The organism is Buttiauxella sp., assembly GCF_049686335.1.
Classification (GTDB): Bacteria; Pseudomonadota; Gammaproteobacteria; order Enterobacterales; family Enterobacteriaceae; genus Buttiauxella.
In genome coordinates, this window is the sequence record NZ_JBAVHX010000004.1 from 230,686 (window position 1) to 346,028 (window position 115,343).

At 50.2% G+C, this 115,343-nt stretch carries 111 protein-coding genes, 2 tRNA genes, 1 other RNA gene and 7 pseudogenes (2 of these 121 only partly in view); 33 read left to right on the plus strand and 88 right to left on the minus strand.

From position 1 onward, the window contains the following. Both WBL83_RS01375 and WBL83_RS01380 read right to left on the minus strand, forming a co-directional pair. Positions 1-686, minus strand: the 5' portion of a protein-coding gene (locus tag WBL83_RS01375) for an arsenic transporter (protein WP_424587459.1). It extends 604 nt beyond the left edge of the window; the window shows 686 of its 1,290 coding nt (coding positions 1-686); it begins with the start codon at positions 684-686; the stop codon falls past the left edge of the window. 44 nt (positions 687-730) lie between these two features. Then, positions 731-1,051 carry a transcriptional regulator gene (locus WBL83_RS01380; RefSeq protein WP_424587460.1) on the minus strand — a complete coding sequence of 107 codons (321 nt, stop codon included), beginning with the start codon at positions 1,049-1,051 and terminating at the stop codon, positions 731-733. A gap of 86 nt (positions 1,052-1,137) precedes the next feature. Between WBL83_RS01380 and arsH the strand changes: the two genes are divergently transcribed. The 5 genes and pseudogenes from arsH to WBL83_RS01405 all read left to right on the plus strand — a co-directional run bounded on the left by arsH (position 1,138) and on the right by WBL83_RS01405 (position 5,070). Continuing rightward, complete coding sequence (gene arsH / locus WBL83_RS01385; RefSeq protein WP_424587461.1) at positions 1,138-1,836, plus strand: arsenical resistance protein ArsH; 699 nt, start codon at positions 1,138-1,140, stop codon at positions 1,834-1,836. A 33-nt stretch (positions 1,837-1,869) separates the two neighbouring features. Continuing rightward, a pseudogene (locus WBL83_RS01390) lies at positions 1,870-2,274 on the plus strand (glycine betaine ABC transporter substrate-binding protein); the annotation flags it as partial. Positions 2,275-2,283: 9 nt separating this feature from the next. Further along, a pseudogene (locus WBL83_RS01395) lies at positions 2,284-2,388 on the plus strand (choline ABC transporter permease); the annotation flags it as partial. 443 nt (positions 2,389-2,831) lie between these two features. Continuing rightward, entirely contained in the window at positions 2,832-3,776 is a 945-nt protein-coding gene (locus WBL83_RS01400) for an HNH endonuclease (protein WP_424587462.1), read from the plus strand. Between the two features lie 493 nt (positions 3,777-4,269). Then, positions 4,270-5,070, plus strand: a complete 801-nt coding sequence (locus tag WBL83_RS01405; RefSeq protein ID WP_424587463.1) for a hypothetical protein — start codon at positions 4,270-4,272, stop codon at positions 5,068-5,070. A gap of 199 nt (positions 5,071-5,269) precedes the next feature. On the opposite strand, the pseudogene WBL83_RS01410 reads toward WBL83_RS01405, so the two are convergent. The 26 genes and pseudogenes from WBL83_RS01410 to WBL83_RS01535 all read right to left on the minus strand — a co-directional run bounded on the left by WBL83_RS01410 (position 5,270) and on the right by WBL83_RS01535 (position 28,931). Continuing rightward, a pseudogene (locus tag WBL83_RS01410) lies at positions 5,270-5,594 on the minus strand (LexA family protein). After that, positions 5,594-5,833 (minus strand): DNA polymerase V, encoded by a 240-nt coding sequence (locus tag WBL83_RS01415; protein WP_424587464.1) that lies wholly within the window; start codon positions 5,831-5,833, stop codon positions 5,594-5,596. The pseudogene WBL83_RS01410 and the gene WBL83_RS01415 overlap by 1 nt, the downstream one beginning before the upstream one ends. 186 nt (positions 5,834-6,019) lie before the next feature. Then, complete coding sequence (locus tag WBL83_RS01420) at positions 6,020-8,845, minus strand: hypothetical protein (RefSeq protein WP_424587465.1); 2,826 nt, start codon at positions 8,843-8,845, stop codon at positions 6,020-6,022. Between the two features lie 57 nt (positions 8,846-8,902). Continuing rightward, positions 8,903-11,386 carry a host specificity factor TipJ family phage tail protein gene (locus WBL83_RS01425; RefSeq protein ID WP_424587466.1) on the minus strand — a complete coding sequence of 828 codons (2,484 nt, stop codon included), beginning with the start codon at positions 11,384-11,386 and terminating at the stop codon, positions 8,903-8,905. Next, a complete protein-coding gene (locus WBL83_RS01430) occupies positions 11,298-11,765 on the minus strand; it encodes an NlpC/P60 family protein (RefSeq protein ID WP_424587467.1) in 468 nt (155 codons plus the stop codon). The genes WBL83_RS01425 and WBL83_RS01430 overlap by 89 nt, the downstream gene beginning before the upstream one ends. Then, positions 11,758-12,228 (minus strand): hypothetical protein, encoded by a 471-nt coding sequence (locus WBL83_RS01435; RefSeq protein ID WP_424587468.1) that lies wholly within the window; start codon positions 12,226-12,228, stop codon positions 11,758-11,760. Before WBL83_RS01435 ends, WBL83_RS01430 begins: the two co-directional genes overlap by 8 nt. Beyond that, complete coding sequence (locus WBL83_RS01440; protein WP_424587469.1) at positions 12,228-12,701, minus strand: hypothetical protein; 474 nt, start codon at positions 12,699-12,701, stop codon at positions 12,228-12,230. The genes WBL83_RS01435 and WBL83_RS01440 overlap by 1 nt, the downstream gene beginning before the upstream one ends. A gap of 63 nt (positions 12,702-12,764) precedes the next feature. Then, the gene (locus WBL83_RS01445; RefSeq protein WP_424587470.1) at positions 12,765-13,145 is read right to left on the minus strand and encodes a hypothetical protein; all 381 of its coding nucleotides are present in this window, start codon (positions 13,143-13,145) and stop codon (positions 12,765-12,767) included. A gap of 156 nt (positions 13,146-13,301) precedes the next feature. Beyond that, positions 13,302-16,808, minus strand: a complete 3,507-nt coding sequence (locus tag WBL83_RS01450) for a tape measure protein (RefSeq protein ID WP_424587471.1) — start codon at positions 16,806-16,808, stop codon at positions 13,302-13,304. A gap of 2 nt (positions 16,809-16,810) precedes the next feature. Then, the gene (locus WBL83_RS01455) at positions 16,811-17,485 is read right to left on the minus strand and encodes a DUF6246 family protein (protein ID WP_424587472.1); all 675 of its coding nucleotides are present in this window, start codon (positions 17,483-17,485) and stop codon (positions 16,811-16,813) included. 50 nt (positions 17,486-17,535) lie between these two features. Next, positions 17,536-18,291 (minus strand): Ig-like domain-containing protein, encoded by a 756-nt coding sequence (locus tag WBL83_RS01460; RefSeq protein ID WP_424587473.1) that lies wholly within the window; start codon positions 18,289-18,291, stop codon positions 17,536-17,538. Positions 18,292-18,357: 66 nt separating this feature from the next. Beyond that, positions 18,358-18,741, minus strand: a complete 384-nt coding sequence (locus tag WBL83_RS01465; protein ID WP_424587474.1) for a phage tail termination protein — start codon at positions 18,739-18,741, stop codon at positions 18,358-18,360. Then, entirely contained in the window at positions 18,738-19,106 is a 369-nt protein-coding gene (locus WBL83_RS01470; protein ID WP_424587475.1) for an HK97 gp10 family phage protein, read from the minus strand. Before WBL83_RS01470 ends, WBL83_RS01465 begins: the two co-directional genes overlap by 4 nt. Beyond that, positions 19,106-19,474 (minus strand): hypothetical protein, encoded by a 369-nt coding sequence (locus tag WBL83_RS01475; RefSeq protein ID WP_424588014.1) that lies wholly within the window; start codon positions 19,472-19,474, stop codon positions 19,106-19,108. Before WBL83_RS01475 ends, WBL83_RS01470 begins: the two co-directional genes overlap by 1 nt. Positions 19,475-19,484: 10 nt before the next feature. Next, positions 19,485-19,802, minus strand: a complete 318-nt coding sequence (locus WBL83_RS01480) for a DUF6527 family protein (RefSeq protein WP_424587476.1) — start codon at positions 19,800-19,802, stop codon at positions 19,485-19,487. Further along, positions 19,799-19,969, minus strand: coding sequence for a hypothetical protein (locus WBL83_RS01485; protein ID WP_424587477.1), 171 nt, complete (start codon positions 19,967-19,969; stop codon positions 19,799-19,801). The genes WBL83_RS01480 and WBL83_RS01485 overlap by 4 nt, the downstream gene beginning before the upstream one ends. Continuing rightward, complete coding sequence (locus WBL83_RS01490; protein ID WP_424587478.1) at positions 19,969-20,346, minus strand: DUF7370 family protein; 378 nt, start codon at positions 20,344-20,346, stop codon at positions 19,969-19,971. Before WBL83_RS01490 ends, WBL83_RS01485 begins: the two co-directional genes overlap by 1 nt. Before the next feature lie 2 nt (positions 20,347-20,348). Further along, positions 20,349-20,717: a hypothetical protein gene (locus WBL83_RS01495; RefSeq protein ID WP_424587479.1), complete on the minus strand. Its 369-nt coding sequence runs from the start codon at positions 20,715-20,717 to the stop codon at positions 20,349-20,351. A 9-nt stretch (positions 20,718-20,726) separates the two neighbouring features. Further along, entirely contained in the window at positions 20,727-21,803 is a 1,077-nt protein-coding gene (locus tag WBL83_RS01500; RefSeq protein WP_424587480.1) for a major capsid protein, read from the minus strand. Between the two features lie 10 nt (positions 21,804-21,813). After that, positions 21,814-22,254 carry a hypothetical protein gene (locus WBL83_RS01505; RefSeq protein ID WP_424587481.1) on the minus strand — a complete coding sequence of 147 codons (441 nt, stop codon included), beginning with the start codon at positions 22,252-22,254 and terminating at the stop codon, positions 21,814-21,816. Between the two features lie 6 nt (positions 22,255-22,260). Then, the gene (locus WBL83_RS01510; RefSeq protein ID WP_424587482.1) at positions 22,261-23,448 is read right to left on the minus strand and encodes a DUF2213 domain-containing protein; all 1,188 of its coding nucleotides are present in this window, start codon (positions 23,446-23,448) and stop codon (positions 22,261-22,263) included. Positions 23,449-23,516: 68 nt separating this feature from the next. Then, positions 23,517-23,684, minus strand: coding sequence for a hypothetical protein (locus WBL83_RS01515; protein ID WP_424587483.1), 168 nt, complete (start codon positions 23,682-23,684; stop codon positions 23,517-23,519). Positions 23,685-24,424: 740 nt separating this feature from the next. Beyond that, a pseudogene (locus WBL83_RS01520) lies at positions 24,425-25,306 on the minus strand (phage minor head protein); the annotation flags it as partial. A 31-nt stretch (positions 25,307-25,337) separates the two neighbouring features. After that, on the minus strand, positions 25,338-26,804 hold the full coding sequence (locus tag WBL83_RS01525; protein WP_424587484.1) for a DUF1073 domain-containing protein: 1,467 nt from the start codon (positions 26,802-26,804) through the stop codon (positions 25,338-25,340). 10 nt (positions 26,805-26,814) lie between these two features. Beyond that, complete coding sequence (locus WBL83_RS01530; protein ID WP_424587485.1) at positions 26,815-28,362, minus strand: terminase; 1,548 nt, start codon at positions 28,360-28,362, stop codon at positions 26,815-26,817. Further along, positions 28,359-28,931: a terminase small subunit gene (locus WBL83_RS01535; RefSeq protein ID WP_424587486.1), complete on the minus strand. Its 573-nt coding sequence runs from the start codon at positions 28,929-28,931 to the stop codon at positions 28,359-28,361. Before WBL83_RS01535 ends, WBL83_RS01530 begins: the two co-directional genes overlap by 4 nt. A gap of 27 nt (positions 28,932-28,958) precedes the next feature. Here WBL83_RS01535 and WBL83_RS01540 point away from each other — a divergent pair, with 27 nt between their 5' ends. Beyond that, positions 28,959-29,270 carry a hypothetical protein gene (locus WBL83_RS01540; RefSeq protein ID WP_424587487.1) on the plus strand — a complete coding sequence of 104 codons (312 nt, stop codon included), beginning with the start codon at positions 28,959-28,961 and terminating at the stop codon, positions 29,268-29,270. On the opposite strand, the gene WBL83_RS01545 is transcribed toward WBL83_RS01540, so the two are convergent. Further along, positions 29,264-29,467, minus strand: a complete 204-nt coding sequence (locus tag WBL83_RS01545) for a hypothetical protein (protein WP_424587488.1) — start codon at positions 29,465-29,467, stop codon at positions 29,264-29,266. The genes WBL83_RS01540 and WBL83_RS01545 overlap by 7 nt on opposite strands. A 157-nt stretch (positions 29,468-29,624) precedes the next feature. On the opposite strand from WBL83_RS01545, the gene WBL83_RS01550 reads away from it, so the two are divergent. Continuing rightward, a complete protein-coding gene (locus WBL83_RS01550) occupies positions 29,625-29,813 on the plus strand; it encodes a hypothetical protein (RefSeq protein WP_424587489.1) in 189 nt (62 codons plus the stop codon). Positions 29,814-29,933: 120 nt separating this feature from the next. On the opposite strand, the gene WBL83_RS01555 is transcribed toward WBL83_RS01550, so the two are convergent. From WBL83_RS01555 to WBL83_RS01655, 21 genes and pseudogenes are all read right to left on the minus strand, one after another. Next, positions 29,934-30,674, minus strand: coding sequence for a S1 family peptidase (locus WBL83_RS01555; protein WP_424587490.1), 741 nt, complete (start codon positions 30,672-30,674; stop codon positions 29,934-29,936). Between the two features lie 390 nt (positions 30,675-31,064). Further along, a pseudogene (locus tag WBL83_RS01560) lies at positions 31,065-31,187 on the minus strand (Rz1-like lysis system protein LysC); the annotation flags it as partial. A 41-nt stretch (positions 31,188-31,228) separates the two neighbouring features. Further along, entirely contained in the window at positions 31,229-31,708 is a 480-nt protein-coding gene (locus WBL83_RS01565; protein ID WP_424587491.1) for a TIGR02594 family protein, read from the minus strand. Positions 31,709-31,710: 2 nt separating this feature from the next. Continuing rightward, positions 31,711-31,986 carry a phage holin family protein gene (locus WBL83_RS01570; protein ID WP_424587492.1) on the minus strand — a complete coding sequence of 92 codons (276 nt, stop codon included), beginning with the start codon at positions 31,984-31,986 and terminating at the stop codon, positions 31,711-31,713. After that, entirely contained in the window at positions 31,983-32,381 is a 399-nt protein-coding gene (locus tag WBL83_RS01575) for a putative holin (protein ID WP_424587493.1), read from the minus strand. The genes WBL83_RS01570 and WBL83_RS01575 overlap by 4 nt, the downstream gene beginning before the upstream one ends. A gap of 123 nt (positions 32,382-32,504) precedes the next feature. Beyond that, positions 32,505-33,260: an HIRAN domain-containing protein gene (locus tag WBL83_RS01580; protein ID WP_424587494.1), complete on the minus strand. Its 756-nt coding sequence runs from the start codon at positions 33,258-33,260 to the stop codon at positions 32,505-32,507. Then, positions 33,244-34,182: a hypothetical protein gene (locus tag WBL83_RS01585; RefSeq protein ID WP_424587495.1), complete on the minus strand. Its 939-nt coding sequence runs from the start codon at positions 34,180-34,182 to the stop codon at positions 33,244-33,246. Before WBL83_RS01585 ends, WBL83_RS01580 begins: the two co-directional genes overlap by 17 nt. 258 nt (positions 34,183-34,440) lie before the next feature. Then, positions 34,441-35,130: a bacteriophage antitermination protein Q gene (locus tag WBL83_RS01590; RefSeq protein WP_424587496.1), complete on the minus strand. Its 690-nt coding sequence runs from the start codon at positions 35,128-35,130 to the stop codon at positions 34,441-34,443. After that, entirely contained in the window at positions 35,127-35,684 is a 558-nt protein-coding gene (locus WBL83_RS01595; protein WP_424587497.1) for a recombination protein NinG, read from the minus strand. The genes WBL83_RS01590 and WBL83_RS01595 overlap by 4 nt, the downstream gene beginning before the upstream one ends. Before the next feature lie 7 nt (positions 35,685-35,691). Next, on the minus strand, positions 35,692-36,147 hold the full coding sequence (locus WBL83_RS01600; protein WP_424587498.1) for a YbcN family protein: 456 nt from the start codon (positions 36,145-36,147) through the stop codon (positions 35,692-35,694). 438 nt (positions 36,148-36,585) lie between these two features. Further along, positions 36,586-36,825, minus strand: a complete 240-nt coding sequence (locus tag WBL83_RS01605; protein WP_424587499.1) for a DinI-like family protein — start codon at positions 36,823-36,825, stop codon at positions 36,586-36,588. Between the two features lie 227 nt (positions 36,826-37,052). Further along, the gene (locus WBL83_RS01610) at positions 37,053-37,343 is read right to left on the minus strand and encodes a hypothetical protein (RefSeq protein ID WP_424587500.1); all 291 of its coding nucleotides are present in this window, start codon (positions 37,341-37,343) and stop codon (positions 37,053-37,055) included. Between the two features lie 101 nt (positions 37,344-37,444). After that, positions 37,445-37,948, minus strand: coding sequence for an SAM-dependent methyltransferase (locus tag WBL83_RS01615; protein ID WP_424587501.1), 504 nt, complete (start codon positions 37,946-37,948; stop codon positions 37,445-37,447). After that, positions 37,945-38,694 carry a DNA-methyltransferase gene (locus WBL83_RS01620; protein WP_424587502.1) on the minus strand — a complete coding sequence of 250 codons (750 nt, stop codon included), beginning with the start codon at positions 38,692-38,694 and terminating at the stop codon, positions 37,945-37,947. The genes WBL83_RS01615 and WBL83_RS01620 overlap by 4 nt, the downstream gene beginning before the upstream one ends. Beyond that, positions 38,684-39,151 carry a hypothetical protein gene (locus tag WBL83_RS01625; protein WP_424587503.1) on the minus strand — a complete coding sequence of 156 codons (468 nt, stop codon included), beginning with the start codon at positions 39,149-39,151 and terminating at the stop codon, positions 38,684-38,686. Before WBL83_RS01625 ends, WBL83_RS01620 begins: the two co-directional genes overlap by 11 nt. Next, positions 39,148-39,438, minus strand: a complete 291-nt coding sequence (locus WBL83_RS01630) for a hypothetical protein (RefSeq protein ID WP_424587504.1) — start codon at positions 39,436-39,438, stop codon at positions 39,148-39,150. Before WBL83_RS01630 ends, WBL83_RS01625 begins: the two co-directional genes overlap by 4 nt. Next, a complete protein-coding gene (locus tag WBL83_RS01635; RefSeq protein ID WP_424587505.1) occupies positions 39,438-39,923 on the minus strand; it encodes a replication protein P in 486 nt (161 codons plus the stop codon). Before WBL83_RS01635 ends, WBL83_RS01630 begins: the two co-directional genes overlap by 1 nt. Beyond that, complete coding sequence (locus WBL83_RS01640) at positions 39,883-40,860, minus strand: DnaT-like ssDNA-binding domain-containing protein (RefSeq protein ID WP_424587506.1); 978 nt, start codon at positions 40,858-40,860, stop codon at positions 39,883-39,885. Before WBL83_RS01640 ends, WBL83_RS01635 begins: the two co-directional genes overlap by 41 nt. A 30-nt stretch (positions 40,861-40,890) precedes the next feature. Beyond that, positions 40,891-41,088, minus strand: coding sequence for a ClpX C4-type zinc finger protein (locus WBL83_RS01645; RefSeq protein ID WP_424587507.1), 198 nt, complete (start codon positions 41,086-41,088; stop codon positions 40,891-40,893). Positions 41,089-41,183: 95 nt separating this feature from the next. Beyond that, on the minus strand, positions 41,184-41,756 hold the full coding sequence (locus WBL83_RS01650; RefSeq protein ID WP_424587508.1) for a toxin YdaT family protein: 573 nt from the start codon (positions 41,754-41,756) through the stop codon (positions 41,184-41,186). Between the two features lie 2 nt (positions 41,757-41,758). Then, positions 41,759-41,989: a transcriptional regulator gene (locus tag WBL83_RS01655; protein ID WP_424587509.1), complete on the minus strand. Its 231-nt coding sequence runs from the start codon at positions 41,987-41,989 to the stop codon at positions 41,759-41,761. 129 nt (positions 41,990-42,118) lie between these two features. On the opposite strand from WBL83_RS01655, the gene WBL83_RS01660 reads away from it, so the two are divergent. The 5 genes and pseudogenes from WBL83_RS01660 (at position 42,119) to WBL83_RS01680 (ending at position 47,493) form a co-directional block, all read left to right on the plus strand. Continuing rightward, a complete protein-coding gene (locus WBL83_RS01660; RefSeq protein ID WP_424587510.1) occupies positions 42,119-42,523 on the plus strand; it encodes a transcriptional regulator in 405 nt (134 codons plus the stop codon). Positions 42,524-42,813: 290 nt separating this feature from the next. Then, positions 42,814-43,026, plus strand: a complete 213-nt coding sequence (locus WBL83_RS01665; protein ID WP_424587511.1) for a cell division protein FtsZ — start codon at positions 42,814-42,816, stop codon at positions 43,024-43,026. 139 nt (positions 43,027-43,165) lie between these two features. Continuing rightward, positions 43,166-46,081: pseudogene (locus WBL83_RS01670) on the plus strand (PD-(D/E)XK nuclease-like domain-containing protein); the annotation flags it as partial. Then, positions 46,056-47,211 (plus strand): annotated as a pseudogene (locus WBL83_RS01675) (RecT family recombinase). The pseudogenes WBL83_RS01670 and WBL83_RS01675, both read left to right, overlap by 26 nt. A 42-nt stretch (positions 47,212-47,253) precedes the next feature. Next, on the plus strand, positions 47,254-47,493 hold the full coding sequence (locus WBL83_RS01680) for a DUF4060 family protein (protein ID WP_424587512.1): 240 nt from the start codon (positions 47,254-47,256) through the stop codon (positions 47,491-47,493). Between the two features lie 253 nt (positions 47,494-47,746). On the opposite strand, the gene WBL83_RS01685 is transcribed toward WBL83_RS01680, so the two are convergent. Beyond that, complete coding sequence (locus WBL83_RS01685; protein ID WP_424587513.1) at positions 47,747-48,940, minus strand: tyrosine-type recombinase/integrase; 1,194 nt, start codon at positions 48,938-48,940, stop codon at positions 47,747-47,749. Positions 48,941-49,437: 497 nt separating this feature from the next. On the opposite strand from WBL83_RS01685, the gene cho reads away from it, so the two are divergent. Together cho and WBL83_RS01695 are read left to right on the plus strand one after the other, a co-directional pair. After that, positions 49,438-50,265, plus strand: coding sequence for an excinuclease Cho (cho, locus tag WBL83_RS01690; RefSeq protein WP_424587514.1), 828 nt, complete (start codon positions 49,438-49,440; stop codon positions 50,263-50,265). A gap of 94 nt (positions 50,266-50,359) precedes the next feature. Beyond that, the gene (locus WBL83_RS01695) at positions 50,360-50,515 is read left to right on the plus strand and encodes a hypothetical protein (protein WP_424587515.1); all 156 of its coding nucleotides are present in this window, start codon (positions 50,360-50,362) and stop codon (positions 50,513-50,515) included. An 83-nt stretch (positions 50,516-50,598) separates the two neighbouring features. Here the strand turns inward: WBL83_RS01695 and WBL83_RS01700 are convergent, their stop codons facing one another. Next, positions 50,599-50,781 (minus strand): YciY family protein, encoded by a 183-nt coding sequence (locus tag WBL83_RS01700; protein ID WP_139883052.1) that lies wholly within the window; start codon positions 50,779-50,781, stop codon positions 50,599-50,601. A 215-nt stretch (positions 50,782-50,996) separates the two neighbouring features. Here WBL83_RS01700 and cls point away from each other — a divergent pair, with 215 nt between their 5' ends. Further along, the gene (gene cls, locus WBL83_RS01705; RefSeq protein ID WP_424587516.1) at positions 50,997-52,457 is read left to right on the plus strand and encodes a cardiolipin synthase; all 1,461 of its coding nucleotides are present in this window, start codon (positions 50,997-50,999) and stop codon (positions 52,455-52,457) included. A 37-nt stretch (positions 52,458-52,494) separates the two neighbouring features. Beyond that, entirely contained in the window at positions 52,495-52,824 is a 330-nt protein-coding gene (locus WBL83_RS01710; RefSeq protein ID WP_034455830.1) for an HI1450 family dsDNA-mimic protein, read from the plus strand. A gap of 50 nt (positions 52,825-52,874) precedes the next feature. Here WBL83_RS01710 and WBL83_RS01715 read toward each other — a convergent pair whose 3' ends face one another. The 7 genes from WBL83_RS01715 to WBL83_RS01745 all read right to left on the minus strand — a co-directional run bounded on the left by WBL83_RS01715 (position 52,875) and on the right by WBL83_RS01745 (position 60,765). Further along, positions 52,875-53,741, minus strand: coding sequence for an ion transporter (locus tag WBL83_RS01715; RefSeq protein WP_424587517.1), 867 nt, complete (start codon positions 53,739-53,741; stop codon positions 52,875-52,877). A gap of 15 nt (positions 53,742-53,756) precedes the next feature. Further along, positions 53,757-54,761: a murein tripeptide/oligopeptide ABC transporter ATP binding protein OppF gene (gene oppF, locus WBL83_RS01720; protein WP_183271649.1), complete on the minus strand. Its 1,005-nt coding sequence runs from the start codon at positions 54,759-54,761 to the stop codon at positions 53,757-53,759. Further along, the gene (locus WBL83_RS01725) at positions 54,758-55,771 is read right to left on the minus strand and encodes an ABC transporter ATP-binding protein (protein WP_424587518.1); all 1,014 of its coding nucleotides are present in this window, start codon (positions 55,769-55,771) and stop codon (positions 54,758-54,760) included. Before WBL83_RS01725 ends, oppF begins: the two co-directional genes overlap by 4 nt. A gap of 11 nt (positions 55,772-55,782) precedes the next feature. Next, positions 55,783-56,691: an oligopeptide ABC transporter permease OppC gene (gene oppC, locus WBL83_RS01730; RefSeq protein ID WP_424587519.1), complete on the minus strand. Its 909-nt coding sequence runs from the start codon at positions 56,689-56,691 to the stop codon at positions 55,783-55,785. 14 nt (positions 56,692-56,705) lie between these two features. Then, on the minus strand, positions 56,706-57,626 hold the full coding sequence (oppB, locus tag WBL83_RS01735) for an oligopeptide ABC transporter permease OppB (protein ID WP_324116624.1): 921 nt from the start codon (positions 57,624-57,626) through the stop codon (positions 56,706-56,708). Positions 57,627-57,722: 96 nt separating this feature from the next. Then, positions 57,723-59,357: an oligopeptide ABC transporter substrate-binding protein OppA gene (gene oppA / locus WBL83_RS01740; RefSeq protein WP_424587520.1), complete on the minus strand. Its 1,635-nt coding sequence runs from the start codon at positions 59,355-59,357 to the stop codon at positions 57,723-57,725. A 760-nt stretch (positions 59,358-60,117) separates the two neighbouring features. Next, a complete protein-coding gene (locus WBL83_RS01745) occupies positions 60,118-60,765 on the minus strand; it encodes a YchE family NAAT transporter (protein ID WP_183271654.1) in 648 nt (215 codons plus the stop codon). A gap of 485 nt (positions 60,766-61,250) precedes the next feature. On the opposite strand from WBL83_RS01745, the gene adhE reads away from it, so the two are divergent. Beyond that, positions 61,251-63,935, plus strand: coding sequence for a bifunctional acetaldehyde-CoA/alcohol dehydrogenase (adhE, locus tag WBL83_RS01750; RefSeq protein WP_424587521.1), 2,685 nt, complete (start codon positions 61,251-61,253; stop codon positions 63,933-63,935). 122 nt (positions 63,936-64,057) lie between these two features. Here the strand turns inward: adhE and tdk are convergent, their stop codons facing one another. Further along, positions 64,058-64,663 (minus strand): thymidine kinase, encoded by a 606-nt coding sequence (gene tdk / locus WBL83_RS01755; RefSeq protein WP_424587522.1) that lies wholly within the window; start codon positions 64,661-64,663, stop codon positions 64,058-64,060. Positions 64,664-65,229: 566 nt separating this feature from the next. Here tdk and hns point away from each other — a divergent pair. Then, positions 65,230-65,640: a histone-like nucleoid-structuring protein H-NS gene (gene hns, locus WBL83_RS01760; protein WP_034494985.1), complete on the plus strand. Its 411-nt coding sequence runs from the start codon at positions 65,230-65,232 to the stop codon at positions 65,638-65,640. 153 nt (positions 65,641-65,793) lie between these two features. On the opposite strand, the gene WBL83_RS01765 is transcribed toward hns, so the two are convergent. The 5 genes from WBL83_RS01765 to rssA form a co-directional block, all read right to left on the minus strand. Then, a complete protein-coding gene (locus WBL83_RS01765) occupies positions 65,794-66,804 on the minus strand; it encodes an NAD-dependent epimerase (RefSeq protein ID WP_424587523.1) in 1,011 nt (336 codons plus the stop codon). A gap of 91 nt (positions 66,805-66,895) precedes the next feature. Beyond that, positions 66,896-68,236 (minus strand): UDP-glucose dehydrogenase family protein, encoded by a 1,341-nt coding sequence (locus WBL83_RS01770; RefSeq protein ID WP_424587524.1) that lies wholly within the window; start codon positions 68,234-68,236, stop codon positions 66,896-66,898. Positions 68,237-68,260: 24 nt separating this feature from the next. Further along, the gene (galU, locus tag WBL83_RS01775; protein ID WP_367597224.1) at positions 68,261-69,169 is read right to left on the minus strand and encodes a UTP--glucose-1-phosphate uridylyltransferase GalU; all 909 of its coding nucleotides are present in this window, start codon (positions 69,167-69,169) and stop codon (positions 68,261-68,263) included. Between the two features lie 199 nt (positions 69,170-69,368). Then, positions 69,369-70,382, minus strand: coding sequence for a two-component system response regulator RssB (gene rssB / locus WBL83_RS01780; protein ID WP_424587525.1), 1,014 nt, complete (start codon positions 70,380-70,382; stop codon positions 69,369-69,371). Between the two features lie 93 nt (positions 70,383-70,475). Then, entirely contained in the window at positions 70,476-71,384 is a 909-nt protein-coding gene (gene rssA / locus WBL83_RS01785) for a patatin-like phospholipase RssA (protein WP_424587526.1), read from the minus strand. 175 nt (positions 71,385-71,559) lie between these two features. Between rssA and WBL83_RS01790 the strand changes: the two genes are divergently transcribed. The 5 genes from WBL83_RS01790 (at position 71,560) to WBL83_RS01810 (ending at position 73,456) form a co-directional block, all read left to right on the plus strand. Continuing rightward, positions 71,560-72,018 carry a YchJ family protein gene (locus WBL83_RS01790; protein WP_424587527.1) on the plus strand — a complete coding sequence of 153 codons (459 nt, stop codon included), beginning with the start codon at positions 71,560-71,562 and terminating at the stop codon, positions 72,016-72,018. 55 nt (positions 72,019-72,073) lie between these two features. Continuing rightward, the gene (gene purU, locus WBL83_RS01795; RefSeq protein ID WP_064547341.1) at positions 72,074-72,916 is read left to right on the plus strand and encodes a formyltetrahydrofolate deformylase; all 843 of its coding nucleotides are present in this window, start codon (positions 72,074-72,076) and stop codon (positions 72,914-72,916) included. A 162-nt stretch (positions 72,917-73,078) separates the two neighbouring features. Beyond that, a tRNA-Tyr gene (locus tag WBL83_RS01800) sits at positions 73,079-73,163 on the plus strand. A gap of 34 nt (positions 73,164-73,197) precedes the next feature. Then, positions 73,198-73,282, plus strand: a tRNA-Tyr gene (locus tag WBL83_RS01805). Between the two features lie 43 nt (positions 73,283-73,325). Beyond that, positions 73,326-73,456, plus strand: a non-coding RNA gene (locus WBL83_RS01810) — RtT sRNA. A 305-nt stretch (positions 73,457-73,761) separates the two neighbouring features. Here WBL83_RS01810 and narI read toward each other — a convergent pair. The 8 genes from narI to narU all read right to left on the minus strand — a co-directional run bounded on the left by narI (position 73,762) and on the right by narU (position 85,404). Continuing rightward, positions 73,762-74,439, minus strand: a complete 678-nt coding sequence (narI, locus tag WBL83_RS01815; protein ID WP_424587528.1) for a respiratory nitrate reductase subunit gamma — start codon at positions 74,437-74,439, stop codon at positions 73,762-73,764. A 2-nt stretch (positions 74,440-74,441) separates the two neighbouring features. Continuing rightward, entirely contained in the window at positions 74,442-75,143 is a 702-nt protein-coding gene (gene narJ / locus WBL83_RS01820) for a nitrate reductase molybdenum cofactor assembly chaperone (RefSeq protein WP_424587529.1), read from the minus strand. Continuing rightward, complete coding sequence (gene narH, locus WBL83_RS01825) at positions 75,140-76,675, minus strand: nitrate reductase subunit beta (RefSeq protein ID WP_424587530.1); 1,536 nt, start codon at positions 76,673-76,675, stop codon at positions 75,140-75,142. Before narH ends, narJ begins: the two co-directional genes overlap by 4 nt. Then, entirely contained in the window at positions 76,672-80,418 is a 3,747-nt protein-coding gene (locus tag WBL83_RS01830; protein WP_424587531.1) for a nitrate reductase subunit alpha, read from the minus strand. The genes narH and WBL83_RS01830 overlap by 4 nt, the downstream gene beginning before the upstream one ends. 343 nt (positions 80,419-80,761) lie before the next feature. Then, the gene (locus WBL83_RS01835) at positions 80,762-82,027 is read right to left on the minus strand and encodes an MFS transporter (RefSeq protein WP_424587532.1); all 1,266 of its coding nucleotides are present in this window, start codon (positions 82,025-82,027) and stop codon (positions 80,762-80,764) included. 96 nt (positions 82,028-82,123) lie between these two features. Then, positions 82,124-83,098 (minus strand): sugar phosphate isomerase/epimerase family protein, encoded by a 975-nt coding sequence (locus tag WBL83_RS01840; RefSeq protein WP_424587533.1) that lies wholly within the window; start codon positions 83,096-83,098, stop codon positions 82,124-82,126. 8 nt (positions 83,099-83,106) lie between these two features. Continuing rightward, entirely contained in the window at positions 83,107-83,814 is a 708-nt protein-coding gene (locus tag WBL83_RS01845; RefSeq protein ID WP_424587534.1) for a GntR family transcriptional regulator, read from the minus strand. 195 nt (positions 83,815-84,009) lie between these two features. Beyond that, entirely contained in the window at positions 84,010-85,404 is a 1,395-nt protein-coding gene (gene narU, locus WBL83_RS01850; RefSeq protein WP_424587535.1) for a nitrate/nitrite transporter NarU, read from the minus strand. 303 nt (positions 85,405-85,707) lie between these two features. Between narU and narX the strand changes: the two genes are divergently transcribed. Next, on the plus strand, positions 85,708-87,492 hold the full coding sequence (gene narX, locus WBL83_RS01855) for a nitrate/nitrite two-component system sensor histidine kinase NarX (RefSeq protein ID WP_424587536.1): 1,785 nt from the start codon (positions 85,708-85,710) through the stop codon (positions 87,490-87,492). Continuing rightward, positions 87,485-88,135, plus strand: a complete 651-nt coding sequence (gene narL, locus WBL83_RS01860; protein ID WP_424587537.1) for a two-component system response regulator NarL — start codon at positions 87,485-87,487, stop codon at positions 88,133-88,135. The genes narX and narL overlap by 8 nt, the downstream gene beginning before the upstream one ends. Positions 88,136-88,368: 233 nt before the next feature. On the opposite strand, the gene WBL83_RS01865 is transcribed toward narL, so the two are convergent. The 7 genes from WBL83_RS01865 to WBL83_RS01895 form a co-directional block, all read right to left on the minus strand. Continuing rightward, on the minus strand, positions 88,369-89,769 hold the full coding sequence (locus WBL83_RS01865) for a YchO/YchP family invasin (RefSeq protein WP_424587538.1): 1,401 nt from the start codon (positions 89,767-89,769) through the stop codon (positions 88,369-88,371). Positions 89,770-89,844: 75 nt separating this feature from the next. Further along, on the minus strand, positions 89,845-92,466 hold the full coding sequence (locus WBL83_RS01870) for a molybdopterin-dependent oxidoreductase (protein ID WP_424587539.1): 2,622 nt from the start codon (positions 92,464-92,466) through the stop codon (positions 89,845-89,847). Next, positions 92,463-96,533: a nitrite reductase large subunit NirB gene (gene nirB, locus WBL83_RS01875; protein WP_424587540.1), complete on the minus strand. Its 4,071-nt coding sequence runs from the start codon at positions 96,531-96,533 to the stop codon at positions 92,463-92,465. Before nirB ends, WBL83_RS01870 begins: the two co-directional genes overlap by 4 nt. A gap of 10 nt (positions 96,534-96,543) precedes the next feature. After that, positions 96,544-97,332 (minus strand): ABC transporter ATP-binding protein, encoded by a 789-nt coding sequence (locus WBL83_RS01880; protein WP_424587541.1) that lies wholly within the window; start codon positions 97,330-97,332, stop codon positions 96,544-96,546. 10 nt (positions 97,333-97,342) lie between these two features. Continuing rightward, positions 97,343-98,224 carry a nitrate ABC transporter permease gene (gene ntrB, locus WBL83_RS01885; RefSeq protein WP_424587542.1) on the minus strand — a complete coding sequence of 294 codons (882 nt, stop codon included), beginning with the start codon at positions 98,222-98,224 and terminating at the stop codon, positions 97,343-97,345. A 10-nt stretch (positions 98,225-98,234) separates the two neighbouring features. Next, positions 98,235-99,485: an ABC transporter substrate-binding protein gene (locus WBL83_RS01890; protein ID WP_424587543.1), complete on the minus strand. Its 1,251-nt coding sequence runs from the start codon at positions 99,483-99,485 to the stop codon at positions 98,235-98,237. A gap of 262 nt (positions 99,486-99,747) precedes the next feature. Then, entirely contained in the window at positions 99,748-100,962 is a 1,215-nt protein-coding gene (locus tag WBL83_RS01895) for a nitrate- and nitrite sensing domain-containing protein (protein WP_424587544.1), read from the minus strand. Positions 100,963-101,043: 81 nt separating this feature from the next. Between WBL83_RS01895 and WBL83_RS01900 the strand changes: the two genes are divergently transcribed. Next, the gene (locus WBL83_RS01900) at positions 101,044-101,397 is read left to right on the plus strand and encodes a DsrE/DsrF/TusD sulfur relay family protein (RefSeq protein ID WP_424587545.1); all 354 of its coding nucleotides are present in this window, start codon (positions 101,044-101,046) and stop codon (positions 101,395-101,397) included. Between the two features lie 235 nt (positions 101,398-101,632). After that, complete coding sequence (locus tag WBL83_RS01905) at positions 101,633-101,878, plus strand: DUF1883 domain-containing protein (RefSeq protein ID WP_424587546.1); 246 nt, start codon at positions 101,633-101,635, stop codon at positions 101,876-101,878. Between the two features lie 73 nt (positions 101,879-101,951). Here the strand turns inward: WBL83_RS01905 and WBL83_RS01910 are convergent, their stop codons facing one another. Together WBL83_RS01910 and chaB are read right to left on the minus strand one after the other, a co-directional pair. Next, the gene (locus WBL83_RS01910) at positions 101,952-102,644 is read right to left on the minus strand and encodes a gamma-glutamylcyclotransferase (RefSeq protein ID WP_424587547.1); all 693 of its coding nucleotides are present in this window, start codon (positions 102,642-102,644) and stop codon (positions 101,952-101,954) included. A gap of 280 nt (positions 102,645-102,924) precedes the next feature. Next, positions 102,925-103,155: a putative cation transport regulator ChaB gene (chaB, locus tag WBL83_RS01915; protein ID WP_424587548.1), complete on the minus strand. Its 231-nt coding sequence runs from the start codon at positions 103,153-103,155 to the stop codon at positions 102,925-102,927. A gap of 281 nt (positions 103,156-103,436) precedes the next feature. On the opposite strand from chaB, the gene chaA reads away from it, so the two are divergent. Next, positions 103,437-104,540 carry a sodium-potassium/proton antiporter ChaA gene (chaA, locus tag WBL83_RS01920; protein WP_424587549.1) on the plus strand — a complete coding sequence of 368 codons (1,104 nt, stop codon included), beginning with the start codon at positions 103,437-103,439 and terminating at the stop codon, positions 104,538-104,540. 253 nt (positions 104,541-104,793) lie between these two features. After that, positions 104,794-105,522 (plus strand): hypothetical protein, encoded by a 729-nt coding sequence (locus WBL83_RS01925; RefSeq protein WP_424587550.1) that lies wholly within the window; start codon positions 104,794-104,796, stop codon positions 105,520-105,522. Between the two features lie 203 nt (positions 105,523-105,725). On the opposite strand, the gene kdsA is transcribed toward WBL83_RS01925, so the two are convergent. The 6 genes from kdsA to hemA are packed head-to-tail and all read right to left on the minus strand — an operon-like array spanning position 105,726 to position 111,067. Beyond that, positions 105,726-106,580 (minus strand): 3-deoxy-8-phosphooctulonate synthase, encoded by an 855-nt coding sequence (kdsA, locus tag WBL83_RS01930; protein WP_183271685.1) that lies wholly within the window; start codon positions 106,578-106,580, stop codon positions 105,726-105,728. Positions 106,581-106,636: 56 nt separating this feature from the next. Further along, positions 106,637-107,446, minus strand: coding sequence for an invasion regulator SirB1 (gene sirB1 / locus WBL83_RS01935; RefSeq protein WP_424587551.1), 810 nt, complete (start codon positions 107,444-107,446; stop codon positions 106,637-106,639). Positions 107,447-107,449: 3 nt separating this feature from the next. Beyond that, positions 107,450-107,839, minus strand: coding sequence for an invasion regulator SirB2 (gene sirB2, locus WBL83_RS01940; RefSeq protein ID WP_424587552.1), 390 nt, complete (start codon positions 107,837-107,839; stop codon positions 107,450-107,452). Between the two features lie 23 nt (positions 107,840-107,862). Continuing rightward, entirely contained in the window at positions 107,863-108,693 is an 831-nt protein-coding gene (gene prmC / locus WBL83_RS01945; protein WP_424587553.1) for a peptide chain release factor N(5)-glutamine methyltransferase, read from the minus strand. Further along, positions 108,693-109,775 (minus strand): peptide chain release factor 1, encoded by a 1,083-nt coding sequence (gene prfA / locus WBL83_RS01950; RefSeq protein ID WP_424587554.1) that lies wholly within the window; start codon positions 109,773-109,775, stop codon positions 108,693-108,695. The genes prmC and prfA overlap by 1 nt, the downstream gene beginning before the upstream one ends. Before the next feature lie 35 nt (positions 109,776-109,810). Beyond that, positions 109,811-111,067 carry a glutamyl-tRNA reductase gene (gene hemA, locus WBL83_RS01955; RefSeq protein ID WP_424587555.1) on the minus strand — a complete coding sequence of 419 codons (1,257 nt, stop codon included), beginning with the start codon at positions 111,065-111,067 and terminating at the stop codon, positions 109,811-109,813. Between the two features lie 204 nt (positions 111,068-111,271). On the opposite strand from hemA, the gene lolB reads away from it, so the two are divergent. The 4 genes from lolB to dauA form a co-directional block, all read left to right on the plus strand. Then, positions 111,272-111,895: a lipoprotein insertase outer membrane protein LolB gene (gene lolB, locus WBL83_RS01960; protein WP_424587556.1), complete on the plus strand. Its 624-nt coding sequence runs from the start codon at positions 111,272-111,274 to the stop codon at positions 111,893-111,895. Then, a complete protein-coding gene (gene ispE / locus WBL83_RS01965; protein WP_424587557.1) occupies positions 111,895-112,764 on the plus strand; it encodes a 4-(cytidine 5'-diphospho)-2-C-methyl-D-erythritol kinase in 870 nt (289 codons plus the stop codon). Before lolB ends, ispE begins: the two co-directional genes overlap by 1 nt. 122 nt (positions 112,765-112,886) lie before the next feature. Beyond that, positions 112,887-113,834, plus strand: coding sequence for a ribose-phosphate diphosphokinase (gene prs / locus WBL83_RS01970; RefSeq protein WP_008454180.1), 948 nt, complete (start codon positions 112,887-112,889; stop codon positions 113,832-113,834). A 93-nt stretch (positions 113,835-113,927) separates the two neighbouring features. Next, positions 113,928-115,343: the 5' portion of a C4-dicarboxylic acid transporter DauA gene (dauA, locus tag WBL83_RS01975; protein WP_424587558.1), read on the plus strand. It continues 258 nt past the right edge of the window; 1,416 of the gene's 1,674 nt are visible here — the first part of the coding sequence; its start codon is at positions 113,928-113,930; the stop codon falls past the right edge of the window.

The following is a 115,343-nucleotide window of genomic DNA, read 5'->3' on the forward strand; positions in this document are numbered from 1 at the left end:
ATCCATCCCGCCCTGAACGTCGCCGGATCCTTAATCGCATGGGCTGGCATCTTCAGCAGTGAAACGTCATATCTGGCCGGAATATCGCGGCGGAAGAAGAGATGTAGCATGCCCAGCGTGGCAGCAATGGCCGCCAGGTTCACAGGGACCATCACGGTAGCGTACTGTGTAAAGCCCAAGCCAAAGAAATCCGCCGAGACAATATTTACCAGGTTAGAAACAATCAGCGGCAGACTGGCGGTATCCGCGATAAATCCTGCAGCCATGACAAAGGCTAGCGTCGTCGCCTGGCTGAACCCCAGTGCGAGCAGCATCGCAATTACAATCGGCGTTAGTATCAATGCTGCACCGTCGTTAGCAAAGAGAGCTGCAACAGCAGCGCCAAGCAGAACTATCCAAGTAAATAGCAGGCGACCTCGCCCGTTACCCCAACGGGATACATGTAGTGCGGCCCATTCAAAGAATCCGGACTCATCGAGCAGCAGGCTGATGATGATCACCGCGATGAATGACGCTGTTGCGTTCCAGACGATATTCCAGACGACGGGGATATCATCAATGTGGATGACCCCCGTTCCCAGCGCCAGTACAGCTCCAATACTTGCGCTCCATCCAATGCTGAGGCCTCTGGGCTGCCAGATGACCAAGACCAACGTCAGTATAAAGATACTCCCTGCGAGAAACATTTCAGACTCCTTTATATATGTTTATATGCATGTGATTAAACTTATCAGCAAGAAGTACATTCGGATTTTTCCAGCCATTCACGCACATCATCGCGCAGGCACTGCCACGACGTCGTTATTGTTTCACTGGCCCATGCAGGCATATGGGGGGACAGACGATAGTGAATCCATTTCCCTTCCCGACGATCCAGTACCAGCTCAGCCTCACGTAGGATAGCTATATGGCGAGAAATTTTAGGCTGTGATTCAGAAGTAGCCGCGCAGATATCGCATACGCACAGTTCGCCAGACTCTCGGAGAAGCATGACAATGGCGAGGCGGGTTTCATCCGACAGGATTTTAAAAAGCTGAACAGGCTGTAGCATTTTTCACTCCGTTTCCTTTAGAATACACATATGGTATATCATATGTGTTAATTTTTAAATCATCAGACCTCCTGGAGGAGAAAAAAATGGACCACTTTCCTGCACTGAACGCTGATTGCTTCGATCAGCAGATTGCTGAACACCTAAAGCTTCAGGAGCCGCCACGAATTCTGATTCTGTATGGTTCGGTAAGAGAGCGTTCCTACAGCCGTTTTGCAGCAGAAGAAGCTGGACGACTGCTAACCGCGATGGGAGCGGAAGTCAGGCTGTTTAATCCCTCTGGCTTGCCTCTTCCGGATGATGCCCCGGATACGCACCCAAAAGTCGCCGAGCTACGCGAGCTCGTCAGATGGTGTGACGGGATGGTATGGAGTTCCCCAGAGCGGCATGGAGCAATGAGTGCGGTAATGAAGGCACAGATCGACTGGATACCTTTAAGCGAAGGGGCTGTTCGCCCTTCCCAGGGTAAAACCCTGGCGGTGATGCAGGTCTGCGGCGGGTCGCAGTCCTTCAACGCCGTGAACCAAATGCGTATTCTTGGGCGCTGGATGCGGATGTTCACGATCCCCAACCAGTCCTCAGTGTCCAAAGCCTGGCAGGAATTCGATGAGAACGGGCGAATGAAGCCCTCGTCCTGGTATGATCGCATTGTCGATGTCACCGAGGAGCTGTTTAAAATCACGCTGCTGCTCAAGGGGCAAACCAGTTATCTTGCCGATCGCTACAGCGAACGAAAAGAAAGCCATCAGGAGCTTTCATCCCGCGTCAATCAGGACAAAATATAACGTCCTTTCTTAAGGGCTTAAAAACATCCGCTTTTGGCACTCTCCGGCCGTAGCGATGGTATGAAGCCGTTACAGCAAGCCTACAACATGCCGTTATTCAGACCGCAGATTCGTCAGATGGACCCAGGCCTTGTGTATAACGCCGTGCGCGATGGGTTTGATGACGCGGGTCTTATCTACACCACTGACGGGCGCGTAAAAGGCTTTGATTTAAAAGTGCTGCAAGATGATAAGGGCTACTTCCCAAGTTACGCTGTCACGCCGGTAGTGCGTATAGATACGCTGGCAGCCAATACAGGCCTTGAAGAAGCGTTTGATACCCTCTCCGGTCTGCTGAACAACGACGTGATCTCCACTCTGAATGCCAAAGTGGATATCGACCATCAAACCCCACAGCAGGTTGCGCCTGAATTCCTGCAACAGAAAGGTTTGCTCTAAGGAGGCACCATGGAAACGTTGCACTATATGATTGATAACGCGGGATATCTCGGCAGTCTGGTGCTACAGCATCTGTGGTTAGTATTAATGGCTGTGGGTCTGGCGATTGTGATTGTTTCTTCATCGTCGTCAAGTCATGGGGTATCAGATGTGTGAGCTAAAAACCCTTTCGCATCACCAGTAATCCATCAGAAAGTAGCCTAATTGGCTGCTTTTTATTTAACTTATGTTCTACAAGTCTTCAGTTTATAGCTAAATTTCACATATCCATCTGTTTTAGAAGAATCTTTTTACAGAAAACGGAATTTGCTTTCAGATAACTTCATGAACTAACAGAGAATACGCTTTTTTATGAGTACTTCTGCGAACATATCTGCTTCAATTCGTGAACCATTTCCCATGGTAATCGCATAACCAAGGATATCAAACTTTAGGGATAATCTGATTGCCCTCTTGAAGAACCATTAAATATTGGTAGTATTTGGATACACCAATTTAATCAGAACAGATACCACTTAGGGCGGTAGCTGTGGATAGAAATCTAAAAGGAATGGAAAATGTCTGAACGTTCTATCACAAGAGTTGAGCTAATCAATCTTGCTGATGAGTTCACAGAGGAACTTACTGAACTTTTTTTAGCTCTAGGAAAAGGAATATCCAAAAATGATTTAGATAGTATCCATAAATGGTTTCGTTACCATTATAGAAAAACTAACAACTTAAACGAAACTAGACGCCTTACCGCCCAAGAAGCAAGAAATGTGTTGGGGTTGACAAGTGCTGACAAATTTCCAGTACCTCACAAACGTAGGTATGAAGTTAGTGTAAAATCATTGCAAGATTTGTTGACTCAAAAATTAGGTGAATTGGACTTCAGCAAACCCCATCCATCGACACTTCAGCAATCAAATACAACATCAATAGGTCTCTCCAAGTTAACGAGGGAAGAAATAGCGGAGCGCCTTGATGTTTTAAGACAGCATAATACTGCCGAACAGAAATCATTTTCTGTTGAGCTTAAAAATACTTCAAAAAATTACTCTCCATATTATGACCCTTTATGGAAGCCATTAGGTCACCTTGAGGAATTGCCAGTAGGTAATGAAAATGGGTTTTATGATGACCACCTTCCTAAAATGGCAAGTTATACAGTTACAGTTAGAGATGCTCGCCAGCAGAAAAGCTTTTCTGACTTAGTTTATGAAAATTGCTTTGGAACTTGTCTAATTAGTGGTTTTACAGACAGGAGGGTGTTGGATGCTGCACATATAAATGAAGTAAAAAAAAATGGCAGTATGCATTATACAAATGGACTTATTCTAAGGGCAGATCTTCACCGAGCATTTGATAAAAGCATCATTGGAATCAATCCGTATAAATTAACCATTCACTCTAAAGTATCTGACTATCAAAGTTTTGAAGGTAATGAACTGAAACCAACTAAAACTGCAATCAACATTGAAGCTTTGATTGAAAGATGGGAAATATTTAACGAACCTTAATTATTCACGGTTAAGCCTCTGCCTAGCTATTGAAGAAAGCTTTCTTTCAGCTAACATCATGGCCTCAGTACCTAACGCATGAAAAAGGGTAGAGTCACAAATTAATAACACATTGTTTTGCAGTAGGCTGTATAGACTTATGAAATTGTTTATTCTACTAGACTGTTGGACATAATCTTCCATGATGCCCCATCCATGTTTTATCACGTTAACATTCCTGCTGCTTAACACCAGTCCATCAAGTAAACCATCATTAACAATTCATCTGAAAGTAATGTACTTTTATTTGAACAAAAATCACACAAATAGAACATAATTTATACAAGCCAATAATTTACACATAAACCCCACCACATAGTGTTTGCACAAGTTATTATCATTTCTGGGCATGGCTTTTTTAAATTCATTGTTTATGTTTATTTACTTCTCTATCAAAAAAAGAATAAAATGATTACATATGCGATCATTTTCCTTAAAAAATATTGGTATGTAGATGATTAATCAAACAGTAATTACACATTTAGAATGGCTATGGTCAATTTTCGATATAAAATTACTATCCTTCATTGCAGCTGGTTTCACTATTTACTTTGGAACTCAAAAGCTCACGCAAAAAATAAGTGTGAGCTATCATATAACATCTTGCCGACTATATGAAACGAGAATAACCAATCTAATTCTTGCAAACAAAAGAGATAATACAATAACATTTTCGAAAATATATATTAAAATTAATGAGCAAAGCAGAGGGAGTTTGGTTGACTTAAAAAAACCCATCATCCTCAAGGCATATGAAACCATTGATGTTGACGTACCTCTTTACACAACATTATCTGTTCGGCGAGATAATGTTGAAATTTCATTCACTGATAACATAACTTTTTATTTATTAACAACATCAGGAAAATTAATAGAATGTGAAACAGAAGTTAGTGGTCACATAGAAACTGAATACCCCATCATCACTAAAAATATTTTGACGTTACGTGGTGTGCTTTTAACTAATAAAATGAGCTATGTTTTTTTCTATGTTAAGAATGGGAAGGAGCTGCATTGCATATTAGATTGGGCATATATGATACATGTGGACAATCCCTTTAACGGTAACGTTTTTGAAAATTTCACCCCAGAAATACTTAAAGACATCTTAATTAAAGACGGTTATCACAACCAGTTTGAACAATACATTCTTTATAAAGTTAACGAGAATTTATCTTGCACTCGCATTTTCAGTAAGGAATCCGTTTCAAAGCATAGTTCTAATATGACTCTGCAAAGAGGCACCTCACTTTAATAACTATATCTCTTTAAAAAAGCAGCGTGTTACAATTGTTTTTCTTATTCTCTGGAAATGGACCGAAGAAAATATTATTTGGTCCGCTGCAATTGTTTCAATCTGATTTTAATCTCCCGCGAATCTGATCACAGCGTCGTATAACGGGGCGATAGCAATTCCTTTTTCATCTGCTACTGTTGCTGTATGCCCTGCCTAGCTAGATGACCGGACTATGGTCCTGCTGCACATTCACAATCGTGAACGTTACCTTGCCAATAATGACCACCTCATCCAGCGCTTCGCCCTCTATCGCCTCACCATCATCTGTAATGAATGCACTACCCTGAATGCGCGCGAACTGAGAGTTTCCACAGAACTGAATCAGCACGATATCTCCCTGCTTCGGCCGTCGTGATTTACTGAGAAGAACATAGCCATCTTCAGTAGTGACTGAGCACAGTGTCGCCAGGGGTGATGCTGCAGAAATCATTAACATTTAAACGTGTATGAACGTAATCCGCTGCCGGAGAGGGGAAGCCCATTACATGATCCTCCCCATGTTCATCAGAAAGTAGACCTTGTCCTCACCTTCGTGATCTGTGAAGTCGCGGAATGAATGCTGATAAAACTTAATCCATTTATTGGCCTGTTGCAGTGACCAGTAGTGATTGAGCTTTGCCAGTTCTGCAATGAAGTCCCGTGTTGAAACGACACGGCCCCGTTTTGGATCTGACTTGATGGCTTTTATGAATGCGACTGGAATGTCACTTTGACGCGGCATGATCCCCCCCTTAAATATACTGTACACTTAAACAGTATAAATTTATTAAAGGGGAGATCAAGCGAACCGGCATGGCGGGTGGGTAGTGCGTTGAGCTACAGGGATGAAAGGGCTTTACTGATGAAGGGATTATGGGTTTTGTAAATATCTCCTGATTGATCCCACCGGTCTGTTTCGTGTTCGGACTTACGCAATCACTGCCGAGTTTTTGACGGTAATGACCCCGCCATTCTGTGCGGTTTTGACCTGTACCGAACCGCTGTCACGCGTGTTCTGAGAAATCAGATAACTCGGTGTGTCCACTGTGCCGCCGGAGTTCACACTCGTCAGGGCAGTCTGCGTTCCCACCGTTTCACAGTTCACCAGCCGCACAATGCAGCTCGGGCCGAATGCCGAAAACCCACCATTCTGATTCTCTGACTGGCAGCCATGGCAGGTGATTTCCGTGTATCCGGTTCCCTCTCCTTCAACCGGTGCCAGCACCGCGCCAAACCCGAACGACTTACCATTGACCGCCGCGACGGGTTGCAACAGGCCGTTCTTACGCGCATGCGCATTAAAGACGCTGACCTTTGCGCCCAGCGCCGCCACAATCCCGTTTGCCCCGTTGTATTCATACAGGCCGCCATGCACCCACTCATAGCAACGCTCATGCGGCGAATAGCCGTCATCGTAGTTATCGTGACAGTATTCATCGAATATCATTGCGACCGACTGCACCGGCGGGACAGCACCGACACTTCTGGCAACAGTGAGGCTGTTATGGGAGTTAGCGCCATCGTTGCCACTGGCGGCCACCTCACAGTTACGGCGTATGCCGCGCGTGCTGCCCGCCATAATACCGCCCTCTGCAGCGCCCCCCAGCACATAACAGTCATTCAGTTCATAGCTGTCAAAGCCAATTAAACTGGCGTAGCAATACCAGCCCTCGATGTGGTTGAGTGTCAGCGAATTTCCCGTCCCGGTACAGCTGACAAACGAACCATCAGGGATGACGTATGTCTTTCCCTCGGGAGTGCCACTGGCAGGCTCAGTGATATAGAGGAGTTTTGCCGTCGCATCGTAGAACCAGGACGGTTTCTGCGCCTGGTCCAGTACCGACAGCGAGGCAACCGGCCACAGCCGGGTGGATGGCAGGCGGTGTGTGCGCCCGCGCTGCAACGGGTGACGTTCAGCCGGTGAAATTTCCCCTTCCGGCACACCGTCCAGGAACATAAAGCGATACGGTGCACTTCCGGTCCACGGCACCTGCCATGTTTTTGTGGTCCCTGCTGTCTTAGTCCAGCCGGCGGTAATACGATTCCCGCGAATAATGCGCACCCGCGCCATCGGCGCAGCCTCAGCCGTGTAGGTCTGGTTGCCGGTCAGACGAATAACGGCATCATCACCGTAATCACCCGCCAGATAAACCACCTTCCCCGCACTGCCCAGCTTCGCCGCGGCAGCCGCAAAAGTCCGGAGTGGTGCATCCTGTTTACCGGTTGCTGTGTCGCTTCCTGTAGGGGATAAATACACCGTCCCGTAACCCGAACCGGAGCTGGTACCGGCTGCTGCACCGTGACGGAAGGCGCTGGATGGCCCGCCGCCAATGAAGAAATTACTCATCAGGATATCGCCGGAGCCGGCGATATAAATGCGGAATGATTTTGCAGCCGGGTCAATCACGACCCCATCGAAACTGATTTCCGTATCGCTTTTGATGAGCATGCCAGCAGGGAAAGAGAGCGTGCTGCGGGCCAGTTCGTTCGCTGCAGAACTTCCGTCAATCGTTTTGTACTGGATAAGCAGAATACGCAGCTGCTGGGTACCGGCAGTTTTTGATTTGATGTTTGCACTGACTGATATCGTGCCGGCGTCAATTTCAGTTCTCAGTATTGAGCGCGTGAAATACCCGACCGCATCGACAAATTTCAGTGACGCGACATCGCTCGTCACGACGCGGGTCGGAACGGGAGCCGTCCAGAAGGTATTAATGTCGTTAAATGCTTCATCGGTATACACGTTCGGGAAGATCCGCTCCAGCAGCCAGCCCTGTCGGGAACGGCTGTTCTGAACCGAGGCCGTAATAAACGGGCTGGTATAATCGAACACCACGCGGCGATATGGTGGGCGGTAATACGCCAGTCGCCCCTGGCAGAGCATGATGTTATCGAGCGTCACAGAGTGAGCGCTGTCCGAGACAGACCAGTACACAATCACACTGTCGCAGTTTGCCGCGATATCCAGCGGAACATTCACCTGATAACCGGTGACTGCGGTGAGCGGATACCGGGTTTCAGTGCGTGAAATTTCCTGCCCACTGGCATCAAGCTGAATAACAATGCTGCGATCGTTCTGTCGGCTGTTCGGCGTCAGGGATAAAATTCGAAACGAGAACAACGCCTGCCCCGGATTTATTCCAAGCCCGCCCAGGGTTATCTGATACTGAATGAAGGCGAGGTTTGCGTCTTTGCTGGCGAGACTCAGCGCCGGGCGATCAGTCACGCTAACGACGGTGCTCAGTGCATTCGCAGACTTATTATAAAAGCCCCCGGCTATATCCAGCTGAGTCCGGCCGGACGCTGGCGCGGTGGTGATCAGCGCGTAGTTGTCGTCATACCATTTATTTGGCGTGCGGAAAATTTCGCCCAGGCCATCGGTGTCTGATTTCAGTTTATCGAACGCCGCTTTACCCACTGCCTCAGCAACATCAATCGCAGTACCGTTCGCGTTCCGGTAATAGATAAATGAGTAATCGGACCCACTGCCCTGCGGCACGCGGAAATATTGCTTGTCCGTCGTCCCGGTCAGGCCGCTGGCTATGCTGTCAAATGTGAAACTCGCGGTATCGAGAGAGGCAACGATGTCGTCGATTTCATCATTAATGCCAGCGATTGTCCTGTGCTCACCACCAAGGCGGTCGATGTAGCGCTTTGCGCTACCGGTTGTGAACTGGTCGATTTTTCCGATATTAAACTTCAAATCCTGCGGTGCTTCACTCGGAACAGGGTTCTGGGTAGGTGTAGTAGCCATAATTTTTCCATTAAAAAACCCGGCACAATGGCCGGGTTAGCACGGGATAAGGTTTGCTCAGGAGTAAATCAGATCACTGTATTCTCGAGCGGTAAGCGCGGTAGTTCCGTCAGTGCCGGGGGTCTTGTCGGTGATTTCCCACTGAGTGGAATCCAGCTCCTCAGATGTTGCGATGAAGTACCGTGACGGTGACTGCACGTCCATGCCGTCATAAATGTTGAGTTCGATATCAGGAATGGACGCATTAAACCCGAAAGCGGTATCCGTGAGAGACTGCACCGGATAGCGAGCTGTCGGCATGCCGAGATAGTCCGTGACAACCACAAACATTGAGCCGGTGAAATTAATGCGTTCACTGGTTTCAAAATCATTGCCGATCCGCGAAACGATATACCCCGATTGCTGGTTGGTGTCGTAGGTGTCCACAATCTGCACCATGTTGCCAACGTTCACCCATTCACCATCTGCAAGGGCTGTGATGCTCATTGCCATGCGTGAATAGATGAGTCGTTTGCACTCCCGGAGCGCTCTTTCATCAGCCTGGAAAGCGTCACGGATATACATCATCTCGAATTTCTTCGCTTTTACAGGCGCACCAGAGACGATGGCACCATTCACTATCCGGTACCGGATGAAATCCTGTTTGTTTGTTGACGGGTTGCGGAACTGCACCTCCACTCCATCGAAGCCGCCAGGCAGCGTCATGTCGTAGCTCAGCGAGTAACCGGCCTCGACAGTGTTGTTACGGTTGAATACCGTAGCCGGACTTGTTCGTTTCTTGTCACGAACAAACGACATCACCCCATCATCCCAGAATGCCGTCACGCTGGCCGCGTCGCAGATTGCTTCCAGCCGCGCACCGAGTGATACATCCTCATCGTCGAAAGTGTAATCGAAGCGCCCGAGTCGCGGGTCGATTTCATCAATTTCAGCCTGAATCTGGTACAGACCGTACAGGTCAATATTGCTCTCCGGTTGCCCTCCCATAACGAGCCATGTATGCGCCGCCGCATCTGCAAATCGGCGTGATGGCCGCAGCGTGTAATCCACTGACTGCGTACTCAGCGAGTAGCTGATGGTATGGCGATTAATCAGCGCGTTGTATTTCAGTTCGCGACCGGTAGAGTTCTCCGTCGCGCTGACTTTGATGATGACCGTTGTGTCATTGGGATGGCTGACGTTAGTCCTGACGTTGACTGCATGCACTTCCTCAACTTCGAGCTTGCTTGAGTCGCTGGAGTTATCCGTCCTGTGGAAGGACAATGAATAGCGCCCCCGACCGGCAGCAGGTGTGATTTTGTCAGTCCGGTAAAACGTCTCGCTGTTGTAATCGTGAGGAGTCGTTTGCCGAAAAGTGAATGTCTCAGTTGTGCCAGGTACCTGACTGTTATCTTCATTCACTTTCCAGATTTGCAGTTGCCAGTTCGTTTCACTGTTGCCGCCAAGGGCGGAACTGGTATGAACCCAGAGCTGATCGGAATCGATAGGCGAAAAGAACGGACCAACTGTCAGAGCAGCGTTGTCATTCAAAATGAATTTAGTGGTGTTGATCGTTGCCGCTGCGATATACGGGACACTGGAGCCATTGATAGTATCAAATGTAAAAGTGTAATAAGAAACTGGGTCAGTTACGGCGCCATCATCAGATTCTTCGGCACTAATCAGATTAGCAAACAGTGTCACATCTTCGGTCTTTGTGCCGCCAGTTACCGGATAGGTGATGTTAAGAATGAAAGAAACGGCATGTGGCAATGCCAGGCCCATAAAATAGTCAAATTCATCCTGCTTAACGATCTTCACTGCAATCTGACCGCCTGCGTAATTGCCGCTAATCATTGTTGATGCAGTCGCTGTCTCGACAGGGACGCCAGTATCCTCGTTTTTACCCGGCACCTCCTGCCCGTCTACATCGTCGAACTCGTACCCTTCATAAACAATGGGTATCACATCGCCAGGTTGGTGAATTTTGTATGAAGCGCCCGCCATTGAACCAACGTTAGTCTCTGAATAACGCATCTGGCTGATACCGTACTTACCCACGCCGAAGTTCATGAACTGAGTGACCACTTTCTTGTTGTTCACGTATTCGAAAATAGCCTGTTGGATCAGGTCGGGATACGCACGAATCAGGCCGTAGTTATCAGGCCTCGCCTCACCGTTACGGGCGATGTTGGTTTGCCCTTTCAGGCTGTTATTCGGTGATGTCTTGCTTTGCCCTGCAGCTCCGCCAGCATTAGGCTGCTTAATGAAAGAGCCCATCACCTTTTGCGTAAATTTTATTGGGTTGAAGTGTTCAAGGGGGTTGAGAAGGGTTTTAGCCAGACCGCCATCTTTTGGCTGGTCAAAGATGATAATCCGGTCATCGGCATGGATGGTAAAATCCGCATCATCATCATCCTGCAGTTCTCGCCCGTTAATGATGGCCCGAACATCAGAATGTACACCTGCAGCTTCAAACCACTCGCTGAACGTCGCCCCCACTGGCACCTGCACCCGTTGCTTCGGCAGCCCCGGCACCCTCTGTATTTCGATTACCGGCATACGAGTAAATCTCCGTCCTGGTAAATAATTTCTGGATAGTTCGAATCTGGTCAGAACGGACGCTGCCATTTTCACCGCGGCTATGTAGTGCCCTGCCATCGACAATCAGTCCTACATGCACCGGCTGCGCGCCGTAGTACGCGATGAAAATATCGCCGTCGCTAAAGTGTTCCGCCCGACTCCAGTACACGACTTCACTATCAAAGCACGTTATAAAGTCCTCGCCTGCTTCGTAGTCAGGCGAGTGGTGCAGCTCAATGCCGAGAACGTGCCGGTAATAGAGAATCACCAGGCCCCAGCAGTCTGACGCATCGAATGTGCAGGCGCGGTTATGCCAGGGTATGCCAATTACCCTTTTCAGAAATTCAGATTTAGACATTTTTTAGACCAGTGAACTCTTCGACGTTGTACAGCAGGCCAATGTTGGCATTGAGCGGGTTCTTGATTGTCAGTGACACGGTGACGTCATTGGCATCCAGGCTGATGTCGCTCACGAACAGCGTCCACGCCTTGAGCGGAGTATTCATATCGGCGGCATCAAAACGCTGACGGGTAAACTGAATTGGCTCAATACGTCCGTACGCCTTCCACTGCTTAAGTTGCTGTTTAAAATCCGACGCCATGCGGCTGAATTTAACGGTTGAGGCGACAATGGGTGTGGAACTCTGCTGACTCTCTGCGATTTCCATCCGGCAAGGCTGATAAATCTTCCCGGCAAAAGTCTTGGGAAAGACCTGACCGGCAACGAAACGGATGTACCCAAATGTCGTGCTGTAGATGGTGATTGTGTCGTAGAGGATTCTATTCGGGCGACGGCTTTTGATTTCTCTGAATGTCGTCATTATGGCGCCCCCGGTATATCCACAGTTACGATGACATCAAGGAAGCCACCCGTCCCCGGCGGAAACTCAACTATCACGTCTGCATACTGGTCATCAGAATTGTTTAATTTCCTGCTGATAACATCGCCTGACCATGTGAATAGCGCCCCAGACTGAGTCCAGGTTGGTTGACCAATAAAATGTAGCTCCTGCATCTCCGCTTGACCGTTATCACCAGAGCCTATGCCAACCGGCATGTTGAACCACTGATTACCGTTATCCAGATATAGCGGACTACGAACCCACTGCATGAATGCACGGTGCTGATCCCGAGTGAATATCCATGTCAGGGAGAATCCGGTTTTCAGGTCGTCAGTGAGCTTCTGGAAGATTGGCACGCCGACTTGTGGCAAATCGGTGCGAAAGCCGGTATCAGGCTTAGGTGTTTTCGACTTCTGGGCCAGCGGTAGCCAGTCCGGGTAATCAATTGCCATTTACCTTTCTCCGGGCAATAAAAAACCCGCCGAAGCGGGTTAATGTTTATATATCAGTTTGAGTTAATCAGCCCATCCTGACTTGGTGTTTATTGCCGACTCAGCCATTGTGTATTTCTCAACAATGTCATCTTTAAACAAGATGGTCAGCTCTTTCTTCGTGCCGCTAGTGCCGTTATGGAACAGGCCGTAGAAGGGGATGAATGTCTTTCCATCGACCTTCACCTTGGCAAACGCATACTTCCAGATTTCCTTCCCACCGTCAGTGAATGAGACATTCTCCGGGGAGCCAAGCATGGTCTTAATCTGTGCTTTCGTAGTCGAACCTTCTTTAATTTTCGACTGCATGCTTGATTCTGTTTCTTTTTGCAGGCGCTTATTCCCGGAAGATGCGCAACCGACCAGCAGCATAGCCACCATGGATGCGACCAATAATTTCTTCATATCCCTGTCCCTTTCCCTATCCCAAAAGTAATATTTTGTTACATGGTATCAGAGAGATGGCGCAAGGCAACGCAAAAGACACACAATTGAACAGGTTATTCTCAAAGTGCTTCCTAGTGACGTACAGCCAAAAAACCAACAGCCCACCTGAGTGGGCTACTCCATTGCTCTTGGGGTGGCGCTTGTGTTCCGCGTTACAGCCTGGCGCATTGGGCCACCCTGGTCCATATCAGCAATGAACGCCTGAATTGTGACCATATTTCCATTCTGCGTTGCTTGTGCATCAAAGCTATGACTATTTGACGAGTAATCATTGAACTGAATGGAGACTTGTATTTGCCCGCAACTTCCACCCTGCATATCCTTGTTACTGATAACCTTCCCGTTATCTCCGGGGATCATGAATTGCTTACCGCTGCTGGCTTGGTAGATTTCAGGCATACCACCTTCGCCTACCTGGTACATTGAGCCAGCCGATACCGGCCCACCATTCTTACGCTTTCCAGACAATGAGCTTGATAGCGCCATTGCAGCTATAACTGCGCCAATACCGATTGCAGCCGCACCACCAAATGAGCCAATTGACGCTACGATAGCCGCTGGAGTCCATGCGGTAGTTGTGGCTGCCGCAGAAGACACGCTCGCTGCCGTTGTGGTAGCAGTACCTGCTACGGCTGCGGAGGTCGTTGCTGCTGTGGCTGCTACTTGCGCGGCACTACCAGTAACCGCAGATTTAATCCACTCAACTCCCATCTGCATGAAGCCATTGATAAGACTATTGAGTGCATTGCTGGCTAACGAACTCATAGCTTCTTCGGCTGTCATGCTTTGCGTGATGATCCCTGTGAAAGCATTTGAGGCGTTACCAGCCAATGACTCAAATCCAGCAGCCAGAACCTGATTCGCCTGGCTCTGGTTTTTGAATAATTCCCACTGCGCCGCGATGCGTTGCTGCTCATAAACTGTGTCGAGTGCGTTGCGTTGAGCCAGTGCGTTCTGATGAGTAATTACACCCTGCTGTTCGAACTGTTGGATTTGCGCTAACTGCTGAGCGTGCTGATTTGCCAGTTCCTGGACCGGATCAACAGTTCCGGCTGCTTGTTGTTGCGGAGTTACCGCCTTACCAGCTTTTATTTTAGCTAGATTAGTCTGATGCTCTTGCTCAATGCGCTCCGACTCACGACTGTATTGCTCCTGTGAAATGAGCAATTGCCCGTTAGCATCCTTCGCCCCCCTAAGCATTTCGAGTTGGGATTTCTGAGAGGAGTAATCAGCATCTTCTTTCAGTTCCGGGATAGTATTTCTGGCCTTGATTGCAGCGGAGGTATCCCAAATAGCAGCGGCGTAATCCTTGACCTGTTGGATTTGCTCGGCTGACGCAGACTTCCCAAGTGATTGTTCAGCGCGCAGTATCGCCTGCTCTCGGCTAAGATCCTGAGTTGAGCCTGCCGCCAACTCTGACTGTTGTTTCAGATTGGCGAGTTTTTCCGCCACTGATTCAGCCCGTGTTGCAGCCTGTTTCCCGGATGAAGCGGCCTGATCCGCTGCTTTCTTTTGCGCCCTCTGCGCTTCAATGGAATCGTATTCGGCGGCGGCTCGCTCACGTGCCAGACGAACGTCATTATCGTTACCGCCAAGCTTACGGATCTCCTGCTCAGCTTTTAACTGAGCACGCTTACGCTCATTCAGTTCACCTTGTAATTCAACTTGAGAATTAAGATTATCGAGGTAATCCTGTACTCCCTTCGGGCGCTCAATCTTAATACTTGATGAGTTGAAGTTATTTTTCTCATCAGCTGCAAACTTGAACATTTTACCGAGGTTATTCATTAAGCCTGCAGTAACTCCAGCAACTTCACCATCACGGCGCAAAAGTTCAATACCTTGCAACAACGTCCCATTAAGTTGGGCGCGTAACAAACCTACGCTGCTGACTGTCTGGCTTAGCTTCCTTTCCGCTGCATCAACCTTTCCAGCTTGTACCGACAACTTACGATTAATTTCCGCATAATCCTCCGCTACAGCGGCAGCACCACGTATTTGAGCTGCCTGCTCTATGAAGGTTTTGCGTTGGGCAAGCTCATCATATTCTTGTTGCAAACCTTCAATAGCTACGCGCTGGTCAATGATTGACTGCTCTGCCTTTGCGATATTTGCCGCAAGTTGCGTCGAATTCATTTCCTTCATTTTTGCCAGCACCCCATCCAAGGAGTCAGCAAACTCTATGCTTTCTTGTCTGGCTTGTTGAGCTTTCTGGCAGAAATAAAAGATTGCAGCACCAGCAAGCATAGCCGCCCCGGCTGGCCCACCGATTAATGCAAGAGCACCACGCGCCATACCCATGGCCACTGAAGCATTACGCGCAGCAGTTGCTGCCGTGTTTTGGGCTGCGGCTTGTGCAATTTCGGCCTGAGCAAGGCTAAGTGAAGAATTTCGAGCAGCAGTCTTTGCGGCGATCAAGTTGTTGAGAGCTATGGTCTCAGCAGAACTCCCTCGGGCTACGTTGTATTCAGCCTGAGCAAGATTTAAAGCGGATGCAGCAGCTTCTTTGTCTGCCAGAGTTTTTCTTACCAGTGTATTGGCTTGAATCTGTATTGCCTGTGCAGCCTGCGCTTCCGCTACGGCCTGCTGTTTACTGGCAGAAATGCTTTGAAATTTTGCTGTTGTTGCCATCGCAAGAGCGCCAACATACCGCGCCCCCATAACTCCAGCGAATATCATCGCTGCCGATGTACTGGAATCGATAACACCTTTCATCTGCTCGGCGTTATTGCCAAACGCAAGCATCCAGTCAGCAGCTTTGATTAATCCATTTGTAAACTCCTGCAATGCTCCTGTTTGGTTCTCAAATGAAACCAGAATTGAAGTAATTGCTGTGCGTAAACGAACAGAAGCATCAACCAAGTTATTAGACATTCCGGCAGCTGCAGCACTATTTTCACTGAGTGACTTTCGAAGACCTTCAGTGAGCTGGCGAGAGGTCAGTTGCCCAGCAGCCCCAAGGGCTCGGATAGCAGCCGCTGACTTGCCACTCGCCGCAGCAATGTCATTAATCACCGATGGAATGGCAGTGGTTAGGGTTTCCCACTGGTCGGCGGCAACCTTCCCAGTGTTTACAGATTTTGAGAATGCATCAATGGCGGCGCCAGCTCGATCTGCTGAAGTCGCATTTTTAACAAAGGCATATGACATTGAGTCCTGAACATCCATAGCCTCGCTTGTCGAATAGGCCATGCTTCGCAGACTATCAGCTGTACGTATGTAGAGTTCCTGCGCTTCCTGCAGTGAGCGGTAAGTCCCATTCGCTGTATCAAGAAGACGTTTCTGAACCATCTCGAACTCGGACTGACTCGCTGTCGCCATCTGTACGCGTTCAGCCATTTCCTGGTATTTCTGAACCATGTCAGCCATTTCACGCAGGGCAGTGGCTGCAATAACTCCTTTGATAGTTGTGGCTAATTTCGACAGTCCAGTATCAAGGTTTTGAGATGCTCGGTTAGTTTTATCAAAGCTTTGCTCCATACTATCGAGCGCGCGGTCTGCTTGTCTCTGACCTTGCAGGAGCGGCGCGACATCAGCGCCTACTTCGTAGTAAATTTCACCAACATTTGTGGACATCCGCTTTCTCCGGGCATTAAAAAACCCGCCGGAGCGGGTGATCATATTTATGCTTCTTTTGCCAATCGACGCTTACGCCTTTCGAAGTATTGATCGGCTTTCGAGTCGTATTCTTCCTTGGTATATCCCTTTTCAGCGGGATATTTATCAGAAAGCATCAACTGGAATTCAGTCATGGTTAACTCTACCGCCTCAGTCTTTGTCATACCGAAATGATTTCTAGCTGACCTGATATATTCAAAAGCGTGAAACTCCCTGGTGGCTTCACCAGTTTCATGTCGTTGAAGTTTCCTGACTTTGGCCTTACCAATAATTCCGTGGACAATCAAAGACTGTGCAATCAGGACCATATTAGCCAGCGGCATTGCTCCCTTTTTATAAACGAACGTCCATTTACCCGTTCGCCCGGGGATAATCTCGCCGATTAATTTTGTCAGATCACTGTCACAGCAAGCGCTGATCACAGAAATAGCAGCCATTATTGCTGGCTTTGCGGTTTGCTGTCTTGAGATATAACTTATCAACCATTCTGGAATCTCCCCGTAAGCATCCATTGCACGCTTTAATAGGGGGGTAACTTCATCATTATGCAAATCATAAAAGGCCCTGACTATTTCCTCAGGATCTCCAATTCTCATCATTGCTCGGAATGAGGGACGCAGCAGATACTCAGTCTCTCCAATTGCAATCGAACATTCGCCTATTTCTTTTATAGGGTTCATAGCTACCTCATAAACAAATTCAAGGGCAGACTCGCTGCCCTTTGATTTGATTAAACGGTAACGGTGACGGTATGAGTTGCTAAGAACTCGCCATCCACCGTCCTGACGGTAATTAATGCCGTCCCGGCAGTTGCGCCAGATGGCGCAGACACAGTTACAGTATTACCTGCAAATGCTGCTGTCGCTCGCGAGGGAACTGAGGACGACACTGTAAATTGCCCGTTGTCTGCATCTACCGGTGCAACAGTGACCGCGAATGCTGTACTGGACCCTGCCGCAATAGAACTGGTAGTTGGGGTGAGTGTTACACCTGTGACCGGGATATCAGAGTCTGCTTCAATGATTTGGAATGTATTGCCGTCATTAAGTTTCAACTCTGCGCTGTACGTAACAATTTCTTTAACCCCGCCACCGTCGCTCAGGCCAGAGGCGACCATGTACCCAATGTGATAGAAGTCGCCCCAATGAAATCGCATCCATACAGTTGGTTGGCGGCGTGCACGAACTTCATCAACCACGTACTTCACAAACTGTTGAATTCCAAATTCGTCAGAACGGTCGTTGGTACGCACCTCACCATCAATGGAATACGTAGGATCAAGACTTGCAATCATGGTCGCGGTAAAGCCCCCATCATCTGCATCTGATGTTAACGTTTCAGGATTGAGATCCCATGTTGCGGAAGTAGGCAAACCTAACAGCTTCCACTCCCCCTCTGCCGGCACGGTATCGGGGCAACCATATGCCAACTCAAGCGTCTTAGCTCGACCAATAAGGCGATCAAAACTGGTTGGGCAACCTTGCATAATTACTTACCTCTTACTTTAGAAATAAAAAAGGCCGCCATGGCGACCTTGTTTCAGTTGATGTTATTACTCACCATAGAGGCAAGCGAATTGCAGCCTATAAACGGGCCTGCCTTCATCTGTTAAAACTGGAGGTGGAAGAAAGCTTATGGCCTGTATTTGCCCTACGTACTTATCCGACAACGGATGCTTCTCTACGTAATCCAAAATAGCTTGAGAAGCCGATGTGGTTAAAGAACGTTTGTCTTTAGGGCCGATCACATCAACAAGAACATAATGCTCACCGCTGTCTGAATTAGGTATTCCTATGCCGTTATTCGGCCTGAACACAATGAACGCATCAGAAGCCTTTTTCGTATCTTCAAAGAAAGTTAGTTGCACAATACGTCCATCATTAAGCCCGGCAGCCTGAAACATATTTCTCACGCGCTCAAACATAGGAGGATTCATACCGATAGTTCCTTATAAACCACAGCATCTATCTGCCCCCGTGTATCATCGAACCCCTTAGTCAGGTATTCCTTTTCCGCCGTCGCACGACGGAATTTCTGCCGAACATTGGGATCGTGAACCGACAATGCATATTTTGCTGAATAACCGACACGACCCGTAACCAGAACGCCATTAATTAGAAGTTCACGGAACTGGCTATTGATGAGAGTTGATGTATCGATTGCTGTATAGAGCGCCGCTTGCGAGCTACCGATAATTAGCGCCGACTGAATAGCTCGGGCAATTTTACGGCCAGAGATATCCTTTATAAGATTATCTAAATTAGATTTAGCTTGCTTGATACCTCTGACTTTTCCAGCCATTAATCTCCCGTTATCAACGCAAAATCGTCCGCTATACGATCAAAAGTGTCTGCATAACGAATTATTCGCAATAACTCATCTGCGCCAGCTTCAAGTGGGTCAATTAGCACTGACTCGCCGATCAGGATGTAATCCCCTGAGCTTGCATCGGCATATTCAGTCCAGATGGTGTTTTTAACTACAACTTCCGATCCGAGATCTCCCATGGCTGCAGAGACACCAGCAATTTTCTTACTCAATCCCCCTTCGTAATCACACATGATTTTCACTGGGGTAGCATAACCAATCGGGTCACCATAGGTATTGTTACCAAGGTTGCGCCAGATTGTGGCCACCGCTGTGTAACTCCAGTTTGCAGCTGCTGAGATAATCCACCTCCTACAACATTGGCAGAGGAACTGTTCTCCCCGCCATGCTGTGCGTGCAATCGCTCAGATAATGAATCTGCCCCTCAGTCACAAATGAATGGCAAGTGAATGGCTTGTCTTTCGTGGCGTCATCAAATTCTTCTGGGTTATCACTGGGAGTGAAACCAGTAACTAAAACGCTGGGGGTAAACGTTGGCTTATCCATGCTTTCATTCCATGCCCATCGAGGTCCACTACCAGCACCCACCTGCACCACATGGCGGCTGCCACATCCAGGACACATGAACGATAATCGGTTATCACTCGCTTTCTTTACTCGCTCGTTCATTCTTTCCACCTCTCAACCTTTGCACCCGTCGCGCGAATGGTCACGCAGTTGATCACCCACTCGCCGGAGCTGTTCACATACCCGGTGGTTTCCCGTCCGGTATCCGTTTTCACCCACACTCTGGCGAATGGCTTCGGCTGGCTTTCAGTTATGGTCTTCCACACCATCAGCCCCCCACAACCATAAACAACCCAACCGAGTTGCCCGCGCTAATCGGCAGCTCACCTGTGCATCCACTCGTATCCAGCCGCGCAAGTGAATCACTCAACCATGTAATGCTGTCCTCGCCATATTCAAACGAGCGTGACGCCCCAGATGGCGCACCTTGCGATTTGAGTCGCCGCGCCCCGGATGATGCCGACATTAAAGCCGCCGCATAAAGCATAATGAGTTGCTGAGTGCATTCGTCATACCCGGCGCCAACCATGCACGGGATGATTTTATTCACCTGGCAGAGGATCGGCGTTAGCAGCGCGATGGGGATGGCGTAACCCAATTCACTGAGGAACGCCTGCATGTCTGCCGGTGTGATTGGGTCAGCCATGATTACTTGTCCTTTTTGGTCGCTGCTGCCAGTGCCGCTTCCGCTTCGTCGGCTCGCTTAGTCTCTGCTTTCAGAGCTTGAGTGTGAGCCAGCTCTTTTGCTTCCGCTTCGTCGGTCAGTGTTTTCACATGCTCAAGAGCGTCGTCGAGTTGCTTCTGAATGCCGCTTACGTCTTTGCTTTCCGGAGCGGATGGCGTGGCAACTTCAAACACCAATTTCTCACCTTTCTTTTCAGATGATTTTTCAGCCTTGGCCTGTGTGATCCACTTATCGGCGACCGAATCATCAACGTCATAAACCTGACCAACCTCCAGTTTCTGGAGATTGGCACCGGCAAAAAGGTTTGCTACCAAAACTTTTACGAGTGCCATTTTATTTCCTTAGCTGGATGCGTGAATGACAGAGTAATGACCGTTGATGTCCTGCTTAACCATCAGGCCAGCAGCACCCCATGTGCGCCACACGTAGTCAGAGTTGTAGTACTGGCGGGGGTCGGCAACGGTACCGAACGCCTGGCCGACGATTGGAGCAATAACGCCTGCACCCAAGGGAACAATCAGGATTTCATTACCGGTTAGCTCTGCGTCTTCTTTGATGGCTGAAATACCAGACAATTTCGAGATTTCTTCAAGCACCGTGCGCAGGGAGTTCACGTCGAAATACTGCTCCCAGTTCGACATAATTTCGCTGGATACGTACCAGGTCTGCTGCCCGTACTGAAGGTTTTGCAGCTTCAGTACATCACGCAGTGCAATAGCAGCCGCACGCATGGCTTTAGGGTCGGTGCTGGTTGCGAAGTTAACGGTTAGTGTTACCTGAGCTACTCGTTCGTCATGACGCAAGCCTTTCCAGGTCTTGTCATCAAACTTGATGTAGTTACCAGCGGCGTCGCGAAACCCTTCCCAGATGTAATCCACATACTGGCGACGAACATCATCAACCGAGCCTGACTGAGCATCAGCCAGAGAAGACAGAGCGGAGCCTTTGTTAAATACCGGGTCACGCCAGTTGAATTTAAAACCGCTGTCGTGAATTGGGACCATTGTACCGTCGAAGGTATAGGACTTCGCATCCAGTGCCGCACCAATCTGGCCTGACATGGATGTGTGAGCCCAACCACGACCACCATTACGAGCATATTCATACACCGACTCTTCAAGACGAACCGAGCGGGATAGCGGCATCAGGTCGTTCAGTAGCGTGAACTCAGTGGTGGGCTCAAACTCTTTGAGAACCGTCTGGTCGTAGGCTTTGTAGAGACGGCGAATGTCATCCACCGCGTTAATGGCGTCCAGTGCTGGAGCGTTCGCAGCCTCCCCTCTTATACGGGTGCGCGCGATAAAATCTGCCACAGCCTGGGCACTGGAATTACGGGCAAACTTGAGCTCATTGAACTGAGCCATGACAGCCTCAAGGTTCCCTGTCTCGGTCGCTTTCTTCATTGAAAATGCAAACATTCAGTGCTCCTTACTTAATGACAACGCGCAGGAGCTGGCCTGCTGTCGCAATGGTGTATGAACGGTCTTCTTCAACATAGGCGCGGGTTGATTCGCTTCCTGCCTTTGGTTTTACTCGACCGTTAGCAATGGAAAGGGGCTGGCCTTTGGTATACGTGCCGGCTGCTGCTGGGACGTTAAAGAACACGCCAGTCGTTGGATGCATGCCAACAACCCAGTCCCCCGCTGGAATAATGTCGTCTACCGTTTTGCAGCGCAGATAGTCGTAATTGGCGACATAGAGAATTGCATCTTCATTGCCATCGACCGACGCGGTGAATTTCTTCGAGGTGTTATCAAAGAAACCGAGCGTTCCAGGAGGGGTATTAGCCGCCGCCGCGCCTTCTCGATGAAGTTGCGGATTTGCAAAAATGCCACCTGCATGAATTACGTGCTTACCGTCTTTAGCCATTTCTGATTACTCCGGCATTTCGCTGAATGAATCGTTAGAGTTAACCTGGCGGAATGCACCGCTAAGCCCGGTTGATGTCTGGCACTGAGCAAACAGTTCTTTCAACGGTTCGCCGTCCAACGCGTTCACGGCCAGATCGGTCATGCCGAACTTAGCTTTCACCGCGGTACGCATTTCGGTGCGTTGCTGGTCTGCGTTAGCAGTCAGGCCAGATTTCACAGCAGCCAAATCGTCAGCGAATGGCTGGAACCAGGCTGGCGCTTGCTCGCTGTTTGTGGAAGTGCCTTTATCCTTCTTATCGGCCTCTTCTTTGTCTTTTTTGGCCTTCTCGTCAGCGTCAGCTTTCGCTTTGGCATCTTCGGTGACCATCTGGTTGTATGCGTCCATCAGCTCAGCCTCGGTCTTGCCTTCGACCTCTTTGCCTTTCGCTTTCAGCGCGTTCGTGATGAGTTCTTTCATCGGGTTTGCTTCCTCTTTGACGTGCTTAGTGTTGGCGCTGAAAAACGCCATGAATTGGTTGAAGAATTGCTTTAGTGCGGGGTCTTGCGGGTCTGGAATGTCGGAATCAGCGAGGTTTACGGTTTCAATTTCCTGCTCATCACCTTCGGCATTAACGAAAATGCCTACGCCTTCCTCCGGCGTTCCGGCTCCTGGCTGGTCGAGCAGTACCGCGACATGGTCGAAATCCATGTTGGTGACGATTTTCTCGTACCGCTTCCCCCTGGATTCACCGTTGGCCGTGATTTCCTTGTGAAGCAGGCCCGTTGAGATATGCACTGGCTCGACGTTCTGGCCAGCTGCCATTGCATCGAGTCGCTCAACCAGTCGCCTGCCGTTCTCACTGTTTGCAGCGTAGTTTCGGTCGACGTACATATCCCCCGTAACCTTGCCACCCTGTCGGTTAACGTTCTGCAACCAGGCACCTACGTGGTAATCATTCACCGCCTGAACATCCCGGGCTGAGATATGCTTGCCATCAACTTTCGGGTGACCAAACGGCATAGGGTTGCGCTCAAGCGACTTGTAGCTCTTTTCAATTTCTGCTGCCGGGTACAACTTCCGGTTCATCACGATGTCATCGACAATGGGCGTGACGCCGCGAACCACGATGTGTGGCTTGCCGTTGATGGTTTCAGTAGCGATGTTTGAAGCGGAGTTGATGACCGAGAGCACGTTTACGCAGATGCGTGACATGCTGAGTCCTCATTGGTGGATTTCAGGCAATAAAAAAGGCCGCCTTAGCGACCTTATTGTGATTACTGCTATTTTTTACAGTGGCGCGTTTCAAAAAGCGCCTCGCCAAGTGAAGCAATTTTGTACCGTTCAAACTCATCCGTTTCATCGGCCGCAAGAGCATCGAGTTGCTCTTCAGCGTCATCGGGTAACGGTATGCTATTAATCAGTTCAACGGCCTTATCAAAGTTGCTCATCGTGCCTTATCCATTTCTTTCAACCTCGAGAGTAAAGGAGGATACAGTCGCCGCTCCGCTTCTTGTGGGTTCTCAATATACAGAGAAAACGCCTCCGCAAGGTACTCGCTATACTTCGTCCGGCTGTACGCGCTCATCGCATGTTGCCATCCCTCCTGGAAAGCTTGCAGCCCTATTGCATCCAGTTTATCAGGAAATGACCTGTGCAGAACGTGACCGTATTCATGTGCAAACACTCCCCTTGGAGTCGCCACAGCGTGCCAGGCGATTGCATCAGTACCTTGTACAGCTTGAATCAGTGCTTTATTTCCCGATCCTGATACAGCAGCGATGCTTTCCTTGGTAAAAGTATGGGCTCGCGACCTCACATCTATGGCGTGAAGATCATCAGCATCAAATGCGTTTTTGGTTAACAACATTGCATTTGCGCCATGAGAATATCCTCCAATCATTCCCTTGCTGCGTTTGTATTTATAAACATCCCCGGTCACCGAACCGATATACCGTAAAGGCGGCAAATCAAATCTATCCTGCAACTCCTGTGTAAGCTGCATGCAGTTGTTTAACTGCTCAATGTTTACCCCTGCCGGTATTTTTGCATTCTCAGCAATTGTGCCCTTGGCCCACTGATTCACACGAGTTACATTTTTCTGGCGCTCATATTTAGGCGGGATGTAGTCAGCTTTCGCCGCTTGTTGTGTTGATGGTTTAGCCTCTTTGCTTTCGTCCTGGTCACCAGTCCATTGCTTTCTTTCCGCAGCAAGTTTTTCGGCAAGTCCTTCGTTAAAGATTGAGCCGTCATCATTCAGCAGGGCCGGTATCTGGCTACAGTAGCAGTTGTACCGGTTGCCGTTCTCTGCATAGAAAGCTTCCACCTCTTCCGTGGTGTAAATCCGTCCGTGCCGTGATGCATGCCAGGCCCGGGTTGTGGCTTTGAGTGCTGAAAGCCAGAGCATGCCGGTATTAAGCCCTAACCTTTCTTTAGCCCAATCAGATTCTGAACGCTGAGCCTGCCGCAACGCCCCGACCTGCTCAGTCTGAGCAATGGTCTTTGCTTTGCTCATGCTCACATCAAGACGCTTGCTGATAATTGAAGCCGTCTCTCGTGGATTAACGCCGCGCCCGATTGAATCAGCAATCACATTAGCCAGGTCACCGCGAGCGGCATCGCTTATGCCCTTCCAGTCGCTGTACGTGGAAACGTAAGCAGAGGCGACCTGATTCTGGTAAGCGGGAGAGCTTAAAAGTTGCTGTAGAGTCGTCTGACTGGCGTAAACCGGTGATTGTACCGACAGATTGGTGTAAGCGTTCAACGTGCCGCGCTGATACTCCCCGGCTACATATTCAAAAGCCCACAGGTTTTGAACGTTACCTTCGAGCAGGTGGTCATCCAATATTGTCTGCACGATCTGCAGCAGATCAGCTAATTGCGCTGCTGACATGTCATAGATGTACGTGCCGGCGTTAACCTGGTAGAGCGTGTCGGGCTTATTGCCATTGCGAGCAAGGATATAGCCAAACAGAGAGTTGCTCGCCCGTTCGCGCCCGGTTAAACGCATATCGAATAACTGCTTAAGTGCCACCTTAATGTCGTAGTAGCGCTGCTCAATGTCGCGGTACATCCGGTTTACTGCGCGGTAGGATTGCGTCGGGTCAGCTTTGTTGCGCGGTATTATTGGGCTGCCGGGTTTCGATTGATTGTTCAACTGGCTTACCTGTCAGCGGATCGATGTTCTTCGCCGATTCATCAGCGCCCTTGGGTGGCTTAGCGTCCGTCACTGGCTCCAGCTCACCAACTGCACGAATCTCGTTCTCAGTTACCGACGATGTGCCAAATGCCTGCTGAGTATCTTTAGCGACCTGAGCCATAGCCTGCATGTTGGCGATCTTCTCTTTCTCACTCGGCGCGAGTAAATCAGACCAGGCCAGCGTTACCTCTCCATTTTGCGGAGGGTTGATAATGCCCAATGTCCAGAATCGCTGAATGACGCGAGTGATGTAGTCAGTGAGGAAGCCCCAGCGACGACCATTACAGCGCTTGGCCCACTCTGTTTTATCTTCATCAGAAGCGAGGCGGCCTGTCTGCTGACCAAACTGAATGGTGAACGGGCATTGGATAGATGCTGAGAACTCGTTTGCGGCTGCCGTCCAGGTAGGTGTCGGGTCAGCGGCGGCTACTGAAAGAACAGAGGCCTGCCCTGCCTGCATGACGAGCGCGGAGTCAGTACCGCTATTCATGCGACGAATCTTGTCGTTCATCGCATCGCCGAGCTTATCGAACCCCTCATCCTTGGCTTGCTTAATGAGAGAATTGATATCGGTTTCTTTGCTGAACTCTATCCCCAACTGACGGCTGGCGTTTTTCAGGAACCCTTCTGCGCTGCCGCCTGATGTCTTCTCAATGTCGAGCAGCTTGTTGAAGCCAGCGCGAAGCAATGGCACGCCGGCAAGCATGTTTTCATCTTCTGAACCTTCGCAAAGGATGATCACGCGATCTGGATGAACGGTAACACTGCGCACAGTTCCATAAGTGCCATCATCGCCAACTGGCTGCTCATTGAAGTTGTAGCTGACCGGCTGCCCGTAGGTGTCTGACTGAGTATCGATATCGAAGTTACCCGGCTTAATCTGCGCTTCCCATGCTGGGATTAACTTAACCAGTGCTTGATCACCGAGCGCCTTCACTACATCGCGATTAACAGGCTCCCACCAGTTACGGCCATCTTTCAGTTGAAGCAGCACTGCTGAATATCGACCTACCAGGTTGCGGCGGTCAGCATCCTTCAGCTTTGCCCAGTGCTTGCTGAGTAGCTTGGTTGTTGACGACTCCCACTCAGTCGTTTCCTCGGCTTCATCCTTCTCCTCACCATCGATGATTGTGGGATTATCTGTCCAGCATGAATCAAGCAGCTTGTGCACAGCAGCGTGGGCCACAGCGTTACGTTCGTATGCCCGGTAGTAGTTGTCGAAGTTAACTGTGTCTGGATAACCGAATTCATCCCACAGCTTTGTGCGCTTGGTATTCCCGTTAGGTCCCTGCGCGTACAACATGCGCTGCCGCCCGATAGCATCAGCAAGGGCGTTCACGAGGAATTGTTCCCCGCTATTTAATTCACTCACTGAGTGCTCCTTAGAAGAAGATTGCGCCTGTTCGTTTTGGCGAGTGCAGAACGCGGTAACGTGTGGCGTCGTAGTCGTGATCTTCCTGAGTGGTATCTACGTCATCAGGCTTTTTGTCGTCACGAACAAGTACCGGTATGCGGCTTATCCAGCCCCGGCAATGCTCCATGACGTAGAAGGCAGGTTTCTCCGGCATTCCCGATTCAGTTTTCTTGCCTTCAATCACCGCCTCGAGCATGTCAGCAAAGAGTGATGCGCCGTTGATGCGTGAACCAGGCTTTTTATCTGCTGGCAGCCACGTAACGCCCTGCGCTTCCATCTTTTGTGCGATGGACAGCTCATTGTCGCCAGTGTTGAATATCGCGCCGTCAGCGGGACCGGGAATGATGCTGCTACATATGCCAGGCACGATGTGCATCTGCCCTTTCCCTTGCGTTTCCTCTGGCTCGTCGACCTCTTCACCCATCAGGCGCTTATCAACCCATGCAACGCCTTTAGCAACGTTGGTGGATGACATATTCAGGCCTTTGTTCAGCTCTTCAGGTGGGCAGCCATACCACTCGCCAATCAGAATCAATGAACCGGTCGGAGGGCAGAACTTGCGACCATCGGGAAGCGTTGCTTCCGTGCCGTCTGACTGAGCCCACCACAGGTTAGCGAACGGCTTCGATTCGCCCCAGTCGTGAGAGCGGTCAACCGTCCAGCTTTCTGGGATGGTGAATGGCTTGATAACGTGTAGTGATTCATTCCACAGATGGTCAAATCGCCCACCGCTGGTCACATCCCATGAACCTTCAACCCATGCCTTACGACGGTTAGGGTCTTTAATGCTCATCAGCGTGGCGATGTACTGCGGATCGAGATACGGGTTCTCTTTGAACGAGCCGTGAATGGCGACGCGGGTAAGCGTCACGTCCTCATCGCGTTCCGTCTGCGGGTTAAATACTTGCTGCGTTTCGCGGATGATGGTGCCGCGCGGCGCTGGCTCAATGAAACGTTTCTTCACCCAGGTGTGACCGATACCAAACGGGTTGGTCGTGCTGAATGTCTCCAGCGGGATTGGCTTAATCACCGAACCATCATCCAGCGGGTAGTCGTCAGGACGAAACGACGAACGTCGGCATGAGAACATCATTTCGTAGAATTCAGGTGACTGTTGCTTGGTCAGTTCGTTGAAGCCGATGAACGGAAACTCCTGACCGTGATAATCCCAGTAGTCGCTCTCTTCTTTACCAAAACGGAAAAGTAGCTCTTCACCAGTGGGCCACACCCAACGTAATTCACTGGCTGATGCCAGGTAGCGAGCGCCATCATTAAACAGGCGATACATACGCTTGGATTGGGTAATGATGTCGGTGAGGTTTTTATACTCGGTATCGAATATCACGCCGCGCCAGAATGAGCCGTAGCCAACGCCTACATTGCGACGAAAGCGTGCTAACTGCGCGGCTGTCTTACCTGGTCCTCGAGTGCCTTCATATAGTATCTCGTTGCATGGGCAACTCAGGGACAGAGACTGCGACCCGGGCAAAGGTTTCCAGACGGCTTTGTAATTCATCCACCTAAAACCTCGCTCTGCTGTTTCTGTGCTGCCACCTCCCAATCATCAACGCTCGTGCACGACGGCACCGGCATGATGTTGTGAGTAGCTGTGACCTTCTGCTCTACCTGCTCTTTAAATGCCTGAACACGCACATGCTTACCAAGTAGTTCGAGGTTCTTCACCTTATCAGGCCACTTAATCTTTTTGAGGATGGTCTCTGCCGACTCCTCGTTGAAGTTCTGGATGGTCGTACTGATGTCCAACCCGGTAAGGGTAGTTCGCCATGATTTGGGCCAAAGGCTGATCGCCTTGAGGCTGCCGTCATCATTGAGGATGTCCAGAACGTCCATCTGGTCGATTTCAACCAAGCGCCGGAGCACATAATCAGCATCAATGCCCACATCTTCGTTGCGCTTGGCTTTAAGTTCGGCAATCCTGTTTTGAATGACAGCTTTTGACAGCAATTTTGTAGCGGTACGGTTAGCAGTTTTAGCGCTGTACCCCACACGAATCGCTGCCTGAGTGGCGTTTAAATCGATGAGGTACTCGCGACAGAACATATCTTGCTTGTCGGTGAGTGCCATGTTTAATCTCTTACGGAAATAGTAGTTATGGAAAAAGACTCAAAAGAATACATGGACAACTTAGCTAATATTGCTGCATGCATTGTTGGTGCAGGTATCGCTTCTTCACAAATGACGGAAAATACAAATAAAAGAAATGGTGTACTTGTTAAACAGAAAGAGGCATTCAGTGCATTGCAAGAATTTGGCTGCTCACTTCAACAGCAGCATGAAGATACTGGTGAAATCATGATCACAGAGTACTTAGTTGTTGAAATTGAAAGTGGGAAACTCATTCTTAAATTCAATGAAGGCTATAATTTGGTTAATTGGTGGTACCATAAATTTACCTCCTATTGATAAATAATTACGGCTTTCACCGTCAGGCCCACTGGCAAATGAGCCTCGTGGTGATAGCCGTTGTGAAAGTAACTATCGAGGCTATTTTTGTAGCTCAGGCTGCCAAGCGATTCTGTTTTCTTAATGTGAGTTATCTTTTTATCAAAGGCACTCAGTAAATGCCTGCTGTAATGCCTGCCACTAAACGTAGTGGCCACGCTCATGCCCTTGTGTTGATCACCTCAATCAAGTAAGCCGATTTGATAGCCTCCCTGTCCCGTTTTCTCATGCCTCTTTCCTATTAAATTAATCCCATTGATGACCTATGGTAAGACGGAAGTAAACCTGTCATCTATGCTACCGAGGAGATTCTCGATGGACGAAACAATTACTGAAAATGCTATTAAGCAAGCATATAGCGTTACCGTCATGCAGCTATTTAATGTCTATCTAAATTCAGCAAATGATCCCAACACATCAGCAAGATTTCAGGAAGGGCTTCGTCTTGCTATACAAGTCCGAGATGCCTGCATGCAAATCGCCTCCCAAAACCATGCGCCATGAATTTATTAGCGGTCTATTCACAAACTGCCATTACGATGGCCTGCTCATCATGATGGCAATAAAAAAGCCACTAGGAAGTACTAGTGGCCCTTTGACTTTAACCAGTTCTTTAGTGGTCAATTAATACTGTGGAAGTGAATTCACTGCACTTACGATTGGATCTAACGAGAAACCTGTCCCAATGCCGGGATTGGCATTATGATTCATCATTTCGCTAACCATTTGTAATGAACGACTAAACATATCTGCCATGTGCCCAAAATTAACCCCCATTACCTCCACTGACATGTGTTGCGCTGTCTGTGCCAAATAGCCGCGGAGCTGGACAACTTCATTAGAGAGTTGCTGCGCATCAGGCGGCAAAATATATCGACGCTGGGTAACAATGCCTACAGCCTCTCCTGTTTCACGATCAATAATTGGCCCGCCTGAGTTTCCGCCATTAACCATTCCATCAAGAGCAAAGCGCCCATTATCCAGGGGGGCGGAAATGATCCCTTCATTTGTAAGCAACTGAGGTAGGCCGTGGGGATACCCAGCAAAGATTAACTTTTTGCCTCGTGTTGGAGTAAACCCTATGGATGGTTGAAGAACTGTTCTCCCGGCAGGAAGCGGGGATTGTAACCGCATAATCGCAAAGTCGTTATCACCATCAATATGCAATATTTGACCACCGATACGCTCATTCGCTTCAGTTTTAACTGTTACAGAATTAATTTGACGCAAGGCCAGTAAATCACAACATGAGGCCACAACATGCAAATTGGTTACGACCAGGTCTTCTCGCATGAAGCTGAACCCACTACCGAGTGAATCACCAGCAATGACCTGAAATGTTGCGTTGGCTAAGTTTTGATGCATCTACTTGCTCCGATACCAATGAGTGAAATTTCATAGTGAATTCATTCACCAGCATAATTGATGAGACACATCAATTCAGATGCAAAATAATTAATACATCAATTTGTTCGTATCATTTTTGCGCTACACGTAATTTAAGAATGAGCGCTCATGACTAACCAGGAGTTTCACTTTAAAAAGCAATCAGCACGCCAAGTGAAAAAAATTTCTGGTGCTGGGCGAGTGCCTGTTGCAGAACATCAGTACGAATGTATGTCGTTATAGCTGTTCCGATACGGACAGCTGAGTTGCAGACAGACACATACAGGACACTATCAATAGTGACCTGCATATAAAGCGCCGATTTAGAAACTAAAAAGCCACCAATAATCTCAGGCGGCTTAGTAATGACTATTGCGATGTTCGTGATTGTTCAATCGTTCGGATATCAAACTTATCCCTGTTGCACTGCCCCAGCGCAGACAGCAGGTTTACGTTCAAATCCAGACTGGCCCCGTAAGTCAACAGGCCGGGATTACACAAGAATGTTTTCAGTGAAAGCAGGTAGTCAGCATTCATGCCTCGCTCGCTGAATGACTCCCGTTCATCATCGGAAGCGGGCGCAAATCCTTTTGCTCATTTACTGGCCAGCGATAACCGCTAACACGTGAGCAGGAGAACGCTTTGATATTCACTGCATCAGACTGATTTCCACCCAATACCATCAAGTCGCCGTTCGTTGCCTGTCCAACCACAAATCCGACATGTCCACCGCCGTCGCGACTGAATACCACAACACAACCGAAGGCTGGTTCGCGTAACTCTGCGCCCCAGTTGAGGTAGGACTTAGCCGACTCAAAGCGGGTTGATTTGATTCCGACCCGCTCGAGCATGGAACCGACAAAGGCTGCACACCATGGCGTTTCATCATCTTTGATTCCACTGCGTTTGATGTCTTTCCAGAACTGGATAATGAGGGGGTTGTGACGCGGGCCTTTAATCTCCATCTGGCCAATATACTTCCGGGCTTCAACTAACCAGCGTGGTTCCTGCATAGCTAACTCCTGTTAAATGCTTGCGCGATGTTCCCGTTTGCACGCCACACGGCAATGCAGACCATGAAGTTGATAAGCAACTCTGCCGGGTCAACGCCGGTGTAATGCCCGAACCAGATACGGAACGGGATGTAGGCAGCAGCGAGAATGAAAATGTAAGCCAGCCAGGCTAATACTTTGCGATGGCGTCGACCGTTACGCTGGAAGAACATCAGGCGAATGGCGATAAGCATGCAAACAGCAGCGTTGGCGTTAAGCAGTAGTGATTCCCAGTTCATTCCCCACCTCGCTCCAGCTTCGGATTGGCGGTCTTGGATTTCGAGAGAATGCGCAAAAGCACAACTACGGAAATTGTTGAGGCCACCAGCGCACCAATAGCCGGTGATACTTTTACGTGTACCGGTGGCGTCAGAACGCCAAGGGCTGCATTAAGTAGGCCAGCAATGATTTCAGATGCTGTTCCCGCGAAGAACACGCCGCCAACAAAAGAAATGAATGCAAAGATGATTTGCTTCCAGAGCTGATGCTCTTCGGCGGTTAGCACGTACATTGCTGCACCAGTAAGGGCGCATAACATCACTGCTGGTGTTGCTTCCGGAAACATGGTGGCAAACGTCACCCCCGTCGTTCCGGTTGCCACTACCGCAGAGACAGTGAGTGATTCAGCAGACATATTGCGTTAGTCCCTAAATGAAAAAGCCCCGGCACAGGCCAGGGCTAAAGAGATGTTTTCTATATTTCATATATTAAAAAACCACCCCAAAGGATGGCTTTTATATGGTGCCTAATCATTTATTTAGGCATTAGAATCCAAATGCATGAACTCTTCCCGATTCATAAGATTTTTTGCGGTATTAGAATCTAAAGAACCTCGTAAACTACACAATAATTTGTAGTTACTCGGAGCTTCATCACTAATAGCTGCAACACTTAATGTAACGGATAAAGGATTGGAATGAAGCATCGCCTTGATATCTTCGGCAAGATATCTAGGGCAGTAGCCAATGATTTCAGCTGGTTGCGATGCCCGAATAATCACAGCATTTGGGTCATAGTTATTCTGCAAATCAAAGCACAACTTTAACTCATCGTTTACTTGTAATGAAGAGACTCTTTCAGAAGCAGATACAGGCAAATAGCTCAAGCCATGGCAGAAGAATTTATGTTCAAAATAGCCGTCTGGGGAAACTTCAATTCTTTTAAAAATTTGAAGTTCATCCGTTGTCCTTTGCCCGCCGGAGCGTCCAAGAATTTCTAAAGGTGTAGCTGAGTCATTAGTTAAACCTAGCCATTGAATAAAATATGGATACTCCGGACGCCTAGGTGAAAGCAACCGATTTTTAAACAACGGGAATAGCTCCTCAGAAACATATGTTTTGTAAAGATCAACCATCCCACTGAAAGGTGTAAATTTGCTTAATTTTTCGACACCTTTAGTGTAATTAAATGAGTAGTGGGAACCTTTGTTTCTTAAGTTCCCAACAACGTGCCAATCCCTACTGTCTGGAGACTGCCAAGCGACATAGACGGATTCATTATTGTAAATTGACATGTTGTAAAAGCCTTTTTTTATTTTCAATGATGACAGAGCAAGCGAAACTTTTAGCATTTTCCGATGCGGAATTTATCGGCAATCTTTCGAAAATACTTTTAATATCATCATCTTTTAACTCCGATAACTTGTTCATCCAATGAGCCTTTGCTCTTGGGCGTTTTTCACACGCCAATACAAAAGCATCAATTGTCAGCAGTCTTTTCGAGTCTGTCTTCAATTTGAAGAGCTCAGAACGTGCCTTTCGTACAAATGCAGAAACCTTTTGATTTTCATCACGAGTAGTGAGCTTTTCAGCATATTTTTCTTCTGGAAGCTCTCTACCCATACTCGCTGCGTGATCATAAGTGGGACACAAGAAACACTCTTGGGTATCATTATTTAGCATGATAGCCCAGTTCTCATGGTGTCGGTCTTGATTGCTAACCAAGACATCCAGCATTAAATATCCGCAAAAAACATCTCCTGCATTCAAATGGTTAATATTAAAATCAGTGCTTGGCGGTAGGATATGCTCCATATCCAAACAACCAAGAACCCTACTAACCGTATGCTCTCTCACCCTAACAACCCGTTCAACAATGTGCGAAGGCTCGGGGACTGGGTAATCAGCGGTTCGAGTATGTAAAACCTCATTCCCCATAACCATGCGGTACCCAGGCGGAATAATATTTTTGGTTAAAACTCCAAACCGTCCATTAACAGTAGCTAAATCATAATTAGCATGAGGAATTTGAAGTAGCTCACAGAGTTCGGAGGCGCATTTTTCGGACCAATGCTCTCCCGTTGATCCTTTAGAAAACTTGAACATCCATGAATCAGCTTTGGGATCAGGCGAATACTTGAACCAAAATTTTTCTTTAGTACCAAGAGATTCAAGATCTCTCGGAACCACATTCAATTCAATAACTGGATAATTCATTCATTGCCCATCCATAGCTATAGATGGAATAAGAATATCCGAGTTGCAACTATAAATGAACTTCTAAAACCATAACATACACTGTATGCATGTACAGCAGCGTTTGTATGTATAGCATTAAATGCAAAACCCGCACTCGGCGGGTTCGTTAATTCAGTATGCTCGGCGTTACGCGTCTTCGCTGATGAGGTTAATTTGAACTACTGCCACCAAATGCACTGATGGCACAATATCAAATTAGTGGTGATAATGGTCGATTTAATCCAGTTTTGCAAGAGTAAGGCGTGAATTAGTCGTCTTTTGTTGTGATCGTGTTCTCGAAGCTGAACAAAGTGCATCACTGTCAAGGTATCCAAATAGAGCTCTAAGCGCTCCCCAGCGCACTGTAAATGTCTCTGACCAGTTCTTTGGCGTTACGCCCACCAGCTTAGCCAGATCCGCATACTGATAAACATCCCGCCCTGCCATTTCGTTCTTCACATCTTGCGCTGCCAGCCACACAAGCGCCTGCAATCGCTTCAATGTCTTCCCCGCTACCTTCTTCGCGCCGAGCTGCGCTTTAAACTCAACCCACGCCCATTCAGTGATCGCCACCTGATGAGCAAAAGACATATCCCCGGCATAGCACCATGACAACCAGGCGTGTTCGTGCTTATCGAGCGTAGCCAAAGCGCGGCGCCATGAAGCTGTTCGGAACTCTACTGGCAGAACGAGTGCGATAGACGAACCTTTTGCTCTGGACTGCTGGCCAGGTACCGGACCGCCTGGAAGCGTAATCATTTTGCCCGTTACCTCATCGAGTATGCGCCGACGCTTGCGCTTATATCGGCCTGTGTCGAACTGCGCATTCTCAGCGAACGCCACCAGCTGCCCTTTCGTTGCACCACTTAAATCAGCAGTGGCCACCATAAGTTCTTCTCGGATGAACTGAAGATATTGCTGGTTCACGCTGCCTCCTGCTGTTTAAGTTCTTTGAGCTTTGCCCGGTAGGTATTGCGGATCAGGATGTAATCTTCCCTCCTCCACTTCGGTAGTTCGTGTGGGCCCATCAATGCTTCGAATCGAGCCTGACCGATTTTGATAATCAGCTTTGGCCTGTATGCGGCAAGGTTCCCGGAAAGGTGGTTATTGCAGGGGGCACATTGTTTGTGGCAGTTGTCCTCGTTGAAGCGCAGCTCAGGATTTGCCCCTGTCGTGCGGTAATGACCTGCATGATATTGCCCATCATGATGCCGGCCGCAGCTGATGCACGGCTTCAATCTGTCGCGATACCGGATAAATTCATTGAAAGCCTGTTGCGCCAGGTTGATGAAGTAACTCATCGGTTTGACTGCCTGGCGGCGTTTTGCCTGACGCTCATCCTCCGCTTTCTGTTTCTCACGACCGCGCAGCTCCAGCGCATACTGCGCGCCATGTTCCGGACAGCACCACCAGATGTTTGAATAAACCGGATGGAACCACTCACGGCAGACTTTGCACTTACGGCGAGGTTGCTTAGCCATGCTCACCTCACTGATTCTGCTGGTCGCGCAGCTGCTGATACTCGCAGCCATGCGGAATGGTGAGGGTCAGCCCGAACTGAGCGCACCACATCTCTACCTGGCACAGGAAGTGGTGCATTTCCCCGGTATCCAGATCAGAAGTGTGTCGCGGTTCCCACGTCGTGGTTTTCTCGCCAGTGATGAAATCGGTGTATGTGACTTCTACGCTACCCAGATATGTTTTCTTTAGGTTGCGCTTCACCCATTCCGTTGTCGCGTCAGTGCGCCCAGAGCGAAGGAGGTATTCGCTGATTTCGCCGTACCACATATGGCTTAAAGCGTTCTGGGGCAGGCTGCGTTTATCACGCCACGGTTTGAGGATCAGACGATAGCAATCTCCACCAGCTAAAAGCGGTTGTAGCTGTTGCCCTATAGCATCGAAGTTAGTCTGGTGAAGGCGAATGCCCTCTTTTGGAAAGTTCACGCGTCACCCCCTCGGGCAAACGCTGAATACAAAAAGTCGCTGGCGTTGGAAAACGTCAGGCGAGAGAGATCAGATTGGAAGTATTTTTGCGCCATGGTGTTCACTCCTTGGCGCAGCAGGTTTCGCAGGTTGTTCAGGCCTACGAATTGAGTGTATCAAAGCCTTGGGTTATTCGGTAGCCCGCTTTCTCAAGCATTTGCGTAAATAATGTTGTAGTGCCGACTATGTCATCTGCGTGAAGGGGAACAAAAGATATCTCGTCTCCACGACGATACATAAGGGCGCGAGTTTCCTCTGGAAAACTTCCAAATTTGGCAATCACTGTAGAATCGTGGCAACGGATTATCGCATACCCCGTCTCAGGTAATTCTTCTTGTGCTATCACATCAACCCCCACACATCTGACTAAACCTGGATAAAACTTAACAGCGCAATTTCTTACTGGTTTTCAAACCAATCGTCAGCGCTTTCCCAAGTTTCTTGCAGGATTTCTTCAATAATCTTTTTATTGTCTTTCTCTGCACCAGTGACAGACAGGCTATCAGTACCAGCCTGACGGATAACGAGGCGGCAATCATCAAAGCGCTGCAACAACCTTTTATGCAACTCTGCCTCAAGTGCAGGGATCGCCCCAATGGGTAGTTTTTTGTTTCTGTCGATGGTCACTTCTACTTTCATTTTCTCTCCCAGATTATTTTACTGTATAAACATACAGTAATTATTAATCGGAATTTGAAAGTAAAGCAATTGAAAAATTAATTATAGGAATTTGTGTATTATCAGCACATTAGCTGAATAAAAACTAGCCTCCCGGATGTGAGGCTTAGATTTGGTTTCAAAACTAAAATTACTGCACTGCTGGTTCTAAGCGAAAAAAAAGCCCACTTCAAGAGGGCTAGATGCTCCTAGACTCCCCTTCTGTACTGCTCCAGAATGAACTCTTTGCTGCTTTTGCCAAAATCCAAATTTCGGACGCAGCCTTTCAGCTGATTCTGCATCGTAAGAATATCGTTCTCAGCACTTTTCCCTGGTGTAATATCCAGATTCGTTATCCATTTGGATGCATCAACAACGCAGTCAACCTCTTGCTTGGCAAATTTGTATTCATGCCATATCAAACTATTCAGGTTGGTAATGATCGGAATACCAAAAACAAAACCAATCACACTTTTGATGATCATGCCTCGAATGTTCATATCTTTCTCTCGGTTGGTTATTTAAATCAATAACGGCTCCGATATTCAGCATCCTGACTACTTTTACTTTAATTTACTTATTGTTCAGGCCTTCTGTTCTCTTATCCATGAACTGCATCCTTCACAAAAATAATCCAGTGAGTTTTATCGTTTTTACCAGTACGCTGGCCGATTATCGGTTTCATTGTTGTAAGCGCCAGAACATGGCTGACCGGTATCTGCGTTTCGTTCCATTTGAAGATGAGCACACCTTGTGGCCACAACACTCGGAACGCCTCACTGAACCCAGCGCGTAAATCATCACGCCACGTTTCTTTGTTCAACTTCCCGTACTTCTTACCCATCCAGGCGCTATCGCCAACACGCTCAAGGTGTGGTGGGTCGAAGACCACGACTGGGAAAGAATCGTTGGCGAACGGCAATGCGCGGAAGTCGGCAATCAGGTCAGGACGAATGACCAGGCGGCGACCGTCGCAAAGCGTGTGCTCTTCGCTGCGAATGTCGGTGAACACTGCCCTTTCATCGTGCTTATCGAGCCAGAACATTCTGGAGCCGCAACACATATCGAGAATTGAAGGCATGGCTTCGTATGCCGGGTTAGTCATGCTGCATATTCCTCTTCATTAACGCCAAGACGAGCGCAAGCGGTACGGAAAATGGCTGCATCCTTCTCGATACCTATGAAATTGCGCCCAGCTTGCTGACAAGCGACACCAGCGGTACCGCTTCCCATCGTGAAATCCAACACGGTTTCACCTGGGTTGCTGTATGTATCAATTAGGTACCGGATCAGCGCCAGGGGCTTTTGTGTAGGGTGCCAGTTGTTCCTCTGCTTATCGCTCGAGAAAAACTGCACAGTACGCGGGTACCGCTCTGTACTGTCGTATTCAGTCAGCTCCAGCGCCTTGCCATAGCACTCCGAGTTAAAGGCTTTGCGTTGGCTTGTCTTGCGTGTGTGACCGCTAGTCTTTTGCGGGTTATAGGTCGACTGCTGGCGGTAAAACACCTGGATGTTTTCATGCGCCCGGAGGGGCTGTTTTTTTGAGTTAAGGAAGCCGGTCGCGTTGCCTTTCTCCCATATCCATTCTGTCCGCCAGTCGGAAAGATTGCTGCTGACCAGAATGCCGGTGAACGGCTGAGCAGAAAACAGCACGATGGCCGCTGACGGCTTAGCGATGCGGTACAGTTCTCGCCACATAGTCTGGAGATCGAGCACCGAATCCCAGCGGCACTGCGTTGTGCCGTAGGGAATATCAGCGCATACCAGATCAACGGTTCCGGTGCCAATCAGCGGGAACACATCGAAACAGTCGGCATGGTGCAGTCTTAGCGCTTCGGTGTTATTGCTCAATGCCAGCCTCCTTGCGCATATGATTTGTGTATCGTTTTGCGGATTGGGATGCGGATAGGTGAACATCGTCATGGATATTCTGTGTACCCATGAACTCCACTTTCTCGTCACACCATGCTGCGTATGCATCCACACCCAGCAACTTGATTTTTGCTATAGCAGTGTCGGTGGCTGGGGTTTGAAGCGTTTTTAAATGACGCTGGCGCCAGTCGATTTTCAGGGTTGGATATTGCTCTTGCTCAAAAGAATCGTCAGATGCAGCACGATTTTCAGCCCATGCCTTTAGCCCAGCATTCTCAACCGCCAGGCTAACCACCTGCTTGTTTAACTCGTCGGCTCGCACACGCTGAACTGCCAGTTCGTCAGCCAGCTCTTTCACCAGCTTTGCAGATCCAGCATCAAGCCCTTTCGCCAGCGCATAGCCAGCCGTTACTAATTCCTGAGTTTTGGTATTCATGCGCGCACCTCGGCAAGCAGACGATTAAGCAGAGCCATATTCGGGCTCAATCCAAATATTGGTTGGTTGGATTCAGTAGCGGTAGCCAGCAAGTGGTAACGCATTTGCCCGTTGATGCCGCGACTCTCAATAAGCCGCTCGCGTTTAAGCAATGCCAGGCCAGACCCAACAGTCGTGGTGCTGAGATTCAACGCTTCCCTGATTTCTGTATGAGTGCAGCCATCGTGTTTACGGATATATGCCTCAATCAGCTGACGTCCTGTTGGTTTTGATTGTTTGGTTTTCATCAGATACCACCTTTCTGCTGCGTCTTACGCCTTTTGTATTCATCCATCAGCAACTGCGCGGGTGTTGGCCCCGAAGCTTTTGCTGGCCCCGCAATTTGCCGTCTTATCGGCGGGACCTGCCTGCCTGCTGCAATCTGGTCTTCCCACCAGGAAAGTTTGAATGCGGCAAGTTTGTCCATTTCCGCTTGAGTGAGCCTTCGCTCGACACCCTCACGACGCATTTCAACGCAAATGTGATACAGCACCGGATGTTTCCACGGGAACTGTTCTGATGAGTTATAGCGCCAGCATTCACTTTTCCAACGATTGTATTCAGCATTAACATCGGCAACCTTCAGGCCAAAAACATTTGGCTTGCAGGCAGTGGCAATGGAAATAAATTCAGCGAGATCAGGCGGCCAGGTATTGCCAGTAGCACAGCGATCAACGCAACATTTGCAGACCTCAGCTAGGTGAATGTCCGTCATGGAACCAATCTGAGCCATCCAGGTCGCTCCCGGCGTCGTTCCGTTCTTGATTACCCAGCGGTTCGAATAAATTCCCACCATGGTTTCCCACAGAACCCATACCCTGCTGCTGCTCCCATTCGGCGCGGGCTTCCCTGACCTGTCGGAGCGCGGCAGACTCACCTGCGTCGTTGTTATTTCCTGCATGGTTACCCCCTGAATTTTGTTCAAGTTGATTAGTCCGCTTACGCTCATACAGCACGCTGTCAGCAAATTTTTGTTCCCATTGCGTCTGGGTAAATACTTTCCCCTCAGAAGCCCAGTAGTCGGTAAAGCTAGCCAGTTCATGTTCTGCAAATCCCGGAGCTGGTCCGGTGAGGATGCGATTCCAGATCGCCGCCCTCCGTTGGAAATCAGGCGACGGATACCAGCCCTCCCACATTGGGAACTTCCCGGATGGTTCTCCATTGCCTGGTGGTGCCTGAGGTCGTTCCGCGATTTCGTCGATTTTTTCTTCTGCAAGACCACATGGTGGAATTTCATCCACTCCCTCAGAGAGAGGGGGTTTATCTTTTAGATCTTCTCTTCTCTTCTCTTCTCTAGTCCGCTTTTTGTCTGCATCGGATGCGGACATTTTGCGGACAGTCTTTTTACGGGATGCTTCCTGTGCTCTGCGCTTAGCTGATTGCCCGTTATGCTCGTCAAACCGGGGCATGACAAGATTGCCATCCTTATTTTCCAGCCATCCGACAGCCATCATTGCAGTCGAAAAGCCCGCAAAATTAATCATGTCGTCGAGCGTTTCAGGGGTATATCCATCGAGAAAACCGTCTGTAGAATGGACGTCAAACAGACACCATGTCGCATGTAGTGCGCCGATTACGCGCAATCTGTCCGCTTTCAATGCGGACGCCATGCGGACAACTTTCGGATGCGTGTGCAGATCGGCCCTCATTTTTATCCATTCTCCGGCCATTGGTTTCCCCTGGTGCCTGGGTTGTATCGACTAGTGCGCTTCACGATGATCGCCCCCTTCATGCTTTGCGCTGTGTCCAAAGACGAGATCGACACAGAGCAGAACGCATTCCTGGCAGATGTTTACGCCGGGGTCAGAGATCATTACGCCTTTAAGGGTGGCATTGGTGATCCCGCAAAACGTGCACTGATGAGTTGGTTGGTTGTTTAGCGCAGTGTTAACTGACATAATTCCCTCGCGATTCCGTAGTGGTTATTGCAACTGAAAGCCGTTGGTGTTCGAGCACCGCGGCTTTCGCTTTTCTGAGTTTCTTCATGTTTTCCTCACATCAATCCGGGCGCGAGAGCAACCAGGCCACTCACAACTTGAGCCATCGCTTCCATGGGTAATAATCGAAGCAGCGCCTCAGCGGCTTCACGCACTTCCTTTTCGAGCATTTCAACGGATGAGCCATTCAGCTTGGCCAGTTGCGCTTCGCTGCATTCTTTGATGGCGCTAGCCACCAGCTCCGTATTTGTCATGCCCTGCTTCAGGCCATACTCGCGCGCAATCTCAATCGGCATAACGTCTGCGATCACTGGTGTTAGCGTGGTTATGTAACGTTCGTACCTTTCAGAACCGCGCGGGTTGTCCAGCCAGCGAAAAATATTCTGCTTCGCGTTCTGCAACGAACCGGAAAGGTTCAGTCCACGACCTCCCCGCCGGTTCCACTCATTCACGATTGCCTGCGTGATGAATTCCTGGGATTTCCCTGGTAAAGATTCCTGCCACGCAATCACCGCATCTCGGACAGCTGCACATTTAATGTTCCCACGTCGACATGCCGCAGATTGATTTTCAGAAATCACTTTTCGCTCTGACGGAATGATATGATTTTGAAAAACGAGGGTTTGCACGGTTACGCCTCCACTTGCCTTGGTAGGCCATCAGTTGGGTTTGGATAGAGATCAGGACGCAGCTCGTGCGGGGTAACTTGCCAATCGATAGCACGAGCAACACGAACAACCAGTTCGCCGGGAACTTTGTTTTTGAACCAGCCGTTAACTGTCTGAGCCCGTCGACCTAGTCGACGACCCAGCTCCGCCTGGCTGCATACGGAAAGGATTTTGCGTTGAACAGTTACTTTCATTGGTTGGTCTCGTTAAGTGAAGATACAACCAATTATTCAAATTAAATCGATAGTGTCAAATTATTTCGATAATCATCCCTACAGAAAAAATCTGTATAATGAAACCATGTAATTGTGCGGGAACTAGAAATGAACTTTGGCGAGCGTTTACAAAGAGTGCTTAATGAGACTGGGATGTCGCAGTCAGAGTTAGGTCGCAGAGTTGGCGCAACCTCTCAGTCAGTTAATGGCTGGTGCCAATCAGGAATTCTACCGCGCAAAGATGTGCTGGATCTGTTGCCGAAAGCTACAGGCAAGCCTTTGTATTGGTTCTTCATGGAAGATGAAGAAGAAAGTGATGCGCCCCTGCACACTCAGCAAGCTTATGCAGATGGACTTAATGACCGCCAGAAGCGGCTCTTAGATGTGTTTGATCAACTGCCTACTGCAGAACAAGACCGTTTTATTGATTTGGCCGGGACTCGACTCAAAGAGCTGGATGATTTCATGGCTGAATATCAAAAACGTAGGAAGATTGAGCCGCCATCCCGTTAGCCTCCAACTAAAGCAAATAACCGCCTCACATGGCGGTTTTTTTACATCCAAATTTTGACACCCACCTTTTCTAGCCATCCGTTCTGTAAAATTAATCATCAAATATAATTGACATATATCGATTGTATCGATAATACTTATCCCATCAACACGCAGCAACGAACCACCCAGGCAGGACGCTCACGAAGTAGCGGCCCGACGCATATGAAGATCGGGATGAGGTGGTGAGATTAACGCGCAGCAGGTTAAGTAATGTTCTGGCAGCCGGGAAGACGGCAAAGGGGATTGAGATGGTTAACCAACACTACGGCACGATGCCGATGATTCGCCAGTGTGTGGCGCCGGGGATGATGGCACTACATGAAGGCCGTACTTACCGGGTTTCAGCAGTAATCAACGAGCGTCAGTGGACCTACCTGCATGCAGGAGTTGATGTTCTTCGAATCAATGATTGTGTAATTGAAGTTTTGTTAGATGGGCGCGGTAATCCGCTGATTCATTAACGCAAAAACCCGCGCAAGGCGGGTTCTACGTCCAGCGCTACCGACCAAAGCACGCTGGAAATCTAAATGACCAAAGTAACCACCCAATGGGCGCTATCAATGGCTCGGGGATTCTATAACCCAAAGGAGCGTAAACGCAATGATGTACGCATATTTGATTAAAAGCCGGAAGAATTCCGGGAAGCCTAACCTCTTCGTTTGGCTTGAAAGCAAATCCGATTCTCGCGCTGACCGTGAAGTGATGAACATTCTGGAAGATGCGGAAATCGAAACCGGTCGCGGCGCTGATCACCAGCTGCCTGTTCGAACTGATTTGCCTGTGTTCGATGACCTGCCAGAAGAAGGCGTTCTGGATAACACCTGGTGCGACCGTTACGAACTGGCTGAAGATGCCAAGACGTGGCAGAAGATTATCACTGAGGCCTCAGGTACTTCTTCTTCCATTAAAAAAAGCACCACAACTACATTACCGAAGACCAGTGGTGAAAACCTGCGTCCAGTTACTCGCCTGCGTTTACCACAGCGCCTGATTGCTCATCTAATTTATGATGATGAATTAACGGAGATTAGCGAAGCTCAGCATATTGAGATTGGGGAAGCTGAGTCAGACGAAAATAATATTTATGTATGTAATCTTCTGAAATCTATCACCAATGTTCCAGGCATTAGCGAGCTATCAGCTCATGTCGAATGGAGTCTCATTGACGCATTCAAAAGAGTATTCCCGCAAGCTGAGTTTCACCTGGCCACAGCACTCCCGGCATTTACAGAATTTATGACTGCATGGGTTGCGGCTGAGCCAAAAGAACGCGCATTCGTAACCAGAGAATGGATTTATGAAAAAGTACCCTCTCTCCAAAATTTGCCAGTAGTAGAAAAGCTCTCCAATGACTCGAAAGTACCTTCTCGTGAGCAGGTGTCGGAGCGACTGGCTGAGATGCGCAACCTTAGCGATGACGACATCATCGACAGCAGCAAGCTGCCATTCCCAACTCAGATTGCTCACTTCTGGCTGGGTGGCATGTACACAGCCACACCTAATGAGCGCAAAGCAGCAACCGCTGCGGCGATGGATACAGATAATAGCTATCTGCAAAACGTCATTCTTGCCTTCAATACCGTTGAGCCCTGCAAACACTGCTACGACCATATCCGTCAGAGCCTGATTGAAATCATTCAGCGCATTTGGCCAGTTGATGGAAAAGCACCTGAGCTAAATCTGGTACTGACTTTCACTAAAGAGTGGATGACAGCCATCAATGACAGCTCCGATAGCGACGGCGTGAAGCGCAAAGCCATTACAGAAAAATGGCTAACAAAATATCGCAAAGAGCGCACGCCAACTGGAGCAACTGCTGGTGGGCTGAATAAAACTGACCGCAATCCTGACCTGATTCACACCCTCGATACTCTCGACGAGGAAATTGCGTGCGCCCTTCTGCCTATGGATTTTGATATCTATAACATCCCCGGCAGCATTCACCGCCGCGCTAAAGAGATGGTTGCAGCTAAAGAATCTCCATGGAAAGAGTGGTCTCGTAAACTGCGCCACTGCCCAGGTATTCTCGATTATTCGCGCGCTGCTATTTTTGCTCTGATTCGTAGCGCCGCACCAAACGTCCACATGATGCCCGGCACTCACCAGGCATGGATTAACGCGAAGCTGACCGAATCAAATCATGCAAATCCTGATGCTGAAACTGTGGCAGAAGCTATGGGATCAACAGCCCCGATGACCACCTTTGAATCCAGCAATGACGCGGTTTCTGACACAATTACTGACGAAACAGTCAGCACCTCGAATGAGCCAGATATTAAGAGCCTCGGGAGTGGTGTGTTTTCAATTGAAGGTTTGATCGGTGATCAATCGGACAACACTGCCGACATCAAAGCCCCCTTAAATGAAGTCGTAAAAGAAGAAGAAGTAAAACTAACGGAGACCACCAGCAATGAGCAGATGGAAACGATTGTCAGCAATGAAATCACGAGTCGTGCTGAGATTCCAGCAAGCGAAAGTGTTGCTGCAGATGGTGAAGAAATCATTGCCGTAGAGCAGTCCGCTAATGAGTTCCCTGCTTATTTTGAGCCAGGCCGTTATGAAAGTTTGCCGAATGATGTTTACCACGGCGCTAACGGGATCAGCAGCACGCAGGTGAAAGATGCACGAGTGAGCCTGATGTATTTCCAAGGCCGCCATATCACTAAAACCATCGGGCGCGAAACCAGTGAAGCATTCACATTCGGCACTCTGGTTCATGCGCTGGCGCTTGAGCCGGAAACACTCGATACGGACTTTGCTGTTTTCCCTGGTATTCCTGAAGGGGCTTTCACCAATACCGATTCACTGAAAACTTTCATTCGCGAATACAACGAAGGAAAGGACAAATCAGAACAGCTGAAACTGACTGGCACAAAAGATGTTTTGTCGGCTGCTATCCGGACAGTGAAGCCTGATGCCATCTTTGCAGATGAATTCGAGCAGCAATGGAACGAAGCCAATCAGGACAAGATCATTCTGAGCGAACGCCAGCTGGCTCATGCGAAAGCGATTCAACAGGCGCTGTTCAACCACCCTTCTGCTGGCCAGCTCCTGCAACATCCTAACCGGGCGAACGAAGTCAGTTATTTCGGCATGGATGAGGAAACCGGTTTAGAAGTTCGTGTTCGCCCTGACCTCGAGATTGATATGTCCGGCGTGCGTATCGGTACCGACCTCAAGACAATCAGCCTGGGCAAAGTGAAACAAGACTTCCTGCGCGCCAAACTGCACCGCGAAATCATCGAGCGTGATTATCACCTCAGCGCTGCGATGTACTGCGATGTCGCCGACTTCAACCAGTTCTTCTGGATCTTCGTGAACAAAGACGAGGGTTATCACTGGGTCGCGATTATTGAGGCATCGGAGGAACTGCTGGAACTTGGCCGACTGGAATACCGTAAGGCGATGAATGCCATCAGCAATGCGCTCGATACCAATTTGTGGCCAGCACCGATCACCGAAGACTACACCGACGAACTGAACGATTTTGATATGCGCCGCCTTGAAGCGCTGCGCCTGGCATAAGGGGAACGACCATGGAAAATACAAATATCGTAATGACTGAACAGCAGGCACCTAACACTATTTCAGCTAGCAACTCCATTTTCAATGTTCAGGCCTTGGGTCAGTTGCAGGCATTCGCAGGATTGATGGCGCAATCTGCCGTGACCGTTCCTGCACACCTTGCAGGAAAACCGGCTGACTGTATGGCCATCGTAATGCAGGCCATGCAATGGGGGATGAACCCCTACGCAGTAGCGCAGAAAACACACCTGGTTAACGGCGTTCTTGGATATGAAGCACAACTGGTTAATGCGGTAATTGCCAGTTCAAACGCCATTCAAGGCCGCTTCCATTACCGTTACGGCGGGGAATGGGAACGCTGCACGACCACTAAAGAGGTGACACGCGAGAAGACAGGGAAAAATGGGAAGTACACCTCCACCGAACGCATTCGCGGCTGGGAAGATGAAGATGAGATTGGCCTGTTTGTTCAGGTAGGGGCAATTCTGCGCGGTGAGACCGAAATCACCTGGGGTGAACCGGTTTATTTCTCTGGTGTTGTGACGCGCAACTCCCCGCTGTGGGTATCTAACCCTAAACAGCAAATTGCTTACCTGGGCGTTAAATACTGGGCTCGCCTGTATTGCCCTGAAGTCATTCTGGGTGTTTACAGCGCAGATGAGACAGAACCAAAACCAGAGCGCGAAATCAATCCTGTGCCAGCACAGCGCGTAAGCCTGAAAGAAATTGCGTCAGACAAGCCAGCAACTTCTCCACAGGAGCCGGTAACAGACATAAATGGCCTGGTGGAAGAATTCCGTAGCCGTATTGATGCTGTTCAGGATGTTGACGCAGCCAAGGCAATTCGCTCAGACGTTGAATCGGCAAAAGCCACTCTGGGCAATGCCATCTACACCGAACTGAAAAATAAAGCTGTCGCCCGCTATCACCGCGTGGACCACAAAAACCGCGTAGAGGCGGCGATCAACTCCTTGCCAAATCCAGATGAACCGGAAGCGGATGCTCGCTTTGCGGAAGTGGAGCGCATGCTCTTGGCAGCGAAACGTCATTTGGGAGAGGAGCTTCACGATCAGTTCTCAATCACCCTAACCGATATGCGTCCTGAATATATCGCTGATTAACTACCACCGGGAGGGTAACACCTCCCGCTTACAGGTGACGTTATGAAACTGATTAATCGCAGCAAACAATCGCCAATAGGCCGTCGGGCATGCGAAGCAGCTCTGGCCGCCCACTATGAACGTTACGGCGAATATGGCGTTGAGAAAACGACAACGAATTACATAACAGCCGTTGATGGCATGAAAGTGATCGTTGAAGTGGTGAATAGAAGATGCAGCTACGTGGCCACGGCAATGACCGGGTTCCGTAAATTACGCAATCTACCAGCGCAGGCGCACTGATTTTTGAATATCAATTTTTTACGGCCCCGAAATGGGGCCAAAGTGAGGACCTAACAATGGACGAGACTATTCTTCTGACCCGTGACCTGATGCAGCACTATCACATATCCCGAAAAACGTTGTGGTCATGGCAAAGTCAGGAAACCATGCCTAAGGGATTTGCGCGCCCATTCCCAGCACCCGATTTCCCCGGGAACCCAAATAGATGGAAATCATCATCAATAAAGGAATGGGAAAATGGTAGCAGCAATCACTAACAAATTGGCTCGCGCATAATAGCTTCTAGATGTTTATCCCAAACATCCATCCAGTGCCTCTGGTCATCAAGGTAGTCGTGAAGGTTATAGTGAGCCATTACGCCAACCATCTGATGACCTAAAATCTTTTCAATAACATGAGGCGGGCAACCTAACGATGACAGTGTGGTAGCAAGAGTTCGACGTAAATCGTGTAGAGACCATTCGTCCATTTTTGCTCCTAGCCGCGTACTTTTAGCAAAATTCGCAGCTACCTGGCCTGATATCGGTCTGTCGAACTCAAGTCCTTCAATTTTTCGTTGTGAAGTTACTACGTGTTCCGTTTTCACCTTTTCTCTGTGATCCTTCAGAAGGCGAATAGCTACATCAGGCAATGCACGGCGTATCGTTTTGCGTGTTTTATAGTGCGACGCGGGAACAATCCAGGTTTTATCTTCCAAATCAAACCAAGACCATTTTGCTTGACGAATTTCAGCGGTACGACAGCCCGTAACCATTATGAATTTAATCATAAATCTTGATTCTGGCGTTTGCCTGAATTTCAACCAATCGAATATCGTTTTTAATTCATCCGATTTAAGTACCCTATCCTTCCTTTTTGGTTTTTGTCCCATATCAGAAGGAAGCATACCCTCCAGCGGATTGCTCTTAATCGCTTCACGAGCAGAGCAAAATTTAAAGGCTCGCTTGCACAACGAGACCATGTAATGAGCCATAACCCTGCTTTCAATTGAATCAAACACGCCAACCCAATGCTTTCTGTTGGTGCTGTCAATTTTGACATCGCCAAGTATGGGGGCGATATGTTTGTTGTATTCCAGAATATAGTAATCTGTTTTGACTAAGCCATTTGGACGACAATATTTTTCAATCCAATAGAAGAATGCCTCTGTCGTTGTTAATGCCTCTGTACGGTCAATGCGTTCTAGCCGAATCCGCTCACGAGGGTCATAGCCATCCATCAGCCAACCACGAAATTGTTGCCTTCGTTCCCTGGCTTGGGCAATACTCATTGCAGGATATTCGCCAATGTTTAATTTTACCGCTTTTGCTTCCCAGCGGTAACGGTAGAAAAATGTGACTTTCCCTGCCTGGCTGATTCTTGCATTTAGTCCATGAGTATCAGCAACGATCTCAATTTCTTCGCGTCGTTTACCAAGAGCCTTTTTAAGTTTCGTGTCAGTAAGCATGATTGAGTACACATTTGTAATGCTGGTACGCAAAAGTGTACACAAAGTACGTTGCTCAAAGATACTCATAAGGTAACAATAAGTAGCATACTGAATCTGAATCCTTACCTAGGCCTTGCTACTAAAGGGAATGAGGGTAACAGTTGGTTTCATAAATTTATTCATCTACTCACTATGCTGAACCATACAAAAAGGTCTTTTGATTTCTAAGAAAGCGCAATAAATCATCAACTTATAAGGGTTAACTCTTATAACTATTCATCAAGGGCACTCAAAAATACACTCTGTATTTTTCGGTGCCTTTTTTATGATCCCCTGTTCCGTCAGCATTAATCTGAATGTTTTGATGGAAATAGCATCGAATTAATAGCGTCATAGAGTTGCATGCTTACAAATTGAACATTACGATAGCCCGATTAAAACGCGAGCAATCACCCTGCCAATGCAACTGAACGCTTCTGTTATTCCCTTTTTCAAATACGTTGATTAGCTAAAGCATGACTCTACCGTACCAATATCCAGAACATCTTCGCCATACCTTAGAAACACTCCCATCAGCGCCTGGTGTGTATATTTTTTACGGTACCGATCAGAGCTTCCCGCTCTACATTGGCAAAAGTGTCAATATCCGAAGCCGTGTCATGTCGCACTTCAGAACCCAGTCTGAAGCGAAATTACTGCATATGACCACCCGCATTGGCTTTCACAAAACCATCGGAGAAATTGGCGCACTGCTTCTTGAGTCCCAGCTCATCAAAAACCAAAGTCCGCTGTTCAACAAGAGATTACGCGTGGCGCGAAAGCTCTGTTCGCTGCGTATTACTGACGAAACCACGCAATTTGTGTTCAGCAACGAAACGGACTTCACCCATGCGCAGGACTTGTTTGGACTCTTTAAAACCAAACATGCCGCCATTGATCAAATTCGCGAGTTAGCTGACGAGCAAAAGCTTTGTTACGGTACGTTGGGTCTGGAAAAGTTATCGGCTGGCAGAGCGTGCTTCCGTTTCTCTCTGGGGAAATGTGGCGGAGCCTGTTGTGGGAAAGAGACTAAAGATGCTCATCAACAAAGGCTTAGAGAGGCACTTGAATCGACGAGAATTCGTAGCTGGCCCTACGCCGGTCGCATTGCGATTGAAGAGAGATCAGAAGATCAGACTGAGTACCATATCCTGAATAACTGGCTCTATCTGGGAACAGCAACGTCGCTGGAGTCAGGAAAAGCCATAGTGACGCCCGCCACCTATTTTGACCGGGATAGTTACAAAATCCTTTGTCGGCATGTTTTCACGCGCGACGGCCTGAACATCGTCGAGCTGGACTAATAGCGGCGCTTTTATTATCAGTTTCTCAAATTCGATGACAGTGATAATCTCGCTTCAACTTTCAGCGCTGTATTTGCAATTTTCAGGAATGTTGATGGATCTTTTTGATGAGTCTTACGAGCAACATAAGCAGTCGGTAGGTAATCAGGAAGCACGCTGGAACAGCTGGCTGGCCAGTCATCCGTTGGTGATTGTTGCGGTAGGATTGGTCACAGTGATGATTATTTTACTGGCAATGCACTTCTCATAATTTCCGTTTTACTCCCGTCTTGTCGCTTCTCGCATGGCTTCAACGTTTGGAAATTACTGGGCACCGCAAGCGGTGCCCTGACGTTACGACGCCCATTGATCGTGAATGGCAAACAACAAGGAATTACGCTGGCGGTTTGCCTGGCACTTTCTGATGGCGTGAATGCGCATGTTGCGGCGTGACTGACCTTCCAGCCAACGCGATCTGCGCCGTTGCGTCTGACGAAGCATACGCCACCGTCCGACCTCAGTTCTACTACGCCTCATTTTTACGACTCTGGTTGCATGTAAGACGCGCCATTATAGAGCCTTCTGCCCTACAGACCAGTCGTTTTACGATTATCCCCGCCATACTTGAAGTTGATGGCTCATCGGTTGCTCGCACTGCCCTCGCTCCGGTTAATTTGGGTATAGTTTTAGTGTTAACCGATGGCGGTTGTGCGTAAACTCAAAACATACGGTTTCTAAAGGATTTTTGGACTATGACAACCTTCTATACAGTCTTTAGTTGGCTGATAATTTTAGGTTACTGGCTTTTAATAGCTGGCGTGACGCTGCGCATTTTGATGAAGCGTCGTGCAGTTCCTTCGGCCATGGCATGGCTTCTTATCATTTATATTCTTCCGCTGGTTGGGATAATTGCTTATCTCTCGTTTGGCGAATTGCATCTTGGCAAACGGCGTGCTGAACGCGCTCGCGCCATGTGGCCTTCAACTGCTAAGTGGCTAAACGACCTCAAAAGCTGCAAACATATTTTTGCCGAAGAAAACAGTGAGGTTGCGACTTCGCTATTTCAGCTGTGCGAGCGCCGTCAGGGGATTGGCGGCGTGAAAGGCAATCAGTTGCAGTTGCTCACCACTTCTGATGAAACGATGCATGCGTTGATTCGGGATATTCAACTGGCTCGCCATAACATTGAGATGGTGTTCTATATCTGGCAACCCGGGGGTTTAGCCGACCAGGTGGCTGAATCGCTGATGGCCGCGGCGCGTCGCGGTATTCATTGCCGCCTGCTGCTCGACTCGGCGGGGAGTGTCGCCTTCTTCCGCAGCCCGTGGGCCAACATGATGCGTAACGCAGGCGTGGAAGTGGTCGAAGCGCTGAAAGTAAATCTGATGCGTGTGTTCCTGCGCCGTATGGATTTACGCCAGCATCGTAAAATGGTGATGATCGATAATTACATCGCTTACACCGGCAGTATGAACCTGGTTGATCCACGCTTCTTTAAACAAGAAGCAGGCGTCGGGCAATGGGTCGATTTAATGGCGCGCATGGAAGGCCCGGTCGCCACCGCCATGGGGATTGTCTATTCCTGTGACTGGGAGATAGAAACCGGGAAGCGTATTTTGCCCCCTGCCCCGGACGCCAACATTATGCCGTTTGAAGAGGCCAGCGGGCACACGATTCATACCATTGCTTCCGGCCCGGGATTCCCTGAGGACTTAATCCATCAGGCGCTGCTGACGTCGGTCTATGCAGCGCGTGAATATCTGATTATGACGACCCCGTATTTTGTGCCAAGTGACGATTTGCTGCATGCCATTTGTACGGCGGCACAACGTGGCGTTGACGTGAGTATTATCGTTCCCCGTAAGAATGACTCTTTGCTGGTAGGCTGGGCCAGCCGTGCCTTCTTTACGGAACTGCTCGCCGCTGGGGTGAAGATTTATCAGTTCGAAGGCGGTTTGCTGCACACCAAGAGTGTGCTGGTCGATGGGCAATTGAGTTTAGTCGGCACCGTGAATCTGGATATGCGCAGCTTGTGGCTGAATTTCGAGATTACCCTGGTGATTGATGATTCCGGTTTTGCCAGCGATTTGGCTGCGGTACAAGACGACTATATCTCGCGTTCTCGCTTGCTGGATCAGCGTCTGTGGGTCAAACGTCCAATGTGGCAGCGCGTAGTAGAGCGACTGTTTTACTTCTTTAGCCCGTTGCTGTAAAACGTGGCGCATCAGCACTCGATAAGTGGAAATAGACATGGAAATGGATCTGAACAACCGCCTGACAGAAGATGAAACTCTCGAGCAGGCTTACGATATTTTTCTCGAGCTGGCGGTCGATAACCTCGATCCGGCAGATGTGATTTTGTTTAACCTGCAATTTGAAGAGCGTGGCGGTGCTGAGCTTTTTGACCCGGCAGAAGACTGGCAAGAACATGTGGATTTCGATCTGAATCCAGACTTCTTTGCTGAAGTGGTGATTGGCCTTGCGGATACCGATGGCGGGGAAATCAACGACATCTTCGCACGCGTGCTGTTATGCCGTGAAAAAGACCATAAGCTTTGCCATATTCTCTGGCGCGAGTAAGCCTTTGTAGGGCGGATAAGCGTTAGCGCCATCCGCCATTTACATCGGATCTAAAGCTTCGGCAACACACTCCCACAGGATTTACAGAACCGCGCTTCTTCGTCGTGATTGCCTTTATGGCAGTTCGGGCAAAAACGTGCACTGCGCTGTTTCTGGAATTCATTGGTCATATGCGCAGTGATAATCCCGGTCGGGATAGCAATCACTGAGTAACCAATCAAAATAAGTATCGACGCCACCATGCGACCCGGCCCGGTATGCGGCGTGATATCGCCATAGCCCACCGTTGTGACTGTCACCACCGCCCAATACACCGATGTGCCCAGTGTCGTAAAACCGTTGGGTGGCCCTTCAATGCCATACATCAACCCGCCTGCGACCACCATGACAATCATAATAAATGCGTAAAACAGGATGAGTTGATGTTTCGCATTGGTAATGGCCTGCCACAGGGTATTCAGCGTTGGCATATAACGCAGCAGCTTGAGGATCCTCAATACGCGTATCGCTCGCATTGCCCGCCAGGCAAAAACATAATTGACGCCAATTTCGGGCCACAGCCACAAAACATATAACGGCAAAATAGTCGCCAGATCGATAAAACCCCAGAAGCTGAAAACATATTTGCGTGGATTTGGCCAACACAAAACCCGGAAAATATATTCCAGCGTAAAAAGCAGCGTGAATCCTATTTCCAGGTAAACGAAAAGTTTCCATTCGTCGTAAGTCAGATGATATTGCGTGCCAAGCCCAGATTCGACAAATACCGCAATCACGCTAAGTAATGCGAGTAATCCACAAAACGCTTCGAAGCGTCGGCCTGATTTTGTTCTTTGGTCGAAGAGAAGATGGTACATCCGCTTACGCGCGGTGGTAATCAGCACGGTCACCTCACAAACTAAAAGGGCTGGCATCATGCCAGCCCTGCGAGATTATAGCGGGTCTACCTTAAGACAGGAAACGGCATGCTTGAAGCTGCCCTCCAGCACCGGGCGAGTTATCGCACATTCCGGCCCAGCAATTGGGCAGCGGGTGCGGAAAACACAGCCTGATGGCGGGTTGATAGGCGATGGCAACTCCCCTTCAAGAAGTTGTATCGTTTTGTTTCTTTCCAAATCCGGGTCGGGAATTGGCACCGCAGACATCAACGCTTTGGTATAAGGGTGCAGCGGATTATGGTACACCTCATCGTAGGTGCCCAGTTCAACTGCATGCCCCAGATACATCACCAGCACGCGGTCTGAAATGTGTTTTACCACAGCCAGATCGTGGGCGATGAAGATAAGCGACAGCCCCATCTCACGTTGCAGTTTTTGCAGCAGGTTAACGACCTGCGCCTGAATTGACACGTCGAGTGCAGAAACCGGTTCGTCACAGATAATCAGTTTTGGCTCAAGGATCAGGGCGCGCGCAATACCGATACGCTGACATTGCCCACCTGAAAACTCGTGCGGGTAACGGTTGATGAGGTTTGGCAGCAGGCCCACTTTCATCATCATTGCTTTTACGCGGTCACGAACTTCCTGACGCGGCATTTTCGGATGATAGGTACGCAGTGGCTCTGCAATAATATCGCCGATATTCATACGCGGGTTTAATGAGGCCAGCGGATCCTGGAAAATCATCTGGATGTCGCTACGCACATTACGCCACTCGTCCTGATTCATCCCCAGCAGATCTTTACCCAACCACGCCACACGGCCTTCGGTTGCTTTGACCAGGCCGATAATGGCACGGGCAAAGGTCGATTTGCCGCAACCTGATTCCCCTACCACACCCAGCGTTTCGCCTTCGTATAAACGCAGCGTCACACCATCAACGGCTTTCAGCGTTTTGGACGGTTGCCAGAACCACTGCTTGCCGTCTTTGATATCAAAGTGCACTTTGAGGTCGGCAATTTCCAGCAGGACTTTTTTCTCTTGGGTCACGGCGTTCATACCAACTCCTCCACTGGCTTAAAGCAGGCGCGTAAGCGGCCTTCACCAAATCGCTCCAGCGGCGGAGCCGTGTTGCAGATTTCCATCGCATGCGGGCAACGCGGCTGGAACGGACAACCTTTTGGCAGACGCAGCAGGTTCGGCGGGTTGCCCGGAATGGTCAGCAATGATTCGCCTTCAGCATCCAGTCGTGGAACAGCATTGAGCAAGCCGATGGAGTAAGGATGAACCGGGTTGTAGAACACGTCACGCGCCTGGCCATACTCCATGGTACGACCCGCATACATCACCAGCACCTTGTCGCAGATCCCGGCAACCACGCCCAGATCGTGGGTGATCATGATAATCGCCGTATTGAACTCACGTTTGAGCTCATTAAGCAGCGTCATGATTTGCGCCTGAACGGTCACGTCTAACGCGGTGGTCGGTTCATCCGCAATCAGCAGTTTTGGACGACATAACAGTGCCATCGCAATCATGACGCGCTGACGCATACCACCAGAAAACTCATGGGGGAACATACGCATACGCTTGCGAGCTTCAGGCATTTTTACTGCATCAAGCATGCGAACAGATTCTTCAAACGCCTCTGCTTTGCCCAATTTTTTGTGCAGCATCAGCACTTCCATCAACTGCTCGCCGACACGCATATAGGGGTTAAGCGAAGTCATCGGATCCTGGAAAATCATTGAAATCTGCTCCGCACGCAGGCGGTTGAGTTGGCTCTCAGGCAGATTCAGGATCTCTTTACCGTTGAATTTTGCTGACCCGCCGATACGGCCATTCGCCGCCAGCAGACCCATTAAGGCAAAGGCGGTTTGCGATTTACCGGAACCGGATTCACCTACGATGCCCAGTGTTTCACCGGCACGCAGGCTGAAGTTCAGATCGTTTACCGCAGTAACATCACCGTCTGGCGTACCAAAGGTGACGCGCAGATCTTTTACGTCTAACAACGTAGAAGTCTGGCTCAGTGGAGTAACCACCGCAGGATTTTCAATTGTGCTCATCGCGGCACTCCTTAACGATCTTTCGGGTCGAGGGCATCACGCAAGCCATCGCCGATAAAGTTGAAACAGAACAGGGTCACGACGAGGAAGCCTGCCGGGAACATCAGCAGCCAGGGTGAAACTTCCATCGAGTTCGCACCATCACTCAGCAGTGCGCCCCAGCTACTTAACGGCTCTTGCGTACCCAGACCCAGGAAGCTCAGGAAGGATTCGAACAAGATCATGCTCGGTACCAGCAGTGAGGCGTAAACCACAACCACCCCCAGAACGTTTGGCACGATGTGACGCACGACAATATTCGCCGTGGAAACCCCACCAACCTGGGCTGCTTCGATGAACTCTTTACGCTTGAGGCTCAGGGTCTGGCCACGAACGATACGCGCCATATCCAACCAGGACACCATCCCGATTGCCACAAAGATAAGCAGGATGTTTTGCCCGAAGAAGGTCACCAGCAAAATAACGAAGAACATAAACGGGAAGGAGTTGAGGATCTCCAACAGACGCATCATGACTGAGTCGGTTTTACCGCCCAGATAACCCGCAAGCGAGCCGTATAATGTGCCGACAACCACAGCAACCAGCGCTGCAGCCACACCGACCATCAGAGAAATTCGCCCGCCGATTGCCACGCGAACTAATAGATCACGACCAGAGGAGTCGGTGCCAAAGTAGTGCCCGGAGACCGTGTCAGGTGCAGCAGACATCATTCCCCAGTCGGTATCAAAGTAACTAAACTGCGACAACATCGGCGCAAAAGTCACGAACAGTGCAATGAATGCCAGAACAATCAGACTGGCCACCGCAGCGCGGTTATGCATAAAACGGCGACGCGCATCTTGCCAAAGGCTACGGCCTTCTACTTCAAGTTTTTCACTGAAGTTTTCCAGCGCCTCGCTGTTTTTCTTACTCAACATCATGGCGAACTCCAGTGTCAGTAACGGATTTTCGGATCGATAACGGCGTACAGCACGTCAACAATCGCGTTAAAGAGAATAGTCAGCGCGCCTACCAGAATGGTGAGGCTCAGAACCAGTGAATAGTCACGGTTCAACGCTCCGTTTACGAACAGCTGGCCAATACCCGGTAATCCGTAAATGGTTTCAATAACCATCGAGCCTGTGATGATACCGACAAAAGCCGGGCCTAAATAAGACAGCACAGGTAACAGAGCGGGTTTCAACGCGTGGCGCAAAATAATGCGACGCATCGGCAACCCTTTGGCGCGAGCAGTACGGATAAAGTTAGAGTGCAGCACTTCAATCATCGAGCCACGAGTTATACGTGCAATGCTCGCAATATAAGCTAATGAAAGTGCAACCATTGGCAGGATCATGTATTGAATCGCCCCGCCGTTCCAGCCCCCACCCGGTAACCATTTAAGTGTGATAGCAAATATCAGAACCAGTAACGGGGCGACCACGAAACTGGGGATAACCACCCCGGTCATGGCGATCCCCATTACGGCGTAATCCCATTTGGTATTTTGATTCAGTGCAGCGATGACGCCGGCTAACACGCCTAACACCACGGCGAAGATAAATGCGGCGGCACCTAATTTTGCAGAGACTGGGAAGCTTGAGGCCACCAGATCATTTACTGAATAATCTTTATATTTAAATGACGGGCCAAAATCACCGTGAGCCAGTTGCTTCAGATAACTGAAGTACTGTGTCGTGATCGGATCGTTTAAATGATATTTAGCTTCAATGTTCGCCATGACTTCAGGCGGAAGTGCACGTTCGCTGGTAAATGGACTACCCGGCGCAAGACGCATCATGAAGAATGAAATTGTTATAAGAATAAAGAGTGTCGGAATTGCTTCCAGACAACGACGCAGAATAAATTTCAACATTGCCCGTACCTTCTGGCTGTGCCTTTAGAGTGCGATAAAATAAGACACGATGGGGCAAACAATCTGAAGGTTCAGTGTTTGCCCCACGAATTGCCATTAATGTTTGATGATATACATATCTTTAGTATAGATATTGTCCATCGGGTCTTTACCGGTATAACCGCCAACCCATGGTTTCACCAGACGAGCATTCACGTAGTAATAAACCGGAACGATAGCAGAGTCTTTGCCCAGCTGTTGTTCAGCTTTATCGTACGCAGCACTGCGCTGTGCGTCATCAGTCGCTTTCAGCGATTCAGCCATGATGGCGTCAAATGCCGGGCTCTTATAATGCGCGGTATTCATTGAGCTGTCAGACAGCATGGTGTTCAGGAACGAAGTAGGTTCGTTATAGTCAGCACACCAGCCAGCACGCGCCACATTGTAGTTACCCTGGTGACGGGTATCGAGGAAGGTTTTCCATTCCTGGTTCACCAACTTCACGTTCACACCAAGGTTTTTCTGCCAGATAGAAGCGGCAGCGATAGCCAGCTTTTTGTGCAGGTCAGAGGTGTTGTACAGCAGGTCAAAGGTCAAAGGTTTGTCTTTGGTGTAACCCGCTTCAGCCAGCAGTTTCTTAGCTTCTTCGTTACGTTTTTCCTGAGTCCAGGAGAACCACTCAGGTTTAGTCAGTTTAGCGCCGTCAGCATAAGGAGGCGTGTAGCCATAAGCTGGCAGATCGCCCTGCGCTTTAACTTTGTTGACGATAATATCGCGATCCAGGCCCAGTTTCAGCGCGGTACGAACACGCACATCATCAAATGGAGCTTTCTGGTTGTTGATTTCGTAGTAGTAAGTACACAGGTACGGATCAACGTGAACTTCAGCTGGGATCTCTTTCTTCAGCTTCTGGAACAGTTCGATCGGCAGGTTGTTATACGTCATGTCGATTTCGCCGCTGCGGTAGCGGTTTACGTCGGTCACTTCAGAAGAGATTGGCAGATAGGTAATCTGATCAATGACAGTTTTCGCGTTGTCCCAATAGTTGGTATTACGCTCCATCACGATACGTTCGTTAACAACCCAGTCTTTCAGTTTATATGCGCCGTTAGAAACGATGTTCGCAGGCTGGGTCCACTTCTCACCAAACTTCTCAATGGCGGTTTTATTTACCGGGGACATCGCCGGGTTAACCAGCAGTTTGTAGAAGTAAGGAACAGGCTCGCTCAGAGTGACTTCCAGGGTATGGTCGTCAATAGCTTTTACGCCCAGTTCACTTGGTTTCTTTTTGCCGTCGATGATTTCATCAACGTTTACGATATGACCATATTGCGGATAGCTTGCATATGGGGACGCGGTATTAGGATCAACCAGACGCTGCCAGCTATAAACGAAATCTTGTGCCGTTACCGGCTCGCCGTTAGACCATTTCGCATCTTTACGCAGATGGAAGGTCCAGACTTTAAAATCTTTGTTATCCCATGATTCTGCAACACCAGCAATTGGGTGACCATCTTTTGGAGAGGTAATTAGCAGGCCTTCGAACAGGTCACGGCTAACGTTTGACTCTGGCACACCTTCAATTTTGTTTGGATCAAGGGACTGTGGTTCAGCACCGTTATTACGAATCAACGTTTGCTTTTCTGACAGTTGAACACCTGCAGGAACTTCGGCCGCCATGGCCACATTGCCTACAATTAGCGCGGTTAAAATACTTGCTGCTACCAGACTTTTTTTTGTGATGATGGACATTGTGTTGATACTCCACTCATTATAATTACCGACCCGAAAGTCAGCCTCTTCCCCTTTGGGGTTCCTTAACAGCGCAAGAGCGTTATGCGACTGCCAGGATTTATTTTGTGTTACCTGCTATCACCGACTTTATTTTGGGGATGCTCTTTGTGGCACCCTGATCCGTCGATTCTTAATCAACCCACCCTGTTCTCAGGTTGATTTTGATGAGTCATCTGTAAATGAAACATTTTTCAGATAATTGTGTTGTCCGGAAAGTATCAAAAGCACCTAACTCCCGCCAATACAATTTGCAAATTTGTTAACCATTTCTCTTTTATCTCTTCACTAAGTGGTCCGGGAAGATACTACACCAGCACAGTTAGTCGAGATAACTCTCTAAAAATAAAAGAAATAGCGGTATGAAATGGGTTGCTTATCTTTCTGCATGAGCACACAACCCTATTATTCACGAAAACTTAACAATTGGTTGTTTTTTAGCACATTCAACTGCAAGACAGCTTGAATAACTAATATCATCTCAATAAAGCCTCAGCAAGTGTCATTGTGTAGTGTGAGTTAAATAACGATTTGATTGTGACTTTTATGTACAGCCGAAAAAAATGCCTGCCGCTAATATACGGTTTCCAAAGCATTTTCTTATGAATGATTTTCTTATGAACAGAATAGAAATGCTTATGCTTCAAACAAACTGGTGGGGTTTTAACAAAAAAAAAGCAGAATCGTTATTCTGCTTTTTCATATATCAGTTTCAGCAGAACTAACTTAATAGTCCTGGGAAGATCGTTTTCAGGCCGGTCACAATAAATTCAATGCCCAGAGCCATCAACAGCAGCCCCATGATACGGGTAATAACGTTAATGCCGGTTTGCCCAAGCAGGCGTACCAGGAACGGCGCCAGGCGAAAAACCAGCCAACAGCAAAAAGCAAACAGGGCAATGGCAATGGTAAAACCGATTAAATAATTCCATGAATGGTAACGCGTGCCCCAGACGATAGTCGAACTGATTGCACCCGGACCGGCCATTAATGGAAGAGCCAACGGGACGACGCCAACGCTTTCGCGGATAGCACTCTCTGATTTTTCTTGTTTGTTCTGTTTATCTTCCCCGAGCTTACCGCTGATCATCGACATCGCGATGGTGACGACCAGGATACCGCCGGCAATACGGAAGGAATCTATTGATATACCGAATAGCTGTAGAATGCCGTCGCCCAGGAACAATGACGTCCACAAAATAATGGCGACTGAAAGGTTGGCTGTTAGATTGGTTTTGTTCCTCGCTATCGCCGTTTGATAGCTGGTCATGCTGATAAAAACAGGGATGATCCCGACCGGGTTTACCAGCGCGAATAATCCAATAAAGAACTTAAAATAAGTTGGCAAATCAAATAAGGATTGAGCCACTAAAAACTCCGCAAATGAACGTAGCAAAGGCCGCGGTAATGTAATGGAAAACCACTGCTGGCGCTATGCCCTTTCGCAGCATAGATAACTACTTTTATAAGCAAATGCGATATTAAACAATAATGTTACCCACTTGTTGGAAATATGGTAGTTTGTTTTATCTTTGCTGTGACAAAAATTTTAAAGACTTATCAATAACCTGAATCTGGCATGCTGAATGGAGTCAGCCTTGAGATAATGTGATGTAAATCACAAAAAACCTACTCAGAAGTGAGTACTCTTGGATACATCTGAAGAGCGTATGATTCAGACCATGAATAGGTTTTTTCGATAAGGCTCTTTTAGTAAATCAGCAAGATGTTTTGGGAAGTTTTTGGAATAGTCGTGGCCCCTCTTCTACGCAAGCTGTTGCCCGCTGACTATACTGTACTGTCATCTCGAGCAGCTCATTTACTAAAAGAGTTTAACATTATCAGGAGAGCATTATGGCTGTAACTAATGTCGCTGAACTTAACGCACTTGTAGAGCGCGTCAAGAAAGCCCAGCGTGAATATGCCAACTTTACTCAAGAGCAAGTTGATAAAATCTTCCGCGCCGCCGCTCTGGCTGCTGCTGATGCTCGAATCCCCCTCGCGAAACTAGCCGTTGCCGAATCAGGCATGGGTATCGTTGAAGATAAAGTGATCAAAAACCACTTTGCTTCAGAGTATATCTACAACGCTTATAAAGATGAGAAAACCTGTGGTGTTCTGGACGAAGACCAGACCTTCGGTACTATCACTATCGCTGAGCCAATCGGTATCATCTGCGGTATCGTGCCGACCACTAACCCGACTTCTACTGCGATCTTTAAGTCTCTGATCAGCCTGAAGACGCGTAACGCGATCATCTTCTCTCCACACCCACGTGCAAAAGACGCGACTAACAAAGCCGCAGACATCGTTCTGCAAGCTGCTATCGCTGCTGGTGCACCTAAAGATCTGATCGGTTGGATTGACCAGCCATCTGTAGAACTGTCTAACGCCCTGATGCACCACCCAGATATCAACATGATTCTGGCAACAGGTGGCCCAGGCATGGTTAAAGCGGCATACAGCTCCGGTAAACCAGCAATCGGCGTAGGCGCAGGTAACACCCCAGTTGTTGTTGACGAAACTGCTGACATCAAACGTGTTGTTGCTTCTATCCTGATGTCCAAAACCTTCGATAACGGCGTAATCTGTGCTTCCGAGCAATCAGTTATCGTTGTTGATTCTGCATACAATGCAGTACGTGATCGTTTTGCATCCCACGGCGGCTACATGCTGCAGGGCTCAGAGCTGAAAGCTGTTCAGGACATCATCCTGAAAAATGGCGCACTGAACGCAGCTATCGTTGGTCAGCCAGCAACCAAAATTGCTGAACTGGCAGGCTTCACTGTACCGGCTGACACCAAGATTCTGATTGGTGAAGTGAGCGTTGTTGACGAATCTGAGCCATTCGCTCACGAAAAACTGTCTCCAACTCTGGCTATGTACCGTGCTACAAGCTTCGAAGATGCAGTCGTTAAAGCTGAGAAACTGGTTGAGATGGGCGGTATCGGTCATACCTCTTGCCTGTACACCGACCAGGACAACCAGCCAGAGCGCGTTAAGCACTTCGGCGACAAAATGAAAACTGCACGTATCCTGATCAACACCCCTGCTTCTCAGGGTGGTATCGGTGACCTGTACAACTTCAAACTCGCGCCTTCCCTGACTCTGGGTTGTGGTTCATGGGGTGGTAACTCCATCTCTGAGAACGTGGGTCCTAAGCACCTGATCAACAAGAAAACCGTTGCTAAGCGAGCTGAGAACATGTTGTGGCATAAACTTCCGAAATCTATCTACTTCCGCCGCGGCTCACTGCCTATCGCGCTGGACGAAGTGATTACTGATGGTCACAAACGTGCGATGATCGTTACCGACCGCTTCCTGTTCAACAACGGCTATGCAGACCAGATCACTTCTGTTCTGAAAGCGGCTGGCGTTGAAACTGAAGTCTTCTTCGAAGTAGAAGCTGATCCAACTCTGTCCGTAGTACGTAAAGGTGCAGAACTGGCGAACTCCTTCAAACCAGACGTGATCATCGCGTTGGGCGGCGGTTCCCCAATGGATGCTGCGAAAATCATGTGGGTGATGTACGAGCACCCAGAAACTCACTTCGAAGAACTGGCACTGCGCTTCATGGACATCCGTAAGCGTATCTACAAGTTCCCGAAAATGGGCGTAAAAGCGAAAATGATCGCGGTTACCACCACTTCCGGTACGGGTTCTGAAGTGACTCCGTTTGCAGTTGTAACTGATGATGCAACTGGCCAGAAATACCCACTGGCTGACTACGCTCTGACTCCAGATATGGCGATTGTTGATGCCAACCTGGTGATGGATATGCCTAAGTCCCTGTGTGCATTCGGTGGTCTGGATGCAGTGACTCACTCCCTGGAAGCTTACGTTTCCGTACTGGCGAGCGAGTTCTCTGACGGTCAGGCTCTGCAAGCGCTGAAACTGCTGAAAGAAAACCTGCCAGCGTCTTACCATGAAGGTTCTAAAAACCCAGTGGCTCGTGAGCGTGTACACAACGCTGCGACCATCGCGGGTATCGCGTTTGCGAACGCCTTCCTGGGTGTGTGTCACTCAATGGCTCACAAACTGGGTTCACAGTTCCACATTCCTCACGGTCTGGCGAACGCCCTGTTGATCTCCAACGTTATCCGCTATAACGCGAATGACAACCCAACCAAGCAGACTGCATTCAGCCAGTATGACCGCCCACAAGCGCGTCGTCGTTATGCTGAAATCGCAGACCACCTGGGTCTGAGCGCACCGGGCGACCGTACTGCTGCTAAGATCGAGAAACTGCTGGCATGGCTGGAAAGCATCAAGGCTGAACTGGGTATTCCTAAGTCCATCCGCGAAGCAGGCGTTCAGGAAGCTGACTTCCTGGCTCACGTTGATAAACTGTCTGAAGATGCGTTCGATGACCAGTGTACCGGTGCTAACCCACGTTACCCACTGATCTCTGAACTGAAACAGATTCTGATGGATACCTTCTACGGTCGTGATTACGTAGAAGAAGGCAGCGTGCCAGCATCAAATAAAGAAGTTGCTCCAGTCGTTAAAGCTGACAAGAAAGCGAAGAAAACCGCTTAATTGTAAAGGCTAAGAAAAAACCCGCTTCGGCGGGTTTTTTTATGTCTATTTTTCAAATTCGCGCTGCAAGCCATTACACGGCCAAAAGAGACAAAGGCTTCTCCTTGCCTCTCTTTCAATTTTTATGCGCTCTGAATGCCCTGTAGAGAGCCATTTTGCAATGCTTCTTTGTAATGCTTGCGACAAACCGAGACATATCGTTCGTTGCCACCTATAACCACCTGTTCACCCTGGTTATATGGACGGCCTTCCTGGTCAAGTCGCAGCACCATGCTCGCTTTACGCCCACAGAAACAGATTGTTTTTAATTCCACGAGCTTATCTGACCATGCCAATAAATACTGGCTGCCCCCAAATAATTCACCCTGAAAATCAGTGCGTAATCCATAACACAATACGGGAATATCTAATTCGTCTACCACGTCTGATAACGCCAGCACCTGGTCGCGGGACAAGAATTGACATTCATCCACCAGGACACAATGCACGGCATCACGTTGATGCTCATCGCGTATTTCATTGAATAATTGAGTGGAACCATTGAACAGCTTGGCAGGCGACGACAACCCAATACGCGAACTCACCTTTCCAGAACCAAATCGATTGTCAATTTCTGCGGTATACACCAGCGTGCGCATTCCGCGTTCTTGATAGTTGTATGAGGATTGCAGTAATGCCGTGGATTTACCCGCGTTCATTGCGGAATAGTAAAAGTAGAGTTGTGCCATTGGTCAGCTAGCCTGAGTTAAAATGTAAATATTATTAACATGGATTATATCATAAGCCGTTACAGAGTTGCCGTAACCCGACGGTGCCCGGAAAAAATTCTGTATAGTTCGTCGGATATATAAGTCATAGAGCAGAATGGATGAAAGCTTTCAGATGTTTGACGTTCGTCACGCTGCGCATAACTTACGGAGCTTTAAGAGTTTTCTTTGCTATTTGGTGGAACTCATTGAAACCCTAATAATAATTAACTATTAAGAATATCCACAGTGGCAGACAATAATACCAAAGGTTGATATTTCACCATTAATGCTTTTATGCCTCAATTTAGCGCTCAACAACCCCTGCTACTCTCAGGGTTGTTGTCGAAAAAGTGAGTTATCGAGGTTTTGTTTACTCGCGATTGACTCGCTATGCAGGACAAAATTTAAGTTAATGCACTTTAATAAATCGACAAAATATTATGTAATTTTGAATTCCTTACATTACCGGCTATTGCAGAACTTAATTTAAGCCTCTATTATTAGCCCATCAAGCCAACCATCAATATAAGATTGAGATTACTAAAATGAGCGAAGCACTTAAAATTCTGAACAACATCCGCACCCTTCGTGCTCAAGCTAGAGAATGTACTCTGGAAACGCTGGAAGAAATGCTGGAGAAATTAGAAGTTGTAGTTAACGAACGTCGCGAAGAAGATAATGCTGCTGCAGCAGAAATTGAAGAGCGTACTCGTAAACTGCAACAATACCGTGAAATGCTGATTGCTGACGGCATTGACCCAAATGAATTACTGAATAGCATGGCTGCTGTTAAATCTGCAGGCAAAGCAAAACGCGCTGCACGCCCAGCTAAATATCAGTACATCGACGAAAACGGCGAAAGCAAAACCTGGACTGGCCAGGGCCGTACTCCAGCAGTAATCAAAAAAGCAATGGAAGAACAAGGCAAGAAACTGGAAGATTTCCTGATTGCCTAATTTTCGCTTTTAGTGCTGCTTATTAAATCCCGCTTCGGCGGGATTTTTATTATCTGCACTATGGAATTTTAAATCCTGCCGATAAACGACAGCGACAAAAAAAGGAAGCTCAGGCTTCCTTTTTCATTTTACGGGCTTATCACGTTTCAGGTATCAGCTGACTTTATAGAAGGCTTTATACCAGTCTACAAAGCGCTGTACGCCCTCTTGTACCGATGTCTGTGGCTTGAAGCCGATAACGTCATACAAGGCCTGCGTATCGGCGCTGGTCTCCAGTACGTCACCAGGCTGCATAGGAAGCATGTTCTTCTGCGCAACTTTGCCCAGTGAGGTTTCCAGTGCAGTAATATAGTCCATCAACGCCACCGGACTGCTATTACCGATGTTATATACACGGTAAGGCGCGGAGCTGGTCGCTGGCGTTCCTTCTTCTACAGACCATTGTGCATCAGGTTGTGGAATGACATCCTGTAAACGCACAATCGCTTCGGCAATATCATCGATATAAGTAAAATCACGACGCATTTGTCCGTGATTGTAAACATCAATACTCTTCCCTTCGACAATCGCACGGGTAAATTTAAATAAAGCCATATCCGGGCGACCCCACGGGCCATAAACGGTAAAGAAACGCAAACCCGTGGTCGGCAGACCATATAAGTGCGAGTAGGTATGTGACATCAACTCGTTAGCTTTTTTAGTTGCCGCATATAAAGAAATTGGATGATCGACGCTATCATCCGTTGAGAACGGAAGTTTTCGATTCAGGCCATATACTGAGCTTGAAGAAGCATATAACAGATGCCCTACTTTATTATGGCGGCAACCTTCAAGCACATTTAAATGCCCGACCAGGTTTGAATCCGCGTAAGCCAGAGGGTTATCGATTGAATAACGAACACCTGCTTGCGCTGCAAGATGAATCACACGATCAAATTTCTCTGTGGCAAATAAATCTGCCATAGCATTACGATCGGCGAGGTCAATTTGTTCGAAACGGAATGAAGCGTGAGGCGCGAGGAGATCAAGACGTGCTTGCTTAAGATTGACGTCATAATAGTCGTTCAGGTTATCGATACCGATAACCTGGTGTCCCGCATTGAGCAGACGCTCGCTAACATGGAATCCAATAAAACCTGCACTGCCGGTAACCAAATATTTCATATAACCCTCATTTATACCCTGCATTCTTCAAGTTGCATCTTTGGTGGCTGTATGAGCTCACCGCGATGCAACCTGAATTATTTAGGATATCTTATGCAATATTGATGGACGCTCCGCGGCCGATTGCATAATAAACAAAGCCGCGTTTGCTTAATCTCTCAGGATCATACAAGTTACGGCCATCAAAGATAACCGGTTGCTTTAATGATTTCTTAATTGAGTCGAAATCAGGAGCACGGAAACTTTGCCACTCGGTACAAATAACCAGAGCATCTGCATCTTGCAGTGCTGCTTCTTTCGTACCCATCAGTTTCAAATCAGAACGATGTCCGTAAATGCGCTGGGTTTCATCCATAGCTTCCGGGTCATACGCCTGCACCTGAGCACCGCGTTCCCACAGCGCTTCCATCAGGACGCGGCTTGAGGCTTCACGCATATCGTCGGTGTTGGGTTTGAAAGAAAGCCCCCACAGCGCGAAGGTTTTGCCTTTCAGATCTTCACCAAAGTGACGAGAAATAAACTCAGGGAGTTTTAACTTCTGGTCGTGGTTTACCTCTTCTACGGCTTGCAGAATACGTGGCGTATAGCCAATCTGCTGAGCAGTACGAATCAGAGCCTGGACGTCTTTAGGGAAGCAGGAGCCACCGTAACCGCAACCAGGATAGATGAAGCTGTAGCCGATGCGAGAGTCAGAGCCGATACCCATACGCACTTTCTCGATATCTGCACCCAGGCGTTCTGCCAGGTTTGAGATTTCGTTCATAAAGCTGATTTTTGTCGCCAACATGCAGTTTGCGGCGTACTTGGTCAACTCGGCGCTACGAATATCCATCAGGATCATACGGTCGTGATTGCGATTGAACGGTTCGTACAGTTCACGCAACAAATCGACCACGTCTTCGTTATCAGTACCGATAACGATACGCTCAGGACGCATACAGTCAGAAACTGCGGCTCCTTCTTTCAGGAATTCAGGGTTGGAAACCACATCAAATGCAATATCCACACCGCGCGCTTTCAGCGTTTCTTCCATCACGTTGCGTACTTTGTCTGCCGTTCCGACTGGAACAGTAGACTTATCGAGCACAACTTTATGGGAAGTCATGTGTTGCGCGATGGTACGCGCCACAGCGGTGACATATTTCAGGTCAGCAGAACCATCTTCATCAGGTGGCGTACCGACGGCAATAAATTGCATTTCACCATGATGAACGCCCATTTCAGCATCGGTGCTGAATTGCAAACGGCCTTCTTCATAGTTTTTCTTCACCAACGGCGTTAAGCCGGGTTCAAAAATCGGGATCACGCCGTTTTTCAGATTTTCGACTTTCTTCGCATCGACATCTATGCACATTACATCGTGACCGACTTCTGCAAGCACTGCTGCCTGCACAAGTCCAACATAGCCGATACCAAATACAGTAACTTTCATCTTTCTATCCTGCGTTGAAATGAATTACTTTTTCGCGCCAACGGTCTCTTCTAACCAGGCTTTAAAATCTGCCCCAAGAGTGTTGTGACGGATGCCGTATTCCACAAACGCCTGCATGTAGCCGAGTTTATTACCGCAGTCATGGCTCACGCCTTTCATGTGGTAGGCTTCAACAGTCTGTTTTTCCATCAGCATGGCAATGGAGTCAGTCAGCTGAATTTCATCGCCAGCACCTGGAGGTGTTTTGGACAGCAGCGGCCAGATATCGGCAGTCAGAACATAACGACCTACAACCGCAAGGTTAGATGGCGCAACGTTCGCTTTAGGTTTCTCAACGATACCGACCATAGGTACGCTGTCGCCTTCATTCAATTCAACGCCTTTGCAGTCAACAACACCGTAAGCCGTCACATCTTCTACAGGCTCAACCATAATTTGGCTGTGGCCGGTAGTATCGAAACGTTTGATCATCTCAGCCAGGTTGTCCTGGGAAAGATCGGACTCGAACTCATCGAGGATAACGTCTGGCAGGATGACAGCAACAGGCTCATCACCAACAACCGGGTGAGCACACAGCACGGCGTGGCCGAGGCCTTTTGCCAGACCCTGACGAACCTGCATGATTGTCACGTGCGGCGGGCAGATAGCCTGAACTTCTTCCAGCAACTGGCGCTTAACGCGTTTTTCCAGCATCGCTTCCAGTTCAAAACTGGTATCGAAATGGTTTTCGATGGAGTTTTTCGAAGAGTGAGTTACCAGCACAATTTCAGTAATACCTGCGGCGATACATTCGTTGACCACATACTGAATTAAAGGTTTATCAACCAGAGGCAGCATCTCTTTAGGAATAGCCTTGGTAGCAGGTAACATACGCGTGCCTAATCCCGCGACAGGGATTACTGCTTTTCTTACTTTAGAATTAATGGCAGCCATTGAAAAATCTCCTGGACTGTTCAAGTTTTCACTTGCAAGTCAATTAAAAAACGCCTCGAGTATATCAGCTTAAAAATGAAATCTGCGGCTGTTTACCCGTTGCGTTGGTAATTTAAGATAAATACGTAAGAGTTTAATACGATATTAACACCCACGATGGCAGGGGAGAAAACCTAAATGTTTTCAATCGCCCAGATGCTCATTCCGCAGACAACATCAGACGCAATCGTCCACCAGAACCCCAGACCTGGCACTGCCAGGACTCGCAGCGCTGGCTGATTTGATTGAGATAAGTATTGCCCAAAGTTCCGAGTGGCACACCGTTGCTAACCTGTATTTGATGCTCGCCGGTATTCAACGTAGCGTTGAGCCCAGCAGAGACCAAAATGAGATTTTTCAGCCCGCTATGATAATAGCCCACCATCAATGGGAATTGTCCGGTCAAATTTGCCTGACGTAATAACTGGTTCACTTGTTTAAGTAAACTCCCTAATTCTGGTAAGCGCTGGCGCTGCTGAGAAAGATGTTCTTGTAACAAACCATTAAATAACGCGCGTAATAACAATGCAGCTAACACACCGTTATCTCCAGCACGTGTAACATCCAGGCAATAAAAAGCTAAATCGTTATCTGATAACGGCGCAATATCCAGAACCAGCCCAGGCTGATCGAGAGTAATCAACTGGCGATAATTAACGCGGCAATGCGACATCACCTGTTGCACGGGGGGCTGAAGCTCTTGTAGCAGTTTTGAAGCCGCCTGCGGGTCGCTCACCAGTGCATCCCAGTCCTGGAATAATCGCTCTTCTTCTTCGACTCGGGAATTGAACATGTTGGGATAGAGGCAGGCATAGACCGTTTCACGCAGGCGGTCGAGGTCTTTAATCGGTTTGAGCATCACGTCCTGCACGCCAAAACGCAGGGCTTTGGCGATATCTGACATATTCTCGGTGGCGGAAATAATCAGAATTGGCGTCTGAACTCCTTCATTCCGCAAATGTTCCACCAGCTTCAGTCCATTCATGCGCGGCATAGCCAGATCGCAAATGAGCAAATCGGGTGCAAAACCGGTCATTTTTTCCAGAGCATCTATGCCATCCGTCGCAAGCTCAATGTTTGCCCCTAACGATGCGAGGTAACTCTCCAGTAAAGAGCGGAAAACGGGCTCGTCCTCAACAATGAGAATTTGTTTTCCAACGAGTGGCTGTGTCATGTGCGCTCCCCTGACTGGCGATAGATCAATAGTGGCATGGTATGACAATCACCGCCTGTCAGAATTACCTGAAGATGCGAGTTTTCAGCGTACTCATTCATGGGTACGAACCAGTGGCAGCAACTCGTCCATCTTTTTCTCAACCGCCAGACTTCCGGCGTTTATCGCCTCAGCGGCACGGTGGAAATCCAGAGTTGAGATCTGTGGGCAAAAAGGCTGCAACAGAATATCCGGCGGGTCACCCGCCATCCTGTTACGTTTTAAACGGTTTTCCAGCACCTGTATCGACGTCGTCATGATTTCCATGGCTGTCGGTGTGGTGGTCGCACGTCGGGTGGTTATTTTACCGAGTTGTTCTCGAAGTCGACCACGCCAGGTATCGGGTTGCACCTGGTTTTCGGCCAACGGCGTTGTCATATTCACGGAGAGTAAATCTTGCTGCATCAGGTGGGCATCATGTTGCAGGTCGACGGCAATAACAATATCCGCACCTAACGCTCGGGTCAGCGAAACCGGCACGGGATTCACCACCGCACCATCCACCAGCCAGTAGCCGTTATATCCGACAGGCGAAAGTAAACCCGGCATGCTGCAGGAGGCGCGAACCGCCTGATGAAGATCGCCATCGGTGAACCACAGCTCGCGTCCGGTACTTAAATTGGTGGCAACCGAACCAAAACGCAGCGCGCAGTCTTCAATTTTTTCTTCGGTAATTATCTTGCGAACGTTATTGAATACCCTTTCGCCACGTAATAAACCGCCACGACGCCAGGAAAGATCCATCAGTCGCAGGACATCCCAATAGCCGAACGAGCGCACCCAGCGTTCCATCATAGGTAAGCGATTACTGGCATAAGCGGCACCGACCAGCGCCCCTACCGAGCAACCCGCGACGATATCAATTTGAATGCCTGCACGTTTTAACGCATTAATGACACCAATATGCGCCCATCCTTTTGCTGCTCCCGACCCTAATGCCAGGCCGATCTTTACCTGTCTCATTTCGCCTCGGTCTTTCTTCCCCGGTTTATACCCATCATCCTTCAAGCTGCAGGGGTGTTGAGTGCAACTCGTATGCCGATGGGATTATCACCTCGTGACGAAGTCGCCACTGCTCAGTTAACATAACTACCCCGCGTATTTACGCCGACTCTTTTTTTGTAACCAAGGAGATGCTGTGTCGCAACTTTGCCCTTGTGGTAGCGGTCAGGAGTATAGCTTATGTTGCCAGCCATACATAAGCACAGACGCGCTCGCGCCAACCCCATCACAGCTTATGCGCTCACGTTATAGCGCCTACGTGATGCAGGACGCAGATTACCTGGTAGCAAGCTGGTATCCGCAGACGCGCAGCCCTTGCCTGAAAAGCGATGTTTCCGGGAGTTTTGCCACCACACGCTGGTTAGGCCTGACGGTATATGAAACGGCGGACGGACGTGATGAAAACGAAGGTTTCGTCAGTTTCGTGGCGCGCTTTGAAGAACAAGGCGTGGAAAGTGCCATTATCGAACGCTCCAGATTCTTAAAAGAAAACGGTCAGTGGTACTATGTTGATGGAACGCGCCCACAGTTCGGGCGTAATGACCCCTGCCCTTGCGGCTCCGGTAAAAAATTCAAAAAGTGTTGTGGGCGGTAACGCGACGTGGCACAAGTTATTTAGCAAACAAACGAACAATAGGACTCACCTTGCGATGCAAGCACTACAACGTAAAGTACTACGCACCATCTGCCCTGACGCAAAAGGGCTGATCGCCAAGATCACCAATATTTGTTACAAGCACGAACTGAACATTGTTCAGAACAATGAATTTGTTGACCATCGCACCGGTCGCTTTTTTATGCGTACTGAGCTTGAAGGCATTTTCAACGACAACACCCTGCTGGCAGATTTAGATAGCGCGTTACCCGAGGGTTCAGTGCGTGAATTGACGCCCGCTGGCCGTCGTCGCGTCGTGATTCTGGTGACCAAAGAAGCGCATTGCCTGGGTGATCTTTTAATGAAGGCTAACTACGGCGGGCTGGATGTGGAAATCGCTGCGGTGATTGGCAACCACGAAACACTGCGCACGCTGGTTGAACGTTTTGATATTCCTTTTGAGCTGGTGAGCCACGAAGGGCTGACTCGCGAAGATCACGATAAACAGATGGCGGATGCGATTGAAGCGCATAAACCGGATTACGTGGTACTGGCGAAATATATGCGCGTGTTAACGCCAGAATTCGTCTCCCGCTTCCCGAACCAGATCATCAACATCCACCATTCATTCCTGCCAGCCTTTATCGGCGCACGCCCTTATCACCAGGCGTACGAACGTGGCGTGAAGATCATCGGCGCGACTGCGCACTATGTAAATGACAATCTGGATGAAGGCCCAATCATCATGCAGGACGTTATTCACGTCGATCACACCTACACCGCAGAAGATATGATGCGTGCCGGGCGTGATGTTGAGAAAAACGTTTTGAGCCGTGCGCTCTACCAGGTTCTGGCACAACGCGTGTTTGTTTACGGTAATCGCACTATCATTTTGTAGTTGTTAGATAGCGAATTGTTTGACTTTACAACGTTACGCGTAAAAAAACGGCAAACGATTCATTTTCTTACAGTCAGTGCTTTACAGCGGCGCTTCATTTGATATGATGCGCCCCGCTTCCTAACGAAGGAAGCACGTAAGAAAGCCATATGAAATACCCCTGGCGGGGTTCCCGAGCGGCCAAAGGGAGCAGACTGTAAATCTGCCGTCATCGACTTCGAAGGTTCGAATCCTTCCCCCGCCACCATTTCAGAGCACGGCCTGTCATACCAAACACCCCTGGCGGGGTTCCCGAGCGGCCAAAGGGAGCAGACTGTAAATCTGCCGTCATCGACTTCGAAGGTTCGAATCCTTCCCCCGCCACCATTCTCTGAAGTACCTCCAGACAAATTCCAAATCGCACCATCTTTAATATTCCCGTTGGGGAAGGATGAGAAGCTTCGACTAAGGTTCGATTCGAGCAAAGCGAGAAAGCGTTGCCGCAGGCAACGACCCGAAGGGCGAGACGCAAAGCGTCGAGTCATCCTTCCCCCGCCACCATTCTCTGAAGTTCCTCCAGACAAATTCCAAATCGCACCATCTTTAATATTCCCGTTGGGGAAGGATTCTTAACGTTTCGTTTGCCACATTTATGTTGGATGACGCTTCGCTTATCCAACCTACAAAACCAAATTCAAAACCAAAATTCAAAACCAAATTCAAACCAAAATTCAAAACCAAGTTCAAAACCAAAATTCAAATCCGAGCCGTAGGTCGGATAAGCGCAGCGTCATCCGACACCATCAATAAAAGCGCAAAAAAATACCCGGCCGCAGCCAGGTATCTTTCAAATCAACTAACAATACTCAACGACGAGCGCGAACCACCTGATATTTACGCGTCAGATACTCAACCGGCGCGCTCCAGACGTGCACCAGACGAGTGAACGGGAACAGCAGGAACAGCGTCATCCCCAACACTAAATGCACGCGGAAGATAAACGCCACGCCATCCAGATGTTCAGATGCGCCGCCGTGGAACGTCACTACTGCCTGTGCCCAGCCCACCAGCTTCATCATCTCGCTGCCATCCATATGTTGGGCCGAGAATGGAATGGTCAGCAGACCCAGCGCACATTGAATCACCAACAGGCTGAGGATCAGGATATCCGCCGTGGTTGATGTGGCACGAATACGCGGGTTAAACAGACGGCGCTTAAGCAGCAATACCCCCCCCACCAGCGTCATCACACCACACGCACCACCCGCAATCATCGCCATTTTCTGCTTCACATCCACTGGCAGGAATGACTCGTACATCCAGTGCGGTGTCAGCATGCCGAGGAAGTGACCGGCGAAAATACCCAGAATTCCGATATGGAAAAGGTTTGACGCCAGATTCATCCCTTTGCGATCCAGCATCTGACTGGAACCCGCTTTCCAGGTGTACTGACCGTAGTCGTAACGCAACCAACTGCCGACTAAGAAAACGGTACCGCAGAGATACGGATAGATGTCGTAGAAGAACACATTGAGAAATTGCATGATTACTGTCCTCCGATATTCAGATACTGCGGAGCGACAGCCCCGGCAAAGCGCTTTTGATGACTGGTTATTTCAGATTCACCGCAACCGGCATCAGCCACAAATTTCACCTGCTCTTCTTCCCAAACGGCATCCAGCGCCTGTGGCGTGTCATCGCGCGCTTCGCCAGCAATCTGCTTGCTCACGCTCTCAACCGCCACATCACTTTCAGACAAGCCCAACAGCACATCAAACAACACGGCATAATCGCTTTCGCGCTGTTTCAGACGAGCCGCCAGCAATGCCAGAATGGGCGCAACATCCTGCAAACCACCACGCGCTTCGGCCTCGGTGCGCTGGGATAAATACTCCAGATACAGCGGCAGATGGTCTGGCAGCTCGCGGCTGTCGATTTCCATACCCGCCTGCTGATACTGGTTCATCAGATTGACCATTGCCTGGCCGCGATCGCGGGATTCGCCGTGAACATGTTCAAACAGCAACAGCGAAGTCGCCCGCCCACGGTCAAACAGTTCACTGTAACTGGCCTGAGCATCCAACAAATCGCGGCGGCATAAGCGGGTGATGAAATCATTAAGCTGAGCAGCCTGTTGCAAATCAAGCGCCTCACCGTCAATTAACGCTTCGCGAAGTTCCTGCTGATGCTGCCACAGGGCAGCATCCGGATACTCAAGCAAACGGGATATCACCAGTAGTTCAATCATGGTTTTGGCTCCGTTTTGCTCGATACATCAATCGCATCGATTCGTTTGCTATTGAACAGGTTGAATTTGCTATCTGAACCATGGCAACCATCGCCAAAGCTGAAACCACAACCTTTGCTTTCAGGGAACGCATCTGCCGCCAGTTCACGGTGGCTGGATGGCACCACGAACCGGTCTTCGTAGTTAGCAATCGCCAGATAGCGATACATCTCCTGCGCCTGGGCTTCGCTCAGACCGACCTCTTCCAGCGCACGGGTATCATTAATCCCTTCCACGGTTTCAGCACGTTTGTAATGACGCATCGCCATCATGCGCTTAAGCGCACGCAGAACCGGCGCGGTATCCCCTGCGGTCAGCAGGTTCGCCAGATATTCCACCGGAATACGCAGGCTTTCGACGTCAGGCAGAATGCCTGTGTGCGGCAACTCGCCCGCATCAGCCGCTGACTGAATTGGCGATAAAGGCGGCACATACCAGACCATCGGCAGTGTGCGATATTCCGGATGCAGAGGCAGAGCCAGCTTCCAGTCCACCGCCATTTTGTAGACAGGTGACTGTTGCGCCGCGTCGATAACGCTTTGCGGCACGCCATCTTTCAGCGCCTGTTCGATAACTGCCGGATCGTTCGGGTCGAGGAAAATACTCAACTGACGCTCGTAGAGATCTTTTTCGCTTTCAGTACTTGCCGCCTGCTCGATAGCGTCGGCGTCATACAGCAACACGCCGAGGTAGCGAATACGTCCGACACAAGTTTCAGAACAAACAGTCGGCATCCCCGCTTCAATACGTGGATAGCAGAAAATGCACTTCTCGGATTTACCCGACTTCCAGTTGAAGTAGATTTTCTTGTACGGGCAGCCGGTGATGCACATGCGCCAGCCACGGCACTTGTCCTGATCAATCAGAACGATGCCGTCTTCTTCACGTTTGTAGATAGCACCACTCGGGCAAGTGGCCGCGCACGCCGGGTTCAGGCAGTGTTCACACAGGCGCGGCAAATACGCCATAAAGGTGTTTTCGAACTGGCCGTACATCGCTTTTTGCATGTTGGCGAAGTTCTGGTCTTTGGCGCGTTTCTCAAATTCGCCACCCAGAATCTCTTCCCAGTTCGGACCCGCTTCGATTTTGTTCATACGCTGGCCGGTAATCAGCGAGCGTGGACGCGCAATCGGCTGATGCTTTCCTTCCGGCGCGTTATGCAGATGCTGATAGTCGTAATCGAACGGCTCGTAGTAATCGTCGATGCCCGGCAGATGCGGGTTGGCGAAGATTTTACCCAGCAACATCGCGCGATTACCCATACGCGGCTGCAGCTTGCCGTTGATCTTACGGATCCAGCCACCCTTCCATTTTTCCTGGTTTTCCCAGTCATTCGGGTAGCCAATGCCCGGTTTGGTTTCCACGTTGTTAAACCACGCGTACTCCATCCCTTCCCGGCTGGTCCAGACGTTTTTACAGGTCACAGAACAGGTGTGACAGCCGATGCATTTATCAAGATTCAGCACCATGCCGACTTGTGAACGAATTTTCATTTTACGCTCTCCTGTTTCTGGTCATTGCCTTCGCCGTCTAACCAGTTAATGTCTTTCATCTTGCGAACCACCACGAACTCATCACGGTTTGAACCGACGGTGCCGTAGTAGTTAAAGCCGTAAGCCAGCTGCGCATAGCCACCGATCATGTGCGTCGGTTTCGGACTGATGCGGGTCACCGAGTTATGAATACCACCGCGCTGGCCGGTGATTTCAGAACCCGGCAGGTTCACGATACGCTCCTGAGCGTGGTACATCATGGTCATGCCTTCCGGCACACGCTGGCTGACAACCGCACGGGCGGTCAGCGCGCCGTTTTTGTTGAACACTTCAATCCAGTCGTTATCTTCGATGCCAAGATCTTTGGCATCGATTTCACTCATCCAGACAATCGGGCCGCCGCGTGACAGCGTCAGCATCAACAGGTTGTCGCTGTAGGTTGAGTGAATGCCCCATTTCTGGTGCGGCGTCAGGAAGTTCAACGCTTTCTCAGGGTTACCGTTGGATTTTTTACCCATCACACCTTTTACCGAGCGCGTATCAATCGGCGGACGGTACACCAGCAGGCTTTCGCCAAAATCACGCATCCACTGGTGATCCTGATACAGCTGTTGGCGGCCAGACAGCGTGCGCCATGGGATCAGCTCGTGAACGTTGGTGTAACCTGCGCTGTATGAGACGTGTTCATCTTCAAGACCTGACCAGGTCGGGCTGGAGATGATTTTGCGCGGCTGTGCCTGAATATCGCGGAAGCGAATCTTTTCATCTTCTTTATTGAGCGCCAGATGCGTATGGTCGCGTCCGGTAAACTCGCTGAGTGCCGCCCAGGCTTTCACCGCCACCTGGCCGTTGGTTTCGGGTGCCAGAGTGAGGATCATTTCTGCGGCATCAATTGCCGAGTTAATCATCGGCTGGCCTTTTGCAGGGCCTTCGGTTTTGGTGTAGTTAAGCTTGCGTAGCAAGTCCATCTCAGACTGGGTGTTCCACGCAATGCCTTTCCCACCGTTACCGATTTTTTCCATCAACGGACCGACGGAGGTGAAACGCTCATAAGTGGCTGGATAGTCACGTTCAACCGTCACCAGGTGCGGTGCGGTTTTACCTGGAATCAGGTCACATTCGCCTTTTTTCCAGTCCATCACGCCAAACGGCTGCGCCAGTTCAGCGGCTGAATCGTGCTGGATTGGCAACGTCACCACATCGGTTTCTTTCCCTAAATGGCCGATACACACTTCAGAGAATTTTTTCGCGATAGCTTTATAAATTTCCCAGTCGCTTTTTGAATCCCAGGCTGGGTCAACCGCAGCAGAAAGTGGATGAATAAACGGATGCATATCCGAAGTATTCATGTCGTCTTTCTCATACCAGGTGGCGGTTGGTAATACGATGTCGGAATACAGACAGGTGCTTGACAGACGGAAGTCCAGCGTCACCACCAGATCCAGTTTGCCGTCGAGGCCGTTATCGACCCACTCGACTTCCTCCGGCATCACGCCACCTTCACGCCCCAGATCTTTCCCCTGAATACCGTTTTCAGTACCCAGCAGATATTTGAGCATGTACTCGTGGCCCTTACCGGAAGAACCCAGCAGGTTTGAACGCCAGACAAACAGGTTACGCGGATGGTTGTTGCCTGCATCCGGCTGCTCTGCGGCAAAGCGAATATCGCCACTTTTCAGCTGCTGCGCGGTGAAATCCGCCGGGGTCATGCCAGCGGCCTGCGCCTGCTTCGCAATATGCAGCGGATTGGTGTTGAGCTGAGGTGCCGACGGCAACCAGCCCATACGCTCGGCGCGCACGTTGAAGTCAATCAAATGGCCGCTGTAGCGTGATTTATCTGCCAGCGGTGAAAGCAGCTCTTCGGCGGTCAACGACTCATAACGCCACTGGCTTGAGTGGTTGTAGAAGAACGAGGTGCTGTTCATATGGCGCGGTGGGCGCTGCCAGTCCAGCGCGAACGCCAGCGGCGTCCAGCCCGTTTGCGGACGCAGTTTTTCCTGGCCCACATAGTGTGCCCAGCCGCCGCCGCTCTGCCCGACGCAACCGCAGAAGATCAGCATGTTGATCAACCCACGGTAGTTCATATCCATGTGGAACCAGTGGTTCATCCCGGCACCGACGATGATCATCGAGCGGCCATGGGTTTTGTCGGCGTTGTCAGCGAACTCACGCGCAATGCGGATAATGTTCTGACGAGAAACGCCGGTGATTTGCTCAGCCCACGCTGGGGTATACGCTTTCACATCGTCATAGCTTGACGCACAGTTAGCGTCGTCCAGACCACGCTCAAGGCCGTAGTTCGCCAGCGTCAAATCGTAAACGGTGGTGACCAGCGCGCTTGAACCATCTGCCAGTTGAAGTCGTTTTACCGGCAGTTTGTGCATCAGCACATTGTCGAGTTTGACGTTACTGAAGTGCTCGGTGCTTTCGCCGCCAAAATACGGGAAGCCTACATCAGCGACTTCATCGTGGCTGCCCAGCAGGCTCAGGCGCAGTTCAGCCTCTTCGCCACTGGAGCCATCGCGCTGTTCGAGGTTCCACTTGCCCTTCTCGCCCCAGCGATAACCGATGGAGCCGTTTGGTGCCAGCAGTTCGCCGTTCTGGTTATCCAGCGCGACGGTTTTCCACTGCGGATTGTTTTCCTGACCGAGGCCATCGACCAGGTCAGAAGCACGCAGCATACGGCCCGCGGCGTAGAAACCATCGCGCTCCTCTAACATCACCAGCATTGGCATATCAGTGTAACGACGCACGTAATCGGTAAAGTACTGGCTTGGATTGTCGAGGTGGAATTCACGCAGCATCACGTGGCCCATCGCCAGTGCCATTGCCGCATCGGTGCCTTGCTTCGGCGCCAGCCACTGGTCACACAGTTTGGCGATTTCCGCATAGTCCGGCGTGACGGCAACGGTTTTGGTGCCTTTGTAACGGACTTCGGTAAAGAAGTGCGCATCTGGCGTACGGGTTTGCGGGACGTTAGAACCCCAGGCAATGATGTAGCTGGAGTTGTACCAGTCGGCAGATTCTGGCACGTCAGTTTGCTCGCCCCAGGTCATTGGGGAAGCCGGTGGTAAATCGCAGTACCAGTCGTAGAAACTCAGACAAGCACCGCCAATCAGGGAGAGGTAACGTGCACCTGCGGCGTAAGAGACCATCGACATCGCCGGGATTGGCGAGAATCCGGCAATACGGTCTGGGCCAAAGGTTTTCGCGGTATAGACGTTCGCCGCAGCAATCAGCTCGTTGACTTCCTGCCAGCTTGAACGGACAAAACCCCCGCGCCCACGGGCTTGTTTATAGCTTTTGGCTTTTTCCGCATCGTTGATGATGGAAGCCCAGGCGTCGACCGGGTCAGCATGAACGTTTTTTGCTTCGCGCCACAGTTTGATCAGACGCTTGCGCATCAATGGATATTTTAAGCGGTTGGCGCTGTAGAGATACCAGGAGTAGCTCGCACCACGTGGGCAGCCGCGAGGTTCATGGTTTGGCATATCAGGACGGGTACGCGGGTAATCGGTTTGCTGAGTTTCCCAGGTCACCAGGCCGCTTTTGACATAGATCTTCCAGCTACAGGAGCCCGTGCAGTTTACACCGTGTGTGGAACGGACCACTTTATCGTGCTGCCACCGCTGGCGATAACCTTCTTCCCAATCACGATTGGTATCGAGCAGTTGGCCATGTCCATCGGCAAAAGTTTCGCCCTTCTGTTTGAAGTACCGAAACCGGTCAAGAAATTTGCTCATCGGGGTTCTCCTGATGTGGAGCCTGGAGGCTCTATCTTATGAATACGACATTGCTAACAATGGCCGCACCGTAACCCGCGTAAATGAAGGGATAATTGATGCCGATCAACTGGGATTCAGGCTGTAATAGAGAGGGAAAGTCGATCTACCACCAAAGTGGCAATAACAAAACACACATCAACTTATTGATATAATTGGTTTTCTATAAGAGCACACACAAGCCAGGGAGTAGAAATTCCCGGAGCCGGGTATTAAGGGGTAAGTCGGTAAAAGCGGGTTAAGATGAAATGAAAAATGGGGCTTCCCTGTCAGCAGGAAAACCCCATCCAGAACGGCGTAACTATCAGGCAGAAGCTAACGACTCTGACAGACGTGCCGCACGAATATTTTTAATCAGCAGCCCGGAAATAATTATCCCCGCGCACGCAAAGAGCGCCATTAAACCAAACACAATTTGATAGCCGATGAGACCAGGATTGGTATCTAAAATGTAGCCATACAGGCTGTAGCAGAACATTGCAGGGGCATAGCCAATAAAACTACCCAGCGCCATTGCCGCCCCCGTATTCTTTTCACTGATACCTGCCTCACCGATTGGCGCAAAGAACACCGCTCGTTGGGTAAAGATCACTGCGCCAAACATTAACGTACAGGCCATACCCAAATAGACTGGCATCTGTTCATGCGGCAACAGGATCAGGCCAACTAAGGCCAATGCACTAATAATGAAGGTATAGAAAAGATATTTACTTGGCGATTGTAAAACTTTATCCGCAATTAACCCACCAATTGGACCACCCACCATTTTCAAACAATACTGATTAATTATCCCGTAGGCACCCACCAGCGCAATAGGTAATGCATAGACATTTCTTAAGAATGGAATAAAGAATGTTAAACCACAATACACGGCATAGACACAGAATACGCTGAAGGCAATTAACCACACGGTTTTATTTTTTAATACACTACCCAGCCCGGGTTTATCTTCTTTTTTGTCAGCAAGTTCTTTCTTCGCTACTTGTTCATCCGGGCTTTCTTTCAGCACAAACATAATCACCACGCCGACGACAATCGCGATGCCTGAGTAGAATAGAATAGCCGCTCTAAAACCAAAATAGTCGCTACCAAACCAGGTGAATACCGCCAAAGCGCTGAAGGCAATAATAGTATCAACAATGCCTCGTCCAGTTTCAAAGAAACCAAATAACCGCCCTTGCTGTTTATTGTCGCCAAGCAAACTCACGGACTTCAACAACACCGGCCAGTTCAGCATATCGCAAGTCACACCGAACAACGCCCAGACAAAGAGGATCCCCCAGTAGCCGGGCATTGTCGACAGATAGATGCCAAGCAAGCCAGTGGCGATGAGCGAGAAAGACATGGTAAACCGGCGTGGTAAACGGTCGGAAAAGTAAATCGACAGGAAGAAACCAATTGTCGTCACAATCGAGTTAACCGACATGGCGTTACCAATTTCACCGTTGGTCAGATGAAAGTATTCCTGCATCGGAACATAAAATGCGTCTTTTAATGAAGGCAGTTTATATATTGTTCCACCGCACAGAACCAACAAGCTAAATATGGTCCATCTTTTTTTAGTAAGCATAAGACACCCCACCCTGAATTAGCGGAATTAATTATTTTTTGAGAGTACAGAGACCTCAACTGACGTGAGACATCTGAATATAAATTTTATGGTTATTTATTTATGTAAAACATTTAAAGCATCTTTATTAAGTTCAGCAACAATATTACGCACATGCTGTATTTGATTCATTGCATCAGCCATCTCTTTATTGAGTCTTTCTTCAAGTCCGGAAGTGGGTAACGGTGTTTCACTCATCTCACGCAGTGGGATCCAGGGATTACTGCCTTCATTGGTAAATCGGAATGCCGGAGCATAATAATCAACTTCTTCTTCAAGACCAAAGGCAGTGACTTGCGGTTTATTTTCACCTAAACAAATTAATTGCAGGAGTAATTCTTTAAACGGTAATTCACCTTGCCCTGAAATACAGGCGGTATGCCCACGCCCCTGTCCTTCGTCATTAATCAGTGCATCTTTGATATGCACCTGGGTGATTTCTTTTCCCATCACCGCCAATGCCTCAAGTGGCTCTTCATTGGCATTAATCATATTGGCAAAATCAAACAGCAACGAAAGCTGTGGGAAGTCCGCCTGTTGGACTAACTTCACCAGTTCATGGCTTTGCAAATCCTCATGTTGCTCAAGGGTAAATGTCAGGCCACTGTGCTGGTGTTGCGCTTTAATGTACTGAATATCCTTTGCTATTGTCTCCATGACCTCGGAAAGTGTGCCTTCGTAGCGCGGATAAAATCGTACCGAAGTTGCACCTGATTTCAGGGCAATGGTAACCGCCTCATCGATAGTCGCTGCGTCAGACGCACTGGTTTCGATATGCACATCCAGGCCTGACTGGCGTGCTTTGGCCGCAAAACGTGCCAGTCGCTCTTCGCTGGCATGCCTGAGGGACTGGCTTTCACCGTCCACAACATGGATTTTCACCCCTTTCAGATGCTGCTGACTGGCGATATCCAGTAAATCTTCCGGTAGGATCTTTTCCATACGCATATTTAAATGGAACGCATAAGCGTGCAAATAAAGCGGCAGATCTGCGGCACGCTCAACAATTTTTTTAGCCTGGATGCTATCCATACTCACTCCTATAAATCGATATAAAACTCTACAGATTCAAAACGCCAATATTCGATATCAACCTGAATCACGTGACCGCCTTCGTCGGCACGGAATTTTTCAACACGTATAGCCGGGGTGCCAGGTGTACCGCCCATCCCTTTGCAAGCCCCTGCCGAAAGTCGTGTGGGTTTAAAGGCTAAATGCTGTGTATGAGAGGTCTTGCCAAAGGCTTCTTGCCAGACTTCAACAAAAGATCGGTCGCCTAATTTGTCAATAAAACCTGGGGCCAATTGCGCGTTGATAAAGGTTTCGTGATAGAAAACTTTATGGTTATCAAGGGCTCCCCATCCACAGATTTTGTAGATCTCATCACCGTCTTTTACATTCAACTGCGACAAAATTTCGGGTTCCGCCGTGTAAACCCGCTCTTTTTCCAGAAAGCCCCAGGACGGCAAACGCCCCTGTTCCAGCGCGGCCTGCTTAAAACTGGTGGAGGTATTTGGGGTGTATTTGAAACACGGCAAGGCCACAAACCAGCCCCGACGATCTTTACGAAAGATCTTTTCTTCCCCTTCCAGAAACAGCAACGCCTGTCGCAGTGTCATGCGCTTGATGCCAAGCAATTCTTCCAGCTCACGCTCGGAAGGTAATTTTCCGCCCGGCTGCACAACACCTTTGCTCAGCCAGTCGTTGAGCATCTCTTTTGCCGTTTCTACGGTGGAATGGCTTTTCATGTTTTAATCCATTTGGTTTAAACCAGATTGATTGTCACGGTACTCTTAGCCAGCGAATGTGACAATGGTGTCTGGCGGGGTAGTTATTCTAAATGTGAGGTTTCTCGCAGAATAGAGTCGGATCGAGGGGGAATTTCAGGCAAAAAAAAGCGCGACCGAAGTCGCGCAAGGGATAACCAAAAGGTTAAAAAAGGACTATTTGGCTGCTGATTTACGGCCGTAAACGACCCAGGTAATCACCACACAAACAATATAAAACACCAGGAAGACTTTCATCGCGCCTGCCGGAGAACCGGTCAACGCAAGCGAGGTACCAAACGCTTTCGGGATAAAGAACCCGCCAACCGCACCAATCGCGGAAATAAAGCCAAGTGCCGCCGCAGTATCGGTAGCCGCTTCGCGCAACGCTCTTTCTTCGGTTCCGCCCTGCGCTTTCACGCGATCCATGGTCAATTTACGGAAGATAACGGAGATCATCTGGAAGGTAGAACCACTGCCCAGACCGGCTGTCAGGAACAGCATCAGGAACACGCCGAAGAAGGCGATGAAGTTACCGCCCACACCATTATGTGGCAGCGTGGTAAACAGCAACGCACTGAAAACTGCCATAAATATGAAGTTAATCAGCGACACTTTGGTTCCGCCAAAGCGGTCGGAAATTGCGCCACCCGCAGAACGTGCCAGCGCACCAAACAGTGGGCCGAAGAAGGCGAAGTGCAGAATGTTGATATCCGGGAACTGCGTTTTAGCCAGCATGGCAAAACCGGCAGAAAAACCGATAAACGAGCCGAAAGTCGCCAGATACAGCACGCCCATGATCCACAGGTGAGCGCGTTTGAGAACCGGCAATTGCTCTTTCAAAGAGGCCTTCGAGGTCGCGAGGTCATTCATCCCAAACCAGGCAGCAACGGTGAAAATCGCCAGCAACGGCACCCACACCCATGCGGCGTTTTCCAGGAACAGCATCGTGCCATCCGCCTGCTCAACGCCGGTCCCGCCAAATACTGCAAACATAGAAAGCGAAATCACCAGCGGTGCAACCAGCTGCATCACGCTCACACCAAGGTTACCGAGCCCACCGTTGATACCCAGCGCGCCACCCTGTTTTGCTTTCGGGAAGAAGAAGCTGATGTTCGCCATGCTCGAGGCAAAGTTTGCCCCCGCAAAACCACACAACAGCGCGATGATGATGAATACGCCAAATGGGGTTGCCGGGTTTTGCACCGCAAAACCTAACCACATGCAAGGGATAATCAAAATCCCGGTGCTGAACGCAGTCCAGCGACGACCGCCGAAGACCGGTACCATGAAAGAGTAAGGCACGCGCAGTAACGCACCGGAAACAGACGGCAGTGCGGTCAGCATAAACAGTTGGTCAGTGGAGAAGTTGAAGCCCACTTTATTCAGGTTAACCGCGACCGCGCTAAACAGCATCCACACGCAGAACGCTAATAACAAACACGGTACAGAAATCCATAAATTGCGGCTGGCAATGCCATGACCCTTACTTTGCCAAAACGCAGGTTCTTCTGGTCGCCATTCGGTAATCAGCGAACCCGATTTTGGACTTTGTTCGGGAATGTGAGACATAAACACCTCAAAAATAGTGAGAGTAATTGCCGCCACATTAGGTGCTAATGGGGAATAAAAATTGATGTGAATCAAGGGATAAACCATCTGAATGGCGGCTAAAAATTAATCATCATTCTTTGTGGGTAACGGTAACTCGTGAAAATAGTGTGGTTTTTCACAGGGCTGAACACAGGGAGTAATCACCCTACACCGCGAGATGCCACTCCGGGCTATTTGTGGGTAATCCTTAAGGGGTATGGGTATACTCCAGGGGATGTCTGAGAATACCCGCACTCTCTATCCGCCCCGGAGTTCACCTGAATGCTAAAACGCCTGCTGTCCCCGCTCACCTTGTTTAACCAACTGGCATTGATTGTGCTGTTGTTGGCGCTGCTGGGTGTCGCGGGAATGAGTCTCGCGGGTTGGCTGGCGCAGGGTATACAGGGCAACGCTCACGCGATCAACAAAGCCGGGTCGATGCGCATGCAAAGCTATCGTCTGTTGGCCGCCATTCCACTGAGCGAAAAAGACAATGCTTTGCTCAATGAGATGGAAAAAACCACCTGGAGTAACGACTTAAAAGAAGCGGCAGAACAGGACGGACAACAGGATAAGTTAGCCGCGTTGCAACACTACTGGCGCGAGCAGTTAGCACCCGCCCTGCGCCAGGCGCAAAATGCGCAACAGGTTAAACCCCACGTTGCAGGATTCGTCGGGCGGATTGACCAACTGGTCACCACCTTCGATCACACCACCGAACTGCGCCTGCATCGGATTATCCAGCTACAAATGGGTATGGCCGCGCTGATGGGGTTGCTGATCATTTTTACCGTCATCTGGTTGCGCAAACGCCTGCTGCGCCCGTGGCAAAAGTTGCTCACCATGGCGCAAGCGATTGGGCAGCGTGACTTTACCCATCGCGTTAATGTGCGTGGGCGAAACGAGATGGCGACGCTGGGCGTGGCGTTAAACAGTATGTCGGCAGAACTGGCAGAAAGTTACGCAAGCCTTGAGCAGCGGGTGCGTGAGAAAACCGCCGGGCTTGAGCAAAAAAACCAGATGCTGTCGTTCCTGTATCAGGCCAATCGCCGCCTGCATTCACAGGCTCCGCTGTGTCAGCGCCTGTCCCCCGTTCTGAGCGATTTACAGCATTTGACGCCGCTGCGTAATCTCGAACTGCGTGTCTATGAGTATGAAGACGAAGAGAATTACGAAGAATATACCTACCAGCCGGACAGCAGTTGTGACGCCAGCGGCTGCAATCTTTGCCCGCGTGAACCCGCTCCACTGCCGTGTGAAACCACTCCGCTAAAATGGCGCTTGACCGACAACCATATTCAATATGGCCTGGTGCTGGCGCAATTACCGCTCGGCAGCAGTCTGACGCACGATCAGCAACAGTTAGTGCTGACGCTGATGGAACAGCTGACGGCTACCCTTGCGCTGGAGCGGCAATATGAGCGCCAGCAGCAGCTGGTGGTTATGGAGGAGCGTTCCGCCATTGCCCGGGAATTACACGACTCCATCGCCCAGTCGCTCTCCTGCCTGAAGATGCAGGTCAGCTGTTTGCAAATGCAGGGCGCCACGTTGCCCCCTGAAATGCAGACCTTACTCGGCCAGATGCGTAGCGAACTGAATACTTCCTGGCGCCAGTTGCGCGAGTTGTTGACCACCTTCCGCCTGCAACTGACCGAACCCGGGCTGCGTCCCGCGCTCGAAGAGAGTTGCCGCGAATTTAGTGAAAAACTGGGCTTCCCGGTGGGCCTGGATTATCAAGTTCCGCCGCGCCTTGTGCCCTCACATCAGGCAATTCATCTGGTACAAATCACCCGAGAAGCATTGAATAACTGCCTGAAACACGCCAGCGCCACGGCATGTGGAGTCAGCGTGATACATCGCGAGAATCAAATGACGTTAACCATTTGGGATAACGGTTGTGGTATCCCCGACAATGGCGAGCGTCGCAACCATTACGGACTTATTATTATGCGAGACCGTGCGCAAAGCCTGAAAGGTGACTGCCAGGTACTTGCTCGCCCAGGTGGCGGAACACAAGTCGTCGTGAGTTTTATCCCCGAAACAGCCACAGGAGCCCATCATGAGTAACCCGGAAGCCTCGACCATTTTGCTAATCGACGATCATCCGATGCTGCGCACTGGCGTAAAACAATTGATCAGTATGGCGCCGGAACTGGCCGTCGTAGGTGAAGCGGGCAACGGCGCGCAAGGCGTGCAACTGGCGGAGGAACTCGACCCTGATCTGATCCTGCTGGATTTGAATATGCCCGGCATGAACGGCCTGGAAACGCTGGATTGCCTGCGTGAAAAACCGCTTTCAGGTCGTATCGTGGTGTTTAGCGTCTCGAACCATGAAGAAGATGTGGTAACGGCGCTGAAAAGAGGGGCAGATGGTTATTTGTTGAAAGACATGGAGCCGGAGGATTTGCTTAAAGCCTTGCAACAAGCCGCCGCCGGGGAGATGGTACTTAGCGAAGCGCTGACGCCAGTGCTGGCGGCAAGTTTACGCGCCAATCGCGCCACCTCTGACCGCGATGTGAATCTTTTAACCCCGCGTGAGCGCGACATTCTCAAGCTCATCGCGCAAGGTTTGCCGAACAAAATGATCGCCCGTCGTCTGGACATCACCGAAAGTACGGTGAAGGTTCACGTTAAGCACTTGCTGAAGAAGATGAAGCTTAAATCGCGAGTGGAAGCGGCGGTGTGGGTGCATCAGGACCGGATATTTTAAGGTTAGCACGGTGAAAGTGGTGGATGAAGCTGCGCTTATCCACCCTACAAAACCGAATCAAATCGAATCGTAGGTCGGATAAGCGCAGCGTCATCCGACATAACCGCCGTAACCCGTTATTCGGGCAACAACTCATAACGCGGATCGTTGAGCGGCCCACCCTACAAAACCGAATCAAATCGAATCGTAGGTCGGATAAGCGCAGCGTCATCCGACATAACCGCCATACCCCGCTATTCGGGCAACAACTCATAACGCGGATCGTTGAGCGGATCCACCCTCAACGGTTCCGCCATCTTCAGGGTAATCCAGTTAGAGGTCACCTTCTGACCTTTATCATCTTCAATCACCACCGACAGACGATACTCATGTGGCCCCTGCTCACGCCATGCTGGCATAATCATGCTCCAGCCGCTGGTGTCACGATTATCAGCCGGTGGCGTCAAACTCAGCTCTTGCGTATCACCCTGCCAGATGATGCTTCGAATACCGTGGCTGGCGCGGATTTGCAGCTTAAGTGCCACCGTTTCGCCGGGGTGTAACTCCCAGGGTGGCGTCGCCAAAAAGACCGACAGTGTTTTACGTTGGCGGTATTCCATTACTGGCAGCGAATCTCGTTCCACGCTGTCATAACGGCTACCGCGCAGCGAACTGGTGGTGGCGACTTCAGCGGCAGAAAGCTGTTTTCTCACCGGCACGCCAAAACGATAGTTTACTTTCAGGCCGAGATTATCCTGCGACACACCGCTTTCACCCTGCTTATGCTGGGCAGTGAGTGTGACAAGTGGGATCGGGGTGTAATTTAGCCCCATGGTCACCGCCACCGGGTTGCGATAACCGGTGCCGCTATCAAACAGATCAACACTGTTACCGTAGTACTTCTCGAAGCTCACACTGGTATTGATGTGACGATAAAAAGGCAACCACGCCTGGGCGGTCACGTCGTATCCCCGTGCCAGGCGTTGCTCCAGCGTTTCGCTATCGCCTTCCTGCCAGCTGCTGAGCGGCTGATAGTAGTTTGCCGAAAGACGTAAATATTCACCCCACGCCTCGGCTCCCAGGCCTGCGCGCTGCAAATTGGTGGAAAGCTGATTGTCATAAAAAGCGTTGTAACCCAGCAACCAGTCCCCGGCGACCCAACGCTGGCCTGCACCAAGGTTGCCGATCGTGCCATCATCCTGCTGGGCAAAACCTATCTGGCTCCAGGTGAGGTAACGGTTGTTATCTTCCCACGGGCTAAACAGCGAAGCGCTGCTGCCGTTCCAGTTGCCGTGTTCATCCACCAGCAAGTTGATGCTGGCCTTGCCCCATGGGGATAATAACGATTCGGCTTCGTTGGTTACCTTGTCGGTTAATACATCCCGCAGCCTGGCAAACGCGAACATCCGCGCCTGCTCGCCCGTATCCAGCCCGTCATCCACCATGCTCGCTTCACCAAACTTCTTCGCCATGGCGGCGATTTCACGTGCTGCGGCATCACTTTCAGGCGCAATGCCCATATCGGGCAATTGTGTCGTGGTTTGGTCAAAAGGGTTTTCGGCTTGATCGATAAAGTTCTGGCGGGTACTGGCTACCCCTCCTGCGCTGAGGAGTGCATACGACAGGGTGAAAAATGGAACGGCTTTTCTAAACATCTGGAAATTATAACATCTCAACCCTGCAAATCACGCCTGAACAGGTAAACACAGATTACTCCTGAAATGTTTTCGTCATTTATTGACCGTTTTGGCGATCAGCGTTTTAAGCTCAGGGACACAGGAGCCGCAGTTGGTTCCACAGCGTAGTCTTTCACCGAGCGTCGCCACCGAATGGCAACCCGAAGCGATGGCCAGCCGAATGGTTTTCTCTCCCACACCAAAGCAGCTGCACACCGTGCTACCCGTATCAACGGTTTCTCCCGCGGCTTTCCCTGCGAGTAACAGATGGCGTTGCTGTGAAGTTATGGGTGTGGATCCAAATCCTGCGACAACCGCCGCGGTGTGAATGTCAGGCCACGTTGTGGCGCTGTAAAAAGCCAGTTGCAGTGCATCTTCATGCCAGGCGAGCAAATAATAAAATTCTCCGTCGCCCTGAGCGTACTGCAATTGCCAGCCCCGCCCGGCCGTCAGCGTTTCAATCCATGACTCCGGTGAACTGTCCGCGGCGCACAGAAAATGGTGAACACCCGCCGTCGCCTGGCGCCACCACTGTATCTCCCCGGCAAACGCGATTTCTTCCCGGGCAAATATTTCCCCCTGCCATGTCGGCTGCCAGCGTTGAATACGCACCGCCGTTTGTTTGCTTTCCGGTTGACCCGAATGCGGGCAGCACACGCCAGAAACCAGGCTGTTAATCTGCCCTTTGCGAGCAAACTGCCGGCTCCAGTGCATGGGAGCAAATACATTGCCGGGCAACTGGTTTTCACTCACCTGCACCCGCGCCACCATCCCGCCGCTGCGCGAGGCAATTCTCACCAGCCCCCCTTCTTTCACGCCATAACGCTGCGCATCACGAGGATGAATTTCCAGCAGCGGCATCGTGATATGTTGCAGCAAACGCGGCACTTTGCCAGTGCGCGTCATGGTATGCCACTGGTCGCGGATACGTCCGCTGTTGAGAATCAAAGGATAATGCGGATCCGCCACCGCCTGCGGGAGTTCAGGTTCGACGGGCATCAGCTGGAATTTCCCATTGGGGCGCCAGCTTTTTAGAGGTTCATGACCACGCGTGGTAACCGGCCAGCGTACCGGCTCCAGTGCGTCGTACTGTTCACGGCTTAAATTCGCCAGCCCGCTGATATCAAACGCACGCGAGCCATTATTTTCATAACCGGAAAGGGCTGCATGTTCGCTGAAAATTTCGTGAGGATGCTGCCAGTTAAAGGCCTCGCGATAACCCAGACGCTGCGCGATTTGCGCGAGGATCCACCAGTCTGCGCGAGCCTCACCCGTAGCGGGTAAAAACGCACGCTGGCGTGAAATCCGGCGTTCAGAATTGGTCACCGTGCCGTTTTTTTCACCCCATGCCAGTGCCGGAAATCTGACTGTCGCGTAACGCGAGGTATCCGTCTCACGCACGACATCAGAAACAATCACCAGTGGGCAGTTCGCCAGCGCCTGTTCAACACGCAACGCATCCGGCAGCGAAACCACCGGATTCGTGCCCATTATCCACACGGCTTTCACTTCCCCGCGCCCGAGAGCTTCAAACAGTTCAACCGCCATTAACCCCGGTGTTTCGGCAATACGCTCGCTTCCCCAGAACCGCCCAAGCCGTGCGATATCTGCCGCGTCAAAACTCATATGGCTGGCGAGTTGATTGGCAAGGCCGCCCACTTCTCGCCCGCCCATCGCATTTGGCTGTCCGGTCAGCGAAAACGGGCCGCAACCTGGTCGCCCAAGTTTGCCACTCACCAGATGGACGTTGATTATCGCGTTGCATTTGTCGCTGCCGCTCGACGACTGATTAATCCCCATGGTGTAAAGCGTCATGGCGCGTTCAGACTGGCTAAACCATTGCCAGAATATCTGAACATCAGCGCTGTCGAGCTGGCAAAAATCGGCGCATTTTTCCAGGCTCCACCCGGCGGCGATTTCAAGCGCTGCGGTTTGCCCGTCAAACTGTTCGGTAAGTAATGGCTGCTGTTGATGCAGATGATTCAGCATGCCGACAAACAGTGCCGCATCGCTTCCGGGGCGCAGCGCCAGATGCAAATCGGCAATGTCGCAGGTCGCGGTACGACGCGGGTCGATGACGACGATTTTCATCGTCGGCCGCTGTTGTTTAGCTTGCACCAGGCGCTGATAAAGCACCGGATGCGTCCAGGCCGCATTGGAACCGGTCAACACCACCAGATCGGTTTGCTCCAGATCCTCATAGCGACAGGGGACGTAATCGGCGCCAAATGCGCGTTTGTAGCCCACCACTGCCGATGACATGCACAACCGTGAATTGGTATCGATGTTAGCGGCACCGATAAATCCCTTCATCAGTTTGTTCGCCACGTAATAGTCTTCGGTCAGCAACTGGCCGGAGGCGTAAAACGCTACGGCTTTGGGGCCAAACTCCGCAATAATCGCGCTCAGCCGCCGCGCGGTTTCATCCATTGCGGCATCCCATGTGACACGTTCACCATTGACTTCGGGATACAGCAAGCGCCCTTCCAGCCCCAGGGTTTCGCCCAGTGCTGCTCCCTTAACGCATAAGCGCCCAAAGTTTGCCGGATGCTGTTGATCCCCGCTAATCACGAACGTTCCTGCTTTGGTCTGCCGGGCTTCCACACCACACCCCACGCCGCAATAGGGGCAAGTGGTACGCACTGCATCACTATTCATCATGCTTTCGCTTGTCATGATGCCTCCGCACGCATAATCAGCGCCTGGCTCCCCACCCACACGATGCCCTGTTCGACTTTTACCGGCCAGGCACGAACGGCCTGCTCGCCGTCTGGCGTGCAGCCATCGCGCAACCGAATACGATGTTTATAAAGGGGGGAAACTACAATCGGCTCACCGCTGGCATCACCAATAATCCCGCGTGACAACACGTTGGCATCACTGCCGGGTTCGAGATTATCGAGGGCGTAAATGGCTTCCCCGATGCGGAACAGCGCAATTTGATGCTCGCCTAAACGTGCACCAATTCCGGCCTGCGCCGGGATAGCATTGACATCGCACACCGCCTGCCACGGTTTCGTCGGCAGCTTCGCTTCCAGATGAGCCACTTCGTTCACCGGCTGTAATTGCTGGCGCAGGTTCTGGCGTTGTACTGCTTCGTCCGGTTTATCGCTGTTAACATAGGAACGGAACAGCGCCAGGCGGTCAGGACTGTTGAGCGTGGTTTGCCACTCACACTGGTAGCTATCCACCACGCTTATCATCTCTTTTTCCAGCTCGTCGGCGAGGCCGAGGCTGTCGTGCAAAATCACCTCGCGAAGATAATCAATGCCACCTTCGAGGTTATCCATCCAGGTGCTGGTACGCTGCAATCGGTCAGCGGTGCGGATGTAAAACATCAGCAAACCGTCGATGGTGCGGATCAGTGTTTCGCGATCCAGGTCGCTGGCGAACAGATCCGCGTGACGGGGTTTCATGCCGCCATTGCCGCAAACATACAGATTCCAGCCTTTGTCGGTGGCGATAACGCCAATGTCTTTGCTCTGTGCTTCGGCGCATTCGCGGGTACAACCAGAGACCGCCATTTTGATTTTGTGCGGGGAACGCAGTCCCTTATAACGGTTTTCCAGTTCTATCGCGAGCCCCGTGGAGTCCTGCACGCCATAGCGGCACCAGGTGGAACCCACACAGGATTTCACCGTGCGTAACGACTTGCCGTAGGCATGGCCGGTTTCAAACCCTGCCGCCACTAACTCCTCCCAAATAGCGGGCAGTTCCTCAAGGCGTGCACCAAATAAGTCAATGCGCTGGCCGCCGGTAATTTTGCTGTATAGCTGATAACGCTTTGCCACCTGACCGATGGCAATGAGCCCGTCCGGTGTAATTTCACCCGCCGGAACGCGCGGCACGATGGAATAAGTGCCGTCTTTCTGGATATTGGCAAAATAGCGGTCGTTGGTGTCCTGCAGCGGCAAGTGCGCTGGTTTGAGCAAGTATTCGTTCCAGCATGATGCCAGCACGGAAGCCGCCAGTGGTTTACAGATTTCGCAACCGTGGCCGTGGCCGTAGCGGCTGATTAACTGTTCAAAGCTGTGGATATGGTTGACGCGCACCAGGTGATAGATCTCTTGCCGCGAATACGGGAAGTGTTCGCAGATGTCCTTTTTCACCTCGACGCCCTGTTCCTGTAACTGGCATTCCATCACCTGTTTCACCAGCGCCGAACAGCCGCCGCAGCCGGTCGCCGCTTTAGTGCAGCTTTTAACCGCCGCCATGTCACCCGCTCCGTTGCTCACCGCCGCACAAATATCGGCTTTGCTGACGTTATGGCACGAGCAAATCTGCGCGCTGTCGGGGAGTGCTGCCACACCTGACCCTTTCGGCGCACCGCCCGCAGATACGGGTAAAATTAAGCTTTCGGGTTGCGCAGGCAAAGGCATCGCGTTGAGCATCATTTGCAATAGTTGGGCGTACTCGTTGCTATCGCCCACCAGCACGCCGCCGAGCAGGGTTTTGTTGTCAGCTGAAACGACGATTTTCTTATAGATTTGCTGCGGGCCGTTGGTCCACTGATAACTCTGGCTGCCCGGCGTGCGCCCATGTGCATCGCCGAACGAGGCCACTTCCACACCGAGCAATTTCAGTTTCGTGCTCATATCCGCGCCGAGGAACGCGGACTCAGTCCCTGCCAGAGACGCCGCCGTGACGCGCGCCATCTGATAGCCCGGCGCCACCAGACCAAAGATTTTCCCTTCCCACAGCGCGCATTCACCGATGGCGTAAATACGCGTGTCGCTGGTCTGACACTGGTCGTTGATAACAATGCCGCCGCGCTCACCAGACGTCAGATCGCACGTTTTCGCCAGCGCATCTTGTGGGCGAATGCCGGCGGAGAAGACGATTAAATCGGTGCTCAGTATTTCTCCATCGGCGAAGTTAAGTTGCAAGCCGCCGTTATCCCCGGTAATCGCCGTGGTGGTTTTGCTGGTATGAACCTGTACCCCAATGTCGCTGATTTTTTCACGTAGCATAGCGGCACCCGCGTTATCGAGCTGCACCGCCATTAAGTTGGGCGCAAACTCCACCACGTGCGTTTCCAGACCGAGCTGTTTAAGGGCGTTTGCCGCTTCGAGCCCCAGTAACCCCCCGCCAATCACCACACCGCGCGTGGCATTGCGCGCATGCTGTGCAATAGCATCCAGATCGTCAAGGGTACGATAGACAAAGCAACCCGGGAGTGTATGCCCCGGCACCGGAGGGACAAAGGGAAACGACCCCGTGGCCAGCACCAGTTTGTCCCAGTATATTTCGTGCCCCTGGTCGTCGCGCACCAGGCGTTGTTTGCGGTCTATATCGACGATTTTGCTGTGAGAACGTAACTCAATACCGTTGTCATGAAAGAAATCCCCCTGCACCATCGACAATGACTCCGCGCTGCGCCCGGCAAAGTATTCCGATAGATGAACCCGGTCATAGGCCGGATGGCGCTCTTCACCGAACACCACAATGTGATAGCGCTGGTGCAATTGCTGCGCCACGCACTGTTCCAGAAAGTGATGGCCGACCATGCCGTGACCAATTACTACCAGCGTTTGTTTTGTCATGTCGTCATTTCCGGCAGCCAGTGGCTGCTCATCAGAGTGGTATTCATCGAACAACACGGCAGGTGTAACAGGTGCCATGCTGAGTAACGTGTCGGTCAGCGCACTGGCGGGCGTGATATCCCCCAACAGCAATGCGCCCACCAGCTTGCCGCCGCGCAAATGCAGGCAGCGATAATGTTGAGTCAGAGGATCGAAGGCGGTGAGCACCTGGGTGTCGGACTGAAGGCGAAGGTCGCCTGCTGAAAACAGGGGAATACCGCTGACTTTCAGGCGTGTTCCACGATCCTGATAGCGGAAATCACTGGCGGGCATAGCGCATAAACGAGCGGCTAAAACGTCGGCCTGTTGCAGACAAGGCGCCACCAGTCCCCACGTCTGCCCCTCTATTTCACAGCATTCACCCACTGCGCTGATGTGCGGCGTGTCGCTGCGTAACTGGGCATCGACGGTAATCCCGCGCAGGCAACGGATCCCGGCACGCTGCGCCAGCGAAATATTCGGTTTTACGCCGGTCGCGATAATCACCCTTCCGGCGGGCAGCTGCTCGCCATTGCTCAACAACACGCTTTGCGCGGTGATGCGAACAATGCCGCAATTGAGCTGGCAGATAATCCCGCGTTGTGCGAGATGTTGCTCAAGCAGCACGCCTGCCGCCTGGTTTAGCTGAAGATCCATAAGCCACGCCTGACGGTGTACCAGCGTCACGGGAATATGACGTGCGCGCAGTGCTGCGGCGGCTTCAACGCCCAGTAATCCGCCGCCGAGCACCACGGCGTCACTGTCACCGTGCACAATGGCATCAACGTCAGCGAGGGTGCGAAACCCGTGAACATGCGGCAGCGTATGGCCTTCAATCGGCGGGATAAACGGCAGTGAACCGGTGGCGAAAACCAGTTCGTCGTATTGAAGCGTGCGCGTTGCTGAGCGCACCGTCTGATGTTTGGTGTTCACTTCCAGCACCGCTTCGCCCGTGAGCAACTCGATACCGTGTGAAACATACCAGGCGGCATCGTGCAGCTGCGTGGCACTGGCGGTTTTTTCCCCAGCCAGTACGGGCGAGAGCAAAATACGGTTGTAGCTGAGCCCTGGCTCTTCGCCAAACAGCGTAATGGCAAAACGCCCCGCCGCTCGCGCGATAATTTGTTCCACCAGGCGTATCGCAGCCATGCCATTACCGATAACAATCAGACGTTGCTTCATGAGTCTTCCCTCAGGCTGCTTTCGGCTGTTTTTCATAGAGGAAGCGCAGCACCTGCTGGCGCAAGTGGTGATAGCGGCTGTCTTCGGCCAGTTCCACACGGTTACGCGGGCGCGGTAAATTCACCTCCAGTGTTTCACCCACCGTTGCCGCCGGACCGTTAGTCATCATCAACACGCGATCCGACAGCAGCACCGCTTCGTCAACGTCATGGGTGATCAGCACGATGGTGGTATGCAACTGTTGCTGGATATGCATCACGGCATCCTGCAAATGGGCGCGAGTGAGCGCGTCGAGTGCGCCGAAAGGCTCGTCCATTAGCAACACTTTCGGTTTCATCGCCAGCGCACGGGCAATACCCACTCGCTGTTTCATGCCGCCTGAAATTTCGCCAGGACGTTTATCGATGGCGTGACCCATTTGCACGCGTTCGAGATTGTGAATAATCCATTCGCGTCGCTCCGCGCGGTTCATGGTGCGGCGAAACACCTGATCTACCGCCAGTGCGACGTTTTCAAAGCAGGTCATCCATGGCAGCAGTGAATGGTTCTGAAATACCACCGCGCGCTCAGGGCCTGGACCTGCGATTTCACGGTTGTCGCAAAGCAGGCCGCCTTCGGTTGGCAACGTTATTCCGGCAATCAGGTTGAGCAGTGTTGATTTCCCGCAACCCGAGTGCCCTATCAGGCTGATGGTTTCTCCTTCGGCGATATCAAAGCTGACGTTGCTCAGTGCGAGGAACTCTCCGCTGGCGGTGGAAAAACGTTGGCTGACATTCTGAACCTGAATAATTTTCTTCATGATGTTCCCCTTATTTTTCCCAGCTAAAACGACGCGCCAATAACATCAAACCCTGTTCAAGTAGCAGCCCGACGACGCCGATAATCACAATCGCGATCAGGATGTTTTCGACGTTGAGGTTGTTCCATTCGTTCCAGATCCAAAAACCGATACCCAGACCGCCGGTCAGCATTTCTGCGGCAACAATCACCAACCAGGCGATGCCAATGGATAAACGCACGCCGGTTAATACCGCTGGCAGTACCGCCGGGAACAAAATTTTGCGCATCACCGTCCACTCGGAAAGCTTCAACACCCGCGCCACGTTGAGATAGTCGTCCGGGATGCGCTTCACACCTTCGGCGGTGTTAATCACTATCGGCCAGACAGAACAGATGAAAATGGTCCAGCCAGAAGCCGGTTCGGCCTTCTGGAAAAGCAGCAGACCAATCGGCAGCCAGGCGAGCGGGCTGACCGGGCGTAAGAGCGAGATAATCGGGTTAAACATGCGGGCTAAGAAGGTAAAACGACCAATCAGGAAACCCGCCGGAATACCGACGATGGCTGCCAGACCGAAGCCAATAGCCACGCGCTGGAGTGAAGCCAGAATGTTCCAGCCAATCCCCTGGTCGTTAGGCCCGGCGTTATAGAATGGGTCAGAAAACAAGGTGATTGCCGAATCCAGCGTACTGAGCGGCGTCGGGAAACCTTTGCTATTGAGCGCGGCGATTTGCCAGGCCACCACCAGCAAACCCATACCGAGAACGGCGGGGATCAGGCGCTGAAACAGATTTAACGTTATCTGGCGCCATTGCGGTTTGCGGCGACGAACGATAACCGGCGGCAGTGTAATCACCTCACCCACGGGGGCGCTCAGTGCAGGCGCTGGCGGTTTTTGTGCAGGCGTGTTCATATCATTCCCCTTAGCGTTTAATGGCAAAACTTGCGGCGTAAGCGGCAGGGTTGCTGCCGTTCCAGGTGCTTCCATCCATCAAAGTGCTGGTGCGCATCGGGCTCGCCGGAATAGCAACGTTGCCCACGGCAGTGGCCGCCTGCTGATAGATGTCGATACGGTTGATGCGTCTGGCGATGGCGAGGTAATCCGGATCGTGGTCCAGCAATCCCCAGCGGCGATGTTGGGTCAGGAACCACATGCCATCGGACAGCCATGGGAACGTCACTTCCCCGTCGCGGAAAAACTGCATGCCGTGGTTGTCCTGCCATTTTTTGCCGATACCGTTGTCGTATTGCCCGAGCATGCGTCCGGTAAGATATTCAGTTTTGGTATTGAGATAAGCCCGTCCGGCAAGCACGCTGGCGGTTTCACGACGGTTATCGTCGCTTGCATCAATCCAGCGTGACGCCTCAAGGACGGCAGCGACTAATGCCCGCGCGGTATTTGGGTTTTGCTCCACCCACTCTCGACGCGTACCGAGAATTTTTTCCGGATGATCAGGCCAGATAGACTGTGAAGTGGCGGCGGTAAAACCGATGCCATTGCTGATGGCACGTTGATTCCACGGCTCACCGACACAGAACCCCTGCATATTGCCGATACGCATGTTCATCACCATTTGCGGTGGCGGAACCACCACGGTGCGCACATCGTTGAAAGGGTTGATACCCGCCTGCGCCAGCCAGTAATAGAGCCACATCGCATGCGTGCCCGTCGGGAAGGTATGCGCGAAGGTCATGCTGCCTGGTGCCTGACTTGCCACCCACTTTTTCAGGCTTTCTCCGTCAGTCACACCCTGCTTTGCCAAATCCATAGAGAGCGAAATAGCCTGGCCGTTGTTGTTAAGCGTCATCAGGTTCGCCATCGACTGCTGCTTTCCGGCGATCCCTGACTCGAGGCCGTAGACCAGGCCGTATAAAACGTGGGCCGCATCCAGTTCACCGGAGACCATTTTGTCGCGCACCGCCGCCCAACTCGCTTCTTTGATCGGCACAATCGAAATACCGTATTTTTTATCGAAGCCTTTTATGGCGGCCATCACCACCGACGCGCAGTCGGTCAGCGGAATAAAACCGACTTTTACCGTGCTTTGCTCAGGGCGGTCGCTGCCCGCAGCCCGGACAGAATTCATCATGCCGGGCAGCAAACAGGCACCGCCTAATGCGGCTCCAGCCTGCAGAAATCGACGGCGCGAGAGGGCTATGGGTGTGTTGCTCATCGGCTTCATCCTGATAAATGGGAAAAAAAAGCGCCCAACAATGTGGGTCAGCACATTGAAGGACGCCTTTGTCCTACCTGATCCGCACCGCCATTGGCGCAACTCAGGTAAATTTAATCTTCACGGAATTATTGCAACTCGCATGCCAGGATTGCACAAGCCAGAACCAGCGGGGAATAAGGGTCGCTAACGACCTTGAAAGATCCCGGATAGCGGGATATTCGCACCACAAAAATGCACGAAATGCCCACGCTTTGTGCAACTACTCCTTAGTGGGTAACTGCCAGAGATCAGCCACCGAGATCATCGCGCTGGCGACTTCGACCATGCGTTTATTCTGGTTCATCGCCATTTTACGCAGCGCCTGCCAGGCTTGTTCTTCGCTATACCCCTGATGGCGGATTAATAACGCTTTGGCTTTCTCGATGGCTTTACGTTCCTCAAGTGTTGCCTGTAGTGACGCCAGTTGCTGTGCCATGCTTTCGAGTTGCTGGGCTTGCTGGCGGACCAGCGCCAGCAGATGCCTGTCGAGATAGCGTTCAGTTTCAAAACCTTCTTTGCCAGAAACCCAACTGGCCATGTCGTGTTCGTCCAGCTCCGTTTGCTGTAACACCTGCCCAAGCGCCTGTTGCGCCTGAGCCATCACCACGTCAATCAATGCATCTTCCACTTCTTTCAAGGCATCCATTCTGCGGGTTAACAACGCAAACCAGCGCAATGCTCGCTGCGGTTCGTCACCGTCGCGGGTCAGGCGTGTGCAGGCCAGCCGCCGCAACTGCTCGGTTTCACGGCAAGGCTCGCCATACGCCTGGAATTGCAAGCGCAACGGCTCATCAGTCATGCTACAAAACGCATCAAAACAGTGTTGCTGGCTATCGATGCGGTCGACCAGTTGCTGACGCAACGCTTCGCTAAATTCCCCCAGCGTGAAGCCGAGCGCACCAATTGCCCGCTCTTGCCCTGCCAGCTCTTTACCCTGCATAAAACTGAACAGCGCTGCCAGGCTACGCGCCACGTCAGCGTCATCGACCACGTTACTGGTTTCGGGAACGATACTCAGCAGGTGGCGCAGCGTGATGTTGAACTGTTCCATCGCTTGCAAAGGTTGTATGTGAAGCCCGGCAATTTCTACCCGCAGCGCGGGTAAACGTTCGAGATAATGAAGCGCACACGCAAGGCTCACCAGTAGCGCGCTACCGGGCAGATAGTTCGGGTCAGTAATCGCGTGTTTGAATAGCGCTAATTCACGGTCGACTTCCCCGGCGCAGCGTGAGCGCTCAGGGGAAAAAAGCCGGCCTGACGAACACAACCAGATGTTGGAAGCCCCTCGCTCACGCTGTAGCATATGCGCGAGCCTGGCTATCCGCGCGGTGAGTTGCCCGATTTGTAAGATGTCCTGCAACTGTTCACGCCCGCGAGTGCGAGCCGCCATTAAAAAGTCACGGGCGGTGGGATTCACGGTGACGGTGGCCTTCATAAAACGCTCCTGAACGGCAAGTCATGCATCTGTACCAACAGATAAGCAAAAGTCGTGCCTTCAGGTGCCCGGGAGAGAAAAATGCAAAAGATGGTAATTATTGCTAACGGAGCTGCTTACGGCAGTGAATCTTTGTTCAACAGTCTGCGTCTGGCGATTGCCCTTTGCGACCAGCAGCCACAGCCGGAAGTGAAAGTGTTTTTAATGTCTGATGCGGTGACAGCCGGTTTGCGCGGCCAGAAACCCGCTGAGGGTTACAACATCCAGCAAATGCTTGAGATCCTGACGGCGCAAAATGTCCCGGTGAAACTGTGCAAGACCTGCGCTGATGGGCGTGGTATCTCGTCGCTGCCGTTGGTCGAAGGGGTCGAAATTGGCACACTGGTGGAATTAGCAGAATGGACGCTCAGCGCTGATAAAGTCCTCACCTTCTGATACCAAATTTAATGATGCCATGAGGCAGATTTTTAGTATTAAAAATCACCCGCTAAATGGTTTTAGAAACTTCTCCACTAAAGTTTAATCGTTACGGCATTTTTTGATCAAAGTCAGCATTTGTGACCGTCGTGTCTGGTGTTATGCATAAAGTGTGATTTGTGAAGGCCGTCACTTATCGCGAGAAATGCGGCGGCATACGTGCCTAACTTTGATGTGATAGCGGAGTATAAAAATGCCAGTAGTGAAAGCCAGTCTGCACCTTTTTGGCGGCGATACCGTGGTGGTTCGCTGTTCTGATAATTGCCATATTCATTTGATGAGCGAGACCCGCTCTTCGGGTAAACCTCAGGCCGATATTCTAAGCGTGGAAGATAAGCAGTCGGCGTATTTGACGGTGCCGTATAGCGGGACGTGGAAGGTGTTGATTGACAGTCATAGCCAGTCGCTTGAGCATTCAATCAGTTATGTTGCGGCATAACATATAAATTCCGGCCCTCGACAAGAAGGCCGGAATACGCTTTAAGCAAATTCAAGTTTAAGCAAATTTAGCTTCAGGCAAATCCAGGTTGTAACCCTTCATCATCTTTCGGCTGTAGCCAGGCCCGAACTTTATTCACCAGTTCATCAAGACAATCATCGTGCATTCCACGCTTGATGAGTTCTTGTTCCAGTGAAAAAAGATACTGCGCGTTCGTGCCCAAAGGGCCGCTTGCGGCGGCGATTAATGGGGCAATCACCTCTGCCCGGGTATCGGATTCATAGAGCGGATGGCGTGGGTCCATGATAAACACCAGCGCATTCACCACTCGTCCATCATCCAGTTCCAGTTTGCACCAGGTGGGTAAGTAACAGCCGGTGATCATTTCACGCTTCCACACCAGCGTCAGTTCGTCCTGAAGCATCGCTTCAGGTAGACGATACGCAAGGCCGGTAGTACGCCCACCCTCTTTGAGCGCCAGCATGCGTCCTGGCTGGCAAGCGGTGCCGCGCCCTGCTGTTAAACGTAAACAAAATGCGCGATGCCAGCCAACGAGCGTGCCCGCGGCTGAATCTTCATATTCGAATGCCGGGTTCCACATCAGGGACCCATAGCCAAATATCCAGACAGGACTGCTATCGGGACGACAGGCGAGCGTTGCGGCGAGTGAAGCCGAGCGCTGCTCAGGGGTCCACAACAACGATTCCTCAATGGAACCAAAAGCTGTCTTACAATCCGCTTTCATTAAGAAATCACGTGTTAACACGATACACCTCCGCCACTGCAAACTTCCGTGTGATTACGTCAGATACGCCTTCCGGGCTTTTTAAATTCTGAATAACCAAAATAAATCGAGTTGCCGCTAAAACTCCTGCATGTCGAAATATCCCGGTTATTAATAGAGCAACATATCTCTGAACATAAGCAATTAGCAGGACGCTGGCAAGTTTGATGACGATCACAAAATCGTGAAAATGTCATATTAACTTGCCATACTGAGGAGGATTGCGGGGTTTGAATATGATTATCAATACATTATGTAAGGTTTACTTTTTCTTGTGCCATTTGTCATCTTCACCCTTTTGATAGCCATGCTTCACTGCCGCCCAGGCCACTTTATGCGCGGTTTCTTCGCGACTGGCATCATCACGGCGATCTTCTTTATCTTTGTACTCATCCCAGGCGCTGTTAAACGCCTCTTTATAGATATCCTGGGCATGAGCAGGCAGGACATTTTGCACACTTTCAGGCAGGTCGCTTCGGCTGTTGTAGGGCATTACGTCACCTTTTAGTGGGGTAAAACTTAAGTGTGAGTCAACATGCCCATTTTTGCCTGAAAATTTAGATAATTGCGTTTACCAGATAAGTATCTTTATGTTTTACCTTGCTTAATCTCACTAAACACGCATTTATAAACATCAGAAATACTATGGCTATATAAGCGGTAAAACTGAGTAAATTTCCGCAGAAAACCCATATTGTTTGCTATTTTAACGGGGTTTTACTGTCCGACTATAATGAATAAATGGCTTAACGCCTCTGGATATGGAGAAGTACATTGACCAAAACACAACATGAGGCGGTGAAAACCCGTCATAAGGAGAGTTCCCTCATTTTCCCGCTTTTAGCGCTGGCTGTTCTGGCGGTATGGGGAGGGAGCCAGTCTTTACCAGCGGTTATTGGGATCAACATTCTGGCCCTGGTGGGCATTTTAAGTAGCGCCTTTAGCGTAGTCCGTCACGCCGACGTGCTTGCGCACCGTTTAGGTGAACCCTTCGGTTCCCTGATTCTGAGCCTTTCTGTCGTTATTCTTGAAGTCAGCCTGATTTCCGCATTGATGGCGACCGGAGATGCCGCACCTACGCTGATGCGTGACACGCTCTATTCCATCATCATGATTGTGACGGGCGGACTGGTAGGTTTCTCATTGCTGTTGGGTGGCCGGAAATTCGCCACGCAATATATGAATCTGTTCGGCATCAAACAGTATTTGATTGCCCTGTTCCCGCTGGCGGTCATCGTCCTGGTGTTACCGACGGCGCTGCCCGCAGGTAACTTTAGTACCGGCCAGGCGTTAATGGCGGCGGCGATTTCAGCGGCGATGTACGGCGTGTTCTTATTAATTCAAACCAGAACGCACCAGAGCCTGTTCGTTTATGAGCATGAAGATGAGGCTGACGACGACGACCCACACCATGGTAAACCGTCGGCGCATAGCAGCACCTGGCACTCCATCTGGTTAATCGTGCATCTGGTGGCGGTTATTGCGGTCACTAAAATGAACGCCGGCCCTCTGGAGTCACTGCTTACGACACTGAATGCGCCTGCGCAATTTACCGGCTTCCTTGTGGCATTGCTGATCCTCTCGCCTGAAGGTCTGGGCGCGTTGAAAGCGGTGTTGAGCAATCAGGTTCAGCGGGCAATGAATCTGTTCTTTGGCTCGGTGCTGGCGACCATCTCACTGACGGTTCCTGCGGTGACGCTTATCGCGATGTTGACCAACAACGACCTGACCTTTGGCTTAGGGATGCCGGAACTGGTGGTGATGTTGACCTCATTAGTGTTGTGCCAGATTTCGTTTTCCACCGGGCGCACCAATGTGCTCAACGGTACCGCGCACCTTGCGTTGTTTGCCGCTTATTTGATGACGATATTTGCCTGATTTTACCCCTCACAACAGCCCTCTCCTTAGGGAGAGGGAGTGAACATGAACCTTTTATTGGTGCCCCCGGCAGCGAAGGTGCCAACAAACATTCTCGCAAATATCCCCCGATGCAAACCTAATGATATTTCCTTTTTTTATTCCATTCAGTTACGCAATATTATCCTTCTTAAGAAATGATTAAGTAATTGCTGCTGCCTTTCTCTGTTATATTTTCGCATCATTTCGTTCAAAATCTTGCCACGAGGGAATAATGTTTTTCAGAAAAAAATCAGGAATTGAATTCATAAAAAAGCAAAACATTGAATATCTATCGGGAAATAAAGAGAAAATACTTAACAGATGGCACTCCTTACCGAAAAATTATGTTCTGGTCCATACTTTTGAAGGAACAGACAGTCCATTTTGTCAGCACCGCGCCGAGTCCCTGATAAGCAGTTGGGACATTATGAGTGCCTCGCTAGTGGATTTAAACGACATAAAACCCCTGTCCAAAACTTCTCCACGTTATACCGGCATGTATCGTACCACAGCATTAGTCCTCGATGTCCCGGTACAAAATATTCTTGGTATGCATCCGACAGACATCTATTTTCCTAATCACATCGGCCGTGAGAATGATAGCCCAACGGGAAGAGTCGTGGATGCTTCAGCGCTTAGCCGGGCGATATATCATGGAGAAGGGAAAGAGGGTCGTCGCTATGAAGGTGGGTATCAAAAACTGCTGACGCCTGAAGCTCTGCTTTTAGAGGATAAAGCCGTTCGCCGCATCGATTCACATAATGAGATTCTCATTATTGGCCGTCCAGGCGTTAAATTATATGCGGCTCTGCCGGCAACACAAATTATCCGGGTACGAAAAATAATCGTGGCGGAAAAAATAAAATCTGACGACGACATGTATGATTTATATGCAGACGCACCTAATGAAATAGCTGCAAAAGCAGCAGAAATCAATGGGATAATATACGAAACTATTTAGTGCTCTAAATATATTAATACTTTAGGATATAATTTACGTCTTTTGTTTAAAAAGCACAAAAACCGAAATTCGTTATATTTTGGCAGAATAAAAAATCATTCTGGAACAACGCAAAAATATATTTTACAGCTTTGAACAGTAGATTAGTCACCCTGCAGAAGCCCTTATCGTGTGATAAGGGCTTTTTATTTGGTATCAAATACTTACTTGCTGGTGTCCAACGGTTCGAAGTTCTTGACCAGATCGTCAATTGCTTTGATTTGTTTGAGGAACGGTTCAAGTTTTGCCAGCGGCAATGCAGATGGACCATCGCAACGTGCGTTGTCTGGATCTGGGTGCGCTTCGATAAACAGACCCGCCAGGCCAGTCGCCATACCCGCACGCGCCAGTTCAGTCACCTGCGCACGACGGCCGCCAGAGGCAGAACCGAACGGGTCGCGGCATTGCAGCGCATGGGTCACGTCGAAAATGACTGGTGAGCCATTCGAAACTTGTTTCATCACGCTGAAGCCCAGCATGTCGACAACCAGGTTGTCGTAACCGAAGTTCGCGCCACGGTCACACAAGATAATCTGGTCGTTGCCACCTTCGTGGAATTTATCAACGATGTTACCCATCTGGCCAGGGCTTACGAACTGTGGTTTTTTGACGTTGATAACGGCGCCGGTTTTCGCCATCGCTTCTACCAGATCAGTCTGGCGTGCGAGGAAAGCAGGCAGCTGGATAACGTCAACAACATCGGCAACAGGTTGCGCCTGGCTTGCTTCATGAACATCAGTGATGATTTTCACACCGAAGGTTTGCTTCAGTTCCTGGAAAATCTTCATCCCTTCTTCGAGACCTGGGCCACGATAGGAGTTGATGGATGAACGGTTGGCTTTATCGAATGACGCTTTGAACACGTATGGGATGCCCAATTTCTGGGTCACGGTGACGTAATGCTCACAAATACGCATCGCCAGGTCGCGTGATTCCAGCACGTTCATGCCGCCAAACAGAACAAACGGTAGGTCGTTTGCGACGTTGATATCACCAATACTAACCACTTTTTGTTTCATATTTTCGCCTTGTCAGAGGTAACACGCGTTACCTGTTATTCTTTCAAAAATCAGTTTTAGTGCAGAGTGATCTGTTTTTGCGAAATCGAGTTAATTTGCGCTTTGATCATCTCGCTAATCGGGTCTTCCGGGCACTGCTCAACAAAATAGCTGAGGTCGGTAAGTGCCACATGTTCACAATCGAGTTGCGCATAAATCAAACCGCGATCGCGGATTTCATACGGGTCTTCTGGATTGAACTGCAGCAAGGCTTCACTCGTACGCAAAGCCAGCTCCATCTGACGTTCTTCCATCAGTGCAGATTTCAGAGTGTCGAGTAATTTACGCACCACTTCCGCGTTATCGGCTTCATCTAAATCTTCATCGAACAGTTCGGCGGTTGGCCCGACATTGCCTTTCAACCACACTTCCAGCGTGTGCTCATTGAGCGTATCGCCGTTAAACGGGTTGATAAGCCACATTTCGCCGTCCATCCAGTCGCCGCGTAAAATCAGCTGCGTCGGGAAAATCACCGGATTTAATGGGATATCAAGACGCTCGGCAATCCACAAAAGGATGGCTCCCAACGACACCGCACTCCCCTGACGTTTGCTCAACACACTATCGAGCCACAATGCATCGGATAAACGGTAAACACCACTGGCGTCTTTGAAACCCCAGGTGCCGTAAAACAGTTCGACTAATTTTTCGAGTTGCACATCCTGATGGAGACCTTCACAGATCTCTTCACGCGCCAGGCTCGCCAGGCTTTCCAGTTGTGCACGTACTTCTTCTGCCGGGAAATCATCACGGATCAACTGCGAGACTAAAATCATGCCCTCGCACAACGGCGCCTGATTGAATTCGAAATCGGCTAACGACCTCATGACTTACCCCAATAATGGTATTTTTGTGGTGGCGAGTTTAATGATGATGTAGAGCACCACCAGGGCCAACAGGAAGGCAGATAACCGAACCTGCTGACTGCGCGGGCGTTTGCCCAGCACGATAAACCCTAAAACGATATAGATAATAACGCCAAATAGCTTTTCAGTCAGCCATGCACCTTGCGGCGAGAAGGGATAGAAATGCGTAATCATCACCAGTGCCGCACCGCTGACCAGCAAAACAGTATCATTCACATGCGGCACAATGCGCACCCAGCGCTTGTTCGACATGGCTGAATCGCGGTATTGCCACCAGTAGCGTAAAACGAACAAACTCACGGAAATGAAGACCGTCAGAATATGCAAATGCTTGAGCGCGAAGTAAGTTGCCATTTTGTTTGCTCGGTTCCTTATCTTTAGAAATAGCGTCCTACTGTCAGACGGTCATTACCACCGTAATCCTGACAGCTTTGTATCTCGGTATATCCAGCAGCGGTAAACAAATCGCGAACGTGTGATGCCTGTTGCCAACCGTGCTCAAGCAGTAACCAACCACCAGATTCAAGGAAGTCGCACGCTGTTTCAACCAGGGTGCGTAAATCGGCCAAACCGTGGTTTTCCGCCACCAGCGCACTGCGGGGTTCAAAGCGAACATCACCTTGTGAAAGGTGCGGGTCTGCCTCATCGATATACGGTGGATTGCTGACGATTACCGAAAAACGTTGTGTATTGAGCACACCAAACCAGTTGCTTTGCAAGACCTCAACATTGGTTATTCCGAGGCGCCTCGCATTATCGCGAGCAAGTTCAACCGCCTCAGGAATGAGATCAAGGGCAGTGACGTGACAATCAGGACGTTCGCTGGCGATAGCCAGGGCAATCGCCCCGGTACCGGTGCCTAAATCCAGCACGGAACACGGGGTAGCAGGCATTCTTGCGAGGGCTTGTTCAACAAGGCATTCGGTATCAGGACGTGGGATAAGCGTCACCGGTGATACGCGCAATGGCAGCGACCAGAACTCGCGCTCACCGACCAGATGCGCAATCGGCTCGCCCTGCACCCGTCGCGCCAGTAAAACCGCCAACTGCTGCTGTTGATCAGGGGTCAGGACGGTTTCCCCGAAAGCCAGAATGAAGGTTCGAGCTTTCCCCGTGACAAAACCCAGCAGGATTTCCGCGTCGCGACGCGGACTTTCACTTTCCTGTAGCTGGGCGATGGCCTGCTGTAACCAGTGTTTAAAATCCATTAATCCTGCTCAGACAGCGCCGCTAACTGGTCTGCCTGGAACTCCTGCACGATAGGTTCGATAAGCGCATCGAGTTTCCCTTCCATCACTTCATCCAGACGGTACAACGTCACGTTGATGCGGTGGTCGGTCACGCGGCCTTGCGGGAAGTTATAAGTACGGTTGCGATCTGAACGGTCGCCACTACCCAGCAGGTTGCGACGCGTTGAAGCCTCTTCCTGCTGGCGTTTTGCCATTTCAGCAGCGCGAATACGCGAGCCCAACACCGAAAGCGCTTTAGCTTTGTTTTTATGCTGGGAACGTTCGTCCTGACACTCCACCACGATACCGGTCGGTAAATGGGTAATACGGATAGCAGAATCGGTGGTGTTAACGTGCTGACCGCCTGCGCCTGAGGAGCGGAAGGTATCGATACGCAAATCACCCGGGTTGATATCTGGCAATTCTGCTTCAGGAATTTCCGGCATCACCGCAACGGTACAGGCGGAGGTATGAATACGACCCTGCGATTCTGTCGCAGGGACACGCTGCACGCGATGGCCGCCGGATTCAAACTTAAGACGACCGTAAACACCTTCGCCACTGATTTTGGCGATGACTTCTTTATAGCCGCCATGTTCGCCGTCGTTGGCGCTCAGTATTTCAACTTTCCAGCGACGGGCTTCCGCGTAACGGCTGTACATACGGAACAGGTCACCCGCAAAAATAGCCGCTTCATCACCCCCTGTACCGGCACGTACTTCAACAAACGCGTTGCGTTCATCGTCAGGATCTTTTGGCAGCAACAAGACTTGAAGTTGTTGTTCTAATTCTTCGCCGTCGCTTTTCGCCTGGTTTAATTCTTCTTGCGCCATTTCGCGCATTTCCGGGTCATCGAGCATGCTTTGTGCGGTTTCAATATCTTCCTGCACCTGACGCCATTTCAGAAAGCAGCTGGAAACGTCACTTAACTGGGCATATTCACGTGACAATGCACGGAAACGATCCTGGTCGGCAATTGTGGCAGCATCCCCAAGCAGAGCCTGAACTTCTTCATGGCGCTCTTGCAGAGCTTCTAGTTTGGCAACGATAGAAGACTTCATGGGCGGTGGTTCACCTTGTAATAAGAGTTTATTTGCTAGTCCAGCCCGAGGCTGTTACGCAGAATCTGCAGGCGTTCGTCATCCCCGTCACGGGCAGCCTGCTGAAGAGATTTGGTTGGAGCGTGGATCAGGCGATTGGTTAATTTCCATGCCAGATCCTGAAGAACGGTTTCGGCATTCGCACCTTGCTGGAGCGCGGCGATAGCTCTAGCAGCCAAATCGTCACGCACTTGCTCAGCCTGGCTGCGGTATTCACGGATGGTTTCTGTTGCGCTTTGCGCACGCAACCAGGCCATGAATTCACTGCATTCCTGCGCGACAATGGTTTCTGCTTCAACGGCGGCGGCTTTGCGCTGCGCCATGTTGCTTTGAATAATCGCCTGAAGGTCATCGACGCTATACAAATAGGCGTTGGCCAGTTTACCCACTTCGGGTTCGACATCGCGCGGAACGGCAATGTCCACCAGCAACAAAGGCTGATTGCGACGGGCTTTCAACGCACGTTCTACCATGCCCTTACCGATGATTGGCAATGGGCTTGCAGTCGAGCTGATAATAATGTCGGCTTCCTGCAGGCGCGAATCGATGTCGCTAAGGCTTATCACTTCGGCACCGACTTCATCAGCCAGTACCTGAGCACGTTCACGTGTGCGGTTAGCGATAATCATTTTCTGAACGTTGTGTTCACGTAAATGGCGTGCCGCAAGCTCAATAGTTTCACCTGCACCGACCAGTAACACCGTCACGGTCGATAAAGATTCAAAGATTTGTCGTGCCAGCGTACAGGCCGCAAACGCCACGGAAACGGCGCTGGCACCGATTTCGGTTTCAGTTCTGACGCGCTTCGCCACAGAGAAAGATTTCTGGAACATGCGCTCCAGTTCGCTGGAAAGCGAGTGCCCTTTCTGAGAGTCAGCAAAAGCTTTTTTGACCTGTCCGAGGATTTGTGGCTCGCCGAGCACCAGCGAATCAAGCCCGCTTGCAACACGCATTAAATGCGTGACTGCCTCGTTGTCGTGATGCCAGTAAAGGCTTTTACGCACTTCCTCTTCATTGAGGTTGTGGTAATTACACAGCCAGCGTACGAGCTTCTCGTGCAGGTTTTCTTGTTCTTCAACACTCAGATACAACTCTGTACGGTTGCACGTAGACAACACGACTCCGCCCTGCACCATCGGCTGTTCGAGCAGGCTGTTCAACGCAAGGTCGAGCGTGTCCGGCGAAAACGTTACACGTTCTCGCAGCGAGACTGGAGCTGTTTTGTGGTTGATGCCTAGCGCTAAAAGGGTCATTGAGCGGTCTGAGTAATACCGATGTTGATAAGGATTAACTCGGCGCATCATACAGGATGCGGGCAGTCAATAAAAGAGAGCCACCCCTTGTGGGGTATCAGCGCAATTAATGATTTAAGACAACTTGACCGTAGACGACCTGGCTTACCACCGCTAGCATAAACAGTTAACAACTAAAACGAATGAGAAGGATCTGCCGCCGCTATGATTATGACGAAAGCCCGTCTGCTGCGCCTCGCGCCCCTGGCAAGCCTTGTTTTGGCTGCGTGTTCTGTCCATCAACCGAGCGGTCCTGGCAAAAGTCCTGACTCACCGCAGTGGTTACAACACCAGCAACAAGTGCAAAAAATCACCCAATATCAGACGCGTGGAGCTTTTGCCTATCTTTCTGATAGCCAAAAAGTCTATGCGCGTTATAACTGGCAACAAACCTCGCCAGAGCGTTATCGCTTATTGCTGACTAACCCATTAGGTAGCACCGAGCTTGAGCTTAATGCGCAGCCAGGTGTTGTCCAGCTGACTGACCGCAACGGTAAAAAATACGTCGCCGATAATGCCGAAGAGATGATTGGCCGTCTGACGGGAATGCCTATTCCAATCAATAGCCTGCGTCAATGGATTCTCGGCCTGCCTGGCGAAGCCACTGACTATAAAATTGATGCCAAATATCGTCTGAGCGAAGTCAACTACACGCAAGACGGTAAAACCTGGAAAGTGGTTTACAGTGATTATGACGACAGCGTGCAACCTGCACTGCCGTCAAACATGGAACTGCGCGAAGGCTCACAACGTATAAAGCTCAAAATGGATAGCTGGACGGTTAAATAATGAGAAAACGTTGGCCGTCACCGGCAAAATTGAACTTATTTTTGTACATCACGGGTCGTCGTGAAGACGGCTACCATAATTTACAAACTTTATTTCAGTTCCTCGATTATGGTGACACCCTCATCATTGAGCCGCGAAACGATGGCCAAATTCGTTTATCAACCCCTGTTGAAGGGGTGCCGGATGAAGAAAATTTAATTGTCCGGGCTGCCCGTTTATTGCAAGACACCGCCCTGCTGATGGGTTCTCTGCCGCAAGGTGCGGGAGCCGACATCAGCATTGAAAAACGCTTACCGATGGGTGGCGGTTTAGGGGGGGGGTCTTCAAACGCGGCGACGGCACTGGTGGCGCTAAACCACCTGTGGAACACCGGCCTGACTGAAGATCAACTGGCGGCATTGGGTATTACCCTTGGTGCCGACGTTCCCGTATTTGTCCGTGGATTTGCCGCATTTGCCGAGGGCGTCGGCGAGCAGCTTACTCCGGTCTCTCCACCCGAAAAGTGGTACCTGGTTGCCCATCCGGGAGTCAGTATTCCCACCCCGGTGATTTTTAAAGATCCTGAGCTACCACGAAATACCCCGGTTAGATCAATTGACACGTTATTAAACTGTGAATTTGGTAATGATTGTGAGGTTATCGCAAGAAAACGTTTTCGTAAGGTTGATGACCTGCTTTCCTGGCTGTTAGAATACGCGCCGTCGCGCCTGACCGGCACCGGCGCTTGTGTGTTTGCTGAATTTGACACCGAGAACGCTGCCCGCCAGGTGCTTGAGCAAGCCCCGGAATGGCTGCATGGGTTTGTTGCGCGAGGCGTTAATGTCTCCCCGCTGCATCAGGCCATATCCGGGCAAGCTGAGTATTGGTGACAACGTCACCTTGTTTCAGACGTTGCATCAAGCTCTTTATACACCGCCTGGATGGCGCTACCCCGCCCGTATAAGCTGCGGTAGTACCATCCGCCACTGGACGCATGCCTGAGGTTTTTCTCGTGCCTGATATGAAGCTTTTTGCTGGTAACGCCACCCCGGAACTAGCACAACGTATTGCCAACCGCCTGTACACCTCCCTTGGTGACGCCGCCGTCGGTCGTTTTAGCGACGGAGAAGTAAGCGTACAAATCAACGAAAATGTACGCGGTGGTGATATTTTCATCATCCAGTCCACCTGTGCACCCACCAATGACAACCTTATGGAACTGGTTGTTATGGTCGACGCCCTGCGCCGTGCTTCTGCAGGTCGTATCACCGCTGTTATCCCTTACTTTGGTTATGCTCGTCAGGATCGCCGTGTGCGTTCTGCCCGTGTGCCAATCACCGCGAAAGTGGTTGCTGACTTCCTCTCAAGTGTTGGGGTTGACCGTGTTCTCACCGTGGACTTGCACGCAGAACAGATTCAGGGCTTCTTCGATGTTCCTGTAGATAACGTCTTCGGTAGCCCAATCCTGCTGGAAGATATGCTGCAAATCGGCCTGGAAAATCCAATCGTGGTTTCTCCAGATATCGGTGGCGTTGTGCGTGCTCGTGCTATCGCAAAACTGCTCAACGATACCGACATGGCTATCATCGACAAACGTCGTCCTCGCGCTAACGTTTCCCAGGTTATGCATATCATCGGTGATGTTTCTGGCCGTGACTGCGTACTGGTAGACGATATGATCGATACCGGCGGTACTCTGTGTAAAGCAGCTGAAGCGTTGAAAGAACGTGGCGCTAAACGTGTGTTTGCTTACGCAACTCACCCGATTTTCTCTGGCAATGCGGTTCACAACCTGCGTAACTCCGTTATCGACGAAGTTATCGTATGTGACACCATCCCACTGTCTGATGAAATCAAAGCGCTGCCAAACGTCCGCACCCTGACTCTGTCCGGTATGCTGGCTGAAGCAATTCGCCGTATCAGTAATGAAGAATCAATCTCTGCGATGTTCGAGCACTAATCGAACTCGTATTAAAAAACCCGCTGCGGCGGGTTTTTTCTTTTCTATCACCTGCCATTTATGACAGATGATGCGCTCACGGATGGAATCAAAGTGAAAAACGTATCTTCTTCAATTTTACCTTTTCGCGCTCTGGTAGATGCTTGTTGGCGTGAGAAATATACCGTTTCCCGTTTTAGTCGCGACGTTATTGCCGGGATAACCGTTGGGATTATTGCCATCCCGTTGGCGATGGCGTTGGCTATCGGCAGCGGCGTCGCACCACAGTATGGCCTGTATACCTCGGCCATCGCCGGGATTGTGATTGCTTTAAGCGGAGGCTCGCGCTTTAGCGTTTCCGGGCCGACCGCCGCCTTTGTTGTCATTCTCTATCCGGTGGCGCAGCAATTTGGCCTCGCCGGTTTACTTATCGCCACCTTAATGTCCGGTGTGTTTCTTATCCTGTTCGGGCTGGCCCGCTTTGGCCGGCTCATTGAGTACATTCCCCTTTCGGTGACGCTCGGTTTTACCTCCGGGATTGGGATTACTATCGCCACCATGCAGGTGAAAGATTTCTTTGGCCTGACCCTGACGCACGTCCCTGAACATTACCTGAATAAAGTGGCGGCGCTGGCGATGGCGATGCCAACCCTTAATTTCGGCGATGCGGCAATTGGCGTGGTGACACTCGGCGTGCTGATCCTCTGGCCGCGCCTGGGCATACGTTTACCGGGCCATTTACCTGCGCTGTTAGCCGGTTGCGCGGTAATGGCGATAGTCTCAGCGACCGGCGCTGATGTAGCCACCATTGGCTCACGCTTCCACTATGTGCTCGCCGATGGCACGCAAGGCAACGGTATTCCGCAGTTGTTACCGCAACTGATGCTGCCGTGGAACATCCCCGATTCAAACTTTACCCTAAGTTGGGATTCCCTGAGTGCCCTGCTACCCGCGGCATTTTCGATGGCGATGCTTGGCGCTATTGAATCGCTATTGTGCGCCGTGGTGCTGGATGGGATGACCGGCACCAAACATAACGCCAACAGTGAACTGATTGGCCAGGGGTTGGGCAATATTATTGCGCCGTTCTTCGGTGGGATTACCGCCACCGCCGCGATTGCCCGTTCAGCCGCCAACGTGCGCGCGGGTGCAACCTCCCCGATTGCCGCAGTTATTCATGCGCTGCTGGTGATTATGGCGTTATTGGTGCTGGCACCGTTGCTCTCATGGCTGCCGCTTTCCGCAATGGCCGCCCTGCTACTGATGGTGGCATGGAATATGAGTGAAGCGCATAAAGTGCTGAACCTGCTGCGCCATGCACCGAAAGACGACATCATCGTGATGCTTATCTGTATGTCGTTGACGGTGTTGTTCGATATGGTCATCGCCATCAGCGTGGGGATTGTCCTGGCGTCACTGCTGTTTATGCGCCGTATTGCGCGTATGACGCGACTGGCACCGGTAAACGTCACGACGCCTGAAGGGGTACTGGCATTGCGCGTCACCGGCCCGCTGTTTTTTGCCGCGGCA

Coding starts and splice junctions, on each gene's coding strand:
- WBL83_RS01615 (WP_424587501.1), bottom strand. CDS start 37,948: ATGACTAACCCGGCATACGAAGCCATGCCTTCAATTCTCGATATGTGT.
- WBL83_RS01660 (WP_424587510.1), top strand. CDS start 42,119: ATGAACTTTGGCGAGCGTTTACAAAGAGTGCTTAATGAGACTGGGATG.
- WBL83_RS01490 (WP_424587478.1), bottom strand. CDS start 20,346: ATGGCTGACCCAATCACACCGGCAGACATGCAGGCGTTCCTCAGTGAA.
- WBL83_RS01890 (WP_424587543.1), bottom strand. CDS start 99,485: ATGAGCAACACACCCATAGCCCTCTCGCGCCGTCGATTTCTGCAGGCT.
- WBL83_RS01530 (WP_424587485.1), bottom strand. CDS start 28,362: ATGAATTACAAAGCCGTCTGGAAACCTTTGCCCGGGTCGCAGTCTCTG.
- prmC (WP_424587553.1), bottom strand. CDS start 108,693: ATGGATTTTAAACACTGGTTACAGCAGGCCATCGCCCAGCTACAGGAA.
- WBL83_RS01645 (WP_424587507.1), bottom strand. CDS start 41,088: ATGTCAGTTAACACTGCGCTAAACAACCAACCAACTCATCAGTGCACG.
- hns (WP_034494985.1), top strand. CDS start 65,230: ATGAGCGAAGCACTTAAAATTCTGAACAACATCCGCACCCTTCGTGCT.
- WBL83_RS01895 (WP_424587544.1), bottom strand. CDS start 100,962: ATGAAGGCCACCGTCACCGTGAATCCCACCGCCCGTGACTTTTTAATG.
- WBL83_RS01580 (WP_424587494.1), bottom strand. CDS start 33,260: ATGTCAATTTACAATAATGAATCCGTCTATGTCGCTTGGCAGTCTCCA.
- WBL83_RS01430 (WP_424587467.1), bottom strand. CDS start 11,765: ATGTCTAAATCTGAATTTCTGAAAAGGGTAATTGGCATACCCTGGCAT.
- WBL83_RS01835 (WP_424587532.1), bottom strand. CDS start 82,027: ATGCTTACTAAAAAAAGATGGACCATATTTAGCTTGTTGGTTCTGTGC.
- oppA (WP_424587520.1), bottom strand. CDS start 59,357: ATGTCCATCATCACAAAAAAAAGTCTGGTAGCAGCAAGTATTTTAACC.
- ispE (WP_424587557.1), top strand. CDS start 111,895: ATGAGAAAACGTTGGCCGTCACCGGCAAAATTGAACTTATTTTTGTAC.
- WBL83_RS01415 (WP_424587464.1), bottom strand. CDS start 5,833: ATGCCGCGTCAAAGTGACATTCCAGTCGCATTCATAAAAGCCATCAAG.
- WBL83_RS01605 (WP_424587499.1), bottom strand. CDS start 36,825: ATGAAAGTAGAAGTGACCATCGACAGAAACAAAAAACTACCCATTGGG.
- narH (WP_424587530.1), bottom strand. CDS start 76,675: ATGAAAATTCGTTCACAAGTCGGCATGGTGCTGAATCTTGATAAATGC.
- WBL83_RS01480 (WP_424587476.1), bottom strand. CDS start 19,802: ATGAACGAGCGAGTAAAGAAAGCGAGTGATAACCGATTATCGTTCATG.
- WBL83_RS01710 (WP_034455830.1), top strand. CDS start 52,495: ATGGAAATGGATCTGAACAACCGCCTGACAGAAGATGAAACTCTCGAG.
- sirB2 (WP_424587552.1), bottom strand. CDS start 107,839: ATGGCAACTTACTTCGCGCTCAAGCATTTGCATATTCTGACGGTCTTC.
- WBL83_RS01655 (WP_424587509.1), bottom strand. CDS start 41,989: ATGAAAGTAACTGTTCAACGCAAAATCCTTTCCGTATGCAGCCAGGCG.
- WBL83_RS01470 (WP_424587475.1), bottom strand. CDS start 19,106: ATGGCTGGAAAAGTCAGAGGTATCAAGCAAGCTAAATCTAATTTAGAT.
- WBL83_RS01925 (WP_424587550.1), top strand. CDS start 104,794: ATGTTTTTCAGAAAAAAATCAGGAATTGAATTCATAAAAAAGCAAAAC.
- WBL83_RS01770 (WP_424587524.1), bottom strand. CDS start 68,236: ATGAAAGTTACTGTATTTGGTATCGGCTATGTTGGACTTGTGCAGGCA.
- WBL83_RS01425 (WP_424587466.1), bottom strand. CDS start 11,386: ATGCCGGTAATCGAAATACAGAGGGTGCCGGGGCTGCCGAAGCAACGG.
- WBL83_RS01765 (WP_424587523.1), bottom strand. CDS start 66,804: ATGAAATATTTGGTTACCGGCAGTGCAGGTTTTATTGGATTCCATGTT.
- WBL83_RS01845 (WP_424587534.1), bottom strand. CDS start 83,814: ATGAAAAGCCATTCCACCGTAGAAACGGCAAAAGAGATGCTCAACGAC.
- WBL83_RS01515 (WP_424587483.1), bottom strand. CDS start 23,684: ATGAGCAACTTTGATAAGGCCGTTGAACTGATTAATAGCATACCGTTA.
- WBL83_RS01840 (WP_424587533.1), bottom strand. CDS start 83,098: ATGGATAGCATCCAGGCTAAAAAAATTGTTGAGCGTGCCGCAGATCTG.
- WBL83_RS01865 (WP_424587538.1), bottom strand. CDS start 89,769: ATGTTTAGAAAAGCCGTTCCATTTTTCACCCTGTCGTATGCACTCCTC.
- WBL83_RS01725 (WP_424587518.1), bottom strand. CDS start 55,771: ATGAGCACAATTGAAAATCCTGCGGTGGTTACTCCACTGAGCCAGACT.
- WBL83_RS01555 (WP_424587490.1), bottom strand. CDS start 30,674: ATGCATCAAAACTTAGCCAACGCAACATTTCAGGTCATTGCTGGTGAT.
- WBL83_RS01665 (WP_424587511.1), top strand. CDS start 42,814: ATGGTTAACCAACACTACGGCACGATGCCGATGATTCGCCAGTGTGTG.
- arsH (WP_424587461.1), top strand. CDS start 1,138: ATGGACCACTTTCCTGCACTGAACGCTGATTGCTTCGATCAGCAGATT.
- WBL83_RS01610 (WP_424587500.1), bottom strand. CDS start 37,343: ATGAACATTCGAGGCATGATCATCAAAAGTGTGATTGGTTTTGTTTTT.
- nirB (WP_424587540.1), bottom strand. CDS start 96,533: ATGAAGCAACGTCTGATTGTTATCGGTAATGGCATGGCTGCGATACGC.
- narL (WP_424587537.1), top strand. CDS start 87,485: ATGAGTAACCCGGAAGCCTCGACCATTTTGCTAATCGACGATCATCCG.
- lolB (WP_424587556.1), top strand. CDS start 111,272: ATGATTATGACGAAAGCCCGTCTGCTGCGCCTCGCGCCCCTGGCAAGC.
- WBL83_RS01485 (WP_424587477.1), bottom strand. CDS start 19,969: ATGGTGTGGAAGACCATAACTGAAAGCCAGCCGAAGCCATTCGCCAGA.
- WBL83_RS01495 (WP_424587479.1), bottom strand. CDS start 20,717: ATGGCACTCGTAAAAGTTTTGGTAGCAAACCTTTTTGCCGGTGCCAAT.
- chaB (WP_424587548.1), bottom strand. CDS start 103,155: ATGCCCTACAACAGCCGAAGCGACCTGCCTGAAAGTGTGCAAAATGTC.
- oppB (WP_324116624.1), bottom strand. CDS start 57,626: ATGTTGAAATTTATTCTGCGTCGTTGTCTGGAAGCAATTCCGACACTC.
- rssA (WP_424587526.1), bottom strand. CDS start 71,384: ATGAGACAGGTAAAGATCGGCCTGGCATTAGGGTCGGGAGCAGCAAAA.
- kdsA (WP_183271685.1), bottom strand. CDS start 106,580: ATGAAACAAAAAGTGGTTAGTATTGGTGATATCAACGTCGCAAACGAC.
- WBL83_RS01700 (WP_139883052.1), bottom strand. CDS start 50,781: ATGAGGCGTAGTAGAACTGAGGTCGGACGGTGGCGTATGCTTCGTCAG.
- WBL83_RS01585 (WP_424587495.1), bottom strand. CDS start 34,182: ATGAATTATCCAGTTATTGAATTGAATGTGGTTCCGAGAGATCTTGAA.
- WBL83_RS01640 (WP_424587506.1), bottom strand. CDS start 40,860: ATGGCCGGAGAATGGATAAAAATGAGGGCCGATCTGCACACGCATCCG.
- WBL83_RS01715 (WP_424587517.1), bottom strand. CDS start 53,741: ATGATGCCAGCCCTTTTAGTTTGTGAGGTGACCGTGCTGATTACCACC.
- WBL83_RS01465 (WP_424587474.1), bottom strand. CDS start 18,741: ATGAATCCTCCTATGTTTGAGCGCGTGAGAAATATGTTTCAGGCTGCC.
- WBL83_RS01570 (WP_424587492.1), bottom strand. CDS start 31,986: ATGAACTGGGAATCACTACTGCTTAACGCCAACGCTGCTGTTTGCATG.
- WBL83_RS01405 (WP_424587463.1), top strand. CDS start 4,270: ATGATTAATCAAACAGTAATTACACATTTAGAATGGCTATGGTCAATT.
- narI (WP_424587528.1), bottom strand. CDS start 74,439: ATGCAATTTCTCAATGTGTTCTTCTACGACATCTATCCGTATCTCTGC.
- galU (WP_367597224.1), bottom strand. CDS start 69,169: ATGGCTGCCATTAATTCTAAAGTAAGAAAAGCAGTAATCCCTGTCGCG.
- WBL83_RS01440 (WP_424587469.1), bottom strand. CDS start 12,701: ATGGCAATTGATTACCCGGACTGGCTACCGCTGGCCCAGAAGTCGAAA.
- WBL83_RS01455 (WP_424587472.1), bottom strand. CDS start 17,485: ATGAACCCTATAAAAGAAATAGGCGAATGTTCGATTGCAATTGGAGAG.
- WBL83_RS01510 (WP_424587482.1), bottom strand. CDS start 23,448: ATGTCACGCATCTGCGTAAACGTGCTCTCGGTCATCAACTCCGCTTCA.
- WBL83_RS01450 (WP_424587471.1), bottom strand. CDS start 16,808: ATGATCACCCGCTCCGGCGGGTTTTTTAATGCCCGGAGAAAGCGGATG.
- cho (WP_424587514.1), top strand. CDS start 49,438: ATGACTCTACCGTACCAATATCCAGAACATCTTCGCCATACCTTAGAA.
- WBL83_RS01500 (WP_424587480.1), bottom strand. CDS start 21,803: ATGTTTGCATTTTCAATGAAGAAAGCGACCGAGACAGGGAACCTTGAG.
- narJ (WP_424587529.1), bottom strand. CDS start 75,143: ATGATTGAACTACTGGTGATATCCCGTTTGCTTGAGTATCCGGATGCT.
- rssB (WP_424587525.1), bottom strand. CDS start 70,382: ATGACACAGCCACTCGTTGGAAAACAAATTCTCATTGTTGAGGACGAG.
- ntrB (WP_424587542.1), bottom strand. CDS start 98,224: ATGAACACGCCTGCACAAAAACCGCCAGCGCCTGCACTGAGCGCCCCC.
- sirB1 (WP_424587551.1), bottom strand. CDS start 107,446: ATGAGGTCGTTAGCCGATTTCGAATTCAATCAGGCGCCGTTGTGCGAG.
- cls (WP_424587516.1), top strand. CDS start 50,997: ATGACAACCTTCTATACAGTCTTTAGTTGGCTGATAATTTTAGGTTAC.
- WBL83_RS01870 (WP_424587539.1), bottom strand. CDS start 92,466: ATGACAAGCGAAAGCATGATGAATAGTGATGCAGTGCGTACCACTTGC.
- WBL83_RS01880 (WP_424587541.1), bottom strand. CDS start 97,332: ATGAAGAAAATTATTCAGGTTCAGAATGTCAGCCAACGTTTTTCCACC.
- WBL83_RS01685 (WP_424587513.1), bottom strand. CDS start 48,940: ATGCTTACTGACACGAAACTTAAAAAGGCTCTTGGTAAACGACGCGAA.
- WBL83_RS01435 (WP_424587468.1), bottom strand. CDS start 12,228: ATGACGACATTCAGAGAAATCAAAAGCCGTCGCCCGAATAGAATCCTC.
- tdk (WP_424587522.1), bottom strand. CDS start 64,663: ATGGCACAACTCTACTTTTACTATTCCGCAATGAACGCGGGTAAATCC.
- WBL83_RS01540 (WP_424587487.1), top strand. CDS start 28,959: ATGGAAAAAGACTCAAAAGAATACATGGACAACTTAGCTAATATTGCT.
- oppC (WP_424587519.1), bottom strand. CDS start 56,691: ATGATGTTGAGTAAGAAAAACAGCGAGGCGCTGGAAAACTTCAGTGAA.
- narU (WP_424587535.1), bottom strand. CDS start 85,404: ATGTCTCACATTCCCGAACAAAGTCCAAAATCGGGTTCGCTGATTACC.
- WBL83_RS01680 (WP_424587512.1), top strand. CDS start 47,254: ATGAAACTGATTAATCGCAGCAAACAATCGCCAATAGGCCGTCGGGCA.
- WBL83_RS01595 (WP_424587497.1), bottom strand. CDS start 35,684: ATGGCTAAGCAACCTCGCCGTAAGTGCAAAGTCTGCCGTGAGTGGTTC.
- WBL83_RS01420 (WP_424587465.1), bottom strand. CDS start 8,845: ATGGCTACTACACCTACCCAGAACCCTGTTCCGAGTGAAGCACCGCAG.
- WBL83_RS01445 (WP_424587470.1), bottom strand. CDS start 13,145: ATGAAGAAATTATTGGTCGCATCCATGGTGGCTATGCTGCTGGTCGGT.
- WBL83_RS01400 (WP_424587462.1), top strand. CDS start 2,832: ATGTCTGAACGTTCTATCACAAGAGTTGAGCTAATCAATCTTGCTGAT.
- WBL83_RS01630 (WP_424587504.1), bottom strand. CDS start 39,438: ATGAAAACCAAACAATCAAAACCAACAGGACGTCAGCTGATTGAGGCA.
- narX (WP_424587536.1), top strand. CDS start 85,708: ATGCTAAAACGCCTGCTGTCCCCGCTCACCTTGTTTAACCAACTGGCA.
- oppF (WP_183271649.1), bottom strand. CDS start 54,761: ATGAACGCCGTGACCCAAGAGAAAAAAGTCCTGCTGGAAATTGCCGAC.
- WBL83_RS01635 (WP_424587505.1), bottom strand. CDS start 39,923: ATGGCTCAGATTGGTTCCATGACGGACATTCACCTAGCTGAGGTCTGC.
- WBL83_RS01550 (WP_424587489.1), top strand. CDS start 29,625: ATGGACGAAACAATTACTGAAAATGCTATTAAGCAAGCATATAGCGTT.
- WBL83_RS01625 (WP_424587503.1), bottom strand. CDS start 39,151: ATGAATACCAAAACTCAGGAATTAGTAACGGCTGGCTATGCGCTGGCG.
- WBL83_RS01565 (WP_424587491.1), bottom strand. CDS start 31,708: ATGCAGGAACCACGCTGGTTAGTTGAAGCCCGGAAGTATATTGGCCAG.
- WBL83_RS01905 (WP_424587546.1), top strand. CDS start 101,633: ATGCCAGTAGTGAAAGCCAGTCTGCACCTTTTTGGCGGCGATACCGTG.
- hemA (WP_424587555.1), bottom strand. CDS start 111,067: ATGACCCTTTTAGCGCTAGGCATCAACCACAAAACAGCTCCAGTCTCG.
- prfA (WP_424587554.1), bottom strand. CDS start 109,775: ATGAAGTCTTCTATCGTTGCCAAACTAGAAGCTCTGCAAGAGCGCCAT.
- WBL83_RS01575 (WP_424587493.1), bottom strand. CDS start 32,381: ATGTCTGCTGAATCACTCACTGTCTCTGCGGTAGTGGCAACCGGAACG.
- WBL83_RS01505 (WP_424587481.1), bottom strand. CDS start 22,254: ATGGCTAAAGACGGTAAGCACGTAATTCATGCAGGTGGCATTTTTGCA.
- purU (WP_064547341.1), top strand. CDS start 72,074: ATGCAAGCACTACAACGTAAAGTACTACGCACCATCTGCCCTGACGCA.
- WBL83_RS01695 (WP_424587515.1), top strand. CDS start 50,360: ATGGATCTTTTTGATGAGTCTTACGAGCAACATAAGCAGTCGGTAGGT.
- WBL83_RS01460 (WP_424587473.1), bottom strand. CDS start 18,291: ATGCAAGGTTGCCCAACCAGTTTTGATCGCCTTATTGGTCGAGCTAAG.
- adhE (WP_424587521.1), top strand. CDS start 61,251: ATGGCTGTAACTAATGTCGCTGAACTTAACGCACTTGTAGAGCGCGTC.
- WBL83_RS01535 (WP_424587486.1), bottom strand. CDS start 28,931: ATGGCACTCACCGACAAGCAAGATATGTTCTGTCGCGAGTACCTCATC.
- WBL83_RS01900 (WP_424587545.1), top strand. CDS start 101,044: ATGCAAAAGATGGTAATTATTGCTAACGGAGCTGCTTACGGCAGTGAA.
- WBL83_RS01380 (WP_424587460.1), bottom strand. CDS start 1,051: ATGCTACAGCCTGTTCAGCTTTTTAAAATCCTGTCGGATGAAACCCGC.
- WBL83_RS01830 (WP_424587531.1), bottom strand. CDS start 80,418: ATGAGCAAATTTCTTGACCGGTTTCGGTACTTCAAACAGAAGGGCGAA.